Source organism: Listeria farberi (assembly GCF_014229245.1).
In the GTDB taxonomy this organism is placed as follows: Bacteria; Bacillota; Bacilli; order Lactobacillales; family Listeriaceae; genus Listeria; species Listeria farberi.
In genome coordinates this window covers 115344-224735 of the sequence record NZ_JAARZJ010000004.1, presented here as the reverse complement: position 1 = coordinate 224735, position 109392 = coordinate 115344, and the positions used below count along the sequence as shown (strand labels likewise).

Below are 109392 nucleotides of genomic sequence, written 5' to 3'. Positions count from 1 at the left end.
CTGTTTATTCTATTATAGAAGTTAATTCACAAAATAGCAAAAATTTTATAATTAAAAAGTAATGTTAAAAGTAATTTTTAAGATTTTTAACAGTAGATCCTTAAAACACTTATATTAAAAGAATTTATAAAAGTAATTATTGACATTACAAAAATGTAATGTGATAATGTAATTGTAATCAAGCGCTTACAATTACAAAAAGTGGAATTAGGAGGATTATTGATATGAAGATTAGAAAAATTGCTATTGCGGCTCTTAGTGTTGCGGTTGCTGGCTCATTACTAACTGCTTGTGGCGGTGGAGGAAACAAAAGTGGAGACGATAACGGTAAAACAAAAGTAACGTTTTGGGCAGCTCCAAATCCAACTCAAGTAAAATATTGGGATGAAATGGCAAAAGCATACGAAAAAGAAAACCCAGATGTAACAGTTGAAGTTTCCCAAATGAAAGAAAGTCCATCATCAGAAGCGACAATTCAATCAGCTATCGCCTCTAAAACGGCACCAACTATGTCTGAAAATATCAATCGTAGTTTCGCTGCACAATTAGCAGATAGTAAAGCTATTGTACCTTTGAACGATGTAAAAGGTCTTGATGATGTTGTAAAAGAAAGAAAAATGAGTGAAACAATGGATTCTTGGAAATTCTCTGATGGCAATCAATATGTGCTACCTGTCTACTCCAATCCAATCCTTTTTGCTTGGCGTTTAGATACCTTAAAAGAACTTGGCTACGATGCTCCGCCAAAAACTTATAGTGAAGCCCTTGAAGTTGGTAAAAAATTAAAAGCAAAATATCCAGATAAAGTACTTTGGGCTAAAGGTGATTTATCTGATCCAACAGCTTGGATGCGCTGGTTTGATTTCTTCCCACTGTATGATGCAGCTTCAAAAGGAAATGCATTTGTAGAAGATGGCAAATTAGTAGCAGATGATAAAGCTGGAACTGAACTATTAACCTTTATGTCCGAATTGCAAAAAAATAAATTACTTCTTGCAAGTAAAGCAACAGATCCGTTTGAAACAGGAACAAGTATCATGGCAGACAATGGCCCATGGACTTTTCCTAACTGGGACGAAAAATTTCCAGAACTTAAATATAATGAAAATTATGCAATAACTGCACCACTTGTACCAGATAACATGGCGAGCGAAAAAAATATTGCTACGTATGCTGATTCAAAAGGTGTTGTAATGTATGCTCAAGCAACAGACAAAGAAAAAGAAGCAGCAATGGATTTCTTGAAATTTGTTTATAGCGACGATAAAAATGATTTGAAATTCCTTGAAACTACTAATTTAATTCCGGCGCGTGATGATGCAACTGAAAATGAAGCTTTCACCGCATTCTTCAAAGAAAATCCAGAATTAGAAGTTTATGCAGCTAATGTACCTTATAGTATTCCGGCGATGGATGATGCGAAATACAATGATATTCAACAAGTTCTTGGAGAAGAAGCATGGAATCCGATTGTACGCGGGGAGAAAAAACCTGCTAAAGCTTGGTCTGACATGAAGAAAGCTGAGGACGGGGTGCTTCAAAAATGAAGCGGCGAAATAATAAATTGGGCTGGTCGTTTACCAGCCCGTATCTCATATTCACAGCGGTATTTTTCTTAGTCCCGCTCGTTTGGTCAATTTGGTTATCTGTAACTGATTGGAATATGATGAGTCCGGAAATCAATTTTGTTGGATTTGATAATTTTATCAAAGCTTTTACTAGTCCAGCAGTTCAGGCGGCCTTTTTTGTTACGTATAAGTTTTTAATTGTGTTTGTTCCGATGGCACTAATTATTTCGATGATTGTTGCCGTTTTAGTGAACGGGTTACCAAAGTTTAAAGGACTTTATTTGGTTGCGTTTTTTCTACCATATTTGTCTTCAGGTGTTGTAACTTCGCTAATTGTGCAAGGGTTACTTTCATACAATAGTGCACTGAATGTGTTTTTACGCGAGCATTTTGGTTGGGATATTGATTGGCTCGGAACACCAATGTCCGCGCTCGTTATTATTTCGCTAATGATTGCTTGGAAAATGTCTGGTTATTATGCGCTTATTTTAATTTCTGGACTTGCTAGTATTAACCATGAAATTTATGAAGCAGCAGCGATGGACGGCTCTGGTCGTTTTAGAACCTTTTGGAAAGTTACTGTTCCGATGTTATATCCAGCACTATTTACAGTAATTGTTTTAGCAGTGGGTGTGAGTTTTGGGATTTTTACCGAAGTTTACCAACTAACTGGTGGTGGACCGAATTTTGCAACAAATACGTGGCAAATGGAAATTTTCAACCAAGCATTTGTTAACCTGAATTCTGGTTATGCTTCAGCGATTTCTCTAATGGCTGCTACTGTCACATTTGCATCGATTGGTGTTATTAAGAAAATGCTTGAGAAATGGGGTCAAAGAAATGGTTGGACATAATAGTAAAGCGGGAAAAATTGTTCGCTATATCCTGACAACATTACTCATGTTAATTATGATTTATCCGTTTATTTATTTGGTATTAAATTCGTTTGCAGCTTGGGATCAAGTGGATAAAAAACTCATTCCGACTGAATTCACTACTCGTTCGTGGGATTGGTTGTTTGGAAATTCTGTTGTTGCGGCGCCCGCACCTTGGATTCATGCGTTTATTAATACCATCATTGTATCCACTATTGCGACAGGTTTGATGCTACTTTTTGGCCTAATGGTTGGCTATGCGCTAGCAAAAGTTGATTTTAAAGGTAAAAAAATAGTTAATAATGCGATTTTATTTCAAATGTTTTTCCCGGCGATTATTTTGCTAATTCCACAGTTTTTAATGATTACAGACTTTGGATTACTAGATACGTATGCCGGAATGATTATTCCAACAATGCTTAGTTTATGGGCGGTATTTATGTATACCAACTTTTTTAAAGCGATTCCAGATACTTTAATTGAAGCAGCAAAATTAGATGGCGCGAGCGATTTGAAAATTCTCTTTCGAGTTGTACTTCCAATGTCTAAATCAATCACAACAGTTATCTTCTTGTTCTTATTCACAGACAGATGGACGAATTTACTTTGGGATATGCTTGTAACAAAGAGTGATGGAACGGTAACACTGAATGTACTGATTTCACAAATGTTTGGCCCATATGCAACTTATCCAGGTCCCATGTATGCAGCTTCTGTACTATTGACGTTACCACTTATTATTCTGTTCTTATTCTTCTCGAAGAAATTCCAAGAAGGAATGCAATTTACTTTGAAATAAAAGGAGCGACTGAACTTGGAGTTTTGGCGAGGTAGTGTTTTTTATGAAATTTATATGAAATCATTTCAAGATAGCAATAATGATGGTTTAGGGGATTTTAAAGGGCTGACTAGTAGGTTAGACTATTTGACGGATTTAGGGATTGATGGCATTTGGCTCACTCCATTTTACCACTCACCACAAGTGGATAATGGCTATGATGTTTCGGATTACTGTGATATAAATCCAGATTATGGCAATATGGCTGATTTTCGAGAATTTATGAAAGCAGCAGATGCGCGAGGCATAAAAGTGATTATTGACTTAGTATTAAATCATTCTTCGACAGAACATGCTTGGTTTAAAGAGTCGCGGAGTAGCAAAAAAAATCCTAAACGAGATTATTATATTTGGCGTGAAAAACCAAATAATTGGGAGTCGTTTTTTGGTGGCTCAGCATGGGAGTTCGATAAACTTACGGAAGAATATTATTATCATAGCTTTGCAAAAGAACAAGCTGATCTTAACTGGGCAAATCCAGCTGTTCGTGCTGAAATCAAGCAAGTTTTAGCATTTTGGTTAAATGAAGGAGTGGCAGGATTTAGATTAGATGTCATTAATAATTTAACGCTCGTACTTGAATTTCCTGATAATCCAGTTATTGATAAGGAAATGGAGCATGTTTATGATCGAAATCAACAAGGGTTGGAAGAAGCTTTAGAAGATATAGCCGCATTTTGCCGTAAAGAGCGCGAGGTATTTTTAGTAGGTGAAATTAGCTCAGATAAATTGCCGGAAATTGCGAGATATAGTTCGAAAACGATGCTGGACGTTACTTTCAATTTTAATTTTGGAAGTGTCGATAAACTTGACGTGAAATCGGTATTTACTACTTTAAATGAGATGGAAACAGAATTAAAAGATGGGCAATGGCCAACACTTTTCTTTGGTAGCCATGATATGAGTAGGTTTACAACACGACTTTCAAACGGGAATTTATCCAAAACGAAATTATTAGCTTTTTTAATGTTAACTGCTAAAGGTGTCCCATTTATTTACTACGGAGAGGAAGTGGGAATGCCAGACTTAGCCTTTTCCTCTGTAGAAGAAATGCGTGATATTCAAGGGACTGCTGCTTATTATCAAGCCTTACAAGCAGGTTTAGATGAAAAAAATGCACTTGAAGTCGCTATAAATAAAACACGTGACAAGGCGCGCAGTCCGATGGTGTTTCCAGATGGCAAACCGTTTACTAGCGGTCAGCCATGGATTAAAATGGCTAGTTTAAAAGAAAAAGAAGCATTATCGATGTGGCATTATTACCAGACTTTACTCGCCTTTCGAAAAAATCAAAATTTTAAAGAAAAGGAATACGCCTCATTAACTTTAAAGGATGAAATACTTAGCTATCAGCGTGGGGAATTCTTATTTTTACTACACTTTGGTGAGACAGAGGTGACATATCCGCTTCAAGGGAAGTCAGAGCTTATTTTTGGAGAAGCGGAGATGTTAGAAGCTGGCATTAAGATGGGAGCGTACGCTGGAATTGCGCTCAGAGTGGAGGATTAACATGAAACCTATAGAAACATTATTGCGAGTTTATCGTGAAACGAAGACTGCTTCTCACACCCGTCTTGAGTTAACTGGTGCTTTTGACAAGGATGTATATAACATTACTGCGCCTTTTACTTGGCTCGGGAAAGAATATATTGCAGGACGTGTGGAATCGCGGGATAGTGAATTTGCGGAAATACGTTTTTTTGAGAATACGGCAAAAGATGTGTATCAATTAGTTGAAAATACGACTGTCCTAACTCTTCAAGATCCATTTGTAACCTTTGTACAAGGTGAACTTATTATTGGCGGTGTGGAAGTTTTTGCGAAAGAAACGGACCCGACTATGCTAGATTGGCGCACTAATTTATATCGTGCAACTTCCCTTACCAATTTTGAGCAAATTTTTACAGGTCCAATTGGAATGAAAGATTTACGAGTGAAAGAGCTAACGGACGGTCGAATTTTAGTGTTAACTAGACCACAAGGCGAAAAAGGCGGTCGCGGGAAAATTGGCGCAACTGTCATTAATTCACTAGTGGATTTAACAATAGAGAAAATTGAAAAAGCACCCCTGTTAAAACGAAATTTTTCAGGTGATGAATGGGGTGGTGGTAATGAAATTCATTTGCTAGAAGGTGGTCGCATTGGGATTCTTGGTCATATCGCTTGTTTTGACGAAGCAGGTGATCGTCATTATTATGCATGTTCTTTTTGCCTGAATGAAGATTTTACACAAATCGAGCAGGAAAAAATTATTGCGGAACGTGCTGATTTTGCTCCCAGTGAGCCCAAAAGACCGGATTTAGCAGACGTTGTATTTAGCGGTGGTTTAATCAGAAAAGCAGATGGTATTGCTGAACTTTATGCTGGGATTGGTGACTCTGATGCACAAAAATTAACAATCCCTGATCCATTTAAAAATAACTAATAGTAGGAGTTTTGTATAAAAATGAACATTTATCGTTATAAAGAAAACCCATTAATTACCCCATTAGACGTAAAACCAATTCATGAAGGTTTTGAAGTAATTGGCGCGTTTAACGGAGGTGTTGCCGAGTATAATGGCGAAGTACTTTTGCTTCTTCGTGTAGCGGAAAAACCAGTTAGTGAAGACCCAGAAGTAATTCTAGCTCCAGTTTATAATGCGAATAACAAAGAATTAGAATTACACTCTTTCCGTTTAGATGATGAAAATTATGATTTTGAAGATCCGCGAATGATTCGAAATAAAGCAAAACTAGAAGGATTTTCTTATTTAACTTCGCTTTCTTATATTCGAATCGCTCGTAGTAAAGATGGTCATCATTTTACTTTAGATGAAAAACCTTTTTTATACCCTTTTAATGAATATCAGACATTTGGGATTGAAGATGCTCGTGTGACACAAATCGGGGATACTTATCATGTGAATTTTAGTGCTGTATCTGAGTTTGGTGTAGCAGATGCATTAGTTACAACAAAAGACTTTGAAAATTTGGAGTATCAAGGAAATATTTTTGCTCCTGAAAATAAAGATGTACTTATTTTCCCAGAAAAAATTAATGGAAAATATTATGCACTACATCGTCCAAGTTTGAAAAGTATCGGTAACTTAGATATTTGGATTGCTTCTTCACCAGATTTACGTAGTTTTGGTGATCATCGTCATTTACTTGGTATTCGTCCTGGTGAATATGATAGTGGTCGCGTTGGTGGTGGTTGTGTCCCAATCAAAACAGAAGAGGGTTGGTTGATTTTATATCATGGTGCAACTGAAGAGAATCGTTACGTAATGGGCGCGGCATTGCTTGACTTAAATGACCCAACCATTGTGCTGAAAAGAACGAAAACTCCGATTTTAGAACCAGTGGCTGATTATGAAAAAAATGGTTTCTTTGGCGATGTTGTTTTTGCTTGTGGAGCGGTTCAAGAAGGTGACACGTTACACATGTATTACGGAGTAGCTGATACTTCTATGGCAGGTTGCGATATGAAAATCAGTGAAATTTTACATCAGTTAGAAGTGGAAGCTAAATGACTTGGCAAAACTATTTGAATGCGTGGAAAAATGCCGATTTATCTGATGAATGGCGAAATGAATTGAAACGAGTGGAACATGAACAGGAGCGCTTTGAAGGGTACTTAACATTTGGAACAGGCGGAATGCGTGGTAAAATGGGCCTGGGCTCGAATCGCATCAATCTTTTTACAATCAGGCGAATGGCAAGTGGATTAGGCGAGTATGTAGCAGCAAATGGAGGTAAAGAGAAGGGCGTCGCAATCTTTTACGATTCTAGAAATAATTCAGATGTTTTTGCGGCTGAAACGGCGAAAGTATTGTCAGCGCTGGGTATTCGAGTTTATTTATCAGATACAATTCGTCCAACGCCAGCACTTTCTTTTTGCGTTCGAGAAACAAAATCCTTTGCCGGAGTAGTGATTACTGCAAGCCATAATCCTTCTATTTATAATGGATTTAAAGTTTATGATAAGAATGGATGTCAAATCACACTAGGTGCGGCACAGGAAATTACCAGCTATTTAAATAAAATAACGGATATTTTTCGTATACCAGTACGAGAATTACCGAATTTACTCGTGACTACCATTGGAAAAGAAATGGATGATGCTTATTTACAAGCTTTAACTAAAGTGATTTCTCGTCCAGAATTGCTTGCTGATTATGGAAATGAACTAGAGATTTGCTATACACCACTTCACGGGGCTGGAAAAGAACTTGTGATGAGAGGTTTAGTAGAAAATGGCTTTTCAAATACTCTACTTGTTCAAGAACAAAGTGAGCCAGACGGAAATTTTCCAACGGTTGTTTCGCCTAATCCAGAAGAAGAAAATAGTTTTGAATTAGCCAAACTGCAAGCAAAAAAAATGCAAGCGGATATAATTTTAGCAACTGATCCGGATGCTGACAGACTCGGGGTAGCAGTTTTAACCAATCAAAATGAGTATCAAATTTTAACAGGAAACCAGCTGGGTGCTTTGCTATTAGATTATATTTTGTCTGCGAAAGAGCGTGTAACGAAAGAGGATACGATGATTAATACGATTGTCACTGGAGATTTAGGTGGCAAAATAGCAAGTCAATTTGGCATTCGTCACGTCCAAACACTGACCGGTTTCAAATTTATTGGTGAAAAAATAGCCGAAATGGAAGAGACACAAGCTAATTTTATTTTTGGCTATGAGGAGAGTTATGGTTATTTAATTGCTCCTTTTGTCCGTGATAAAGATGCAGTACAAGCAGCATTACTTACTGCAGAAATGGCCCTTTTCTGTAAAAAAGAAGGAACGACGCTTCTTGAAAAACTAAATTCTTTATATGAAAAATATGGCTATTACAAAGAATATTTGCACACTATCATACTTGAAGATAGTAATGGTAGAGCAAAAATGAACCAAATGATAAACACTTTACGAAAAGACCCCCATTTTTTACCAGAAATAGTGGCTGTAGAAGATTTTCTGACTAGCAAGCGAACAAATCTTCTCACAAAAGAAATAACAAATATCAAGTTACCCCAAGAAAATGTATTAAAATTTTATTTAAAAGACAAATCGTGGTTCGCTGTCCGACCTTCTGGAACAGAACCGAAATGTAAAATCTATTTCCAAACACTTGCTGAAACAGAAGAAAGCGCAGAAAAAACAATGAATAACTTAAAAGAACGTGTATTAGCCTTATGGAATTAATAAATAGCTGGAAATCGTTTTCGGATGATTTTCAGCTATTTTAAAATTATAAATAACTAAAAACAGCTGATAAGCGTACATTTAAAAAGAAATAACTTTTTTTATTCGATAATAGCGTGGAAAGATAAGGTTTTGACATTGAAAAGAAATAGTTAGTGTGTTATGATGTTAGATGGAAGTTTATTAGGTTTATATTTAGCCTAGTGATTAATGAGGGCTTTTTTATTTGATGCGTTAGAACTGCTATAATGGCAGAGAAATTTTCTGATGCCATGAATCATTTTGCTTGGTGCGCCCAGGCTTTTCTATTGCAGAAAAATGAAAATGAAAGATAGCAGTTTTCATAAAACAACTGCAAATGAACAGACAAACAATCGTAATAAGCGTATTGTGATGAATTATAAAAGTAGCTCTCCTACCAAACTTTAAACAGGTAAAGGAGAAATGACATTGACAAAATTTTCGGAGTTCGGACTGGACGAAAAAATTGTAAAATCAGTAAATCGGATGGGGTTTGAAGAAGCAACACCAATCCAAGAAAAGACAATTCCACTAGGACTAGCAGGTAAAGACTTAATCGGGCAAGCACAAACAGGTACTGGTAAAACAGCCGCTTTTGGTCTTCCAATGATTCACAAAATTGACCAAAAGAGTAACAACGTACAAGCTTTAATTATTGCTCCAACACGTGAACTTGCAATCCAAGTTTCTGAAGAGCTTTATAAACTTAGCTATGACAAACATGTACGTGTGCTAGCGGTTTACGGTGGTAGTGATATCAGCCGTCAAATCCGTTCACTTAAGAAAAACCCACAAATCGTAGTTGGTACGCCAGGACGTATTTTGGATCATATTAACCGTCGCACACTGAAACTAGATCACGTGGAAACACTTGTACTAGATGAAGCAGACGAAATGCTAAACATGGGCTTCATTGATGATATCGAAACTATTCTAAAAGAAGTACCAGCAGAACGTCAAACTTTACTATTTTCTGCAACAATGCCTGATCCAATTCGCCGTATCGGTGAACGTTTCATGCATAGCCCAGAACTTATTCGCATTAAAGCGAAAGAAATGACTGCACTATTAATCGAACAATTCTTTGTAAAAGTGCATGAAAAAGAAAAATTTGACGTATTATCTCGTTTATTAGACGTTCAAGCACCGGAACTAGCTATTGTTTTCGGTCGTACGAAACGTCGTGTAGACGAATTATCGCGCGCGCTTGATATGCGTGGTTACGTGGCTGAAGGTATCCACGGTGACTTAACGCAAGCAAAACGTATGAGCGTACTACGCAAATTTAAAGAAGGAAAAATTGATGTTCTAGTTGCAACAGATGTAGCAGCTCGTGGACTTGATATTTCCGGCGTAACACATGTATATAACTATGACATTCCACAAGACCCAGAAAGCTATGTTCACCGTATCGGTCGTACTGGTCGTGCTGGTAAAGAAGGTATGGCGATTACATTCGTACAACCTCGTGAAATGGGTTATCTACGTATTGTGGAAGAAACTACGAAAAAACGTATGCAACCCCTTCAAGCTCCTACATGGGACGAAGCATTTGCAGGCCAATTACGCGTAGCAACTGAAAAAATTCAAGAAGCAATCACAGAAGAAAACTTAGCTGACTACAAAACGTTTGCTAACGAACTTCTTGAAAAATACGATGCAACTGACATCGCAGCAGCAATGCTTAAAATGTTAGCGAAAGAACCAGATAAAACTCCTGTCCATATTACTGAAGAACGTCCATTACCATCCCGTGGTGGCGGTGGCTACAAAGGTAAAAATGGTAAAGGCGGCAAAGGTGGCGGCTATCGCGGCGGAAGCGGCAAAGGCGGAAGCTACCGCGATCGTAACAACAGCGGCAAAGGTCGTCGTAGCGGCGGCGGAAGCGGTTCTGGCGGTGGCAGCAATCGTGATCGTCGTGGCGGCGGAGAACAACGCAGCGGCGGCAACAAAGGCAACTACTCACAAAAATCTAAATAAGATTATTAGACAAATAGTTACTATATAGATAGACTGGAGATAAAGAAGTTTTTACCTTTATCTCCAGTCTATTTTTTTATAAATACTAATGTTAGGGATACGGGAGTGTGGCGCTCGTCATGAAGATAAACAAAATTATCGAATATATTGTAGTAGCAATCATCGTTTTAGGGTGGGCTTACTTCATTGTCATTAAGGAAATTCTCCCTAAAAATATAGGATTTATTTCATTAGTAATTTTATCGGTAGTTCTTTATTTTGTAGGTAAAAGGTTGAATGGGACACATAGCAGATAAATAACGGCTATAATCTAAGTAGCCGTTTTTTTATGTGCAATAACTCATTTACATTAACTTCCAAATATGAGAAAATAGCATGTTGGCAAAATTGCCACACGTGGTTCATTCATACCATCCCACGTAAAAAAACTAGGAGGAAAAATAATGAAAATGAAAATTTTGACGGTGAATGCAATTATTGCCGCACTGTATGTAGTGCTCGGAATGATTGTTGCACCAATTGGGTTTATGGCATTACAATTTAGAATACCAGAAATCTTTAACCACCTAATCGTCTTTAATAAAAAATACTTCTGGGGCATTATCGTAGGGGTTTTTATTACGAATTTGTTCTTTTCCGGATTAGGTTGGATTGATTTAGTTTTTGGCGTCGCACAATCAGCTATTTCTCTTTTACTAATGATTGGCATTTCTAAATACGTTAAAGGAATTATTCCACGGATGATTATTAATACGATTCTTTTCTCGCTAACGATGGCAATTATCGCTTGGGAGCTAGTGATCGTTTTTGACTTACCGTTCCTAATTACTTGGGCAACAACGGCTGCAAGTGAATTCATCGTAATGGGTGTTGGGATTCCATTAATGTATCTATTAAATAAACGGTTAAATTTTCGAAAAATGATCGATTAAAAAACAGCCATCTAAAAAGATGGCTGTTTTTCCTTAATCGCGGTTAAGAAGAACAATATCTTCATTCTTAGTAAGCAAAAGATCGACATGGTTTTCGCCCCATAAGCAAAGTTTATTCAAGATTTCCGATAAAGACTCACCGTACTCGCTTAATGAATACTCCACTTTTGGTGGGATTTGCTCGTAGACTTTACGAATAATAACTCCAGATTTTTCCAGCTCGCGCAATTGTTGTGTGAGCATTTTTTGTGTGATGTTGGGGATGAGTCGTTTTAATTTGCCAGTTCGTTTTTTGCCTTCGCGTAAATGGCAAAGGATGACTGGCTTCCACTTACCGCCTATAACTTCAAGTGTAGCTTCGACACCAATATTATATACTTTGGGCATAATTATCCTCCTATAGGCACTTTTTAGTATCTATATGACTTTTAAGTACCTTCTTGTTATTTTATACAGCATATAAGATACTGTATAACAGAACGAAACAATTTGCAATTTTTAGGGGGAAATAATGTGGATATGAAAAAAGTAAATCCTAATTTGACGCTTTTGGCGCTAGCGATTAGTGCATTTGGGATTGGTTCAACGGAATTTATTAGTGTAGGGCTTCTTCCACTGATTTCTTCTAGTATGGGTGTATCAATTAGTACAGCTGGTTTGACAGTATCGATTTATGCCCTTGGTATAATGGTTGGGGCGCCAGTTTTAACCACAATAACGGCAAAGATGAACCGAAAAAACCTACTATTAATAGTAATGTTAGTATTTCTGATTGGGAATCTTGTCTCGGCTTTTGCTGTAAGTTTTGGAATGCTCCTTACTGGTCGCGTAGTGGCGGCATTTGCACATGGGGTGTTTATGTCGATTGCTTCGGTTATCGCGGCAGATGTAGTTCATCCGAGTAAACGTGCGAGCGCGATTGCGGTAATGTTTACGGGGCTGACCGTGGCGACAGTTACTGGGGTGCCACTTGGGACGTTTATCGGACAACTATTTGGCTGGCGGATGTCGTTTCTGTTTATTGTTGCGATAGGCGTGATTGCGATTATTGCTAACTTCTTTTTAGTTCCAAAAAATTTATCTAATGCGAGTAATATTTCATTTAAATCGATTGGGCAATTATTAGTTAATAAAAAAATCGTGATGGTGTTACTCATGACGGCGTTTGGGTATGGTGGTACTTTTGTTGTTTATACGTATTTATCCCCAATGTTTAGCAATATGGGATATTCGACAAGTATGATAGTTATTTTACTGATTGTTTATGGTGTGATGGTTGCGATTGGGAATACGATTGGTGGGCATTTTGCGAATGAGCGTCCTACCAAAGCACTTTTCATTATGTTTAGCCTACAAGGTGTGACGTTGTTATTACTTCAATTCACTTCAGGAAATGCTATTTTAGGTTTAATTACTATTATGCTAATGGGATTTTTCGCGTTTATGAATGTATCTGGTTTGCAACTTTATGTGGTGCAATTAGCAGAACGGTATTTGCCAGAAACGGTGAGTATGGCTTCTGCGCTTAATATTTCTGCATTTAATATCGGAATTGCACTAGGAGCATTTATCGGTGGTTTAGTTACTGAGTATATTGGTTTAAGTTATACGCCAATTGTCGGATTTTTAATGGTTTTCATCGCAATTATTTTAACTTTTTATATGAAAAAAGATAAATAATTCAAATAATAGGCCTTTTACAGGGAATGTAGAAGGCTTTTTTGGTGCTTTCGGTAGATCTGACCTATTCCAGCGAGGTTTTTTTACAGTTATAGTAAAATGGATAGTTTTTTTGTCCTGACAGGTCTGACAAAAATAGCTATATAGCTTATTGTAAGCCCTATCATGAAAATGATAAATTGAATTTAGAAAGAGGAGTGATACCTGATGAAACTAAATCAGCAGTGTATTCAAATTTTAGATTTTCTTATGGAGCAGGAAGATTTTAAAAATATTGGTTATATTTCTAACGCGCTTGGTTGTTCGGAGCGTAGTGTTCGTTATAGTTTGGAAAAAATCGATGTTTTCCTCCATGAGCAAACGTTACCAGCTCTTATCAGACATACGAGGAAAGGGGTGCTACTTCCAGAAAAGAACATTATAAATCCAGTGGTGAGTAAGTTCAAACAACAAATCACGCCGAAAAATTATCGTTACAGCCAAGAAGAAGTACAGCAATTTTTACTTTTAAAGCTGCTATTGAGTGAAGAAGTGCTTCCGGTTACATATTTTGAAGAAGTTCTTTTTATTTCAAGATCTTCTGTGTTAAATCATCTACGCGCAATTGAAGGGGAACTTTTTTTAAATAATTTGGATTTGTCCCACCAACCGCGCCATGGCTTTCTAGTGACTGGAAATTTAATTACGAAAACGTCCCTTTTTGCTCGGAGCTTCTTGCGTTTTATTAACATCCGCGAATTTTATCAGTTTTTAGATTCGGAAAATAGCTTATCTAAAAAAGGAGAGTTATTTTTTTATAACCTTTTCGAATTGGAAATTTTGCAGGAAGTAAATCGCGAGGCGCATTCGGTTGAGGAGAATATGACTCGTGCGATGGATGAGCAACTTTATCTTACATTACTTGCTATTTTACTAAAACAACATGAAACGAAACCTGATTTCAAGTTTACAGCGGATTTTGCGGTGACAGATGAGCTAGATAAAGCGCTAGAAACGATTATTGGCTCGCTCAAGCAGTACCAATATGGGAGTGAAGATGAAGCTATTATTGAAGCTTTTGTAAGAGGCATTTGCGAAAAAATGGGTGAAATCTATCAAGTAGATTTTGTGCATGGTGATACGGATTTTTTTACGCAAATGAAGGCGCATATCAAGTTAATGATTCGGCGTGTTCGAGCTGGTGTCATTATCGAGAATCCGATTTTTAATGAATTTATGCGTGATAATCGTGAAATTTTTATGCGGGTGAAGGAGAGTTTGGAAGCATTGAAGTCGGTATTGCCAATTTCTGTCAGTTCACAAGAAATATCATTTTTAGCGATTTACTTTGCATCTGAGGTACAGAGAAATAGACAAACCATTGAAATGAAGCCAAACTTATTGATTATTTGTCCAGAAGGTGTCGCGGTGTCAAATATGATTGCGATTCAGCTAAAACGAATGTTTGAATTTGAATCGGTTCAGACAATCGGTCTTAGAAGATTTAAGCGTGATATGATGAAGGATTTTGACTTTGTGATTAGTACGGTGGATTTACCAGATATGCAAGATGCTAAAATACTCAGAATTAATAGTTACTTGCAAAAAGAAGATATGGAATTACTGCAAAAACATTTGCGTATGAAACTAGTCAAAAGTGATAAGCAAATTATTAACAAATTTAGTAAAATTTTAGCGATTATTGCTGAAAATACACAAATTAATAATTTAAGTAAATTAGAATTCGATTTATTGGAAGCGCTTATATCAGACGAGAGAGAGGCGCCAAGGAAAATTATCCCACCATTTCAATTTACAGAAGAGGCTATCATTATGGAAGAAAATTGTCCGACTTGGCGAAAAGCAATTAAACTCGGAACGAAATGTATGGAGCAACTCGGGGTAATTGAGCCTAGTTATCATGAAAAAATCATTCATAATTTAAAAGTTTATGGGCCATATATGGTAGTTGCGCCGGGTGTGGCGATTGCGCACGCAGGGGCAAGTGATGGCGTTTTGATGGACGGTATAGGGGTGACGATAATTGAGGACGGGATTATGTTTTTTGATAGATACGAAAAGCCTGTTCACGTCATATTTACACTAGCTTTAAAAACAAAAGAAGCGCACTTAATCGTGGAACAATTAATGAAGTTAGCGCTGAATGAAGAAAAAATGCAAAAAATTAAAATGGCTAGCTCAAAACGTGATATTTATCATTACGTTAAGTCAGCTATCTTTGAATGAGAGAGGGTTTCATAATGGACATAGAAAAAATATCGTTTTCATTAATATCACTAGCGGGGGATTCGTTTTCTAAATTAATTGAAGCTTTGCAGGCCGCAAAAGCATCAGATGCAGAACTAGTAGAACAACTTTTAAAAGAAGCAGATGACCTAATGATTGAAGCGCATAAAGTACAAACAGAAATGCTTATTCAAGAAACAAGAGGAGAACAAGCTAGTTTTTCCGTTTTACTCGTACATGCGCAAGATACTTTGATGAACACTATCTTAGCTTCCACTTTAATTCGTGAAATGATCGAAATGCATCAAGAAATGAAATCATTAAGAAAAGAGGAGGAAAAATAAATGGAAATGAATCAACTACATGTACTTTTAGTATGTAATCTAGGTGCATCTACCGGAGTAATGGTCACAAAAATGAAAGAAATTGCGCAAAATAGTGAAAAACTAAAGAACACAGATGTGAAAATCGAGGCACATCCAGCAGGGGAATTACGTGAACATATTGAAGATTTTGACGTTATTTTAGTCGGTCCTCAAATTAAACACCAGCTAAAACATTTAAGTGAAATTGCTGCAGAATACAATAAACCAATCCAAGTCATCGATACGAAAGATTACGGCACAGTTAACGGCGCAAACATTTTAAAAGACGCGATTATCCTTAAAATGAACAAATAAAAAAGTGGAGGGAAACAACATGTCGAGTAAAAACAAACAATCTTTTATGAATCGTTTTATTGCTTTTATGGAGAAATATTTTGAACCAGTCGCAGCTAGAATTGAAAAACAACGTCATATTTCCTCAATAAAAAATGGGATGATTGCATTGATCTCGGTTTTAATTATTGGATCATTTTCGCTGATCATCTCAGCAATCGGGAATATGTTTCCAGCGGGTTCTGTTGTAAAAGAATTTTTTGTTCAAAATGCAGCAGCGCTTAACTTACCATTTCAATTTACGTTTGGTTTATTATCGATCTATGCTGCTATAACAATTTCCTACAGCCACGCGAAACAAATGAAAGTCCCTGTGTTACATAGTGTGATGGCTGCTGTGATGGTAACACTCATCCTTAATACGAAAATGGTTGATGGGGTTCTTAATACAGAATTTCTAGATTCAAGAGGACTCTTTATTGCGATATTTGCAGCACTGATTTCTGTAGAACTTATTGGTTTATTTATTAGAAAAAATATTACGATTCGAATTAAAGGTTTACCAGCTGGGATTGCAACTACTTTTGAAGCGATTATTCCGTTAGTAGTGTTGTTGTTCAGTGCTGTTGGGCTTAGTATTTTAATGCAAAGTGTAACGAGTGGGCAAATCATTCCAGAAGCCTTCACGACGATGCTAGCTCCTGCGATTAATAGTATCGACACACCTTACGCTGTATTCCTAATTTGTTTTCTTGAAATGCTATTTTGGTTTATTGGTCTAAATGGTTATGCGATTTTGATTGGTTTTGTGCTTCCATTTATGACACAATATTTAGGAGCGAACGCTGCTGCTTATGCGGCGGGAGAACCAATTCCTCACGTATTTGCGCCAAATTTCTGGGATTATTTCATGGGATTCTCTGGTTCTGGTATTACTGGTGCATTAGTAATCCTCGCACTATTTAGTAAATCAAGAGAACTAAAAGCAGTCGGAAAAGTTTCTGTCGTTCCAGCAATTTTCACTATTTCCGAGCCAGTTGTATTTGGACTTCCAATCTGTTTTAATCCTTATTTATTTATTCCGTTCGTACTTGGAACGCCAATTTTAGCGGTAGGACAATGGTTTGTATTCCATTTCGGTTGGGTTCGTCCACCGATTGCGAATGTTGGTGGTACACCAATCCCGCTCGCACAGTATTTAGCGACAATGGACTGGCGTGCAATTATATTAATCATCTTCGTTCTCGCAGCAGCCGTTTGTATGTACTATCCATTCTTCAAGATGTATGAAAAGAGTTTGATTAAAGAAGAAACTGTCGTATCAGAACGCCAAGCTGCTCATGATGCGCTAGACTTGGATTTCTAATAAAGAAAGGTTGATTTAAAAATGAAACTACTTATTAACGAAAATGAGCAACTTGTGGCGAAAACAGTGAGCCAAAAAATCATTGAATTGGTAAAAGAAAAACCAGCCAGCTTAATTTGTATCGCTGGCGGGGATACGCCTCTATTAACCATAGAAGCACTTATTAAAGCTAATCAAGCGGACGAAGTAGATTTTAGTGAGACACAATTTGTTGGCTTGGATGAATGGGTTGGTCTTGGACGAGAAACAAAAGGTAGTTGTATCCAAACATTATATGATGCATTTTTTGACCGTCTCGAGAATGTTTCTAATGAGCAAATTTGCTTTTTTGATGGAAAAGCGACTGATTTAACAGCCGAATGTGCTCGTGTGGACCAGTTTATTGAAACGCGTGGTGGGATAGATTTTATTTTGTTAGGAATCGGTCTAAACGGACATATCGGCTTTAATGAACCATTTGTACCTGTAGATGTGAACTGCCATGTGGTAGAACTAGACGATGTAACAAAACGCGTAATGAGCAAATATTTCGATACAGCTTTGCCATTAACCCACGGGATTTCTCTTGGTATGCAACAAATCTTAGCTGCGAAAGAAATTTATTTAGTGGCAACCGGAGAGAAAAAGGTAGACATCGTGAAACAAGTAGTGGAAAAAGCCCCCACTGTAGCAATTCCGGCAACTCTAGTAAAAGAAGCAAATACCACTCTTGTAGTCGACAAAATTGCCGCAAGTGGGGTGAAATCATAATGGAAAAAATTATCGTAGAAGGCAGAAAAGATGGACGAAAAATCGAGATAGCATGCTCTAATTTAGTGATGGGGGCTGGAGACTTTTTACGTGCAGATAATATGGATTTTGCGGGTCCGGTGCTGGATCAGTATTTTGAATTGGGCGGAAATATTTTTGATACGGCGCGTCATTATCGCTATAGTGAAAAAGCGATTGGCACCTGGATGAAAGCGCGAGGAAATCGAGAGAGCATCATTATCCAAACGAAAGGCGGTCATCCAGTACGAGAAGCAAGTAAGGTACCTCGCGTTACGGCGGAAGCAATTCATGAAGACATTTCCGTTAGTTTAGATACATTACAAACTGATCATGTTGAATTATTCGCACTTCATCGTGATAATCCGGAAGTCGAAGTGGGGCCTATCATGGAAGCGATGCATCAAGAAGTGGAAGAAGGCCGGGTTTATGCCATTGGACTTTCTAACTGGGAGTTGCCGCGTATTATCGAAGCAAATGAATATATAGTCAGTCACGGCTTAACGCCACTAAGCTTTAACAGTCCTAATTTCAGCTTGGCAAAAGTGAATCGACCGCGCTGGGAAAATTGCGTTTCAGCAAATGAAGCTATGGTTCGTTGGCATGAGGAAACTGGATTGCCGCTATTTTCCTGGTCATCACAAGCTGGTGGATTTTTCTCAGGAAGATTTACGAAAGAAGACACAAGTGACACGGAAATGGTCGAAGTTTATTATAGTGAGGCGAACTGGGAAAGATACAGCCGCGCCAAACAACTAGCTAAACAAAAAGGTTGCACACCTATCCAAATTTCGCTCGCTTATGTCCTAACGCAATCATTCCCAACAGCTGCAGTCATCGGTCCAGAAAATGCCACTGAACTTCAGTCTTCTGTTTCGGCAGCGAAAATCGAGTTAACACAAGCAGAAATAGATTGGCTTGATTTAAAGGCATAAGGAAAGGCGGAGAGAAAATGGATATAAAAGAAAAAATTGCAGTCCAACTTTATTCTGTAAGAAAAGAAATGGAGCGGGACTTAGAAGGAACGCTCCGGAAAATTCGAGAAATCGGCTTTCAATATGTACAACTTGATGGTATGCGTGGCAATAAACCATCAGAGGTTTTACGATTACTTCAAAAGTATGAGCTAAAAGTAATTGGTATGCACATTAAGCACAATCGTTTTATGAATGACTTGGATGGAATTATTGAAGAAGCCTATTACTTTGGTTGTAAAACCATTTTTGATAAATATATCGAAGAAGAAGACCAAACAACTGCAGGTTACACTCGAACAAAAGAAACGCTAATTGCCACTGCGGAAAAGTTACACGCACTTGGTTTTCGCATCGGACTTCATAATCCAGAATACGATTTTAATGCATGCATCAATGGACGCAGAGTGATGGATTACATGACGGATCCAGTTAATGGTGTTTGTATCTATGCAGAACCTGATACTTATTGGATTCGCGCAGCTGGACATGAGGAAACAGAATTTATTAAACGTTATAGTGGCCGTGCGCCAATTATTCATATGAAAGATTTTGTGAGCGGTTTTGATTTAAAAGATATGGATAATAATTTAGTGGAAATAGGACAAGGTGAAGTAGATTTTCGTGCTATTATAAATTGGGGCGAAGAAAACGGAGTCGAGTACTATTGCATTGAGCAAGATAAATCCAGAAGAGACATGTTCGAAACATTAAATACAAGTTATCAGTATTTATTAGAGTTGTAAACAAAAAAACGTCAGAACTGTTCTGGCGTTTTTTTGTAGAGAAAAATCTATGTACGGTTTTTAACAAGCAAGTTGTGGGAACTAGAAAGATAGATGTTTTAAGGGGGAATGAAATAAATGAAAAGAAGATGGCTGATTTTTGCAATCATATTTTTAATTGTAAGTGGCTTTTTAAGTCCAAAAGCTGAAGCTGCAACAGATTACGGGAGCAGTTTTTTTACTAAAGTATCTTTACAAAATCAAAACGGGGAACAGACAACAAACTTTAAAGAAAACAGCAGGGTACGAGTGGGATATGATTTTGTTATTACACAACCGGTTAAAAGTGGAGAGACGATGACACTCACTATCCCTAATCAGCTGAAATTAATTAATTTTGGTGGTTTTCCGCTCATGGATACGCATGGGAACACTATTGCTAATGCAACAATTGATCCAGCAACAGGAACGATTACATTAACTTTTACTGACTATGTAAATACACATACTGATTTAAGTGGTAGCCTTTATTATAACGCAACATTTAACAGCAAAAATATACAAACGGATCAAGTAAATCCAATTTCTTTTCCTGTGAAAAATACGACCCAAACGATAAATGCTTTTATTAGCAAAGTAAATACTGGCGGTGGAACCGGTTCGCCAACTATCGTCTTTAAACAAGGAAGAATGGATAGTAAAGACACAAGTATCTTACATTGGACTGTTACTTTAAACAATTCGCTGACACCTATTGACAATGCAGTCTATACGGACACACTCGGTTCAGGGCAAAATCTGCTTGGAAGCGCAACAATCAAATACCGTGATGCGAATAAAAAAGTCATAACTACTAATATCCAACCAATCGCTCTGGATGTTGACCGCAATTTTGAATTATCTATTGGAACATTAAATAATCAATCCGTCGTCATTACTTATGATACGAAAATAACAACGAAACAAAAAAGCTATACGAATAAAGCGACACTATTTGGTGATAACCTAGACGCTGTGTCAAGAAACGCAACTGTTAATGATTACGGAAGTGGTGGACAAGGAACAGGAACGCCACCAGCGCCCCCGGTCAAAGAAGAACCACCATTTATACCAGCTGAAAAGCAGCCAATTGAAAAAACAGTCCAAACAGATTTTGGACCACTTGAAATCGTTAAAGATTCTGAACAAAATGGCAAAATCAAAGTCATTTATAAAGTGAAAGATGGCGATACGTTACCAGGAGTAGCTAATAAGTTCGATGTCACTGTAGCAGAAATTAAAGACTGGAACAACCTTACTTCTGATACGTTACAGGCTGGCCAAAAATTACAATTAACGATTGAAAAAACACTCTTATCAAAAATTACTGTTCCACCAGTGCAAAAAGTGACTAGTACAACAAGAGTCGACGGTGTCGTAAACGCAACAGGGACTTTACCTCATACTGGAGATTCGAGCCCACTTATCCCATTTGTAACAGGCTTAAGCATAATAGCGCTTGGTTTTACATTTGGGCGTAAGAATTAAAGAAAAGGAAGCACTTATTTTATTTAAAGTGCTTCCTTTTTATTATAATAAATGCCCATTTTTTCGATGCGTCACTTGTTGGTTTTTAGAATGATTATGAAACGATTTAGAATCTTTCTTTGGTTTTTCTGGAAGGTTAATCGTAATTGTTTTGCTTTCAATTGTTCCATTTGCCATAGTTGCTGTAATTGTAACTAAATTATTGCCGGGTTGTAGATTTTCTAATGTGAATTGGTGGTTTTCGGTCCTATCAGGAATATTTTGGGTTTGATTATTTGTTCTAGCAGTGATGGTTGCAGATTCCTCTGTAACAAACATTAATTCCGCACTGTTTTTTGTTGTTTCGATATAAGGATTTTGAATGGAATAAGTCAAAAACATATCCATTAATTCGCTCGTGGTTGCGGTTGTATAAGTGATGCTTGTTGCTTCTTTTTGCGCATGGGCAATTTCCGGAAGCCAGTTTAAAGTTAGCGACAAAAGCGCAATTATTAATAGAATATAACTTTTTTTCCTCATCATTCTCACCTCTTCTTTTTTCATTATAAAAAAGAAATATGAACAAATTATGAATAAAACATGATAGATTTAAAAAATCGCTACCAATTTGGATGGTTTTAACGTAAGATAAAAGAAAAAAGGAGTAGAGTAATGGAACTTGAAAATTTAGAAAAGAAATTGCCAGAGAAAATTAAAACAGTGTGGCGGCAAACAGAAGGAATTGCTATTTTTACTTTTTTCATTTGTTCAGTAACGGCAGCAATTATTTTGTATTATGCAGGAGCTTCGGTGTGGTGGAGCGCAATTGGCTTTGGTTTGACCGCTCTTTATGCGGCTTTCATTTACTTATTCATTATTCCGTTTCGTTTTGCGCGGTGGAGCTATCAAATTAAACCAGACGAAATGGAAATTCAGCATGGTATTATTTTTAGAAGTCGTGTGTTAATTCCGATGATTCGGATTCAACATGTGGAGACAGAGCAAGGTCCATTACTTAGAAGACAAAAATTGGTTTCCTTATCGATTACAACCGCTGCAAAAACACATAAGATTGAAGCGGTAAACGAGTCCGAGTCAGATGAGCTTAGACATCATATCCTTGAACTTGTGAAGGTGGCGAAAGAAGATGTTTGAAGAAAGACGCCTCCACCCAATCGCCCTAATTAAAGAAATAATCACAAATATAAGGCGAAATATTGTTCCTATCGTCGTCGGTTTGTTTTCTGTTTTTCGCGCGATTAATAGTAACGGTTATTTGCCGGAATGGGCTGTATATTTAATCATTGTCATCGTTATATTGCTCATTTTGACCCCCGCGGTTTTAAAATATTTAACATACAAATACACTCTTGAAGACCAAGGGGTTCGTATTAAATACGGTTTGATTTTCCGAAAAAATACATACATACCATATGAACGCATTCAAACCGTCCAAAAGAAACAATGGTTTTTCTTTATCCCATTTAATGTCTGCCAAATTTTAATCGAAACAGCTGGTGGTAATGGAAAAGCAGAAGCCGATTTAGTCGCCGTTCCTGTTGGTGTAGTTGACGAATTGAAAGATTTACGCGACGGGAAAAAAGCAGCCATACAAGATGAAGTGAAAGAAACGGAAGAGCCTGAGGTAGAAGTAGTTGAGACGGAAGAAGCACCAGAAAAAACGGTGATGTTACAAACGAAACAACTCATATTAATGGCCGTAACGTCAGGTGGGGTTTTCGGAACACTCCTAATCGTCCTAGCGTTCATGCAACAATTCCGCGAAGTTATTCCGACAGATTGGATGGAAGCTCAAGCAGAACAATTATGGAAAATGGGAATAATCGTACTAATTATCTTAATCGTTTTGATTCTCTTAGTATTATGGGGCATCTCGATTGTTACGACCCTTTTCAAATATTTCCAATTCAAACTAATGAAATACCCCAATTCCCTTGTCGTGGAAAAAGGCTTATTAGAGCGAAACCATACAACTATATCGCTTGCCCGGATTCAGGGAATTACCATCATCGAATCACCGCTGCGACAAATGCTCGGCTTAGTTGCGGTCAAAGTTACTACTGCTGGTAACTCAGGCGATGAAAAACTATCCGGAGACATTTTGCTTTTGCCAATCATGAAAAAAGAGTTGGCCTTAAAAACGTTAAAAGACATACTACCAGATTATTTATTTGAAATAGAAGAAATGGAACGCCCTCCAAAAGCTAGTTTGCGTAGATTTTTACAGATTTACTTAATCTGGACAATTATCCCGACTGCTGTAGCAAGTATCTTATTTTTTCCGCTCGGTTTAATTAGTATTATTTTGCCAATTTTAGCTGGGGTAAAAGCGATAGCCAGCTACCGCGCGACTGGAGTTTTCACTGATAAGCGCACACTCATTGTTCAATCGCGTCCTATTTTTTCCAAGTTAACCCATATTATCCGCAAAGAACGAATCCAAGGTTTAAGCTTGAGACAAAGCATTTGGATGGAAAAAGGTGGGTCAAGACACTTAAATGTCTGGCTGAAATCAGGCAGTACAAGTGCCGAGGCTTATGTTCGCTATATCAATCAAGATTTGGCTATTAAAGTTTATAACTGGTATAGCCCATCAAAAACATTGAATTAAAAAGAATATGCTATTTCCAAAAGCATGCTGAACAGAGCAACTGCACTTTTGGAAGTGGCTGTTCTTTTATTTTTTGTTCAATTATCCGGAAATCTGGTAAAATAGAAAGAATAAACGAATAGTAGATAGAGAGGATTGGTTAAGTAGTGAAACATATAGTCATTATCGGAGGCGGCTTATCGGGGCTTGCAGCAGCTTATGAACTACAAAAAACACATCCGAATTATACGTGGGAATTAGTTGAAAAAGACGAAAAATTTGGCGGGAAATTTGAAACGGTTAAACGAGACGGATTTATAATTGAAAAAGGTCCAGATTCCTTTTTAGCTAGAAAGCCAGCTGGAGTAGGCTTAGTGAAGGACTTAGGGCTCGAAGATAAACTAATTGCCAATGCGACAGGAAGGTCTTATATTTATCATCAAAAAGCACTTCATCCAATTCCAGAAGGTTCTGTGATGGGAATTCCAACTGATAAAGAAGCACTTCTAGCTAGCACACTTATCTCTGAAATAGGCAAAGCGCGCGCACTCCAAGAACCAACAATCGCACCAAATAATCAAGAAACAGATCAGCCACTTGGTGAATTCTTTGAAGCACGTTTCGGTAAGGAATTAGTGAAAACAATCATTGAACCTCTTTTATCAGGAATTTACGCAGGTGATATATACAAAATGAGTTTGCGCGCTACATTTCCGCAATTTGAACAAACCGTTAAAAAATATGGTAATCTGATGGATGGTTTGAAGGAGAGTGGTATGCAAACAACTGGCACAAAAGGAACAATTGGCGCCTTTCGAACGTTAGAAGGAGGCTTAGACCGTTTACCACAAGCGATTGCTGACGCTCTGCCAACTGAAAACTTGCATACAGCAAAACAAGCAACACAAATCACGAAAAAAAATACTTCTTATGAAATTTCTTTTGCTGATGGAGATAAAAAAGAAGCAGATGGTGTAATTATTGCAGCAACACATGATGCGCTGATTCATTTGTTAGCAGAAACAACCACAGCACCTTTTGCAGGACAACCACTAACGACACTCGCGACCGTTTCGTTAGCTTACGACGAAAAAGATGTACCAATTTTGCCGGATGGAACAGGTTATTTAGTTGCTCGAACCGCGCCGTATAAAACAACTGCTTGTACTTGGGTGCAAAAAAAATGGCCTCACATGGTACCAAAAGATAAAATGTTATTACGTGGCTTTGTTGGTAAAGCTGGTGAATCTTGGCTAGAGCAAGCAAGTGATGAAGCAATCGTAACTGCTGTACTAACGGACTATGCGGAAATAATGGACCTACATGCCGCACCACTTTTTTATGAAGTAAGTCGAATGAAATCAGCTATGCCGCAGTATTTAGTAGATCACCAAGACCGTCTTAAACAATTGAAAAAAAACATCCAGACAGACTATCCAGGTGTTTATTTTGCAGGTATGAGTTACGAAGGTGTGGGGATTCCTGACTGTATAGCTGGAGCACAAACTGCTGTTACTGAATTAGCAGATTTTTTAGAAGAGGTGTAACATGATAAAAGGAATTGGACTTGATATGATTGATTTAGACCGTGTAAAGCAAGCGGTCGAAAAGAACCCACGTTTTATCGAACGTATCTTAACAGAAAAAGAAGCTAAGCAATATGAAAAATACGAAGGTAGCCGTAAAATTGAGTTTTTAGCAGGACGTTTCGCAGCGAAAGAAGCTTATGCGAAAGCTAATGGAACTGGATTTGGTAAACATTTAAGTTTTACTGATGTAGAAATTTTACAAGTAGAAGATGGGCGACCTCACGTAACGATGCCAATAAAACAAGGAGAAACTGTTTTTGTGAGCATTACCCATACAGCCAGATCAGCCGCAGCTCAAGTGATAATTGAACAATAGAAAGGAAAGTGAACGATAGTGGTAACAGGCTGGCACCGTCCGACATGGATTGAAATTGACCGCGCAGCAATTCGCGAAAATATAAAAAATGAGCAAAGTAGATTACCAGATAATGTAGCACTATGGGCCGTTGTAAAAGCGAATGCTTACGGTCATGGCATTATTGAAACAGCCAATATAGCGAAAGAAGCAGGAGCAAAAGGTTTTTGTGTCGCTATTTTAGATGAAGCTCTTGCATTAAGAGAAGCTGGGTTTCGAAATGAATTTATTCTCGTCTTAGGGGCAACTAGAAAAGAAGACGCCAATCTTGCTGCTAAAAATAATATCTCGGTTACTGTTTTTAGAGAAGATTGGTTGGATGATTTAACTTTAGATGCACCACTCCGGATTCATTTAAAAGTAGATAGTGGCATGGGGCGTCTTGGTATTCGTAGTAGAGAAGAAGCACAGCGAATCGAAACAACCATAGCGTTAAATCATCAAATGATTTTTGAGGGTATTTATACGCATTTTGCGACAGCTGATCAATTAGAAACAAGTTATTTTGAACAACAGTTAGCAAAATTTCAAGCTGTTTTAAGAAGTTTAACAGCACGTCCGACATTTGTTCATACAGCAAATTCAGCAGCTTCATTGCTACAACCGCAAATTGATTTCGACGCTATTCGCTTTGGCATTTCGATGTATGGTTTAACACCTTCCACAGAAATTAAAAGTAGTTTACCCTTTGAACTTAAGCCAGCACTTGCACTTTATACGGAAATGGTTCATGTAAAAGAACTTGCACCAGGCGATAGTGTTAGCTACGGTGCAACTTATACAGCTACCGAAAAAGAATGGATCGCCACGTTACCGATTGGTTATGCAGATGGACTTATTCGCCATTACAGCGGTTTTCATGTTTTAGTAGAAGGAGAGTTGGCACCAATTATCGGAAGGATTTGTATGGATCAAACTATCATAAAACTTCCTCGTGAATTTCAAACTGGTTCAAAAGTAACGATAATTGGAACAGATAAAGGCAATAAAGTAACAGCAGATGATGCGGCAGAATATTTAGGCACAATTAATTATGAAGTTACTTGTTTATTAACTGAGCGAATACCAAGGAAATACATCAATTAGAAGGTAATATTCGTGCTTTTTTTAAGAGAAACGTTTATAATCTAACATATGAAACTTTATAGCTATATATAGGACTTAAGGGAGTTCCTTAGCTAAAACTGTAACATTCTTAACAATAAAATGCGAAATAACTCTTTTCTTCATGGCGTGATAATGGTACGATATAGTTGTTACTTACAGGTACGAGGCTTTGGGGGTGTGACACGTGTTAGAGAAAGAAAAGCGGATGATAATATCCGTAGAACTGACACAGGAAATGGTACAAGAACTCGACGTAGTTGTAGAAAAAGAAAAAATGGGGCGGAGTGAAGTTATAATGGAAGCAACGCAACAATTTTTACAGGAGAAAAGAGCTCGTGAATTAAGAGATGAGATGGAACGCGGCTATGCGGAAATGGCAACAATTAATTTCGCTATCGCGTGCGAGTGTACTCATGTCGAAGCAGAAGCAGAAGACAGGAATATTAGTATTTTAGGAGGTTAATGGCTGATGGTGAAGCGTGGTGACGTTTACTACGCGGACCTTTCCCCCGTGGTCGGAAGCGAACAAGGGGGAATAAGGCCTGTTCTCATCATTCAAAATGATATTGGTAATAGATTCAGTCCAACTGTGATTGTGGCAGCAATAACTGCAAAAATTCAAAAAGCGAAGTTGCCAACACATGTGGAAGCTACTCGTAAAGACGGCTTTGAAAGAGATTCTGTCATTCTATTAGAACAAATTAGAACGATTGATAAACAACGCCTGACAGACAAAATTACACATTTGGACGAGGAATTAATGGCCAAGGTAAATCAGGCACTTGAAGTCAGTCTAGGAGTAGTAGAATTCTAAACCATCCTAATGAAATAACATATAATGATGAATGCAGGACAAATGGTCTGACGTAAAAAAGATATTTAATACATAAGAAAATAATTAACTAATCTAGCTAAGTAGAAAGGGCATCAGAAACCTACAAACAACGCGTAATTAACCTATTCGCTAAATTTGTTTCTAATGTCTTTTTTTAAAGAATAGTTAATCAAACCGCATAATAATAGAGAAAATTTTGTTAATAATGGAGAAAGGTTGGAAAATAACTGATGTATAAAGATTTTGCAAACTTCATCCGTACAAATAAAAAAGACTTACTAAATAATTGGATGAATGAAATGGAGAACCAATCGGATCCGCTTATTAATGACATCGCTCAAGAACCGATGTACGAAGAAACAAGCAAAGAATTCGTGGATTTGATTGTATCGAATATTACTGAAAATGGTTCGAAGTTTAATGAAAAACTAGATGATTTTGCAGAAAAAGTGGTCCACTTAGGTTGGCCAATTCATTTTGTCACCACAGGCCTGCGTGTTTTCGGGCTTTTAGTATATACAGCAATGAGAGATGAAGATCTATTCTTAAAAAGAGAAGAAAAACCAGAAGATGATGCCTATTATCGCTTTGAAACATGGCTTTCCTCCATGTATAACAAAGTGGTCACTGCCTACGCGGATACGTGGGAAAAGACAGTTTCTATCCAAAAAAGTGCTTTACAGGAATTATCTGCACCACTTTTACCAATATTTGAAAAAATTTCTGTAATGCCTTTAATTGGAACGATTGACACAGAAAGAGCGAAGTTAATCATAGAAAATTTATTAATAGGTGTGGTAAAAAATCGGTCAGAAGTGGTTTTGATTGATATTACGGGAGTTCCTGTTGTTGATACAATGGTTGCGCACCATATTATTCAAGCGTCTGAGGCAGTTAGACTTGTTGGTTGTCAGGCAATGCTTGTAGGTATTAGACCAGAAATCGCGCAAACTATCGTTAACTTAGGAATTGAATTAGATCAAATTATCACGACCAACACAATGAAAAAAGGCATGGAGCGTGCGCTAGCCTTGACGAACAGAGAGATAGTAGAAAAAGAGGGGTGAATACTGTGGGGATACCAATCTTAAAGTTAGGTGAATGTTTATTAATTTCTATCCAGAGTGAATTAGATGATCATACTGCGGTAGAATTCCAAGAAGATTTACTTGCAAAAATCCATGAAACGTCGGCCAGAGGAGTAGTCATTGATATAACTTCGATCGATTTTATTGATTCTTTTATTGCAAAAATTCTTGGAGATGTAGTAAGTATGTCTAAACTGATGGGTGCAAAAGTGGTTGTAACTGGGATACAGCCAGCAGTTGCGATTACACTAATTGAACTCGGAATTACGTTTAGTGGAGTGCTTTCGGCGATGGATCTTGAAAGTGGTCTGGAAAAACTTAAACAGGAATTGGGGGAATGAACATGACATTCCAATCCTGTGTAAAGATAATTAATGAATGGGACATTGTGGCTGCACGACAACTAGGTAGAAAAATATCCAAAGAAATTGGCTTTGGAACAGTTGACCAAGCACGAATAACAACAGCCATTAGTGAACTAGCAAGAAATATTTTCCTTTATGCTGGACGAGGAGAAATCTGCATCGAAAAAGTGAGCGAATCCGGTAAACAAGGAATGATAATTGTGGCCAAAGATAAAGGTCCAGGAATTGTAGATATTAGAAAAGTAATGCAAGATGGTTATACAACATCTGGCGGTCTTGGAGCAGGTCTTCCAGGAGTCAAACGTTTAATGGACAGTTTTGATATTGAATCCAGCATTGAAGGCGACACAAGAGGAACGGTAATCACAACAACGAAATGGGTTCGGTAAGGAGCGCTAGGAAAAAATGGAAAAAGCTTTTGAAGGAAAATACCGTGATATTCTTATTCAATATTTAGAACACCAAGATGAAGAAATTCTTTATACTTGCGAAAAATTATCCAGAGAAGCTATGGAAGAGCGCGTATCACCAGAAGAAATTGTCCATTTACATCGCTCGGTTCTTGAACTTTACGGAAAAGAGTTACCAGATTTTGTACGATTATCATTTGACGTTTTACTTGAAATAATGGTGGGTTACGGCTTAGCTTATATGGAACATCTGAGTCTAAGAACAGAACAAAAAGCATTACGTAGTGAAATTGCTCAAGCCGAGGATATGCAAAAAACCTTAATGAAAACAGAAGTGCCAGAACACGATGCACTTGATTTTGGCGTGATAAGTGTCGCAGCAAGGCAAATGAGTGGTGACTACTATAGCTTTACAGAAGAAGGCGATAAACAGATAGGTATTGCACTCGCTGACGTTATTGGTAAAGGAATCCCAGCTGCATTTAGTATCTCGATGATAAAATATGCTTTAGCAGGGATGACTGGTGACGATAGAAAGCCATCCATCGTTCTAGAAACACTGAATCAAGTAGCGGAAGAAAACATTAATGATAACATGTTTATCACGATGTTTTATGGGCTTTATCATGAAGATACGCATTTGTTTGAATATGGTTCTGCTGGACATGAACTAGGTTTATATTACCAACATAAAGAAAACAGCTTTTCTGATTTATATGCCAAAGGTTTACCCCTCGGTGTAGATTCAAATGCTGTTTATCGTCAATTTGATAAGAAAATTGAAGTTGGTGATGCTATTTTTATTATGTCAGATGGTGTGACTGAAACTAGAACAGCAAATGGATTTATCGAACGAGATGAATTAACAGAAATTATAGCAGCGCATATTTCATTATCAGCTGAAAAAATGGTACACGCAATTTATGATCAATTAGTCAAAATGCAAAACTTTGAATTGCATGATGACTTTACACTTATTTGTATTAAACGAACTAAATAGGTTCAAAGTAAAGACGTACCTCATTCTTTAGAGAGCATTTACTGGTGAGTAAACGTATTTAAAGAGTGGAGCGTTTTTATTTTTGAATGTTTTAATTTTATTTGTTAGGGTAAAATCGACAGTATACTTAAATTAGATGGGGTGAAGTGATGAATATTAGTATAGAAATAAAAGAACGTGATACTGACCACATAGACATATTTGTTGCTGGGGAGATTGATGCTTATACAGCGCCAAAGGTAAAAGAAGCACTTGAAGTGTATCAAGTAAAAGAGGGTATTATACTTAGAATCGACTTAACAGAAGTTACTTATATGGATAGTACTGGCTTAGGTGTATTCGTAGGGGCTTTTAAAAGCTTACGACAACGCCAAAGTGAACTCGTCTTGTTTGGTTTAAGCGACCGACTTTTCCGATTGTTTGAAATCACAGGATTGTCAGATATCATTGAAATCAAAAATGTAGAGGGTGAAATGAATGGCAACAATGCATGACAAAATTATTTTACAACTTCCTGCCAAGCCTGAATATGTTAGTTTAGGTAGACTTTCATTATCAGGGATTGCAAGTCGCGCAGGTTTTTCTTACGAAGCAATTGAAGATTTGAAAATAGCTGTAAGTGAAGCCATCACTAATTCCGTAAAACATGCATTTAAAGGTGAAGAAGATGGTGAAATTACAGTAGAATATCATATTTATGAAGACAAATTAGAAGTTCGTGTTTCTGATAACGGAACAAGCTTCGACCTAGAAACCCGTAAACAAGAAATTGGTCCTTATGAAGTGGGGGAAGATGCGGAGATGATGCGTATCGGAGGGCTAGGTTTATTTTTAATTGAAACATTAATGGATGACGTGAAACTTTATTACGATGAAGGGGTTTCTGTCGTAATGACCAAATATATTAATGAAAAGCAGGTGGAGGAGAATGCCAAAAGTATCTCAACCTGATAAAGAAGCAAAAGAAAAAGTGTATATTTGGATTGCCGCTTATCAAGAAAACGGTGACGAAGATGCTCAGTATAATTTAGTCGTTCATTATAAAAATTTAGTAGAATCAATTGCCCGCAAATATTCCCAAGGTAAATCTTTTCACGAAGATTTAGTTCAAGTTGGAAATATCGGCTTGCTTGGTGCTATTAGACGTTATGACGCGACTTTTGGGAAAAGCTTTGAAGCATTTGCTGTGCCGACAATTGTTGGTGAAATTAAACGTTTTTTACGTGATAAAACATGGAGCGTTCATGTACCGCGTCGAATTAAAGAATTAGGTCCAAAAATTAAGAATGCTGTGGAAGAGTTAACAAGAGAACTACAAAGCTCACCGCAAATTAGCGATATTGCAGATTTTATCGGTGTCACGGAAGAAGAAGTTTTAGAAGCGATGGAAATGGGGAAAAGTTACCAAGCACTTTCTGTAGATCATTCGATTGAAGCTGATTCGGATGGAAGTACGATTACGTTACTTGATGTTGTTGGTGGTACGGATGATGGGTTTGAACGTGTAAATCAACGTATGCTTTTAGAAAAAGTTCTCCCTGTTTTGGATGAGCGAGAACAGAAGATATTGCAATATACATTCATTGAAAATCGTAGTCAAAAAGAAACCGGCGAACTACTCGATATATCACAAATGCATGTGTCTAGAATCCAACGTCAAGCTATTAAAAAACTTCGAGAGGCGTTGCAGAATGAGGAAGTGGAGTAAATGAACAAGGCGGTTGAATCAAATAATTTATTTGTATTTCAACGTTCTAAAGCATTACAACAATACTGCGGGGATGTTTATTTTACCCATGAAGACAAAAATGGTTTTTTGTATGTTCTTTCTGATGGGCTTGGAAGTGGACTGGAAGCGAATAGAGCTGCCAAAGCGACGGTTGATGCTATAAAGGAAGACATACATGCAGATATTACTGATATGCTTGAAAAAGCTAACCAGGCTGTTTCAGGACTTCGTGGTGCTGCAATAGCAATTATTAAAGGTGATTACTTAACGAAGACACTTTATTATACTGGTATGGGCAATATCCGCTTTTATATGATTGGCATAGAAGATAAGCTTATTTTTCCGCTTTCTGGCTCTGGCTTTTTATCCGGAAGAAAGCAGAAGTATCGGTTGCAATCTTATAAATACAAACCAGGCAGTAAGTTTTTGATGCATTCAGATGGGCTTGTTCTTTCTCGCGTTCGAAAAAGCCTAGAATCACCACTTTGTGTAGTGAAAATCGGGCATTTAATCGAACGAAATATATTAGACATTCCAACAGATGATGTTACTTTCATGATTGGCAAATTTCCAGAATAACAAAAGCATCTTTTAAACTAGCAATGGTTTAAAAGGTGTTTTTTCGTATTGTGTAGGAGAACTTAGTTAATTTATGGTATATTAGAGTAGAGCGCTAGTTTTTTATACTTCATCATGTGATGAAAATCACTTAGTAAGCGTGAAGCAATCTTGCTTTGCGTTTTTTCGCGCGGATTAAAATATAAGTAAGAGAGAAGGAGCAAATTGAAGAAAGTTTGGTTGAATAGTGTAAAAGGTTATACGTGGGCAAGGTTTAGGAAAGATTTGCTTGCGGGTATTATTGTGGGCATTATTGCTTTACCACTGGCGATGTCATTTGCGATTGCTTCAGGAGTAAAGCCGGAATATGGTATTTATTCAAGTTTCGTAGCCGGAATTATTGTCGCTATTTTTGGAGGATCTAGATTTCAAATAGCTGGACCGACCGGAGCATTTATCCCTGTATTACTCGGAATCGTCTTAACTTATGGTTATCAGGATTTACTTGTTGCTGGAATGATGGCTGGGGTTTTACTTTGTTTAATGGGGATTTTCAAACTAGGAACGTTAATTAAATTTATTCCGCGCCCGGTAACTATCGGTTTTACAGCAGGGATTGCTGTAACAATTTTTATGGGGCAAGTGGGGAATTTCCTTGGATTAACTGGAATGGAAAAGCATGAATCATTTATAGCAAATATGAAAGAGATCTGGCTACACTTAGATTCATGGAATTTCTATAGCGTGTTAATTTCCTGTATTTGTATGTTTGTATTATTTCTTTTTCCAAAAATTTTACCAAGGATTCCAGCGCCACTTATTGGTCTTGTAATTACGACCGGGATTGCAATGCTATTTTTCCGGGATGCGCTTCCAACAATTGGTTCGGCGTATGGAGATATTCCGAGTACTTTTCCGCCGTTTGAATTTCCTGATATGACATTTGCGAATATGAGTAAACTAATTGGACCGGCTTTTGTTATTGCAATGCTTGGCGGGATTGAATCGCTTCTTTCTGCTGTTGTTGCAGATGGAATGACGAATACAAAACATAATAGTAATCGTGAATTAATTGGGCAGGGTATCGCGAATATTGTCACACCGATGTTTGGTGGTATTCCAGCAACTGGCGCAATTGCAAGAACAGCAACTAATATTAATAATGGTGCGACAAGTCGCGTTTCTGGTGTGATTCATGGGATTTTCGTGTTACTGACTTTACTTGTACTTGCTCCAGTAGCTGTTAACATTCCTATTGCTGCAATGGCGCCAATTTTAATGTTAGTTGCCTGGAATATGAGCGAACGAAAAACTTTTCAGCATATTATTAAACTAAAATCGGGTGATACTTTAGTACTCATTATTACTTTTTTATTAACTGTTTTTGCTAGTTTAACAGTAGCTGTTGAAGTGGGATTATTGCTTGCAGTTGTTTTATTCGCTAAACAAATGGGCAGCTCGATACAAATCGAAGAAATCGAACCAGAAGGCGCCGAAATTGCTCCTCATTTACACGAAAAAATTAGTGTTTTTACGATTCGTGGGCCACTTTTCTTTGGAGCAGCGCAGATTTTTCAACAAAATATTATGAAAGCCATCCACGTTAAACCGGAATTTCTAATTTTAAGGATGGGAAAAGTGCCGATTATTGATGCGACTGCGGAAGGTTATTTCCACCAAATTGAAAAAGAATTTTCGAAGCAGGGCGGCCAAATTTTGATTGCTGGATTAACTGATAAAGCGAAAGAAAGTTTAAAAGATAGTGGACTTTACGACCGAATTGGCGAAGACCACTTCTTTTTCCATACCGAAGATGCGATCCATTATGCGGAAAATGCTTTAAATAAGCTTGACAGATAGCTTTTGTCAGTTGAAACGTAATTATGTTACACTTAATAGATAATGAAATAATTGGAGGCTATCAAGTATGGAACAAATGCAAGATAAAATAATGAAATTAGTCCAAAAATCGCTAACGTATAAACCAGCGCAAATTAATGCTGTTATCAAATTAATGGAAGAGGGTAACACGGTTCCATTCATCGCGCGTTATCGTAAAGAAATGACTGGAAGCCTAGATGAAGTTGAAATTCGTGATATTGAAGAAACTTTTGAATATGTAACAAAATTAGAAAACCGTAAAGAAGAAATTATTCGTTTAATAGATGAACAAGGAAAACTAACTGACGAACTGAAAACGGCAATTATCAAAGCGGAAAAACACCAAGCGCTCGAAGATTTATATCGTCCGTACAAACAAAAGAAACGCACGAAAGCAACGATTGCCAAAGAAAAAGGATTAGAACCACTAGCTGAGTGGCTAATGAGCTTCCCGAGTAATGCTGATCCACTAAAAGAAGCAGCAAACTATATTTCAGAAGAAAAAGAAGTAGAGTCAGCTGAAGCCGCTTTACTAGGAGCGCATGAAATTATTGCTGAACAAATTAGCGATGAACCTAGCTTCCGCGAATGGATTCGTAACTTTACTCGGAAATTCGGTATGATTGAATCCAAAGCGAAAAACGCCGAAGCAGATGAAAAAGGCGTTTACGAAATGTACTACGATTTTAATGAAATGATTGGAAAAGTAGCAAGTCATCGCATACTTGCTTTTAATCGCGGGGAAAAAGAAGATATCTTACGTGTACAAGTTCAAGTAGATACAACAAAAATCTTCCAATATCTTTTTGAAAAAGTTATTCAAAACCGCAATTCTGCCACACGACCATATATAGAAGAAGCAATTTTAGATGCCTATAAACGCTTTATTGGTCCTGCAATTGAACGTGAAATTCGCGGGGAACTAACAGACAAAGCAGAAGAACAAGCTATTCATATTTTCTCTGAGAACTTGCGCAAATTACTTTTACAACCACCATTAAAAGGCAAAATCATCCTTGGGGTCGATCCTGCTTTTAGAACAGGTTGTAAATTCTCTGTGTTAGACCAAACCGGAAAAGTACTAGAAATAGGTGTAGTTTATCCACATACAGCAAAAGCGCGTCGTCCTGAAGCAAAACAAAAAATTGCGGAAATCTTAACCACTTATCAAGTAGAGGTTATTGCAATTGGCAATGGAACAGCTTCCCGTGAAACCGAACAATTTATCGTAGAAGTTATTCGCGAATCAAACTCTAATGCTTATTATTGCATTGTTAATGAAGCTGGAGCCAGTGTGTATTCTGCGAGCGAAACTGCTCGTGAAGAGTTCCCAGATTACCAAGTAGAAGAGCGTAGCGCCGTTTCGATTGGCCGTCGTTTGCAAGATCCGCTAGCTGAACTTGTGAAAATCGATCCAAAATCTGTTGGCGTAGGACAATATCAACATGACGTAGCACAAAAACGATTAAATGAAACGCTAACTTTCGTCGTTGAAACGGCCGTCAACCAAGTAGGGGTCAATGTTAATACAGCCTCCGCTTCCCTTTTACAATATGTTGCTGGTTTAAATAAGACAGTCGCCAATAATATCCGTAAATATCGTGAAGAAAACGGTTCTTTCTCTTCCCGTAAAGAATTGAAAAAAGTGCCTCGTCTTGGGGCAAAATCATATGAACAAAGTATTGGTTTCTTACGTATTTTAGAAGGTGAAAATCCATTAGATAAAACAGCTATTCACCCAGAGAGTTATAAAGCAGCAGAACAAATTGTAAAAGCAGCTGGTTTTGGCTTAAGTGATATTGGGAGCGCGGATTTAAAAGCAGCGCTACAAGCACTTAGTATTCCAGAAGAAGCAGAAAAATTAGGAATTGGTAAAGAGACGATGCATGATATTATTGATAATTTAATTGCTCCCGGCCGCGACCTCCGTGATGAACTACCGGCTCCGCTTCTAAAACAAGATGTTATTTCGATGGAAGATTTAAAACAAGGAATGGAATTACAAGGAACTGTTCGAAATGTGGTTGACTTTGGAGCTTTTGTTGATATTGGCGTGAAACAAGATGGGCTTGTGCATATTTCAAAACTAAGCAATTCATTTATTAAAAATCCAATGGATGTCGTTTCAGTAGGGGATATTGTAACTGTCTGGGTTGATGAAGTAGATACAAAGAAAAATCGAATTGCTTTAACTATGCTTAATCCTAATGGAAGTGTTAAATAATGAATCAAGCAGAATTGCAGCGACACATGGAAGAAGTGTCGCTGCAATTTTTCCAAAAAGAATTTCGCCACCAAGCCGTGTTTAATGCGCGCTTACGAACCACTGGGGGACGTTATTTGCTCAAAAGCCATCATATCGAAATGAACCCAAAATACTTAGAAAACTTTGGCTTAGAGTATTTTATTGGTATTATGAAGCACGAATTATGTCATTATCACCTTCATTTAGAGAAAAAAGGCTACCAACATCGTGACCAAGATTTCCGTGAGTTATTAAAAAAAGTAGACGCACCGAGATTTTGTGCCGCGATTCCTCGTGAAATTACCATGCATGAATATACATGCAAAAGCTGCGGAAAGTCATTTTTAAGACAACGTAGATTCAATGTGAACCGTTATCGCTGTGGCAGTTGCGGTGGAAAACTAATCCAAACTGGCTCCAAGAAAATTTATACAGAAAACCCGTGAAAAGTCTTGCAATTTCGCCGGATTCTGCGTATACTAGTGGAAGTCAGATAATTCCACAGTAGCTCAGTTGGTAGAGCAATCGGCTGTTAACCGATCGGTCGCAGGTTCGAGTCCTGCCTGTGGAGTTTGGGGAAGTACTCAAGTGGCTGAAGAGGTGCCCCTGCTAAGGGTATAGGTCGCTCGCGCGGCGCGAGGGTTCAAATCCCTCCTTCTCCGTAATAACTTATAAAGACATTGTTTAGGAAACTAAGCAGTGTCTTTTTTTGTGGAAAAGAGCGATGGATTTGCGTCTATATATATGCTAAAGTTATTTTGAAAGATAAACTCAAGTTGCAAAAAACATAATGTAAATACTCGGAGGTGCAAAATGAAGGTTATCCATTTTTATAGTGAAAATGCGGACTATGGCTGTTTCTCTAATTTCTCTTTACATCCAATTGTCATAGACGGCGTGACTTATCCAACCACAGAACACTATTTCCAAGCGCAAAAATTTATAGATAAAAAGATTATTAAAAAAGTAATTAATACGAAAAAACCAATAGATGCAGCAAAATTGGGTAGAAATAGAGACTTCCCACTGCGAAAAGGCTGGGAAAGTATGAAAGACGAAGTGATGTTAAAAGCAATCAGAGCAAAAGTAGAGCAACATTCGGAAGTGAAAGAAATGCTTTTATCCACAGAGAATGCTATTTTAGTGGAACATACGGAAAATGATCATTATTGGGGCGATGGTGGAGATGGCTCTGGAAAGAATCGGTTAGGCAAGATTTTGATGAAAGTGAGAGAAGAATGGAACGCTAAATAGTGGGAGGTAGCTTAAATGGAACCAATAAATCATTTTTTTGAATGAGCTAAAAATAATAATTGGCAAATAGATTTGTCAGCTGTAGAGAAAAAATTTCCAGAGCAAATTTTAAAAAGATATGTAAATTTACCAGATGCATATAAGATTTTTTATGAACAACTTAACCTCTGTAGCACGCGGGGGACACTTGTTGGTTTTTGTCGGAAGAAGATTTTTTAGAGAATGAAGATGACGCCTTTTCGTGGAATTCTTTTGAACAAATGAGTTTAGAAGCAGCAGAAGGCGATAAAAATTTAGAAAATAAAGTAAAACTATTTTGGAATGCACATTTACCAATTATGATGAGTGTTGGCGGTTGTTATGAATATTATGCTATCGCTTTAAATGACGGAAGTATTGTTCATGGTTCGGAACCTGAATTTGAAGAAAGTTTGGTTATAGCAGACTCATTTGCGGATTTCTTACTGAAAATCGAAATTGGCAAAATAATATTATGATAAATAAAATTAAAAAGTTGGAGATGACAGGTATGGATTATACATTAGAAAAAATACAGCAGAAATACCAAAAAAAGCAAAAGTTAAAGTACATCTTCTTTTGGGGAAACCAATCTTCATCTGATGGAAGCATAAATAAAAGTTGTTTTAGTCAGTGGTGGAAGTGTAATTTCAAGGTTGATGGAGTGGAGTATAATTGTGCTGAGCAATTCATGATGGCTGAAAAGGCAAAACTTTTTAATGATACAGAAATGAGAGGGAAAATTTTAGCAGCGAAACATCCGAAACAAGCAAAATCTTTTGGTAGATTAATAAGTGGTTTTCAAGAAGATGTTTGGATGGAAAATCGGTTTAATATAGTTAAACGTGGTAATCTTGCAAAATTCTCTCAAAATAAAGATTTGAAAAATTTTTTGCTTCATACGAATAATCGGATTTTAGTTGAAGCAAGTCCTTTGGATAAAGTTTGGGGTATTGGCTTAGCTTCTGATGATAAGCATGCGGAAAATCCGTTACATTGGAAAGGTTTGAATCTTCTTGGTTTTGCTCTTATGGCGGTCAGAGATGAGCTTAGCGAATAATATTTATGAATACGACTATATAATGACACCAAAAATTGGTTTTTACTAAGAGAGTTGCTATAATAAATTAAAACATTTCAGAAAGGAATGGACTATGGATAATAAACTGGAATTTTCAACAATAGATGAATATATTACCCAGGCCCCGCCCGAAACAAAAGAAGTACTAGAGAAGATTAGAGAAACTATTCAATCCGCAGCGCCAGAAGCAACAGAGAAAATTAGTTATCAAATGCCAACTTTTTATTTCGAAGGTAATCTCGTGCACTTTGCGGTTGCAAAAAATCATTATGGATTTTATCCAGCACCTAGTGGTATTTCTGCATTTGAGAAGCAATTAGGAAAATACAAGTATTCAAAAGGTGCGGTTCAATTCCCAATTAACGAAGAAGTTCCTTATGATTTAATACGAGAAATGACACTATTCCGATTAGTTGAAAACAAGCAAAAAGCCGCAGAAAAGCAAGCGAAGAAAAAGGGAAAATAAGTTTGAGACTTTCATCGTTAGGATGGAAGTCTTTTTGTTCGTTCTTTTATTTTAAAAAGACTAGACATTTAAAAATAAATGAGTATAATAATAAATAGAAAACGTTTTCTTGTAGAAAAAATCCGTTTGGGGGAAGAACAGTGAATAAATTTATGGAGTTGCTTGGGGATAAATTAATGCCTCTTGCTGCAAAGCTAGGGGAGAATCGTTACTTAACGACTTTACGAGATGCTTTTATGTTGGCGTTTCCGCTGACAATGTTTGGTTCTATTGCTGTAGTTTTGATGAATCTGCCATTTTGGAGTGATGAAACGAAAGCTACTTTACAACTTTATTTAGGAAATGCTCAAAATGCGACGATGAGTATTATGACGGTTTTTGTCGTTTTTGGTATTGGTTATTCATTATCGAAGTATTATAAAGTAGAAGCTATATACGGGGGTGCTGTAGCGCTCGCTAGTTTCTTGATTTTAACGCCATTTTTCTTTAATAGTGCTAATGGGGAATTAGTTACTGGAGCACTTTCTTTAGATAGACTTGGTGCAAAGGGTATGTTTATTGGGATGATTACTGGTTTTATTGCGGGAGAATTATATCGTTTCTTCGTGCAACGCGATTGGACGATTAAAATGCCTGATGGGGTGCCGCCAGCAGTCGCTAAATCATTTGCTGCATTAATACCAGCCGTTTTGACATTAAGTATCTTTTTAGTAATTAATATTATTGTTCAATTCTTCTTCAACACCAACTTACATGATGTAGTGTACACTGTTATTCAAAAACCGCTTGTTGGTTTAGGATCAGGAATTATACCAACTCTGATTGCGCTTTTCTTTGTCCAAGTATTGTGGTTCTTCGGTTTACATGGTCAAATTATTGTAAACTCGGTAATGGACCCAATTTGGAATACGTTAATGCTTGAAAATCTGGACGCCTATAAAGCTGGATCGCCGTTACCACATATTGTTACTAAACCATTCATGGAAGTATTTACAGTTGGCATGGGTGGATCTGGGATGACACTTGCTGTAGTAATTGCGCTCGCTTTTCTAATGAAGAGCAAACAAAGTAAGGAAATTGGTCGTTTAGCGCTCGGACCTGGTATTTTTAATGTAAACGAACCGGTATTATTCGGGATGCCAATCGTGTTAAATGCGACGATTTTAATTCCATGGATACTTGCGCCATTAGTTGTTACTACACTTAATTACTTTGTGATGGCTGCTGGAATTGTACCAGCTCCAACTGGGGTATCTGTACCTTGGACAGTGCCAATTATCATCAATGGAATTTTAGCAACAAACTCATGGCTCGGCGGGGCGCTTCAAGTGGTGGATTTCTTCATCGTCTTAATCATCTGGTATCCATTCCTCAAACTTGTTGACCGTACGAATATAGCAAGAGAATCCGAAGCAGCTATCAAATAAGTTATGTTTTCCTTTTCGATATGCTATAATTTGACTAGAAATGGCTAGACATTTTTAATTCAAACGAAGGAGCGATCGACTTGGTTAAGTATGAACTGATTGCCGCAGAAATCCGTGAAAAAATAAACAACGGTACTTATCCACCAGAATCCATTCTTCCTGATCAAGTGAGCTTATCTAGAGCCTATGATTGTAGCAGAATGACAATAAAAAAAGCCTTTGATGTTTTAGCGCTTGAAGGACTTGTTTACAGACAACGCGGTGCAGGAACTTTTGTTATGAAAAATGCCTTAGCTAATAAACAAGATGCAAGTTTGCGGGATTATGATGGTTTGACAAAAATGATGGGAGACAATCGAATCTCGAGTAAAATTATTGCTTTCGATATTGCTTTCCCAGATGAAAAAACACAAGAACAACTTTTAATAAAAGCAGACCAGCCAGTGTACAAATTGATTCGGTTACGGCTCTTGGACGGCGCACCATATGTGTTAGAGCATACAACGATGCCGGCAGATTTAGTTCCTGGTTTAACGAAAGAAATTTTACATCATTCGATTTATGCGTACTTACAAGACTCACTGGGACTTGTGCTAAGTGGAGCCTTTCGGAAAATTAATGCCGATAAGCCATCTGAATATGACCAAGAATATTTAGCGTGCGGGGAACACGATCCAGTTTTAGAAGTGGAGCAAGTAGTGTATTTAAAAGACGGTAGACCAGTCGAATATTCCCGTTCAAGACATCGCTATGATACGAGAAGTTTTATTATGGTTGATCACCGAGAAAAGTAAAATAAAGTCAGCGTGCCTTTTAATAAGCATAGCTGACTTTGTTTTATACTAGCCAAAATGCATAAAAATCAAGAGATAAAAAATTTGTGAATAAAATTAGAAAAAGCCGTTGACAGTCACTGAGATTATGTTATAATAAAAAAGTTGGTGTAAGAGAAATGAATTCAATTGAATATATATTCATTTTTCGTTTTTTATCTGGCCCGTTGGTCAAGCGGTTAAGACACCGCCCTTTCACGGCGGTAACACGGGTTCGAATCCCGTACGGGTCACTTTTTTATTCATTTTCTATACATATGGTTCCGTGGTGTAGGGGTTAACATGCCTGCCTGTCACGCAGGAGATCGCGGGTTCAAATCCCGTCGGGACCGCTCAAAAAGAATCCAAGTGTAACTTGGATTCTTTTTTCGTACGGGAAATTGGACATGGCTTTTTATTTAAGCTATAATCTTATTATTCATATAAGAATTGTAAGAATTAAAATGGAGGAATTGATTATGGATTTAGTGAAAAATGGGAAAGTATTAGAACTTGTACATCCAAACGGCAACTGGACATTAATTAAAGAAGAAGGTTTTTCTCCAGTTCAAATAACAGTGGCTGCGGTTGCGGCTTGTAGCGGATATGTATATCAAACATTACTTGAGAAAAAACGAATTGAGATAAATGATTTAAGCATTCATACCGATTATGAACAAGATCAAGAAAGTGCCGTGCATGTTTTAACGAAAATTAATGTTACTTTCACGGTGGATTTAGTAGATAAAAGTAACGAAGCAAAAGCCGAAAAAGCCGTGCATTTAGTGAAAGATGCCTGCCCGGTTGCAAAAAGTTTAGATCCTTCGATTGAAATAAATGAGATTGTTGTTTTTAAATAAAATGATTCAAAGACCAAGCCACGTCGCTTGGTCTTTTTTTACGTTTAGTTTGGCTTGATTACTTGGAGAGAAGGCTATATACTGTAATCAAACTATACAAACGAGGTGCTGGATATGGAAGAAAAGACAATAGTAGAAAAATTACAACTGACTAAATATAAAAAAGCAGTCATTCTAAATAAACCAGTTGGAGCAGATTATTTTCGAAACCTAGCAAATTACGAAGAAAAACTAGCAAATAAGCAATATGACTTAATTTTCGATTTTGTTGAAACGCTAGAAGAATTAGTGTCTTTTACGAAAGAAGTTATTGCTGAAAATAAACTTGCTGCGAATGGTTATTTATTTTTTGCTTATCCAAAAAAAGGCAATAAAAAATTCGCTACATATGTACACCGCGATGAACTCATGCCAGCGCTTAAAACCGATGAGGAAGGATACGTGGATGGTAGCACCCTCAAATTCACGCGAATGGTAGCGCTTGATGAAACTTACACGGTTGTTGGTTTAAAAGAAGCAGCACAGCTAAAAGCGAAAGGCGTAAAGAAAAATAACCCTTCCGCAGATGAATATGCCGATTATGTACCACTTGTCGCAGAATTTTTAGCAGATAAAGGCGATTTACAAGCATTTTACAATAATTTAGCGACAGGATACCAGCGTGTTTGGGCGCGCTATATTTATTCTGCCAAACAACCAGCCACACAAGAAAAAAGACGCGTAGAAATGGTCGATATTTTGAGTCAAGGGTACAAAACAAAAGATCTTTACCGCCAAGGGAAAAAATAACCAAATAATTTTATTTGGTTATTTTTGTGTTTGAAACTGCTTCTTTATGTAAAAATGTCTAGGCATGATAGAATAGAGAGGGAATAAGACGAAGGAAAATCTTGTTGCACTGGAAAAGGGGACATGCAGGATGGCGAATTATATTAACAAAGAAAGGCGCCAAATTGATTTTGATCCATTTGATTTACGGATAATTGCCGTACCAGAAGTAGTAGCGGTGCAGTTTAAGCCGCGCTCAGAGCATACTTTACTTATTCGTATTGCGGATGTCGGCGCAACCTATCAGCCACTCAAACACGAATCACTTTTTGATGCTATTTTGCCCGTTCACTTTAATGATATTAACGAAGAAGATGATTACTGGGGATTAAGTGACAAAGAGCAAGCGGAAATGAAACTATTTAATGAAGTTCATCGCGATTTGATTTATGATTTTGTGGATGAACATCCGGATTTCACGCAAATCGTAGTCCATTGTCATGCTGGAGTCAGTCGAAGTAGCGCCGTTGCTATGGGTATTGCTGAACATTTAGGTGATACCGACACCTATGAAAAACTTCAAGTGATAAAACGATACTTACCAAATCCGCGGGTTCTCGCGATTATGCGGGGCGAAGCGTATTTATAAAAACGAAAACGAAGAAATGTTAGGAGAGATTTTGTATGGAGAAGCATTATGATTATATTGCGATTGGTGGCGGTAGTGGCGGGATTGCTTCTATTAACCGCGCGGCAATGCACGGGGCAAAGTGTGCACTCATTGAACCAAAATTTTTAGGTGGAACATGTGTAAATGTTGGTTGTGTTCCTAAAAAAGTTATGTGGTATGGCGCACAAATTAAAGAAGCGATGGACTTATATGCAGATGCCTATGGTTACCAAGTGGACGCAAGCTTTAACTTCCAAAAATTAGTAGAAAACCGAGAAGTTTACATTGAACGGATTCGAGGTTCGTACAAGAATGGGCTTGATAACAATAAAGTTGAGTGGATTAAAGGTTACGCGGAATTTGTCGATGAAAAAACGTTGCGAGTGAATGGTGAACTAGTGACAGCAGATCATATTTTAATTGCGACGGGCGGCGAACCAGCACTTCCTTCCATCCCTGGCGCAGAATATGGCATTACTTCAGACGGCTTTTTTGCGTTAAATGAGCTTCCTAAAAAAGTGGCGGTTGTTGGCGCGGGTTATATCGCTGTTGAATTAGCTGGCGTATTACAGCAATTTGGGTCAGATACACATCTTTTTGTGCGTAAACATGCTCCTCTTCGTAATTTTGACCCGATTTTAACAGATACATTAACCGAGCTTATCGAGCAATCTGACATGACTTTGCATAAACATGCCGTTCCTCAAAAGGTAGAAAAAAATCCAGATGGCAGTTTGACGTTGAGCTTAGAGGATGGTCGCACAGAAACCGTCGATACGCTTATTTGGGCGATCGGGCGTAAACCGGTTATCAAAGGGCTTCAAATCGAAAATGCGGGCGTAGAACTCTTAGAAAGCGGACATATCGCCGTAGATAAATTCCAAAACACCAATGTAGCGGGGATTTATGCAGTTGGCGATGTAACGGGTCATTATGAATTAACGCCAGTCGCAATTGCAGCAGGGCGCCGTTTATCAGAACGCCTTTTCAATAACAAAAAAGATGCACATTTAACCTATGAAAATATTCCAACTGTTATCTTTAGTCATCCTGCTATCGGTACAGTTGGTTTAACAGAACCAGAAGCAATCGAAAAATACGGCAAAGAAAATATTAAAGTGTACACTTCTAGCTTTACCTCAATGTATACAGCCATCACAGACCACCGCGAGCCTTGCCGGATGAAATTGATTTGTGAAGGGAAAACAGAACGCGTAATCGGTCTGCACGGTATTGGCTACGGGGTAGATGAAATGATTCAAGGATTCGCCGTTGCTATTAACATGGGAGCAACAAAAGCTGATTTTGATAATACAGTTGCTATCCACCCAACTGGATCTGAAGAATTTGTTACAATGAAATAGAAAACAACGATGGAGGAGGAAGTACGTAATGGGAAAAAAATTATCACTTTATTTTGTAAGACATGGTCAAACCTATTTAAACAAAAATTTACGTATGCAAGGCTGGGCTGATACGCCGCTCACACCAGAAGGAATTGAAGTAGTAAAAGAAAGTGGTCGTGGGCTTGCAGAAACAGAATTCGTCGCAGCTTATTCAAGTGACTTACACCGTACAATCGCAACAGCAGGACACCTACTAAAAGAAAATAAACATGCATTTGGTTTAACGCTTGAACCACTAAGTGAATTTCGGGAAACTTTCTTCGGTTCCTACGAAGGTGAAAAAGGCGATGTGGCTTGGAATGAAATTGCTCATCATATGGGTTATGCGAATCAAGAAGAGCTATTTAAAAATGCCGATGTACGCGAAACAATGAACGGCACAAAAGCAGCTGACCCAACAGGAGATGCGGAAGATTTTATGACATTTTGGACTCGGGTAGAACAAGGTTTCTTACATGTCATTAATCGGCACCGTGAAACAGGCGGGAATGTTCTTATCGTCGCTCACGGAAATACCATTCGTAACATTGTCCACGAACTGGAACCATCCATGGACGAATCAGTCATTTTAGATAATGCGAGTGTTACTGTTTTAGCTTATGAAAATGGTTTATTCAAATTAGAACGTTTAAATGATACTTCTCATTTTAAAAAAGCATAGAAAAAAACGAGCTTTAGGAACTAGTTTCCCAAAGCTCGTTTTTTTATTCTTTCGGTGTATCTGGATTAGGAAGATTATTATCAATCGCCAGCTGACCTCGCCGCAATTTAATTAAACGATTAACGTTAACGATAATTGTTTTCACTACAGCATATAGTGGAACTCCTAAAATCATTCCAAAAATTCCTGCTAAATTACCTGCAACAATCAAGATGATGATAATAGTGAGCGGGTGAATTGATAATGATTTACCCATAATATATGGAGAAAGTAAGTTAGAGTCAATTTGTTGAACGATAGTAACGACAACAATAACGAGCAGTGCCTGAACTGGAGAAGTGAATAGCGCCACGATAACCGCGGGAGCCGCTCCAAGGAATGGTCCAAGATAAGGAATAATGTTCGTTGCACCTGCTATAAATCCAAATAAAAGTGCATACGGTTGACCAATAATTAAGTAACCAATAAAAGTAAACAAACCAACAAACATACAATCAATCGCTTGGGAACTAATGTAAGTAGAAATTGTTTTGTTCATTTCTTTAATAATTTGTTTTGCTTCAGAACGAATACCTGCTGGGAAAAATTTGCCAGAAGACTCAACGAATTTATGACCATCTTTAAACATATAAAAGACTATAAATGGTACTGTTACAAGGATCATAACGAAACCAGACACAAATGAGATAATCGCTCCAAAACTAGAAGCTACTCCATCAACTACAATAGACATGATTTTCGGCAAGGAAATGTTGAGTTTTGAAAGTTCTTGTTTCATATCTATATCTTTTAAAGCAGAATTATTTGAAAGACTTTGTAGCCATTTTTCAAAATCTTGCCAGTAACCTGGTATGGCTTTTGCAAGTTCGGCTACTTGGTCAGCAAGTGTTGGACCGAGTTGCATTACAGCAAGAACAACAAGCGCGATAAACGCGATAAAAATCAAAATAACACTTAAAAGTCGTGGAACTTTTCTCTTTTCCAAAAATAAAACGAGCGGATTGAATAAATAGAATAAAAATCCTGCTACTAGAATAGGCATAAATAAAGTGGAAACGATTATGCCGATTGGTGAAAATATGTACTTCATCTGCAATAGAATGAATAAAACTGCCACAACTGCTAAAATTTCAATGGTCCAAAAAAACAATTTACTATCCCTAAAACGTGAAAATTTCAAATGATTCCCTTCTTTCCATAAACCTTATTGTTAAATTTTATAGTACCATTAACTGCTTTAAATAGCCACTGAATTAATGATGTTGACTTAAAGATATATGTGTTATACAATATATATAACAGTTAGAGAAGAGGTGTTTGTATGTTACTCGCGATTGATTTACAATCAGACGAGCCGATTTATACACAAATATGTAATCAAATTATCGAAGGCATGGCAAAACGGGAACTTTTACCGGGAGATAAACTTCCTTCTGTGAGAAGTCTTGGTGCAGATATTGGTATTAATTTTCATACCGTAAATAAAGCATACCAAATCTTAAAGCAAGAAGGATTTATTCAAATACACCGCCAAAAAGGAGTAGTTATACATCCAGATGGTGTGGCAAAAGCAGATCAATTATTTTTCACCAAACTACAAACAAAACTAAGACCTTTAATAGCTGAGTCGATTGTACGTAGTGTGAGTGAAGATGAGTGGCTAGAAATCAGTAGAGCTATTTTTGACGAAATAAAAGGGCGGAGTGTGGAGTAGTTATGGAAATCATCATTTATATTTTTGTCAGTATTGCTATTATTTCTCTACAAGCAATTACCCCATTTGTGACACGTAAATCCGAATGTTTTGGTGTAAATGTAGGGGAACGTGCTAACCGAAATGCAGAACTAACGCAATTAAAAAAACAATATGTTGGTCAAGTGATTTTATGGACGGTGTTAATTGCTATCATTGGGATTGCATTAATTCAAGGTCTTCATTGGAGTGAAAACTTCCAAGCGGGAATCTTTATCCTATCCATGTTTGGTCAATTAATTGTTTCTTTCATTATTTACTATCGTTTTCACCAAATAACATTACAATGGAAAAGAGAAAAAATCGAGTCTGGCGAAATTTCAACCAATTCTATTATCATGGTAGATACTAGTTTTCATCGTAGGAAAATGGTTATTTCGTATACTTGGTTTGTAGTGCCATTACTTATTTTTATTATCACACTTGCGATTACAGTAGTATTCTATCCAATTGCACCAGAGGCTTTCCCAGTCCATTTTGATATGAATGGGGTAGTGACTGATACCGTTCAAAAATCCGTGAGTGCAGCGTTACTTTTACCAATGCTGCAATTAGGAATGATTGCTTTATTTATATTTATTAATTTCGTTATTGCGAGAAGCAAACAAACGGTGGAAAACGAAAACCCGACAGATTCGTTAAAACGGAATATGCTGTTTAGACAAATTTCTAGTAAAGCAATGTTGATTATGTGCGTTATTCTGGTTATTGATTTTCTCGTAATGCAAGTAGTTATTTTACTTTCACTCTCACCTGAAATTATAATGATTACCATGAGTATTTCTATCATTTTAATTTTACTTGGAACAGTTCTTCTAGCCGTAAAAGTAGGACAAGGCGGAAGTAGGCTAAAATTTGCTAACGAACCAGATAATGTGAATAAACCAATTCGTGATGATGATGCGTTTTGGAAAGCTGGAGTAATTTATTTTAACAGGAATGATCCTGCTTTATTTGTTGAGAAACGTTTTGGCATTGGTTGGACTATTAACACTGCTCGTCCTGTCGCGTGGCTTACTTTTGTTTTTATTATTGTAGCGATTGTTTTCATTAGTATCTTGTTTTAAGTAATGTTTAGTAGGGTAATTACCATATGTTATGCGAATAGAAAAGTTCAAAATCATCTATGAATCTTCTGCTGTAATATTCTTTTTAAAAGGAGTGTTAATCATGGCGATTAAACTAGGACGATTAGAAGAATGGGAAGGTTTCACGGGTATTGCGCTTGTTCACGAAGGACTTAAAACAGAAGCATACCATACAAAAATTAAAAGTGCTTTTAAAGAAATGCTCGAACTTGCGCAAGAATTAGATGATTTTTCGGAAATTAAGCAATTCTATGGTATTTCTGTCCATAATATAGAAGATGGTATAACGTATTATACTGCAATACCAGTTGAGCAAAAATACGCGAACTTAAAAGACCCACTTGAATGGATTGAAGTTCCCGCTCATACTTATTTTGTGGCGGAACATATAGCTCGGACCGATATACTCGAAAGTTACGAGGAAATAGCACGGGCAATACAGGAAAAAGATTACAAACCGTATATTACTGCCAACAATCCAGTTTTTGATCCGTTACCATTTAAATTAGAAGTATATACAAAAAATGACGAAGAAAGTGCGGATATTGAAATTAGAATCCCTGTTGTAAAAGAACTCCATACGTAAAACGCGAGCTCGGACTTTTGTGCCGGGCTTTTTGATACTAGCAAGCTGTTTTTGATTATGCTATAATAAGAACGCAATTTTGTGATTATTTTAACAAGAAGGAAGGGATTCATGTGGGATATTATAGCCCGCAGGAAGTAACAGAGATTACGATTGAAAAAGGAACACAAAAAGCAAATTCGAGTACATTAACACTCGTTTTACTAGGTTTTTTAGGTGGCGCTTTTATATCTCTTGGTTACTTATTATACATACGTGCAGTGGGAACAATGCCTCACGAATGGGGCAGTTTTGCAACACTTATTGGTGCGAGTCTTTTTCCAGTTGGGCTTGTATGCATCTTACTTGGTGGAGGAGAATTAATCACTGGCAACATGATGGCGGTAGCGATTGCTTGGTATGACAAAAAGATTTCCTTCCAACAATTACTTAGAAACTGGGCGATTGTGTCCGTCATGAACTTAGTCGGCGCTTTTTTCGTCGCTTACTTCTTTGGGCATTTCGTCGGCTTAACTGAAGGAGATTTTTTACCAAAAACACTTGCAACAGCTGGAGCAAAAATTAACGATCCTTTCTGGGTTGCTTTTGTTTCAGGTATAGGGTGTAACTGGTTTGTTGGAATTGCTGTTTGGCTTTGTTACGCGGCAAAAGACTTTGCTGGGAAAATCCTCGGTATTTGGTTCCCCGTCATGGCTTTTGTAGCTATCGGATTTCAGCACGTTGTCGCCAATATGTTTATTATCCCAGCCGCAATTTTCGCTGGATACTATTCATGGGCAGATTTTATTTGGAACGTCATCCCAGTATACCTCGGAAATGTAGTCGGCGGAGCAGTTTTTGTCAGCCTTTTCTATTTCCTTGCATATAAGAAAAACGCACCGAAAAAAGTAAAAGAAGAAATACATCAACCAATTGAAGAAAGTTAATATAAAAAAACTAGTTGCGGTGATTGCAGCTAGTTTTTTTTGAAAAAATTAAAGTTTTTTTAAAAGTTGCTCGAGCCCATCATGCTGGGATGGAGCCAGTTTTCTTATAAACCATTTTCTGGGTTTAAGAGGAAAATCCTGATTAAATTTTTCGATTTGTGGAAAACACTATTATAAGCAACGATAGATTCGGACAGAAAAATTTACTAAGGAGTGGTATTTTTGAGTATTAAAGAAACAGCCTTACCAAAAGTTCAAACTAAATTATTTATTAATGGAAAATGGACAGACGGCGATAATAAAGAAACAAAAGATATTGTAAATCCAGCAAACGGTGAAGTCATCGCGAAAATTGCTCAAGCAGGACCTAACGAAACAAAAGAAGCGATTAAAGCTGCAAAACACGCTTTTCCCGATTGGGCTAAAATGGAACTAGCTGACCGCGTCAAACTCTTGCATAATATTGCTGATTTAATGGAAGAAAGAGCGGATACTTTAGCAAAAATTATGACCCTAGAACAAGGTAAACCATTAAAAGAATCAAAAGGAGAAGTTTTAACCGGTGCGGAAAATTTCCGATTCGCGGCGGAAGAAGCAAGAAGACTATACGGAGAAACAATCCCAGCTCCAAACAACCATGCGTTTATCGTAAAAAAACAACCAATTGGTGTAGTAGCAGCAATTACTCCGTGGAATTTCCCGGGTGGAATGGTGACACGAAAACTCGCACCAGCACTAGCTACAGGTAATACCATTGTTTTAAAACCATCTGGAGATACACCACTTTCGGCTTTAGCTATCTTTGAAATTTTTGAAGAAGCAGGCTTACCAAAAGGCGTTGCTAATATTGTCATGGGTAGCTCGAAAGAAATCGGTGAAACTTTAACAGATAGTGATGATGTCCGCAAATTAACGTTTACAGGCTCGACAAAAGTCGGCCAAACACTATTTAAACAATCTGCTGACACATTAAAGAAAATCTCGCTTGAACTTGGTGGACATGCACCATTTATCGTATTTGCGGATGCTAACCTTGAAGCTGCTGTAGATGATTTAATTGCAGCAAAATTCCGTAACAATGGCCAAGTATGTGTATCACCAAACCGCATTTTTGTTGCAAAAGAAATCAAAGAAAAATTCACTAAAGCATTAGTCGCTAAAGTAGAAAAACTAAAAGTCGGGAACGGTTTAGACGATGTCAATGTTGGCCCACTTATTCGCGAAGATGCCATCGACAAAATCGATAAACAACTTAAAAACGCGACGGATAAAGGCGCCAAAGTCCTAACTGGTGGCGAACGATTAACTGGCTCTGACTACAACAAAGGTAACTTCTATAAACCAACTGTTTTAGATAACGTCACTCGTGAAATGAACATCTTTTATGAAGAAACATTCGGTCCCGTAATTCCGCTCATCGTTTTTGAAACGGAAGACGAAGCAATTGAAATGGCGAATGATAGCGAATTCGGTCTCGCTTCTTATTTCTATACTAAAGATTTAGCACGCGTTGAAAAAGTTGGTGCAGCCTTAGAGTATGGTATGGTTGGTGCAAACGAAATCGCCATATCCAATCCAGAAACTCCATTTGGTGGTGTAAAACATTCAGGCTTTGGCCGTGAAAATGGTCATTACGGAATGGAAGAATACATCCAAGTGAAATTCATTAACTTAAAATATCGTGATTAAATCAAACGAGCATGGAACTCCTTCGCATCAAGCGAAGGGGTTCTTTTTTTGCGTACTTTCCTACCAGTAGGAAAAAAGTATATTTGTAAGCGGATTCAGTCATTTATATAATAAAAGTAAGTTAAGGAAAGGGAGGATACAAAATGAAAAACATTTTACTCATTTGTGGGTCAGGAGCTTCAAGTGGATTTATGGCAGCGGCGATTAGAAAAGCAGCAAAAAAACGTGGAGAACAAGTGACCGTGAAAGCAGCCAGTGAATCACAAATTGATGAAAGAATAAACGAAATCGATTATTTACTCATTGGTCCACATTTAGCCTATATGTTAGATGATTTAAAGCAAAAAGTAGCTGATAAAGATGTTTTAGTATCAGTCATTCCTCAAGCAACATATGGGACGCTTAACGGTGAAAAAGCACTTGATCTTATTTTAAATATGGAGGGATAAAAGGATGAACAACAAAGTGATGGATTTTATGACAAATAAATTTGCACCAAAAGTAAATAAAGTTGTTAAAAATCCTTGGGTATCAGCAATTCAAGATGCAATTATGTCTGCGCTTCCGCTCGTTTTTGTCGGTTCTTTAGTCACCATCGTTTCATTACTTAAAAATTTATTCCCCGGTATGCCTGATTTTTCGATGATAAGTAATTTTTCGTTTGGGATGTTTGGTTTAGTCGTAGCATTTTTAATCCCGTATTATCTAATGGAGAAAAAAGGGAATAGCAGTCAAAAATTAATTTCCGGAGCTACTGGACTTGTATTATTTTTAATGTTACTATTTCCGACTATTTCAGCAAATGGAGATGCCGTTTTTATTTTATCTAGATTTGGGGCAACTGGAATGTTCTTGTCCATTACAACAGGACTATTTGTTGGTTGTGTAATGAATTTTGCGGCGAAGCGTTCGCTGTTCAGTGAAGATACGCCAATACCTGATTTCGTTGTCGGCTGGTTTAACAGTTTACTACCAATTACTTTTATTTTAATCGTTGGTTGGTTAATTACAGTTCAATTTAATATCGATTTCTTTGAAGTTATTGTGGCTGTGTTTAGCCCACTCGCATCGATTGTACAATCTTATCCAGGTTTTGTGCTTTCAGTTTTCATTCCCGCTTTTCTTTATACATTCGGGATTTCTGGTTGGGTAATGATGCCAGCAATTTATCCAGTTTATATGGCAGGACTTGCAGAAAACTCACAAGCCGTAGCAAATGGTGCAAGTGCATCAAACATAGCAACTCAAGAAACAGTTTACGCGTTAATTTCAATCGGCGGAGTGGGAACAACATTATCGCTTTCGATTATGATGCTGATTTTAAGTAAATCTTTACAACTAAAAGCAATTGGAAAAGCAGTTATTGTTCCATCGATTTTTAACATCAACGAACCATTATTCTTCGGAGCACCAATTGCATTTAATCCATACTTAATGATACCAACATGGATTAACGCTTTCTTAGTCCCAAGTATCGCTTATTTCGTTATGTCAATGGATTTAGTAAGTATACCCGCGCAGTCGTTCTTGCTATGGTACATGCCTTACCCAGTAACATCTTATCTCGCAACACAAGATTTCCGTGCGGTTATTGTTTGTTTAGCGATTATCGTCATCACATGGCTGGTTTATCTTCCGTTCTTTAAAGCATACGATAATTCACTACTCAAACAAGAAAAATTAGACGCGATAGAAGCAGAGAAAGAAATGGTAACAAATTGATTGGAGGAACTAAAATGTCAGAGCAAGACTATGTTGAAGAAACAGATAGTTTAAATGAACTATCCATGAATATATTAATCCATGCAGGGAACGCAAGAAATGATTTAGTGAAAGGACTCAATCATTTAGAAGAACTAGAATTTAATGAAGCCGAGAAATTTATCGCCTCTGCGAAAAAAGAAATTGTCATTGCACATAGTCTGCAAACAGACACACTTCAATTAGAAGCTTCAGGTAACCAAATCCGTTATTCCACACTGTTCTGTCATGCTCAAGATACCTTAATGACAGCAAAAAGTGAAATACTAATCGGTGAGCATATGCTACGTTTATTCAAAAAAATGACCGAACTTACGAAAAAATAGGAGGTACAAGTATGTTTGAAAATTATCAGTTTCCAAAAGACTTCTTATGGGGTGGAGCTATCGCGGCCAACCAAGCAGAAGGCGCATTTAAAGTAGATGGAAAAGGAATTAGTTTGGCAGATTTGCACAAATATCATAAAGGTAAAACAAATGATGAGATTAGCGAGGAACAACATAAAGGCGTAAGTTTAGCAGATATTAAAGCAAGCATAGAAGATAAAGTAAACTATTATCCAAAACGCCATGGCATTGATTTTTATCATACGTATCCAGAGGACTTGGCTTTGCTTGCCGAAATGGGCTTTAAAACATTCCGAACTTCACTAGATTGGACACGGATTTTCCCAACTGGTGAAGAAGAGGAACCCAATGAAGCAGGACTAAAATATTATGACCAATTAATTGATAAAATTATCGAACTTGGCATGGAACCAATTATTACCATTTTGCATTATGAAACTCCAGTAGAAATTGTCTTAAACCATGGCGGATGGCATAATCGAAAAGTCATCGATTTATTTGAAAAATATGGTAAAACCGTACTTGATCGTTACAATAAAAAAGTGAAATATTGGATTGTTATTAACCAAATTAATTTAATCCAATTTGAGCCATTCAACTCAACTGCCATTCCATATGATGCTGTCGATGATTATTTATCCGCAACGTATCAAGCAGTTCATAATCAATTTGTCGCTAGTGCGAAAATTTATGAGTATGGAAAAGCGCTGAATCCTGAATTAATGATTGGTACGATGCTTGCCGATTGTACAGCTTATCCATTCTCATGCGATCCAGATGATATCGTTCTCGCAATGAAACGAAATCGCATGGAATATTTCTTCGCAGATGTGCAGTTCCAAGGCGAATACCCACAATATGCGCTTAACTACTTCGACGAAAATAACATTAATATTGAAATCACAGAAGAAGACAAAACTATTCTGCAAAAAAACACGATGGATTATCTAGCACTTTCCTATTATTATTCGCAAATGGTCGATTCTAAGAAAAATGATTTGGATCCTGCTTCGATTACCCCCAATCCACACTTAAAAGCAAATCCGTGGGGCTGGGCAGTCGATCCAAAAGGGCTATATAATGCTCTGTCACAATACTGGGATAGATACCATAAACCTATCATTATCGCCGAAAATGGCTTCGGAATGTACGACGAATTAGAACATGGCGAAATCCATGATGATTACCGCATTGATTATTTATCTGCCCATTTAAAAGAAATGAAACGCGCGATGTATGACGGGGTAGAAGTGATCGCATATTGCGCATGGGGCCCAATTGACATCGTTAGTTGTTCTTCCGCGCAAATGGAAAAAAGATACGGTTTCATTTACGTTGATTTAGATAACGAAGGAAACGGCACAGGCAAAAGAATTAAAAAAGACAGCTTTTCATGGTATAAAAAAGTAATAGAGTCTAATGGGGAAGACCTAGAAGTTTAATGTAACAGAAGCGCCAGTTGTGGTAGTTGATAGCTAAAACAACTGGCTTTCGATATATAGGGGGTAACAGGAATGGATACTCAAAAAGAAATACTAGCTTATTTGTATAAACAAGAAGACAAGTGGGTTACCTCAAATGAGTTAGCAGATTTTTGCGAGTGTACAACAAGAACCATTCGCAACAATATCTACAAGATAAATGAAGCGACGCCAAATCTAATTAATTCAACTAAGCAAGGGTATCAAATTAACTCGGCCATCCACTACGATTTTCAAGCAGGAAGTGATATAACAGAACGAAAATCAAAATTATTACTAGAATTAATTAAAAACTCTACAACAGGCGTTGATTTATTTGATCTCGCAGAAATTCTTTTTATTTCAGAGGTCACTTTAAAAAAAGATATTCAACAATTAAAAAACGAACTGAAAGAAGCAAACGTACAGATTGTCATTGATAAAAATCGAATTAAACTCGTCGGAAAAGAGCGCGCCAAAAGAAAGTATATGATTTCTTTATTATATGAAGAAGGCGGCTACCGTGAAAGCATCAAAGGGCACATCCAAGAAATGCTGGAAATAGTTTCGATTGATAAGCTTCAAAGTATTGTAAAAGAAGTTCTAGCAAAAGAAGCTATTACAACAAATCCATACTCGATGATGAATATTGTTTTACATTACGCCATCAGTATCGTTCGCATCCAACAAGGAAATACGCTCATCGAAACGCAAAAAACGCTTATTAGAAAACACTCTAAAGAATACGAAATCTCAAAAAAAATAGCCGGAATACTCTCAGAAGAATACCAAATTCATTTTTCAGAAGCAGAAACAAAGCAACTTGGCCTTCTTTATGTTGGCCTTCAAAACGAGCAGGCAGCCAATGCCAACCAAGCTGAATTAGAACAATTTGTGGATAGAAAAATCATTGAAGCACTTAAAATAGTACTCACTAACGTGGAAGAAATGTACCTCATTGATCTTCAAAACGAGCAACTTTTTATTAAACTTGCTATTCATGTACAAAGCTTATATTACCGTTCACGTTACAAAGCTTATACAAGAAATTTAAGTTTACTAGATATTAAAACCTCTTATCCTGTAACCTTTGACATCGCAGTTTACATTTCCTCTTTACTACAAGAAAAACTAGCAATTGACTTTAATGAAGACGAAATTTCCTTTATTGCACTACATATCGGTTCTTTTTTAGAGAGCGAAAACCGTGATTATATCAAACTAGAAATCGGTATTCTTGTTGATGATTACCATGATTTAAAAAATAATATGCTAAAAAAACTACGCGCCTTATTTGAAAAAGAGGCAACCATTGAAGTTATTGAAAATGAGCGATGCGATGAACATTACGATATTATTTTAACGACAAACCGGGACAGCGCTCTCGAAAAAGCTGGTTCGATTTTTATTCATCCATTACTCACTGCAAAAGATATTAAAAAAATTACGAGCAGAATCCATACAAAGAAAAAAATACTCGAAAACAATCTACTTGGACAACAAATTGACCGCTATATAGTCCCGTCACTCTATTCTAATCAAATTGATCCCTCAGAACTCACACCACAAAAAATAAGAGGACAAATGGTGTCTAAAATGGAAAAACAAGCCTTTGTGACCGCTGATTTTAAAGAAAAAGTTGAAAAAAGGGAACAAATGGCCCCAACTAGCTTTCCCTCAGGTATTGCAATACCACATTCAATTAAAAACGATGCCCTCCGTAGCGGTGTTTCGATTATGACACTTCAAGAACCAATCTATTGGAATGAGGTCAAAGTAAAATTGGTTGCTCTTGTAGCCATCAGTAAAAAAGACGCCAATGAATTTAACGAGTTCTTTGAAAAATTTGTGGAAATTGTTTCTGAACCAATCAATGCTAAACGCTTATCAATGGCAGAAAGTTTCGCAGAGTTTATCCAAAAACTAAAAATGATGGTGGAAGAAAGTGAATAATTGGTCACAAATTGAGCCGTGTATTTTGAGCTGCACGGCTTTTTTAGCTTGAAGGATTTACTAAATTGAGCTATAATGTAAACATCAAACGAAAAGGAGTGTTATCTTAAGCCAATGAAATTCTAATCCTGTATTATATGAAAAAATGAAGAAAGCTATCCATTTCTCGGGTAGAAACTATTTTTTCGGACGGGATTCGTATGTTCATTTCGCATGATAACTCTAGCTATAGCCTTTTTTGGCGTAGTTTCGCGGATTCCTCTCTGAAAATATTCAGGAGGTTATTTTTTATGTCAATAATCGAAATAAACCAATTAAAAATAGAAATAGGGGACAGAACTTTAGTAGAAATCCCGCACCTGTTAGTAGACAAGAAAGCAAGAATTGGCATCATTGGTCAAAATGGCTTAGGGAAAACAACGCTTATGGAAGTAATCGCTGGCGTTATAGAAGCCACATCAGGAAACATTACTTCATACGGAAAACTCGCTTATATCAAGCAACTTTCTACCGATAAAAGCACACAAAGTGGCGGGGAAAAAACAAGAAAAGCAATTCAACATGCCATGCGACAAAATCCAAGCATACTTTTAGCAGATGAACCAACAAGCAACTTAGATGTCGAAAGCGTTAAACATTTAGAACGGCAGTGGAACGATTTTCACGGCGCCCTAATGATAATTTCCCATGACCGCGCCTTTTTAGACGCACTATGTACAGAAATATGGGAAATTAAAAATCAAGAAATTCAAGTTTACAAAGGAAACTATCACGATTATATAGAGCAGAAAAAACAACAAGAAAACCAAGCTGAACTTGCCTACAAAGAATTTAAAAACAAAAAGAAACAACTACAAGCATCACAAAACTATCACGAAATTGAAGCAGGACGAATTGTAAAACCAGGGAAACGTCTAAATAACAAAGAAGCAAGCGCCTTTAAAGCTGGAAAAGGCACACAACAAAAGAAACAACATAGTACAATTAAAGCCTTAGAAAAACGGATTGAGCGGCTTGGAAATGTCGAGAAACCACGCACTACAAAGCCAATTAAAATCGTCACGCCCGATAACCGATTAATAAAAAAAGGTAGTACGATATTAAGCGCAAAAGAAGCAACCTTCGAAATTGCAGGAAAAACATTGTTTGAAACAAAGGCATTCTCGATTAAAGCAGGAGATAAAGTAGCGCTTATTGGTGAAAATGCGAGCGGTAAAACCACTTTTTTGAGAGAAATTATCCAAGAAAATCCAACTATTACTTGTAACAATCAAGCTAAACTCGCTTATTTTGATCAAGAACTAAAAGGGTTAGATTTAGCGAAGACGCTCATAGAAAACATCACAGATAGGAGCGTTCAAACACAGCAAGTAAACAGAGATGTGCTTGGAAGTATGCATTTTAAAGAAAGTGATTTGCAAAAAGAAGTCGGGATGCTTTCTGGTGGAGAACGAGTGAAGTTACTTCTCAGTATGCTTCTTGTCAGTGATGCGAATTTCCTGATACTTGATGAACCAACCAACTATTTAGACATCTACGCAATGGAAGCTTTGGAAATGCTCATAAAACAATTTACCGGAACAGTGTTATTTGTTTCGCATGATAGGACGTTTGTAAATCAAGTTGCAGAAGAATTACTCGTGATAGAAGACAAACAAATGACGTTCCACAGAATGACTTTCTCAGAATATGAAGAAAGTAAAGCCCCAAGTCGTGTAACAGAAGAAGATAAATTGATTTTAGAAATGCGAATGTCAGAAATTGCTGCGAAACTCATGCAACCAAATTTAAAACCAGCAGAAAAGGCAATTCTCGAACAAGATTATCAAGAAATTATTACTAAAAGACAACAATTTAGTTAGATTGTTGTCTTTTTATTCAAGCAAAATAAAAAATATAGTCATTTATCTTTTACTTGATTTCTTCAAAAGATAGGCTTAGAATCAAATAGTTATTAAAAAGAGTTAAGAAAGAAGGAATCCTATGTTTAGTCATCTGCCGGATTCATTCCTACAAATGAATACCATATTTATATCTATTTTGATAGAAGCGCTGCCGTTTGTATTAATTGGCGTATTTATTGCTGGTTTTATTCAAATGTTTATTTCTGAAAAATTTATTGCTCGCGTTATTCCAAAAAATAAATTCCTAGCAGTCATTGTTGGCTCGCTTATTGGTGTATTTTTCCCTTCCTGTGAATGCGGCATTGTGCCGATTGTTCGTAATCTACTTGCAAAAGGAGTACCGCTTCATGCTGGAATTGCCTTCATGCTCACAGCTCCAATTATTAACCCAGTAGTCTTATTTTCTACGTATGTTGCATTTGGGAGTACTTGGGAAGTTCCACTTTTACGCGTTGCTGGAAGCCTTGTAGTAGCACTCGTTGTTGGAAATATTATCGCTTATTTTTATAAAGGAACTGGTTTGAAAGAACGGTTTTTACAATATGAAGCTGCCAGTGAAAAAGTTGCTGTACCAGCTGGAAACTTAGCCCTTGCAGGAGGTCCGAGTGGGGATGTAACAACAACGAAATTTCAAGTTTTAACAACAGAAGAAGCTCAGGCTGAACCAGAGCACGACCATGCGCACCATCATCACGGTGAAGAGCATACACATGAAAAAATGTCTTTTAGCCAAAAAGTTTGGCATACCGTACAGCATGCAGTTGACGAATTCTTTTCTGTCGGCAAGTATCTAGTTTTTGGTGCCTTAATTGCTGCAGCGATGCAAACATATATTAAAACTTCGACGCTTGTATCCATTGGACATGGTCCGATTTTATCTATTTTATTAATGATGGTTCTAGCTTTTATTTTATCTTTATGTTCAGAAGCAGATGCTTTTATTGGCGCTTCCTTCCGAAGTGTATTTTCCACACAATCCATCGTTGCATTTTTAGTGTTTGGTCCAATGCTTGATATTAAAAATTTAATGATGATGCTAGGAGCTTTTAAAGCAAAATTTGTCTTATTAATTGTTACAAGTGTAACGATTGTCGTCTTTTTATACGCCTTGGTTATTTAACAGAAAGCAGGTGAATACATGTTTCGAGTTTTTATTTTATTTGGATTTGGCTTTTATTTAATGCAGCTACATATTTCTGGTGACATCAGTAAATATATTAATATGAAATACGCTTATTTATCTTTTTCAGCCATGATTGCCGCATTTTTACTTGCAATTATTCAGCTTATTATGGTTTTTCGTGATGAAGATATTGGCGCAAAGACAGAGCATATGGGGCATACTCACGATGGTGAGAATACTATTTTAAAAAAAATCATGGTGTATGGTTTACTTTCCTATGCCTTAATTGCTGGCTTTCTTTTCCCAGTTGCGACACTTGATTCAACCATTGTTTCCGCGAAAGGATTTCATTTTCCGAAAAATAATGCTGCGGGTGATGATCCTTATGCCCAAAATCAGTTTTTAAGACCTGATACAAGTGGCTATTTTGGAGAAACAGATTATGAAAAAATGATGGCGAAAGAAAAAGCCGAAATTATCGATCAAAATCCAATCAAAGTAACCGAAAGCAACTATTTAATGACAATGGAAATTCTCTATAACTATCCTGGTGAGTTTACTGGCAAAGAAATCGAATTTACCGGTTTTGTTTATAACGATGAAGTGACCAAAGATAATAATTTATTCTTATTTCGATTTGGAATTATTCATTGTGTAGCGGACTCTGGCGTATTTGGGATGCTCGTTCAAATGCCCGAAAAGACAAATTTCAAAAACGATACCTGGCTTACGGTAAAAGGAACAATCACTCAAGAGTACTATTCACCTTTTAAAATGAATATCCCGTCTGTACAAGTAGATAGCTATAAAGAAGTAGCAAAACCAAAATCAGTTTATGTCTATCGTAAATATTAAATCGCTACTTGCGGATTTATGCGGCTTGCGTTATCCTTAAATAAAGCTGTTTACGTTTTCACGAATGAACTAAAGGATGGAACATTGAATGAATGATTACAACCACTACTTTCATTTCCCACGAGAAGAATGGCGCAAGTTGGAAGTGAGTAAAGATCAAATTTTAACTGCAGAGGAACTGGAAGAAATACGTGGTTTAAATGACCGGATTTCTTTACAAGATATCTCTGAAATCTATTTACCATTAATAAAACTAATTGCGATTCAATACCATGAAGCGATTTTTATTCATGGCGAAAAAATGGAATACTTAAAGAAAAAAGAATCGCGTGCACCATTTATCATTGCTCTAGCAGGTAGTGTTGCAGTGGGTAAAAGTACAACAGCACGTGTATTTAAACTAATGCTAGATCGTTGGTTTTCAAAAACAAGGCAAGTAGAGCTTGTAACAACAGACGGTTTTCTCTACCCTAACAAGGTTTTAGAAGAACGTGGAATTATGAATAAAAAAGGATTTCCAGAAAGCTATGACCGCGAACGTTTTGCCAAGTTTCTAACCGATTTAAAAGCAAATAAAGAAGATGTTGAAGTACCACTTTATTCGCATTTTACGTACGATGTTTTAGATGAAACACGCGTAATTCATAATCCGGATATCGTTATCATTGAAGGAATCAACGTTCTTCAAGCCGATCAACATGAAAGCTTGTTTCCAAGTGATTTCTTTGATTTCTCAGTTTATATGGATGCAAGTGAAGCGGATATTAAGAAATGGTACTTAGAACGTTTCTTCATGCTTCGCGAAACAGCTTTCCAAAATGAAAGCTCTTATTTCCACCCATATACTAAAATTAGCAAACAAGAAGCAGAAACTTTTGCGCTTGGTGTTTGGGATACAATCAATGGTGTCAATTTAAAAGAAAACATTGAGAAAACAAAATATCGTGCTGATTTAGTGCTTCATAAAGGCACGGATCATCTCATTTCAGATATTTATTTACGCAAATAATCGAATGCAGAGAGAAGAAAACTTTCTCGAAGCGTTCGGTTTTTTCTTTACATTGAAGAAAATTCGAGTAAAATAGAAAGTGAGTAATCACTCATTTTAAGAAGGAGGGAATGTAATGACGGAAATCGCAATTAATGTGATGAATTTAGATGTAAAAATCGGCAAGAAACCCATCTTATCAGATATGTCTCTTGATATCGAGAAGGGCGAGATTTTTGGCTTAATCGGTCCATCTGGTGCTGGTAAAACAACTCTTGTTAAAACTATCATCGGCATGGAGAAAGCAACAAGTGGACAAACGAAAGTACTAGGAAACGTAATGCCGAATTTGCCTGTAATTAGCAAAATCGGTTATATGGCTCAGTCAGATGCACTTTATACTGATTTAACTGCTAAAGAGAACTTAGATTTTTTTGCTTCACTTTATTCTATTAAAGGTATGGCTAAAAAAGACCGAATCAACTACGCGACAAACCTAGTTAATCTACAAAACGATTTAACAAAAAAGGTGAATAATTTTTCAGGTGGAATGAAACGCAGGTTATCTCTCGCTATTTCTGTCCTTGCAGATCCTGATGTTTTAATATTAGATGAGCCAACTGTCGGAATTGATCCAGAACTAAGAAAAACTATTTGGGAAGAACTGGATGATCTCAAGGCAAGTGGCAAATGTATCCTTGTAACGACACACGTGATGGATGAAGCCGAAAAATGTGATAGGCTTGCTATGATTAGAAATGGAAAAATAATTGCCATAGGGACCCCAGAAGAGCTCTCAAGCAAAACTTCATCTGGCAAACTAGAAGATGCCTTTTTAGAGTTTGGAGGGAAGAACTAATGCGAATATTTGCGATCGTCAAACGCATCATAAACCAGTTCCGGCGAGATAAACGGACGCTTGCTTTAATGTTTCTTGCGCCACTTTTACTTATTACATTACTAACTTACTTATTTGAAGGCGATACAGTGAAGCCGGTTGTCGGAGTGAGCGGACTTTCGAGCTCTATGGTAAAAGAACTAAAAGAAAATGATTTAACAATCAAGACTTACCCAGACAACACGGACGTAACTGCGAAAATTAAAGATGCTAATCTTGACGCGTTCTTTCAACAAGATGGCGAGAAAATCAAAGTGACATACGAAAATAGTGAACCAAGCTTAAGTAAAGAAATCGGTTTAAAACTACAAAAAGCTCTGATGGCCGAGCAACAAGTTCAAGTAAAGAAACAAGCCAAAACAACAGGAGAAGCACTTGCCAAAGCTGGAATTGATCCAAACTCGCTTCCATCGCTTACAAACAGCCCTGAAAAGCTAACCATTTCAACCGATTACGTTTATGGCGACAAAGATACTAGCTTTTTCGACACAATTAGCCCGATTTTCATTGGCTTTTTCGTATTCTTCTTCGTATTTCTAATCGCTGGGATTTCCTTTTTGAGAGAACGGACAACAGGAACGCTTGAGCGACTCATGGCAACCCCTATTAAACGCATCGAACTAGAGTTAGGATATTTGATAGGCTTTGGTATTTTTGCACTACTACAGTCTATTTTAGTCGCAGTATTCTCCATTCAAGTACTTGGCATGATGCAAAATGGCTCTTTATTCTATGTGTTACTCATTACGTTAACTCTTGGAATGGTCTCCTTAGCACTAGGAATTTTACTTTCTACTTTTGCAAATAATGAATTTCAAATCGTTCAATTTATCCCTATTGTAATCGTGCCACAAGTCTTGTTTTGTGGGATTTTCCCGCTCGATGGCATGGCAGATTGGCTCGTATGGATTGCGCACATTATGCCGCTATACTACGGTGCAAATGCACTAACATCTATTATGGTGAAAGGAGAAGGATTTTCATCATTTGCAAATGATTTTTATATTTTATTAGGTTTTGTACTCGTATTTGTTATATTAAATATTTTTGCTTTGAAAAAATATCGGAAAGTTTAATTTAATGAGAAAGGAAGAAAAAAAGTGGATGCAGAAGGAGATATCTTGCGTCAAATGCTTGATTTGACAGAAAAAGAAACTAAAATGAGCGAAAAGCAGCGCCGAATTGTAGCAGCTTCTATTGAGCTTTTTGCAGAAAAAGGTTATGCAGGAACATCTACAAATGAAATAGCAAAAAAAGCGGGCGTAGCTGAAGGAACCATTTTTAGACATTATAAAACAAAGAAAGATTTACTAATGGCGATTACGATGCCGACATTGATTGGAGGGGTTATACCATTCTTGGCTCAAAGCTTTGTTAAAGAAGTTTTTGAAAGTGAGTATCCAGATTTCCAGTCGTTTATTCGCGAAATTATCGTTAACCGTTTTGAATTTGCAAAAGAGAATGGTAAAGTCATCAAAATATACTTTATGGAATTGTTTTACCATGATGAACTTAGAGCGCAGTTTTCTCAGATTTTTATGACGCATGTAAAAGGACAGTTTGACCAAATGATTGATTTTTATAAGGCACGTGGAGAGATTATTGATATGCCTAACAGTACGATTATGAGGGCACTGATTACGAATATAGTTGGTTTTATGTTAACTAGGTTTGTTGTGATGCCAGAAGCTAACTGGAACGATGCAAAAGAAATAGATGATACGGTTTCTTATATCATGAGAGGTTTAAGTAAATAAAAAGTGAGTCCAGGATTTGCTGGACTCACTTTTTTATTTAGTAGAAGAATCAGTTGATTTCTTCTTATTATAATTGTATTTACTTGGGTCTACCTTTTTGAAGCCATCAGGAGCATAGAATCTTAATAAGTCTCCTTGTAAAACAGAATCAGAAAGCTCTAATTCTTTGGATACCTTCTCTTTCGTTTCTTTCATTTCTTTTGTTTCTGTAGCAATCGGTTCCCCAGTTTGCTGATTATACATGTTACCACCAATCATTGAATAGGTAGGAGTTATATAATCACCATTTCGGAATGGAACCAGTTGTTTATGGTCTTTAGAAAGTAAATCTGTACCAAATTGCAAATACTCTTTATTATCAACACCAAGTAAGTGAAGTAATGTAGGAAGTAAGTCAACTTGACCACCGTATTGTTCTTGAACGCCACCTTGAACACCAGGAACGTGAATCATTAAAGGTACACGTTGCGCTTGAGCATTTTCGAAAGTGTTGTAATCTTTACCAAGAATTTTTGTCATTGCTTCTTCATGGTTGTCGGAAATACCATAATGGTCACCGTACATGATAATGACAGAATTATCGTAAAGACCAGATTCCTTCAAGTAATCAACAAAGCTTTTCACAGATTCGTCTAAATAACGAGCTGTTTGGAAATACGTATCTACAGATGAATCACCAGTTGTCGCTGGTGCAATCGAAGCATCTTTCTCATCAATTGGATAAGGGAAGTGATTCGTAAGCGTAATAAATTTCGTGTAAAACGGTTGTTGTAATGATGATAGGTATTCTTCAGACTCTTTAAAGAATGGTTTATCTTTTAGTCCGTAGTTAGAAACATCTGCTTCGTTCATATCATAGTAACTAGCATCAAAGAAATTATCGTAACCAAATTGTTTATAAATTTCATCACGATTCCAAAAGCTCTTATAGTTCCCGTGGAAGACAGCGCTAGTGTAGCCTTGTTGGCCTAAAATAGCAGATGCTGATTCATATGTGTTTTGACCTTTAGTAGTAAAGGCAGAACCTTGAGGCAAGCCATAAAGCGAGTTCTCAAGTAACATTTCGGAGTCAGCTGTTTTACCTTGACCTGTTTGGTGGAAGAAGTTTGTAAAGCTTAGCGTATTTTGATCTTTAAAGAAAGAGTTAATAAACGGCGTTACTTCTTCTCCATTTAATTTATAATTCACTAGGAATTGTTGGAAACTTTCTAAATGAATATAAATAACGTTTTTGCCTTTTGCTTTACCGAAATATTCCGGGTTTGGTGCGGCATACTTGGATTTAGTATAGTTTAAAACTTCTGTAACATCACTACTATCAGCAAGTGCACGCTGCGTAGATGATTCGGTGCTTTTTACTGCATCATAGATTTGATAGTTAGTCATACCAAGATATTTTACAATATAATTTCTATCAAATGTTCTTGTTAATAGTTGCGGACGATCAATTTCTGCAAGTCCCAAGTTACCAAAGAACATCGCGATACCAAGCGTTAGAACTCCAACTACTTTTCTCGCACGAATACGGGCTGTTTTGTTTGGTTTTACAAAACGGAAAGCAAGTAGTGCAATTAAAATGATAATATCCGCGAAGTAAATAATATCGTGCCAGCTGAGTAACGCTGTGATACTACTTCCCATATCACCCATGTTTTGCATTTGTTTTGCATTTAGATTCGGAAGCGTAATGAAATCACTAAAGAATCGATAATATACAATATTTGCGTAAAGAATAAAGCTCATTAAAAAGTCAATGACAATAATCCAGATAAATGAACGGCGTCCTTTAGCAAAAAGTGCGAGACCTAAGAAGAATATGGCCCCACTTAATGGATTTATGAACAGCAAGATTTGCTGCATTAGGTTCTCAATGCCGAGTTTAAATTCAAGTTGATATGCAATATACGTTTTTAGCCAATAAAGAATGACGGCTAGAACAAAAAATCCATAATTTTTGCTTAAAAACGTTTGGATTTTTATTTTCCAATCCTTCATGAAACACCTCTCCTACACACTATTTACTCATTTTAATTATTATTTTTGAAATGAAAAAAGAAGCTGTAATATGTTGAAAAAAACAATTTCACACAGCACCCACTTTAACATAATTCTAACACAAGATTAATAAAAGGCAAGTTATAACATATACATCTGAAGTATGATTTATTAACACGTAGGCTTATTTAACTAGCCAAAAAAGAACCATTTAAGATAGAATTCTGCTAGAATAAAAAGTAAATGGGAGGTATAAAATGAGTGCCAAAATCACTTCAACTTTTTTTGAAAATAAATCTACTATTGAATTAGCGAGAGATATAATAGGAATGCGCCTCGTACATGAACTGGATAATTACACGCTTTCTGGTTATATTGTTGAAACTGAAGCGTATCTCGGAAAAACAGATATGGCAGCGCATAGTTTCGGAAACCTTCGAACTAACCGTACAGAAGTTATGTTCGGCTTACCAGGAACAATTTACACTTACCAAATGCACCGGCAAGTATTACTTAACTTTATTACAATGCAAGAAGGAATTCCAGAAGCTGTGTTAATTCGGGCAATAGAGCCAACGAAACATTCCTTGAAACAAATGGAACGTAATCGTCTTGGAAAAACTGGCTTTGAATTAACAAATGGTCCTGGCAAATTAACACAAGCTTTAGGATTAAGTATGCAAGATTATGGGAAAACTCTTTTTGATAGCAATATTTGGTTAGAAAAAGCAAAAGTGCCCCATATAATAGAAGCAACTAAACGAATTGGCGTTCCAAATAAAGGTATCGCGACCCATTATCCTCTAAGGTTTACAGCTAAAGGAAGTCCTTATATTTCAGCGCAACGTAAAAACCATATTTCAGACTTTATTTGGGAGTAACTTTACAAATTTGTCACAGGTAAAAAAATACTTCAACAAGATGGCTGGCTTTCCTTTGCTTCAGCAGAGTAGCTACTATATAATGAAATAGTTACAAGGAGGAATAGTATGTTAAAGAAAACAATCGCAATAATTATTTTAATCATCGGTTTACTATTAATTTTTTCCCCATTCATTAAAAACGGTATTGTAAAATATATGAGTGGCCATGAAACAATCGAACAATACAATGCACCAGATTTAAAGAAGAATAACGAAAAAGATGCTACATTTGATTTTGAAAGTGTTCAACTTCCATCTATGACAGCTGTCATCAAAGGTGCCGCAGACTATGATAAAGATGCCGTTATTGGCTCGATAGCGATTCCTTCCGTTGACGTTAACTTACTAGTCTTTAAAGGTACTAACACTTCTAATTTGCTTGCAGGAGCAACCACTATGCGCTCTGACCAAGTAATGGGCAAAGGTAACTATCCATTAGCGGGGCACCATATGCGTGATGAATCAATGCTATTTGGTCCAGTTATGAAAGTTAAAGAAGGTGATAAGATTTATCTAACTGACCTCGTAAATTTATATGAATATACAGTTACTGAAACAAAAACAATTAATGAAACGGAAGTTAGCGTGATAGATAACACGAAAGATGCTAGAATCACATTAATCACATGTGATAAACCAACGGAAACAACAAAACGATTTGTTGCAGTTGGCGAGCTAGAAAAAACAGAAAAATTAACAAAAGAACTAGAGAATAAATATTTCCCAAGTAAATAAAAATATTTCATAAATAATTTAGTACGCTCCTAAAGTTAGCCTAAACATTCTAACTTTGGGGGCGTATTATAATTCGTTAGCTAACTAACTCTGACTAAGGAATCGTTGTGCTACAAGTACTTACCAATTAAAGCGAAATTTGGTTGTAACTCAGTTTATAGTATGATTGGATAAAAAGTATCGACCAGAGGAATCTGGTCGATACTAAGTTTAGTTTTATATCTTATATATTTTTGTAATAAGGTTTTTAATGGAAATTAATGAAAGAATTATAGTCAGTTACTAACTCATTGTAAGAATCCATTAATTTTTCTGGAGTTCCTTCAACTGTATTAATAAATGATGGGTTTTCAAGTTCAGTTTGAGAAATAGCTTCTTTCTTTTTAAGACGATTTAATAAACTGGATGCATCTGCTTTTGTTGTTTTAGCAGAATTCATTATTCCAGAAAGATCATTTTCAGTAAGTTTTTCTTTTTTAAGCTGTTTTTCATCTGTACTAGCTTTTACTAACTCATCATAGGATTTAGTGAATTGATTGTATGCTTCTTCATAAGCTGCTAGATCTGTATCAAGTACATTTGATGCATTAATACCTTTACTTTGTAGCGTTGTAATTAATTTTTCAGTTTGAGAAATGAAATTATTTACATTATAAATTGTTAACTCACCAGCATCTTTCATTTCTTTGGCTGCGGCTTGTTGTTGTTTGTCGATAATCTTGCTCATTTTTTCGTTAAAGGATTTAATATCTTTGTTGGTAGTTTCGCTAGATTTTAATAAATCATTATGCAGAGATTCTGCTTTTTTAAAATTATCATCAATATATCCTTTAGAAGTATAATAGTCGCTTAACTCAGTAAGTGTTTTTGTATCTGCTTCTAAATCTTTAACAAGTTTTTTAGCTTCTTTATCTACTGCGAACGAAGGTGATTTATCTACGAATTTATTGACAGTATCAATAGAACTTTTTGTTAAAGATACACCTCTAAGTGGTGGATAAAAATCATTACCTGGTTTTTTATATTTTCCGTTTTCATCAGAATAATCTTGGAAATATTGTGATTGAGCTTCTAAAAATTCTGAATTAACTGCATTACTAAATTCTACATAAGCATTATATTTTTCTAACTCTTTGCCACTATATACATCACTTTTTTTATCTTTTGTGGTTGCTTCTTTATCAGCAGAAGCTTTCTCTACTGAACCTTCTCCGTTACTACCACAAGCAGCTAGTAAACCAACTAGCAGGAAAGTACTCATTAAACATAAACTCCACTTTTTAAAATGTCTCAACTTTTTAACCATCCTTTTAAATAATTTTTTGTTTTGCTAGGTGTTTCGTTAAATTTGAGTGTTGTAATAGTATTTACTACTACAAACTCCTTTACTAATAAAATATACTCATCTTGCCATCCGGAAATGGAATTTATCGCGTCTATAGCTTTATTTCAAGCTTCAACAATAAAGCTATATCGTAGAAACGCCTCTTACTAAAGGCAAGTTGAATGATAACAGATATTGTATCTTTTTGGTTGCTCAACTTGTGCAAGGACAAAAACATATTGTTCAGGTTTATATACATACGCTGTTATCTATGTTTGGGTGATTTGTTAATTTACTTTTCACCAACATTTTTTTGTTTTTCCTTTGCTTGATGTAAAGTTTGTCAACTCCTTTAAGCTTTGATGTTTAAAGTGTATCATTTAATTTTAAGAAACTCTGAAAAAGGATAAATAGTTAATTTGAAACAGAAATTATATTTATTTTGTCAAATGTTTCCTTAAATAGTGTGTAGCTTTTGGATGATTTCTCCTTTTATTATAAATGTTGTATCATATATATGAGGTTTATATTGAGAAAGGAAGTGCAGTAATGAAACTAACCGTTTTTGGACATTGGGGCGGCTATCCGGTAGCGAACGAAGGAACATCGAGTTATTTGCTAGAAGAAGCTGGATTTAAGTTATTAATTGATGTGGGGGCAAGTGCCGTTTCCATCATGCAAAACTTCATTGACCCTGATGACATTGATGCCGCAATAATTTCTCATTACCATCCAGATCATGTAGCAGACGTAGGAATTTTGCAGCACATTCGTTTGTTGTCACAAAAAAAAGAAAAACCACCTGTCTTACCTATTTATGGGCACAAAGAAGATGAACGTGGCTATTCTTATTTAGAAATGGCGAATGTAACAAAAGCAGTGGAGTATAAAGCAGATGACACGCTTGAAATTGGACCGTTTAAAGTAACCTTCTTAAAAACAGTTCATCCAGTACCTTGTTACGCCATGCGAATTGAAGCAGCAGGGAAAATCTTTGTATACACCGCAGATAGCGCTTATCAAGATAGTTTTATTCCTTTTGCAGAAAACGCAGATTTACTCGTAACAGATACGAACTTTTTTCATGATTTAGCTGGTAAAACAAAAGTTCATATGGCAAGTACTGAAGTCGCAAAAATTGCTAAAGAAGCAAATGTGAAATCGTTACTCCTTAGCCATTTGCCAGAAGTTGGAGATTTAGAAGTATTGAAACAAGAAGCAGCAGCCATTTACACCGGAGAAATTGCACTCGCATCAAAAGGATTTACGAAAACATTTTAATATAGAAGAAAAGGGGTTAGGGGTATGTATTTTATAGATAATAATAATGAAAAAGATCCGCGTATTAATTTAGCAGTGGAGGAATTTATTTTAACCGAATTGAAGTTAGATGAACCTGTTCTACTTTTCTACATTAATAAGCCATCAATAATTATTGGTCGGAATCAAAATACGGTAGAAGAAATCGATACAGAATACGTCGAGAAAAATGATGTGATTGTTGTGCGTAGACTTTCAGGTGGTGGCGCTGTTTATCATGATGAGGGTAACTTGAATTTTAGTTTTATTACAGATGATGACGGCGAATCGTTCCATAATTTTGCGAAGTTTACACAACCGATTGTCGAAGCTCTTAAACGTTTAGGCGTAAATGCGGAATTAAAAGGACGTAATGATTTATTAATCGATGGTTTTAAAGTATCAGGAAATGCGCAATTTGCAACAAAAGGAAAAATGTTCTCCCATGGTACTTTAATGTATGATTTGAACTTGGATAACGTCGCTGCATCACTAAAACCACGTAAAGATAAAATTGAATCAAAAGGAATTAAGTCTGTTCGTAGTCGTGTAGCGAATATTTCTGATTTTATGGATCAAGAAATGACTACCGAAGAATTCCGTGATTTATTATTACTTTATATTTTTAATGTGGATAAAGTAGAAGATGTAAAAGAATATAAATTAACTGTTGCTGATTGGGAAAAAATCCATGAAATTTCTGCTAAACGTTATGGTAATTGGGATTGGAACTACGGTAAATCGCCAAAATTCGATTTAACACGGACAAAACGTTTTCCAGTTGGAGCAGTCGATGTCCGCTTAAACGTCCAAAAAGGAGTTATTACAGATATTAAGATTTTCGGTGACTTCTTTGGCGTAAAAAATGTGGCGGATATTGAGGAGAAATTAGTAAATACAACATATAAGCGAGAAGCATTAGCTGAGGCATTAGCTGATATAGAAGTAAAAGAATACTTTGGTAATATTACTAAAGACGAATTTTTAGATTTACTGTATTAAAAAAATGGCAAGCACATAAAACATGTGCTTGCCGTTTTTATTTAAGATTTTTTCCTGACATCCAATGTTCCAGCCGTTTCCCAACAAACCATAAAATTAAGACAGAAACTGCTAAAATAGCCAGTTTAAGCGGTTGGTGAATCAAGTCTACGAAATCATAACCAATATAGCTAATCGCAAAGACTTTTATTAATTTTCCGCCTACAAGCGCTAAGATAAATTGGTAAACTTTTATTTTAGAGAGACCTGCAACGATATTTACAGCAGAAGATGGTGTAAAAGGCATTACAAGTAAAATGAAAATCGGACTAAAACCATGTCTATCAATCCATTCCATTACTCGTTTAATTTGTTTGTGTCCAGAAATAAATCGTAAAAATCGAGTTTGTCCAAATTTTCGAGCTAACAAGAAAACACATAAACTACCTGCAATTGCAGCAGTAACGGAGATTAAAAAGCCACCAAATAGTCCATATGCATTTACGTTCACTACAACAAAAACAATAAATGGTAAAAAAGGTAAAAACGCTTCAATAAAAGGTAAGAAAAAAGCTAAAAGTGGACCTAAATTCCGATACTCACTTAGCCAGTACATTAAATTATCATAAGAAAAGAAATTCATCATATCCTGCCAAAATGTCATAAGCAAGCCTCCAGTAGTCTTTAAAAACATACTTTTATTTTCTCACATAAAAATGATAAAGCGCTAATAAAACAGCTTGAATATAGTTAAAAATCCTAGTAAATCAACCAGGATTTTAACTATCTATTATTTTTGATCAGAAAAACCATTTTCTTCTTCAACAATATAAAGCGGGCGGTCTTTTACTTCATCATAAATTCGACCAATATATTCACCAATTAAGCCGAGAATGAAGAGAATTGTTCCCCCAAAAACGAGTTGTAAAATAATAATAGAAGTCCAACCAGTTAATGTTGTATCAGTAAAGAACCTTTGGAAAAGCACAATAATTAAGTAAATAAAACCAATGAAAGCTGTTAAAACGCCAAGATAGCTTGCCAGTTTTAATGGACGATAAGAAAAGGATGTAATTCCGTCTATAGATAATTTAATCATTTTTTTGAGTGGATATTTTGTTTCTCCAGCCGCGCGTTCATCACGTTCATAATGCAGGGCTGTTTGTTTAAAACCAAGCCAACTAACTTGTCCGCGAACAAAAGGATTTTTTTCATGTAATCCAGCTAGCTCCCGACAAACTTGCGCATCCATGAGTCGGAAGTCACCAGTATCAACCGGAATATTAATATCCGTTAATTTAGTTAAAATACGGTAAAAGAGAGAAGCACTTTGTTTTTTAAAGAAAGTTTCACCTTTTCGTTTCAGACGTTGAGCGTATACAACTTGGTAGCCTTCTTTCCACTTTGCTACCATTTCAATAATTAACTCAGGGGGATCTTGTAAATCTGCGTCTATAACAATAACTGCTTTACCATGCGCATAATTGGCTCCAGCAGTAATAGCAATTTGATGCCCGAAATTCCTGGAAAAATGGATAGCTCTTACACAACTATCTTCTGCACTTAATTTTTGCAACATACTCTTCGTTAAATCTCGACTACCATCATTAACAAAAATAATTTCGTAGGGGCCGTCAAGGGTTTGCATGACTTCTGTAAGTCTCTCGTAAGTTTTTAGTAGAACTTCTTCTTCGTTAAAAACAGGGACTATACAGGAGTATTCAATATTTTTTTCCATACTTCACACATCCTTCATTAAGTTGATAAAGTGTCCCGCCACTAGTACCATTTATCCCTGTTGCTCTTACTTCTATAGTTTGTGATGCACTAGAAGTAGCATTGTCGTTCGAAAGAAGCGGAACAATACTACTTAAAGTCAACGATTTCTTTACCATTCCTTCATCCATTTTACCACATTTGGTTCAGAAGCTTTACTACTTAAGGATGAGAATCAATATTTACTGCGTAGTATATAAGTAAGTAAAAAGACTTGAAAAATCATAAATACAGTGGAATTTTATTTTTTACAAAGAAATTCCAGAAAAAGTCTTGTCAAAACTGACATAGAATGGTATTATATAAAAGTTGTTAAAACACTAAGAACTACTTACTGTGCGGGTGTAGTTTAGTGGTAAAACTACAGCCTTCCAAGCTGTTGTCGTGGGTTCGATTCCCATCACCCGCTTTATATTTTTTATAAATCCTGTTATCAACGCAGTGTTTCGACCTTTTTAAGCGAAGCATTGCGTTTATTTTATTGCCTGAAAATAAGGAAAGGGGAATGATGAAAGTGAAGCCAGAATCAAATTACGCAGCGCTAAAAGAAGAGCTAATTGCTTATGCACATGAAATTGGAATTCAAAAAATTGGTTTTACGACAGCGGACCCTTTTTTATTTTTAAAGGAACGATTACTAGAAGCTGAAGCGTTAAATCTTTTTACAGGGTTTGAGCATCCGGTTATTGATGAGCGTGTATATCCGGAGCTTATTTTCAAAGCACCTCAGTCGATTATCGCTATCGCACTTGCTTATCCATCTAAATTAACAGAAGCTCCTATCAGTAAAAAAGAAGCAAGACGCGGCGTATTTGCTAGAGCTTCGTGGGGCATCGATTATCATACTGTTTTACGAGAAAAATTAGCTTTACTGGAACACTTTTTAAGTGAACGTTTACCTAATGTACGGATGAAATCTATGGTAGATACCGGTGAATTATCCGATGTGGCTGTGGCAGAACGAGCTGGCATTGGTTGGCGCGGGAAAAACACGCTGCTTATTACGCCAGAATACGGCTCTTGGGTTTATTTAGGGGAAATGATAACCAATATTCCTTTTGAACCAGATACGCCTGCTAGCGACTTGTGTGGCAGCTGCAATCAATGTATCAAAGCTTGTCCAACAGGTTCCTTGTTAGGTGAAGGAAAAATGAATCCGAAAATTTGTTTAAGCTATCTTACCCAAACAAAGGACTTTCTAGATGAAAAATATCGCGAAGTATTGCATAATCGTTTGTATGGCTGTGATACTTGTCAGGTAGTTTGTCCATATAATCGAGGGCATGATTTTCATTTTCATGAGGAAATGGAGCCGGATCCGGAGCTTGTTCGTCCCGAGTTAAAGCCACTGCTACATATTTCAAATCGCGCTTTCAAAGAGCAGTTTGGTGATATGGCTGGTTCATGGCGTGGAAAAAAGCCAATCCAACGAAATGCGATAATTATTTTAGCTCGTTATAAAGATAAAACTGCAGTACCAGAATTAATTGATTGCTTGGAAAATGATCCGAGACCAGTCATTCGCGGAACCGCTGGATGGGCCTTACGTAAAATTGGCGGAGAACAAGCGGAAGAAGCTGTCCAAAAAGCGCTCCAAAACGAACAGGATGAACAAGTACTCCAAGAATTAACAGCAATACCAAATTAATAGAAACCAGGTGAAAAGAAATGCCAAACCATATCGTACTATATCAACCAGAAATCCCTGCAAACACAGGAAATATCTCAAGAACTTGTGCTGGAACAGACACTTATTTACATTTAATTCGTCCACTTGGTTTCTCCACAGATGATAAAATGTTAAAACGCGCCGGACTTGACTACTGGGATAATGTGAAACTTTCCTATTACGATTCTCTAGATGAGTTTTTCGAAAAAAATGCCGGTGGAGAATTCTACTATATAACTAAATTTGGGCGGCATGTTTATAGTGACGTCGATTATAGTGATTCGAATAAAAATTATTTCTTCGTTTTTGGAAAAGAAACTACTGGTTTGCCTGATGAACTTTTACAAGCAAATGAAGAAAATTGTTTACGCATTCCAATGACAGATCATATTCGTTCTTTAAATTTATCTAACACCGCAGCAGTTTTAGCATATGAAGCATTACGGCAACAGAGTTTTGGCGCGCTTTTACAAGAACCGAATTACGACCGAAAAATCTTTAAAGACTAAGGGGGAGTTAGGATGAATCAGACGATAGATGCCATATTAGGTCATTATTCAGTACGGAACTTTGAAGATAAAGCTTTAACAGAAGAAGAATTAGCTTTACTTATAAAAAGTGCGCAGGCTGCATCTACATCTAGTTTTGTTCAAGCATACTCGATAATCGGAATAACAGATAAAAAAATTCGGGAACAAATTTCTGCCATTGCGGGAAATCAACCATATACTGTACAGACAGGACAATTATTTATCTTTGTTGCTGATCTAGCGAGACACCAAGCCATCCTAGAAGAACATCAAGTAGACACAGCCGCCCTAGAAACTTCAGAAAAATGGCTTGTTTCCATCATTGATGCCGCACTTGCCGCGCAAAATATGGCTGTTGCCGCAGAATCGTTAGGATTTGGTATTTGCTTTATCGGAGGGATTCGTAACGACGTAGGGCAAATTGCCGGAATTCTTGATTTGCCACCATATACGATGCCATTATTTGGCTTAACAATAGGTCATCCGATTAAAGGCAAAGAAAAAGCCAAACCTAGATTACCACAAGACTTGGTTTATCACGAAAATGCTTATCAAAAAATGAATCCAGCAACTCTAGCAAAATACGATGAACAAATAAAAAATTACTACGATGAACGAACAGCAGGAAAACGAGTAGAGGGCTGGTCCGAGCAAATTGCACGCGGACTTGGAAGAAAAAGCCGATTAGACTTAAAAGATTTTTTACAAAAACAACATTTAAATCAAAAATAAAAAGAGTGGTTTGGCGCATTACGTTAATGCACCAAACCACTCTTTTTTCAGTTATTTACGTTTATTCCTAGCCATTTGAATTAAGTTCCAAATAACGAGTATTAACACTACTACTAGCAAGATATTAATTAATCCGCCCGCTACATGGAAAATAATCCCAAGTAACCAAACTGCTAATAAAACAACGATGATTCCCCAAATAATTCCTAACATATAAAAAAACCTCTTTCTAATCTTTTGATTGTACTCTTATATATTCCCGAGTGACAAGTCTCTAAACATGTTAGGGATAAAAAGGCTATTTTTTTGTAATAAAAGCTAAAAGAGCCTTGACTCCTTCTGTCACCATTCGCTCTGTTTCATCAAAATCACCTGTGTAATAAGGATCAGGAATTTCTTCCTCTTCCTTACCTGAAACAAAGGACATTAGTGAACGAATAGTTACGTCTTTGTTTTTATTAAGTGCATTTAAATCAGCTATATTATTTTGATCCATCCCAATAATATAATCAGCTTGTTCAAAATCGGCATCCGTTACTTTCCGAGCGCGCATTACTTCATAATTAATACCATGCTTTTTCAAAACTTCTCTTGTACCACGGTGCGGTGGCTTTCCTAAGTTCCAGGTTCCCGTTGCCGCAGAATCAATTTCTATTTCATCCGTTAACCCCGCATTAGCAACTTCTTTTCGAAAAAGTCCTTCTGCCATTGGAGAACGGCAAATATTTCCTAAACATACAAATACTACTTTTACCAATTGAATTCCTCCTTATTCCCACTCTTTATATAATTCAGTAGTAGCACTTTGATCTATTCCATCACTGTCCTTAAGCATCGCGAAAATCTTTTCCACAAGTTCAGTAACAAGTTTTCTCCGGAAATAGAGCAATTGATTTTCAAAGGATTGATAGACGACTATATTATAAGGGATTTCGTTTTTTTGAAGTAAACAAATGAGTGTTTCTAAATACCATGTTTTATCTGGATAATCCTCTAATAACTCTAGTAATTGCTTGGTTTTTTTGACATTACTTGAAGCAAGAATTTGGTCTAGTTTTTTTACTGGAAATTGTTCGGCGAAATCTACTGGAAAAGGGCTGAAATATAGCGCCTCCAAAAACTCAGCCATGTTTTCCGCAACAACTAGCGTTTGTAGCGTTTCAAAATCTACATATATAATGCTTGGCAGGGACCTATTATCTGCATAGGAAAAGCCGATATAGCGCGATTCATCTCGGTGAAAATAAACTTGCTTGCCTGCGAGGTCGACATCATTTTGTTCCGGAATGTCTGTTAATAATTCATTTAAACTAGCTAAATAATAAATTTCCGCTACATCAAGACCATAAGAAGTTGGCTCGTTCGTTGGAAAATGGTTTTTTCGAATCAAACCACCATTTTGCGTCAAAAGCAGCTCTTTATATTCAGCTGGTAAGAATAAACCTAGTTCCGTTTCTTTTGCAGAAATCTCTTGCTCAGTTGCAGCGTTATTCCCGTTTCTAACCCAAATCGTCATCATCTTCAACTCCTTCCTGTATTATCCTAAAAAATACTAAATAGCGCAAATAAAAGAACATAACTAGAAAAACTAGCTATGTTCCAAATATTATTTCAAACGATCTTGATAAAAACTATTTTCATTTCGTGCATCAAATTTTGCTGTTAAGGTTTCGGCTAATTCCACCAAGTCTGCTTCTGTTTCACGATCCAAAAGAGGATAAGCAGCTTGTAAAAATAATAATCGATCTAGTCCGCTTTCTGACTTAAGGACGATTTCTTTATTCGTATCAATGACTTCTCTAGCCTTTTCAGCTTGGTTTGTAAGCACTAAATACTTAAGCAAGTGGCTAAGCGGTGCTATTAATGAACTTGCTTTCTCCACAAGAGGGTAACCTTTATCAAAACATTCTTGCGCCATTTTTTCATCACCAAGTTCTAAATATGCTAAAGCCATACTACCGTAAGTTAAATGAGGGACCTCTGCACAGCGCTGTTTTCCTTTAATAATTGGAGTAGCAGCTTTCTTCGCTTTTTCAAAATCTTTGATAAAACAGTAATAATGAACTTTATCATTTGTTTCGCAAGCAGAACAGTCATTTAAATAATCAGCTTTGGTGTTGTTCCATTTTTCAAAGAGTTCTTTTGCTTTGTCTTTTTCGCCCATTCGAATGGCAGCAAGGGTACAAACTTTATAGTAAGGGCGCAAGGAATAATTTTGCTGTTCGAATTTTACTTTCATATCATTCAAAAGCCCATCTATTTGCGCTTTGGATACTTCATCAAAAGTAGGAACATGTTCGCTAATCCATTTATATTTCCAAAGTAGATCGTAAGCGTCAATATATGTCGCATCTTCTTCCCATTTTTTTACTAACCAACTAAAGGCTTGCAATTGTTTTTTTGGAAATCCGGCAGTTAAACAAGTATCAATCAGCAAATCACGTGCCTCAATACCATTTTCTACATCGTTATACATATCTGCACTTGCAATGGCCCGTTCAAGAATTTTCACTTTTTCAGCATTGTCGTCCATGCCCCAAGCTTCTTCAATATCATTTAAATAATCCATTTTTTCCTCCTATAGCATTTCTAAGATTCGTAACATATTTTGATTCATTAATTTCATTTCTTTACGTTTAAGTGGATAATGTCCTAACAGTAATGCTTGAATATAAAGAACATTAACAATTACCGATAACTCATTAATAGATTTACCAGATGTGAACAGTTTTTTTATAAGCTCATTATCTAAATTTAAATACAAATGGGCAAGTGGAGCAGGGGCTTGTTCTTGCTGAATACTCTCTAAAATATCACTGAAAACAGAACTCGTTTCTTCTAATGAGCGTTCCAGTTCTCTGCTTGCCTGTGTAGCGGCAGAATGAATAAAAATAATAGGGAGCGTTTTGGGCTCAAAATGCTTAATCGTTATATCGGCATCAAATTCTGCCATCATTTTATTCATTTCAGCTAAGATTGGTTGATAGGTTATTTCTTCTTCAGCAGACATCGGTAACAATTTGTTGATGATTTCTTCGGGTTGAATTAAAATAAATTCGGCTTCATCAACTAAATGATTTAGCATTGTTAAAATTGGTGTATCGTAGGAGTAACCGCCATTAATCAATGTCATACCACTAGAGCGAGCAATATCAGTTATCTGTCTAAAATCGTCCACCGAAAAAGTATAGTAGATTGTCGTCGTTTCTTTCATTATATCTGCTAATTTTTCTTCACCATTCAAAGTTTTAAACGGCAGATAAGAATAAATTAATTTTAAAAATGGGGCATCTTCACTAGCTAAAGCTTTAAAACCAAGATAATGTGTCGATAATAATTTTGTTAGCGCGCTCTCAGGTAACGTTTCAATTCCTTTTTTTAACGCCACACCTAGCTCCTCAGATACGATTTCTAGGCGCTCATTTTTATAAAAAGATTCCCGTGAAGCGACTGGCTGAAGCTCATCTGTCCAAAGTATACATTCAGCAAAAAAAGCCCATTTAGGAAGAACGTTATTCGCTTCGCTCGTCACATACATATTGTTTAAAAATACCGTTTGTTTGCGAACCGCATTCATTTGTACTGTATAAGGAATCATAAAAGCAATGCCAAAAGTACGTCCAGATTCATTTTCAATTAAGAAATAATCGTGAAATCGTGTGCCGAGTAAATGTTCCCCGTAGCGAAGAATTTGTTCTCTCGAAAGACTGAACAATATTTCTTTATTAGCAAATTGTTTGGTCCATGAGTTGATCTCTTGTTCATAACCATCTGTTTCTATTAAAATGGCGCTTTCTAAAGAAGAGCCGTATTTTTTTAATGTATTAATCAAGTATTCTGTTTCCTCGCATTCAGGGTGTTCAATCATATCAGGACGTAACCGTAAATAAACTTGAGTACCAGGTTCGCGTTTTTCGGTTGTAATCTTACGGACGGAATAAGTACCATCCGCTTTTCCATGCCATTCGGTCGTTTCTCCGTTTTTTTGTGAGGTAGAAATCATCACAATCTCATCACTAACAATAAAACAAGAAAGTAAACCAATTCCAAATCGACCAATAAAATCATTGGTATCTTGACCGTCAAAGTTTTTTTCACCTTTAGATGAATTAGCAATAGTTGCAAGGAAGGCATGGACTTCATCTTCCGTTAAACCAATTCCATTATCCTCTAAAATTAACGTTTTGTTGTTTTTTTCACCAGATAATGAAACATGGATTTTTCCATTTAAAGTAGGTTCTATTTTTTTCCTAGCTCTAATTGCATCTGTAGCGTTCTGTAATAATTCGCGAATATAAACATCTTTTTCGTCATACAGATGATTAGAGAGAATGTCAATCATACCAGCCAAGTTCACCTGAAAGCGGTGAGAATAATTTTCCATTGTCTATCCTCCTAGTTGTGTAAATCTCATTTTTATTCTATCATAAAAAAAGCGATAAATAATGAGAAAGCAGTAATAAATGTTTAAGAAATTGTGTGAGTGGTAAATACTTTGTGATGGTTTCCACACTGGACATTGGTCTAGGAATAGATTATACTTATTATTAAGTGATAATCATTATAAAATAGGAGGAAGATAATTATGAAAACAATTAACTCAGTTGACACAAAGGAATTTTTGAATCACCAAGTAGCGAATTTAAACGTATTCACAGTAAAAATTCATCAAATTCATTGGTATATGAGAGGTCACAACTTCTTCACTTTACATGAAAAGATGGATGATTTATATAGCGAATTCGGCGAACAAATGGATGAAGTAGCAGAACGTTTACTAGCAATCGGAGGAAGCCCATTCTCGACTTTAAAAGAGTTTTTAGAAAATGCAAGTGTGGAAGAAGCACCTTATACAAAACCTAAAACAATGGATCAATTGATGGAAGACTTAGTTGGGACATTAGAATTACTTAGAGACGAGTACAAACAAGGTATCGAGTTAACTGACAAAGAAGGCGATGATGTAACAAACGATATGCTCATTGCTTTTAAAGCTAGCATTGACAAACATATTTGGATGTTCAAAGCCTTCTTAGGAAAAGCTCCATTAGAATAAGATGCAATAAAAACTGTGTGGGATTTATTTCTCACACAGCTTTTTTTATTCCGAATCTGTTATAGTACAATATCCTTATTTTGTGGTTGTTTTAATACATGATGGTTTGAATTTTAGTAGAAAGAGGTATACTAATTGCATAACAAAAAGCAGAAAAAGTGAAATTCGATGTAAAATCTGCTATTCTTGAGTAATAATCAACACGTACAAAAAATGGAAACGAGGAGTGAAAAGTATGAATATCGAGGTAACGGACCAAGCAAATAAATGGTTTCATGATGAGTTTGATGTAGCTAATGGTAATGGAATCCGACTTTTTGCCAAATATGGTGGTTCTAATAGTTCCTTGCATCCTGGTTTCTCTATCGGTTTAGCTGCCGAAAAACCGCAAGAAGCAGCAGTCGCTGAGAAAAAAGAAGACTTAATTTTCTTCATTGAAGATCATGATTATTGGTATTTTAAAGACCACGACTGGAAAATTGATTATGAACCAAAAACGGAAGAAGTATCCTTTTCCTTTAAAGAAAAAGTGAAATGAATCCAAGATAAATTGCCGTATGTAAATCGATTTTGATTTCATGCGGTTTTTGTTTTAAAGACTTTACTGTTCTCTATTCCTTTGCTATTCTACTAAGAGAGCAGGAGGAGAAAGATGAGAAAGAAATTAGTAATTTGTATTAGTTTAATCGCGATATTTTTAAGTGGTTGTAGTTTTTCAGAATCATCTACTAAACCATCTAACGTCACAGAAAAAACCTTAAATGGCGCGAGCTTTACTTTTTTTGATGTTGGTCAAGGGGACAGTACACTTATTCAAGCAGAAGACGGTACGACTATTTTGATTGATACTGGCCGACAAGATGATGACCGGATTTTAACTTATTTAAAAGAGGCGAATGTAAAGAAAATAGACCTGTTATTACTAACCCACCCACACGCAGACCATATCGGTAATGCGGACAAAGTAATTGCTACATACAAGCCAAAAGAAATTTGGATGGATGGTTTAACTTTTTCTAGTAGTATTTATGAGAAAGTAATTGACGCGGCATTAGCATCAGATGCGAAATACAAAGAACCAAGACGCGGCGAAAAAGCAACTTTTGGTCCGTTCAATCTAGAAGTTTTAAGTCCTGATAAATTGGAAAACGACGCTAATAATGATTCCATTGCAGTAAAAATGACATACAAAGACATTTCCGCCATTTTTACAGGTGATGCAGAAAAAGGCCGTGAAAGAGAAATGGTAGATAGTGGCGCTAATTTAGAAGCAGATATTTTAGACTTAGGACACCACGGCTCTTCCACATCCAACCAGCCATTTTTCCTAGATAAAGTAAAACCTCAAGTGGCGGTCTACTCCGCTGAAATGGCCAACAGTTATGGACATCCACATGTAGAAGTATTGGAATGGTTAAAAGAACGAGATATTAAAACTTACGGAACAGATGTGAACGGAACAATTACAATCGAAACTGACGGTGAAAAAATTCATCTCCAAACCGAAAAAAATGGAACACCCAAGCCTGGTAGCAGCTATAACAAAGAAAATAATACACAAAAAACAGAAGATGCAACATCAGAAGAATTACCAGATAGTATTAATTTGAATACAGCAACAAGTGAAGATTTACAATTATTACCACTAATAGGACCAGCGCTTGCAGAAAAAATTATTGCCGAACGACCATATCAATCCATAGATGACTTGAAAAAAATTAACGGCATTGGTGATGGCATTGTGCGCCAAATTAAAGAACAAGGCCTTGCCGTAACAAAGTAGGTGATGAGGGTGAAAAAAGCAATTTTAGATCGGATAGAAGATGGGAAAGCAGTTTTTCTAGTAGAACCAAACCAGACAGAATGGCAATTAGATAAAGAAAAGCTTGATTCATCCATAAAAGAAGGGGATGTAGTCACTATTTCAGAAACTAATGAAATAACGAAACATCCCCAAGAAACGGAAAAAATAAAAAATAGGATTGCAGAAAAGTTAGAAAGACTAAGAGGAAAAAACTGAGAAAAACTTTTTTAAACTCTCATGAAATTATCATCTTTCTTTCAGCACATTCTTTTTTTGAAAAGTTATTATATGTATAAGCTAACAACAAGCAAAACATTTTCATTTCTTTCCCTTTTTAGAATGAAAATCCCAAACTCCCTTTTAGCTAGTGCGGTTTACTCCCTTTTTCCGCACTAGTTTTTTTATGCGCAAAATCACTTTTTCTGTGGAAAGAGAAATTTATTGCGTCCAGCATCTAGGCCGCAATATAACATAAGTAGGGTAATGCCGATTAGAACATATAATGTTGGTTGCCAACTGCCGAGAGCATCATGGAGTGTACCAAATAATATTGGACCGGAAGCAGCAAACAAATAACCTATTGATTGCGCCATTCCGGATAAATCCGCCGATTCGGTAGCGCTTGTTGTTCGCAAATTAAAGAACATCATCGAAAGACTAAATGACATCCCCGAACCAATCCCATATAAAATAATCGCAGTAGCTAAAATAAATAGATTACCAGAAGCGAACATAATCCCAAAAATCCCAATCATAAATAATAAAACAGAAATCCCAACGAGCAATTGCTGATTTTTCATCCGTCCAGCTATAATGGGAATAATAAAAGTAATTGGCATAACAGCAAATTGCATTAGTGAAAGCATAAGACCGCTGGAAGTACTTGATAAACCTTGATTTGCTAAAATATTCGGTAACCAAGCAATCGAAATATAAAAAATTGCGGACTGCGATCCCATGTACAATGAAATTTTCCAGGCAAGAGGAGACTTCCACACCGAAGTAGTAACTAAATGTGTTGCAATTTTTTCTGAGCTACGTTGATTATACTTTAACTGTGGGAGCCAAATAACTAAAGCTATAACACCTAATACTGCCCAAAAAATCATACTCCCATGCCAGCTAAATTTATTATTCATTGCTATCGGCACAGTTAAACCAGCAGCAAGCGCCGCACATAAATTCATCGAAATCGAGTAGACTCCTGTCATTAATCCTAATTTAAAAGGAAACTCTTTTTTAATCAAACTAGGTAAAATGACATTTCCAATTGCTATAGCAAGACCAATCATAAATGTTCCAGCGAATAAATAGAATTCTCCTCCAAAAGGTCGAAGTAAACTACCAATAACAAGCGTTAAAAGTGCAATAAAAATAAGTACTTCTATTCCAAATAAACGACTTAATCTCGAAACAAAAGGAGACAATCCAGCAAAAGCAAGAAGTGGTATTGTCGTTAGTAATCCTGCCATAGTATTGGTTAAATGTAAATCTGATTGAATCATTCCAAGCAAGGGACCAACTGATGTAATAGGTGTACGCAAGTTTGCTGCAATTAAAACAATACCCAAGATAAGCATTACCTTACTTGAACGAGTAAGGATTTTTTTATTTGTTAAATCGGAATTCATTTGTTATCTCCATTCTTAGCAGCAATCTGTTTGAAGAGCGTGATATACTCAGTTACTTCATGTGCTGCTCCTTCTTTATCGTGTTTTTCGATAGCTGATACAAGTGTTTCATGTCCATTATGTTTATTTACAGCAGGATTCATCTCAGTTGTACTCGTTATCGAAAACTGTATTTCCTCTAAAATATTTACATACATATCTAACAATAAATCATTATGTGCCGCCTTTACAATTGTTAGATGAAGAGCTGAGTCAGCTTTTATAAAGGCTGTTACATCATTATTCTTAGTAGCTAAATAGCAGAGTTGCTGATATTTTTTAAGCGTTTTTAAATCTTCACCTGTACGCCGTTCACAAGCTAAAATAACTGCTTCTCGGTCTAGTGCGTGCCTCATTTCTAGAATTTCTTGAACAGAGGACTCTCGCACACGTTTTTGCAAAATAGCATGAAGCTCACTATTATTACGTACAAAAGTTCCGTCTCCTTGCTTCGTTTCAAGTAAGCCAATATGAGCTAGCGCACGAATTGCTTCACGTAAAGTATTTCGACTGATGCCAAACTGAGTCATTAAATCAGCTTCTTTAGGAATGCGTTCGCCAATTTTCCAAGCACCACTAGTAATTTCAGCTTTTATCTGATCATAGACTTGTTCAGCTAAAGATTTCCGCTCGATTTTTTCTACCATAAAAAAACGCCCCTTTCTAAAGGTAGGATGATTGGTTCTATTCTACAGAAGAAAATTTTTTTTGTAAACCCTATTTTACTAATTTATGATAAAATGAAGAAAGAAAAGGGCTGGTGAGGAAATGAATTGGTTGGAGAAATTAAAAAAAAATGACACAGCAAGACGGGTGCTCGTGTTTATTCTTCTAGGCATTGTACTATATTTACTTAGGAGCATGATAGATTTAATATTATTAACATTTATCTTTGCATTTTTAGTTACGCGATTAGAAAATGTGATTTTAAAAAGAATACGAATACCACGAAAATTAATTGTTATCGTTTTATATTGTTTAGTAGCCATGTTTTTATACATAGCAATTGTACACTTCTTACCAATTTTAATTGACCAGATATCGCAACTTGTAGACTCGCTTGTAAAGATTTATAATAATCCAAGTGATAATACGATTGTGCAGTGGATTGTCGGATTTTTGAAAGAATCGAATATTCAAAAATACCTTCAGACTGGTGTTGACTTTATTATTGCTTCTCTTTCAGGAATCGGCTCGGTAGGATTATCGTTTTTCTTAGCTTTAATCCTTAGTTTATTTTTCTCTTTAGAAAAAGAACGGGTCACTTCTTTTACTGGGCAATTTTTAACAAGTAAAGTTGGCTTTATTTTTAAAGAAGCAGCATTCTTTGGGAAAAAATTCGTTGCGACCTTTGGGGTAGTACTAGAGGCTCAATTGATGATTGCACTTGTTAACACAGTTATTACTACCATAGCACTTTATTTAATGAATTTTCCTCAACTACTTAGCTTATCCATAATGGTGTTTGTATTAGGGTTAATTCCCGTTGCTGGTGTAATTATCTCGTGTGTTCCACTAGTGCTTATTGCATACTCAGTTGGTGGCTTTCAAGATGTCATTTATATCTTAATTACGGTAGTTATAGTGCATGCGATTGAAACATATATTTTAAACCCAAAACTAATGTCTTCAAAAACGAATTTACCTATATTTTACACATTTGTCATCTTAATTTTTTCAGAAACGTTTTTCGGTGTGTGGGGGTTAATAGTTGGGATTCCGGTATTTGTATTTTTACTAGATATTTTAGATGTACGGAATTCTGAAGATATTCAAAAACGAACTATATTTGGACGTAAGAAAAAAGTAGATTAAGCATTAGCTTAATCTACTTTTTCAGTTCCCCATAAATAATTAGCTACTTTAGCATCTACATCTGTATTTTCATGTAGTTTGCTATGAGCTGCATTTTTTCCTGTAAAGGTTTTTTCCTCGTAACTTTTAACTTGTCCTTCAAAAATGAATTTACCAGAGAGTGCGCTTGCGACCGATACGCTACCATCGCTTTTAGTTCCATCTAATGTATCTCCAGCAATATTCAATACTTGTAAATTAGTAGGAATGTTTGGCTTGTTTTTCATAAACTCACTATAACGCTCGGAGGTCTGTTTTGGTCCTTCATCCGTTAAATCATAGGCAGTCACACCATTATCACCAATAACTAGCCCATTAAGTGGGGCGCCAATTAAAACTAGTTTTTCAAGAACGGGGTAAGATTTATCATTACCAACTTTCCCAATATAACTCGTTAGGCTAACTCCGCCCATTGAATGCCCAATTGCATCTACTTTTTCAATATGATAATTATTTTTCAACTCTTTCATCACATTTTGTATCCACTGAGCTTGATTCACCATTGAACTTTTATTATCTTCAAAAATGACTTGGATAGTTGGATTGTGACTAAATTTATCGTAACTTCCTTTTGTGCTAACACTTCCATCAGTGGCAACAGTCATGACAAGCGACTCTGTTACAACACCATCCTCAGCAAGACGATTAATCATGCCTTTAAATGAATTAGCAGTTCCTGAATAACCATGAACAAAAAGCGTAGGTACAGCGATTTCTGAGACTGGATTATTCGTTTTTTTGGAAGATTTTTGTGCAGTAGCATTAGTAGATTCTTTAGCAGCTTTTTTAGTAGGTTCAAATTGAAGAAAAATTATCCCGAAGCCTGTAATTATAATGGCTAAGATGATAATCGTGAGTATAACTTTTTTCATTCGAAACATCCTTTATCTTTTATTTCTGTCCCCATAAAAATTGACCGACATACTTATCAACGACAGTAGATTCGTGCATGCTACTATGGGTTGCTTGAGGTCCTTTAATAACATGAGTAATGACTTTTTGATGAGCAAATAATTTTTGACCATATAAAACACTATCTAATTTGACTTCGCCGTCACTATTTGAACCGTCTTCTAAGTCGCCACCAATAATCATAATTTCTGTGTTAGCTGGTAATACTTTGGCCATTTTTTGAGCAAAATTAGCATGCACATTATTGGCATTTTTAATATCTACTTGTTGATCACCATTTACATATTCTTCTGGGTAAAATGGGACTGCTAAGAAAACAATTTTATTTACTTGTGGATAAGATTTATTTTTTTCATAAGATGCTAAATAAGCTACCCAAGCACCGCCACCCATTGAATGACCAACTGCATTAAATTCTTTAATATCATAATTTTTTTGTAAATAGGCCATTACTTTTTTTGTCCACATAGATTGCTGTGGAAGAGTTGCTCGGTTATCTTCAAAAACAATATTAATTAACGGATTTTTTTCTTTTTTACTATAAGTACCAGTAGTAGAAATGTTTCCGTCTGGACTTACATTTACTGTTAATGACTCTGTGCCCCACTTATATTTTTGGTCAAAGCGTCGTATCATTCCATGAAGTGAGCGATCAGTTCCTCGGTAACCATGTATAAATATAGTTGGAATAGCATCATTAGCTGCTTTTGGATATGTCGTGTTAATTGTAAATAAAATAAAAATTGCTCCAACTAAACACCCTAAAGGTAAGATAATGGAGAAGAACACGCGCTTTAGCATTATTTTACGCCCCTTTAAAATTCGTTATGAACAAATTATACATTTTTTTAAAGCAAAACGCACGACTAGTCTTCTTTTTCTAATATTTAAATAGTTTATTCTCACTAAAACATATAGTATACTGGAAAAATAAGCGAAGAAACGGAGGCATATTTTCATGATTAAACGAACTGGTGAGATAGTTCTCGCTATTATTGGTCTTATTCTTAGTGTACTTATGCAAGCAGCTATTGCTGTTATTGGTCTATTACTAGTAAATGGTTCAAAAGGAAAAGAAGGCTTAACGACCTATTACAATAATTACTACCAAACAGTTACTGAATGGGAAATCCCTAAAGAAGATATACCGGACCCGGACCGTATCTTTGATTTTGTACATACATTATCTTGGACGGCACTTTCTGGTGGAATAATCACCTTAATTGTTGGAGCAACAGGTATTTACTATATTATAAAAAATAAAAACCCGATACTTGCTGGATTTTTATTTCTAGCAGCCGGTATTGTGTCACTTTTATCCACTGCACTTATTGGTTTCATTCCTGCTTTACTTTTTGTTATTGCAGCCATACTATGTTTTATCCGTAAACCCAAAAGTACTTTTTCTGGATTCTAATTATTGAAACGAGTTTGCATCATGCAAACTCGTTTTTGTTTTAGCTCTCTTTTTTTAGGGAATAAAATAGTGGATTTCAAGAGGAGGTTATTAGTGTGAAAAATAAAGTAGGTATTATTGCAGGAGCCGTTGCTGGTGTAATAGCTTGTGCTGCGATTTATGTGGTAAAAAAACAACAGCCACCCACGCCTTTTGATGAAGTAAACGATATTAGAACACGCTATGCAGACAAAGAAATTTCAGAAACGGAGCTTGAGGAAAACAATATGATTTCTGAAGGCGGGGTTTCATCTCTTCAATATGAAGAAAAAATAAAATAGTCAAAAAGCAGTTTGTATCTTGTGTTACACGAGAGGCAAGCTGTTTTTTGTTCGTTAAACATCCCTTCATATGTTATCCTTTAGTTAGACAATAGGACTCAAGTTGTAGGTGAATTTCCTTCTACAGTGGGTTCTTCTACTTGATACATAGCGTTATGATAGGTACAGTAATAAAAGAAAAATATTTTAGCTACACTTTTAAATAAGGAGGTAGACATATGAGAGCAATTTTGATTGGCGTATTAATAGTTTTACTCATAGCAATGATACTTATCGTTTTATGGCCAGCGATTATGGCGACTATTGGTGCAGTGCTCGGATTTTGGTCACTTAAGAAACTACTCGAAGCAAAGTCTGTAGGTGAAAAAATCGTTTATGGTGTATTAATTGGCGTTGGTGCCTTAATCATTCTAGCTAACTTAAAAGGAATACTGGTTGTTGCAATCATTGGAGCAATCATTTACTTCCTAACTAGAAATAAAAATAAACCTAGAAAAAATGATGATGTATTTGACTACCCATACAATAAATAATTGGAGGAGAAAAAAATGGCAAACCTTTTTGAAAAAATGAAACAATGGAATAAAGAAGTTAGTGAAAAAATCGAAAAACGTGAAGAAAAACGTCGCAATTCAGTAAGTTACTATATGGATAAAACAAAACAAGAAATGAAAGATGCAGAACGTATGGTAGAAAAACAACGTGAGCTAAAATCTCTTTTCTATAAAGAATATAAAGAAATGGAAGTTTATGTTGAAAAACGTCGTCGTCAAGCTGAAATTGCAAAAGAAGCTGGTGAAACTAAGTTAGCTGAGTTTGCATTAGAAGAAGTAGCTCAATATGAAGAACAATTAAAATCAACTAAATCTCATTATGATCAAGCTTCTGAACAACTTGAAAAATTAGAACTACGCATGCACGAAATGCGTTTAAAATGGAAAAATCTTAAAACACAACATTTAGCTGAAATGGCTGAAAAAAATGCTACAGAAACTTCGGAAAAAATGGACAAAGTTATCCATGATATGAGCTGGGGTAGTGTAAACGATTATCATGAAGCTCAAAAACAACGCGATTTAGCTGAAGAAGCTGAAAAGAAAGCGGATATGAGCAAAGAACTTTCCCAATCCTTCGATGATTTAATGGATGAACTAGAAAAGAAAACAAAGAAAAGCAAAGAGATTATTAAAGATAAAGCACAAAACTTTACAACAATGGTGGATGAAATTATTGAACGAGAAAAACAAAATTTCAAGAAACCAGAAAGAGCTTCCATTGAAGATCAGCTAAATGAATTGGAAAAAGAAGCTGCTAAAGAGGAACCAAAAGAAGAAAAAGAAGTGCTTATTCCAGAATTAGAGAAAAAAGAAGAAGACAAAGACAAATAAAACAAAAAACGCAGAATCTGTATTCTGCGTTTTTTTATGCACATAGCTTTTCTGTGAGCTATGTGTTTTTTGGTTACTTTACATTTTTTCGGGTAAATAGGAAAAGATAAGTTGCATTTTAATGGATACATGCTATAATAATTGGTATAGACCGATTTAATGAGGAGGCAATACGTAATGGCTAATAAAGTAATTACTAACGCTACAATTTATACTGGTAAAGGTGTTCTAGAAAATGCTTTTGTACGATTTGATAAACAAATTTTAGAAGTTGGCTCCATGACTGATTTTCAAGCAGAAAAAGCAGAAGAAGTAATCGATGCAAAAGGACAAAAACTTGTTCCTGGTTTCATTGATGTTCATTCCCATGGTGGTTATAGTTTTGACGCAATGGATGCTGATCCAGAAGCGCTTAGAAAACAAGTGAACGGTATGCTAAATGAAGGTATCACTACTTATTTCCCAACAACGATGACGCAATCACATGAAAATATTGAAAAAGCTTTGAAAGTTATCCATGAAGTTGCTAAAACTGAACCTGTTATTGGCGGGATCCATTTGGAAGGTCCATTTGTATCTAAAGTTTTCAAAGGAGCGCAACCAGAAGAATACATTCAAGCACCTGATTTGGAGCTTTTCAAAAAGTGGTTTGATATTTCTGGTGGTTTAATTAAATTAGTAACATATGCACCAGAACACGATACTTCAGCTGATTTTGAAAATTTGTGTTTTGAACTAGGAGTTGTTCCAAGTATTGGTCACTCTAATGATGTACGCGAACACTTGAAAACAAGTAAAGCGACACATGCGACTCATTTATATAATGCATGCCACCGTATGACGCACCGTGAGCCAGGCGTTCCAGGTCATGTTTTGTTAGAACGCGGAATTAATGCAGAACTTATCGTTGATGGTATTCACGTTCATCCTGATATGGTGAAATTAGCCTATCAAATGAAAGGACCAGAACATTTATGTATCATCACTGACTCCATGCGAGCAAAAGGGATGCCAGAAGGAAAATCAGAACTTGGCGGCCAAACTGTTATCGTGAAAGACAAACAAGCTCGTTTAGAAGACGGAACGTTAGCTGGAAGTGTACTTACTTATGACGACGGTTTCCGCAATATGATTAAATTTACTGGATGCTCGGTGGAAGAGGCAGTTCTTATGTCTTCTGGAAACCAAGCACGTGAATTTAATTTAACGCAAAAAGGTGGAATCGAAGCTGGTAAGGATGCTGATTTCAACTTATTAGATGAAGATTTACACATTACAGCAACCTATTCATTCGGAAAAAAACATTCTTGAGAGGAAGATAATAAAATGCAACTTATCACAACAGAAAATAAATTAGCAGGATCCAAAAAAGCATTAGAAATCATTGAAAAAGGCATCACATCAGGTGAAGTAAACACACTTGGTCTAGCGACAGGTAGTACACCAGAAACATTATATGCCGAGCTTGTAAAAAGCGACGTTGACACAAAAAATGTAACAACAACTAACCTAGATGAATATGTAGGCCTTGCAGCAGAGGACCCAAACAGTTATCATTACTATATGAACGAATTGTTATTCTCTAAAAAAGCATTTAAAGAAAGTTTCTTACCAAACGGAGAAGCGACGGATGCAGAAGCAGAATGCGCACGTTATGAAGAAATTTTGTCTGAGCACCCAATTGATATTCAAGTGCTTGGAATTGGAACAAATGGCCACATTGGTTTTAACGAACCAGGAACTTCTTTTGATTCGTTAACACACAAAGTCGTTTTAACAGATTCTACTCGTGAAGCAAACAAACGCTTTTTCGAAAGAGAAGAAGATGTTCCAACTCATGCTTATTCTATGGGAATTAAATCAATCATGAATGCAAAGAAAATTATCCTACTTGCTTTTGGTGAAAACAAAGCACAAGCAATCAAAGAAACTATTAAAGGACCTGTAGATGTGAATTGTCCTGCTTCTGTACTTCAAAATCATCCAGACGTTACTGTGATTCTTGACAACGAGGCGGCGTCACTTCTATAAGAAGAGGGCGGGAAAATGATCGATAAACAATCAGGAATACCGATTTACATTCAGATTCAAAGTGAAATTAAAAAGAAAATGGAAGATGGCGTCTGGAAAGTAGGGACATCCATTCCAGCCGAGCGTCAACTTGCGGAAATGTTTCATGTTAGCCGAATGACTGTAAGACAAGCCATTCAAGGGCTAGTGGATGATAATATTTTGCAACGACGTGTTGGCGCAGGAACTTTTATTGCGGAAAAGAAATTAACGGAACGGCTTGAAGCGGTTACGAGTTTTACGAATTTGATGTTACAAGAGGGAAAAGTTCCTTCTACGCGAATCGTATCGTATGGCATCCGTCCGGCAAGTACGCAAGAACAAGAGGCACTGCAACTGCCTGAAAACAGCAATGTAATGAAGATTGAGCGGATTCGTTACGGTGACCGCGTACCAATTCTTTATGAAGTTGCTGCTATTCCAGAAAAAATTGCTTCACTGCTTACAAAGGAAGACATTATGGATTCCCTTTATAAAGCCATTGAATTAAAACTTGGTCAACCAATTGGAGAAGCAGAACAAATCATGGAAGCTTCTTTAGTATCAGAAAAAATTGCGCCATATCTAGATGTGAAACTCGGCTCACCGGTTATGAAACTTCGGCAGATTACAACGTTAGAAGACGGTCGACCATTTGAATTTACGCGTTCCCAGTATGTAGGTAGTAGATTTCAATTTGTAGCTAGGATTAAACAATAAAATAAAAAGCTTGAGGCGGAGTAGGTGCGCTTTAAGCTTTTTTTGCGTAATGATTTTCGTTGTCTTTTTGCAAATAAAAAAGTATAATGAGATGAGTAAAAAATTTGCGGGGAGGACTAACCATGAGCTGGATGATAATTTTTATATGTTTTGGTGCGTCCGTGTTACTTACACCGCTAATTCGAAAGATAGCACTGTATTTTGATATTACTGATAAACCCGATCAGCGACGCATTAATGTGAAGCCGATTCCTAGTTTGGGTGGCTTAGCGATTTTTATGAGTTTTGCCATTGGTTTATTTTTACTTCCAATTGAAAATGAATTCTTATGGCCTTTATTGATTGCAGCACTTGTAATGGTTATAACTGGCCTGTTAGATGATATTATGGAATTTAAGGCAAGATATAAATTAATTGGCCAAATTGTCGCTGCTTTTATTATTGTATTCTGGGGCGATATTAGTATTGATTTTATAAATCTACCCTTTGGTGGAGAAATTCATTTTGGCATTTTAAGTATTCCACTCACGATTATTTGGATTGTAGCAATTACGAATGCAATCAATCTAATTGATGGCCTTGACGGATTGGCTGCTGGTGTTTCCACTATTGCTTTACTGACAATTTTAGGAATGGCGTTTATTATGGGAGATGCACTTGTTATTATGATTGCTAGCGTTTTAATTGCTGGAACTCTTGGATTCTTACCATATAATTTCAATCCTGCTAAAATATTTATGGGAGACACAGGAGCGCTTTTCTTAGGTTTCATTATTGCGGTACTTTCTATCATGGGCTTTAAAAACGTCACTTTTATTTCTTTAATTGTACCGATTTTGATTTTAGGAGTACCAATTTCTGATACGGTTTTTGCTATTGTGCGCCGTATGGTTACAAAACAACCTATTGCTATGGCAGATAAATCTCACTTACATCATTGTTTACTCCGATTAGGTTTTACACATCGGCAAACAGTCATATTAATTTACGCGATTGCAGCACTATTTTCCTTATTTGCTTTCATTTTTACTATGTCAACGCTATGGGGCTCGATGATATTAATTGGTGTACTTTTAATTTTAATTGAGGTGCTTATCGAAACACTTGGTTTAGTAGGAAGCACTTATCGACCATTATTAAATTTATTTAAGATTACAAAAGAAGACAAAATAGATTAGAGATTAGCTGCATAGGCTAGTCTCTTTTTTTATGTCAAAATTCTTATTGAGTAACAAGTCTTCTTGTGATACATTTATCAAGTAACGTTTTTAGTAGAAAAGAGGAGAAAAACATGGAAATCATAGCGACAGCAGATTCAATTAGGCAAGCTGAACAATTGCTTCGCGCGGGGGTAGACAGATTATATATAGGTAACAGCCAATTTGGTTTAAGATTACCTCATTCCTTTTCTGTCGAAGAATTACGTGAAATAGTTCATTTAGCACATCAAGAAAAGAAAAAAGTAACCGTAGCTGTAAATTCGTTGATGCACAACGAACATATGGAAGAGCTACCAGCATTTTTAGAACAGCTTTCTGAAATGAAAGTAGATGCAATTGCATGTGGTGATCCTGGTGCGATTATGCTCCTAAGTGAAATGGCTCGACCGATACCTTTCATTTATGATGCCCAAACATTTGTTACTAGCGCAGAACAAATTTCATTTTGGGAAAAACAAGGAGCAGTTGGAGCAGTACTTGCCAGAGAATTAACAGAAGGTGAGATAAAAGCCATTGCTAAAAGTCTCCCAATTCCAGTAGAAGTTCTGGTTTACGGACCAACATGCATCCACCAATCCAAACGTAAACTTGTAACGAATTATGAGCGTATTGTCGAAAAGGAAGATGATACCTCGAAAGAACGTGGCCTTTATTTACGTGAACCTAATGATGAAACAAGTCAATTACCAATTTATGAGGATGATTCCGGAACACATATTTTTGCTTCTGAAGATGTTTCACTTGTCCCTTATTTAGCAGACTTATATGAAGCTGGGTTAAAAACTTGGAAACTAGATGGAGTTCTTGCAGAATCGGATAATTTTGTTCAAATCGCATCGCTATTAGTTGAAGCGAAAGAGGCTGTAATTCAAGGTCAATTTGTTGCGGAGTATTTTGTGAATAAATTAACGGAATTGCAGCCTAAAACTAGAAAACTAGATGCTGGATTCTATTTGAAAAATCCGGATGATGTGAAGTAGGGGGAATAGCATAATGACTAAAGTATTAAAAAAACCAGAAGTGCTAGCTCCGGCTGGTAACTTAGAAAAATTAAAAATTGCGATTCGTTACGGTGCGGACGCTGTATATATTGGTGGCCAAGCTTTTGGACTTAGGTCACGTGCAGGTAATTTTAGTTTTGAAGAAATGAAAGAAGGCATCGCTTTTGCACATGAACGAAATGCAAAAGTGTATGTTGCGGCAAATATGGTTGCACATGCTGGTGATACTGAAGGTGCGGGTGAATTTTTCCGTACACTTCGCGATATCGGTATCGATGCAGTTATTGTTTCGGACCCAGCGCTAATTAGTATTTGTTTTCAAGATGCACCGGGTCTACCAGTTCATTTATCCACACAAGCTTCGGCAACAAACTATAAAACACTAGAATTTTGGAAAAAACAAGGACTAGAGCGTGTTGTACTTGCACGAGAAGTTAGCATGCAAGAAATTCAAGAAATTGGTGAAAAAACGGATGTCGAAATGGAAGCATTTATTCATGGCGCAATGTGTATTTCTTATTCCGGGCGTTGTACCTTATCGAATCATATGGCGAACCGTGATGCGAACCGCGGAGGATGTGCCCAAAGTTGTCGCTGGAAATATGATTTATTCGAAATTGATAATGGTGTTTCGAAAAACTTAGTGGATACAGATGAAGAGCCTTTTTCAATGAGTGCTGTAGATCTATCTATGATTAAATATATTCCAGATATGGTTAATGCTGGGGTAGATAGTTTGAAAATCGAAGGCAGAATGAAATCAATTCATTATGTTTCTACCGTAGCAAGTGTTTATCGTCGTGCGGTAGACGCATATTGCGCGAACCCAGAGAATTACGTATTTGATCCTGCATGGGAAGAAGAATTATGGAAAGTTGCTCAGCGCGAATTATCTACAGGTTTTTTCTATAAAGAACCAACGGAGGACGAGCAATTATTTGGAAAAACTCGGAAAATTCCTCAATATGCCTTTGCCGCTCAAGTGCTTGAATATGATGAAGAAACGAAAATGGCTACATTGCAACAACGAAATAATTTTGGCGTTGGTGAAGAAATTGAATTTTATGGACCGGGAGATACTGGTTTTAAACAGGTTGTAAAAGCACTCTGGAATGAAAATGGAGAGGAAATTGACCGTGCTCCTAATGCGATGATGACGATAAAAATGGTAGTAGATAAGCCTGTGAAGCCGTTTTATTTTATGCGGAAGAAAAAATAGAATCTCATTCTGTAGGAGGATTGTCATGTACTCCCTAAGTAAGGTATAATAGATTTACTACATGAGAAGGAGGAGATTAATTATGATAGGATGGATTATTGCTATCGCTGTTGTGGTTATTTTAGTATTAATTTATTTTGGACTATACAACAGCCTTGTAAAATACCGTAACCGTGTTGATGAAACTTGGGCACAAATTGACGTACAACTAAAACGTAGATTTGACTTGATTCCTAACTTAGTTGAAACAGTTAAAGGGTACGCAAAACATGAAAATGAAACACTAACACAAGTAATTGAAGCTCGTAACAAAATGATGGAAGTTCCTGCTGACAATCGTCAAGGTCAAATTGAAGCAGATAATATGTTAAGTGGGGCATTAAAATCGATTTTTGCTTTAGGAGAAGCTTATCCAGATTTAAAAGCAAATACTTCTTTCATCGAATTACAACATGAATTAACTACTACGGAGAATAAAGTAGCTTATTCACGTCAGTTGTATAACACAACGGTAATGACTTACAACACCAAAGTGCAATCAGTACCAACAAATATTGTAGCTAAACTGCATAACTTTACTGAACGTGAAATGCTCTCTATTCCAGAAGTAGAACGTGTTGCACCAAAAGTAGAGTTTTAAGCCATGAAGGAGAGCGGAAATCATGCTATTTGAACAAATTGCAGCAAATAAACGAAAAACGGTTTTTATCGTGATTGGCTTTTTTATTTTCGTTCTAATGGTTGGCGCTGCTATAGGTATAATTGTTTGGAATAATTATCTGAATGGACTTATATTAGCAGCAGTGATTGGTGCATTTTATATTTTGATAATGGTTATGAGTAGTTCTTCTGTTGTAATGGCGATGAATCATGCGAAAAGAGTCACATCAAAAGAACAAGCACCAGTTTTATGGGATACAGTAGAAAGTATGGCGATGGTCGCTAATATTCCGATGCCAAAAGTATATATTATCGATGATTTAAGTATGAATGCTTTTGCGACAGGTATTACTCCCGAAAAAGGAGCAGTCGCTGTCACTAAAGGATTACTAGATAATTTAGAACGTTATGAATTAGAAGGCGTTATTGCGCATGAAGTTTCTCATATAAGAAACTATGATATCCGTTTGTCAACAATTTCTATTGCGTTAGTAGCTGTCATTGCTATTCTTAGCGATTTAGCTATGCGAATGATTTTCTGGGGAAGCTTAACTGGTGGGAGAAATAGCCGAAAAAATGATAATAATAATGGGGGCGGGGCACAGGTAATTATCTATGTTGTAGCACTTATTTTTGTTATTTTAGCTCCGATTATTGCTACAGCGATTCAGTTCGCTTTATCTAGAAATAGGGAGTACTTGGCTGATGCTAGTGCAGTTGAATTAACGCGGAACCCAGATGGTCTTATCCAAGCGTTACAAAAAATTAGCGGTGATTCGAAAAAAATGGAAGAAGTTAGCGCTTCTAGTGAGTCTATTTACTTTTCGTCACCATTGAAGTCTAAAAAAGATAAACCAGGTATTTTTGATTCTCACCCGCCGATTAGTTCGCGAATTGAGCGGTTGGAAAATATGTAATAAAAAAGTAGCAGCCTCAGTTAGGCTGCTACTTTTTTATTACATATTATCAATATATTTCCAGTGGGCCTTACCATCTGGTGTATCAATTAATTCCACTTTTTGTTGCAAGCGCCATTTTTTCATTTGGCGTTCGATTTGTTGTTCAGAAACACCATAAAAGGCAGCCATCGAAGCAGAAGAAGTAACCTTTACCTTAGCTAAGTATTCTTCCATTTGCGGGCGTTCTTCTGGTTTCGGGAAATCATTTAAAAGCTCGGATAAAACATGTACATAAACCTCATAACGATGAAGCCCACTTAGTTTTAATCCAGCATCTTCAATATTTTTATTGAAAAATACGACTGTTGGATTTTCACGTATCTCCATTTCTTGGGCTACTTTTTGGTCACCAATATAGGCGCGCTTAGCAGCAGTAGATGCTAAATCTTTTTTGAACTCAGTAAGATCTAGACCGGTAGAAATAGCAATCTCATAGAGTACTTCTTCACTAGCGATATCTTTATTTTCAAGGAAGTACGCTTCTTGAATCTTACGTAAGAATGTAATACCTTGCTTTTTACCTTGGAGTTCAGCGGCTTTGACTGCAAGACAAGAAATATAGGAAAGGTGCGCCCCTATTTGTTGTTCTTTTAAGCTTAGGTTACTATTTCCAACACGCTTTTGTTTGCATACAAATGTCTGCAAATTATTATGCAGAACATAGCGCAATTTAAAATAGTTCCCGTACTCCATTTGTAATCGGAGCATGTTTGCTTCTATATTCCAACAGTCATCACAAGCTGGATCAAAAAATAGATAAATTTCGATAGGCTTGGAATTGGCTACTGACTGATAATATAAATTTTGGTTAATCATTTGTTATCACCTGATTTTCAAATTCTAAATACCTTCAAATAGATATTCATTTTAATGTACCAGTGTGAAAAGAAATAATTCACTGCTAAGTAAAAGCTGATACAAAATTTGGTTTTGTAACTTACATATCTATTTTATCAGCGTAATGTAAATTTAACAAATAATTGTCATTGGCTTAATATATTTATTCGTTATTTTTTGAGAACTTGTGTCTTTTCACTATAAAAAAGTATGTTTTTCACTAGTTAGTCATTATTTTTATAAATATGATTATAAAAACGAGCTACTTTATTTTCTGCTGGATGATTCGTTATTTGATATTCTCTAAGTAGTTTATCAAAAATTTCTTTCCCTTTATCGTAATCAGAAACCTCATATTCTAAATCAAAATCTGAAATAGAACCATAGAAGTTTTTATCGAATACGAGTAGTCCTTTTTTATAATCTTTTTCGGCTCGAATTGTTTTGAGGGAGCCAAAGACTTGTAAATCTTCATGATTAATACCTATTTCTTTTAGTGTATCGCGAACTGGACCAACAGGGATATTCGCTCCGCTAGTAATGGCTGTTGCTTGGTCTGCTGCTAAGATTTGCGTTGTCTCCATTAAACCGCGCGATTCAGGAGTTTTTAGCGTTAATTGGTACTGTGTTTCTAACTTACGAATCCGAAGCGCAGAGTTACGTTCTTTTAAGCCGAAATCTGCCGTATCTAAATAAAAATTAGTTTGTTCAAAAAAATCATCTTCTTTCATTCGAAAATCTTCTATAAGTCTATCATATTCCTCTTTTGTCAAAAGATTGCGGAATTCTATTTCTAGTTCTTTTACCATCGAAATTCATCTCCTCTTAATGAAATAATGCATCTAAATCTTGTGCATAAAATTGAATCGCTTTTTTGTAACTTAAAATATCTTGGTCATTAGTTGTATTTGTTAGTAACAGAAGTGCTTCTTGTAAGGCTTCTTTTTCTTGACCTTGATTATACTTAGCCATGATGAAAAAAGTACGTAGGGCATTATTTTCTGGAAACTCCTCTATCGCTTTTTGGAAAAGAAGGATGGCTTTTTCGGGAGAACCTGTTATGCGGTAGGTGCTTCCAAGACCAATATAAGCGTCTTTTTTATCAGCATCAGAGAGACCAAGCCTCAGCGCTTTCTCATAAAAAGGGATAGCGGCCTCTTCTTTGCCGAGCGCATCGTGTGCCCATGCTGCAAAATAATTTAGTTCCGCATTTTCTGGGGCGTTTTTTAATTCTATGAGGGCTTTTGAGCGAGCAGTTTCGTAATCACCGTTTTGAAGTAAAGTAAGAATCATTTCCATCATCCTTTTCATTGTATCGTTAGCGCTTCAGTTTTATTTTAACATGTGATTGAAAAAAAGGTTACTTTTAGCAAGGTGGATTAATCACTTTTGTGTTAAAATATAACTGATGTTGCATAAATTTAATCATGAATATACTTGAGGTGAGCGATTTGAATCATTGGGAAGACTTTTTAGCGCCTTATAAACAGGCAGTAGAAGAACTTAAAATTAAACTTAAAGGAATGCGTTCACAATTTGAGCTTGAAAATAATCATTCGCCAATTGAATTCGTTACAGGACGAGTGAAGCCGGTTGCGAGCATATTAGACAAAGCTAATCAAAAACATATTGCGTTAGACCATTTAGTAGAAGAAATGCAAGATATTGCGGGACTGCGAATGATGTGTCAATTTGTAGATGACATTGAGGTTGTTGTTCGTCTTTTAAGGCAACGAAATGATTTTCGGATTGTGGAAGAGCGCGATTATATTACAAATAAGAAACCCAGTGGATACCGTTCATATCATGTCGTTATTGAATATCCAGTAGAAACAATCCAAGGTGAAAAGAAGATTTTAGCTGAAATCCAAATTAGGACACTAGCAATGAATTTTTGGGCAACTATTGAGCATTCAGTAAACTATAAATATCAAGGCGAATTTCCAGAAGCAATTAACAAACGATTAAAACGTGCTGCCGAGGCGGCTTTTCAATTAGATGAGGAAATGTCGCAAATTCGTGAAGAAATACAAGAAGCGCAAGTCTATTTTTCACAAAACAAAGATGTAGCAAAGGATAAAAAAGCGGTACATCAAGTAATGCCAAAGAAAAATAAGTAAGCGTAGGAATAGGGGCGAATAGAAATAATGAAATATGTGATTACTTCAAAAGGGGACGAGAAGTCAGATTTACTGCGATTAAATATGATTGCTGGTTTTGGGGAATATGACATGGAATATGATGAGATAGAACCTGAAATCGTTATTTCTATTGGCGGAGATGGAACTTTTTTGTCTGCGTTTCATCAATATGAAGAACGCTTAGATGAGATTGCTTTTATAGGAATTCATACTGGTCATCTTGGCTTTTATGCTGATTGGCGCCCAGCAGAGGCAGGTAAATTAGTTAAGCTATTAGCAAAAGGAGAATATCAAAAAGTTTCTTATCCGTTGCTTAAAACTACCGTAAAATACGGCATTGGCAAAAAAGAAGCTGAGTATTTAGCGCTAAATGAGTCAACCGTAAAAAGTTCAGGTGGACCTTTTGTTGTGGATGTAGTTATTAATGACCTCCATTTTGAACGATTCCGTGGAGATGGTTTATGTATGTCAACGCCAAGTGGAACGACAGCATATAATAAATCACTGGGAGGGGCGCTAATGCATCCGTCCATTGAAGCAATGCAATTAACCGAGATGGCATCGATTAATAATCGAGTTTACCGGACAATCGGTAGTCCACTCGTTTTTCCGAAGCATCATGTAGTTAGTTTGCAACCAGTAAATGACAAGGATTTTCAGATTTCTGTGGATCATTTAAGTATTTTGCATCGAGATGTCCAGGAAATTCGTTATGAAGTATCAGCAAAAAAAGTTCATTTTGCGAGATTCAGATCATTTCCGTTTTGGCGTAGAGTACATGATTCATTTATTGAAGATTAAGTTAGCAGGAGGAAGCATGTGTTTTTAGAATGGCAAGTAAAAAATGAAGAAGATGGGCTGTTGCTTAGAACTTTTCTGAAAAGCAAGCACATATCTAAACAATTATTAACCGCAGTAAAATTTGGTGCGGATGGTAAAATTGAAGTTAATAACCAAGAACAAAACGTTTTACACCATGTGAAGACTGGTGATAAAGTTAAACTTACATTCCCGACCGAACAACAAAATGAACGTTTGTTGGCTGAATATACAGATTTAGAAGTGGTTTTTGAAGATGAATTTTTATTGATTATTAATAAACCAGCCGGGATGGCTTCGATTCCGTCTCAATACCATCCTACTGGTTCTGTAGCCAATTTTGTAAAAGGACATTACGAAAATCAAGGGCTTACAAGTGCTATCCACATCGTAACTAGACTAGACCGAGAAACATCAGGATTAATGCTGATTGCCAAAAATAGATACGCACATGCTAGACTCAGTAGCTTTTTACAACAGGGATTACTCAAAAGACGATACCAAGCTTTTACATCAGGTAGCCTTGAAGAACAAGCGGGATCTATTGAAGCGCCAATAGGACGTAAAGATGTAAGTATAATGGAACGTTTTGTTACTCCAGAGGGAAAATATGCAAAAACTAATTACGAGGTTCTCATGCGTTATAAAGCATTTGATCATTTAGCAATCCAGCTTGAGACAGGACGAACACATCAAATTCGGGTGCACTTTTCTTACATTGGTCATCCACTTATCGGTGATGATATGTACGGTGGCGATACAACATTACTCAAAAGACAAGCACTTCATTCTTGCCATCTTCATTTACTCCACCCGGTCACAGAAGAATATATGGCATTTGATTTGTCTTTACCAGACGATATGAAGGAGATAATTCAAAAAACGAAGTAATAAGAGTTTGAAAAAGTTATTTGGTCATGTAAAATGGAAGAAGCGAACAAATCGCATCAATTTTAGGAGGAAAGAACATGAACTTATCATTAGAGGGAAAAACATATGTTGTAATGGGAGTAGCTAACAAACGCAGTATTGCTTGGGCAATTGCACGTTCATTAAATGAAGCAGGAGCAAAACTAGTATTTACATATGCAGACGATCGTGCAAAAAAAAGTATTACTGAACTAGTACCTTCATTAAATGAAATAAACCAAAATCCGCTTATTTTAGCGTGTGATGTAACAAGTGAAGATGCTATTACAGCAACGTTTGAAACAATTAAAGATAAAGTAGGTAAACTTAGTGGTTTAGCACATTGTATTGCATTTGCTAATAAAGATTACTTAACTGGTGACTATTTAGAAGTAGATCGTAAAAGTTTCTTACAAGCGCACGAAATTAGTGCTTATTCGTTTACAGCGGTAGCACGCGCGTTAAAACACTTAAATATGTTAACAGAAGATGCAAGCTTACTTACTTTAACTTATCTCGGTGGAGAGCGTGTTGTAGAAAACTATAATATTATGGGTGTTGCTAAAGCTTCTCTTGATGCGAGCGTAAGATACCTTGCAATGGACTTAGGAGCTATTGGTGTTCGAGTAAATGCTATTTCTGCTGGGCCAATTAGAACAGTCTCTGCACGTGGAGTCAGCGGCTTCTCTGACTCAATTTCACTTGTAGAAGAACGAGCACCACTAAAACGTGCAACGCAAGCAGAAGAAGTAGGAGATACAGCTTATTATTTATTTAGTAATTTATCTCGCGGTGTAACAGGTGAAGTAATTCATGTGGATAGCGGTTATCATATTATTGGATTCTGACAATGAAAAAATCCAGAAGTAGTATTTAAACTACTTCTGGATTTTTTTTGGTCCATTATCTAGGTGATTTTTAATGTAATAATCATCTGGCGTTATTTTATAGTTTGTTTCTACAGGCGAGTTTACAAAATCAGCAAGAACTTGGTCAATTTTTACCCAACCGCGCCAGCTTAAATGAATTGGATCTTCTAAAAAGAATGAATCATTTTGATATTCTTCGAGAGAGTAATACCGGAAGCCTTGACTCTCAATTTGTTGTTTGGTTTTAGCGTAGTAATCATCTAATCCTTGTTTGTTCATACCAATGTAGTCAATCCATTTGCCATTAATAGGTGGATTGATGAAAATAACATCAGCACCAGCTTTTTTGAAAGCGTCCATTAGAAGTTGCAAATCACCAAACTCTGGAGACTCATCATAACGCAAATCTTTTCGGCTGTCTTTTAACTTATCTTCAATTGGTTTGATTTTTTTCTGATAGTATTTTTCTTTCACTTGGAAAGGATTGTTACCAATACTTTTCTCGCCAGTTTCCTTTGCTAGATCATCTAGTTGTTTATAATCTAATTTTTCAGGAAGAGATTTTAGGCCTTTTTCAACACGTTCTTGTTTAGAACCAGAAATGGTTTTCGATTCTAAATCATCTTTGCGCTCTAAAATTTTCAGTTTGGCCTTACCGATAATGTTTACAATTTTTTGATCATGAGGCTTTTTAGGTCCTTTTGCGACGATGTTTTCAAGTAAATTCTTCAAAGTAGAGTCGCTTTGAACTACTTGAAACGATAATAATCTTTTAGCTGCATATCTGCGTTCAGGTGTATTTTTCGTTTCTTCTAATGCGAATTTATATGCATGAAGAGGAGAGAAGTTAGCACCAAACGATGGATCAGAAACTCCTTTAGGTTGGAACCATTGGGGAGACAAAACTACTGCTACTTTTTTGCCTCTTAAGTCATCACCCAGCGCGTTTACATCCAGAAAATGACTTAATGATTGAGTACCCGGCCGCCCTAATAGGAATGGGGTATAACCTTGATCATACTTTTTTGAGACTACACTAGGATGAAATGGGTCGACACGAGAAAGCTCCGAAGAACCATAAATTGGTAAATAATTACCTTCTTTTAAAGCTTCTTTTTGAATGTCTAAGCCTTGGATGACGTATTCGTTCATAGACGTAGCGCTTTTTTTTACAGTCTCCGAAGAAACATGAGAAAATAAGCTGCTAGGTCCAAATAGAACGAAAAGGAAAACCGCGAATGCGACCAGTAAAGGCCCAAATGTCATCCACAGCTTTTTTTTCATTATTTTAGCGCCTCAAGTTGTGTAATAATCATTTCCGGAGTAGCCCATTCGTCGCGGTCAAATTCTGAAACGGGTACAGTAATATCTAGTCTTGATTCAATTTCAATTAATAGTTGAACAGTTGCCATTGAATCTAGTAAACCTTCATCAAATAATTTGATATTTGTATTTTGGACAACTTCATCCGTTTCTGTAATTTCTTCTAAGATTTCTAATACATTTTCACGAAAAGCCATTTAAATTACCACCTTTAGTTAGTTTTAAAAATTAATTTTATCTAGAATACCTGAGAAAATCAGGAAGCCGAAACAAACAAATTGGAATGTAATAATAACACCGATAACATAAGTTATTTTGTTTTTCGGATAGAACTTATACTTTTTGTTAAAGCGTTCGATTAGGTCAAAACCAACAATTAAAGTAGCTTGGTAAAGCCCGTAAACGATGTAATACCAGTGAAGTCCGTGCCATACCCCCATAATGAAGAAGTTAACAAAATAAGCGATATAAGCGATAGTGAACTTACTTTTAAACCATTTCTTTTTTGTAAGCCAGAAGACAAAACGCATAAATACATAATCACGGAACCAGAAGGAAAGCGTCATATGCCAACGATTCCAGAATTCTTTAATGTTTCGTGCTGCAAATGGCTTATTAAAGTTCATCGGTGTTTGAACGCCAAACAGATAACTCACTCCGACAGCAAATGCACTATATCCTGCAAAGTCAAAGAATAAGTACATACTGTATGCATACATATAGCCAATCAAGCTTGTTGTTGTGTCAACATTATGGGTAATCGCGATGTCTAGTGGGACAACAAAATGTTTATTTACTAAGTATGCAATAATAAATTTATAGAGAAAACCAAGAAAGATAAGGAAAATTCCTCGATTTAGTAAAGCAACATAAGCTTCTTTACTAGGTGGATTATCTACGTCTTTTTTAAAGCGACGGAATCGGTCAATCGGTCCAGATGAAATAGTTGGGAAGAATAGTAAGAAATTGACAAAATCCCATGCATTGTATTGTTTTATTAAGTTGTCTCGTATTTCAATAATCATTTGTGTCGCTTTGAAAGTTAAGTACGAAATCCCCAGGAAACCAACCATTGTTACTTGGTCGCCTAAAATTGGAACTACTTTAGAAATTACAAGCGGGAGAATGGAAAGAATCACTGCTATGACAAAAACGCCGCCATGATTCTGTTTCTTCTCCTGCCGATAATGAAAATAAAGTCGTACAAGTGCAAGTTGCCAGAAAACAAAGAAGATAAAAGTAACTCCTTGGACTGGGTTTGCAGAAAATAAAAAGTATAAAAACACTAAAGTGACAAAAGCATTATATATCGGTAATCTTTTTCCTAACAAACCAGCTACTATGATAGGAATGAAAAATAGAAGAAGTACTCCAAAATAAAGAATTGTACCGTATGGTGTACTCACTTGTTGACCTCATTGTTAAGTGCTTTACGATCAATTTTGCCATTCATTGTTAACGGGAATTCCGTTTTATAAATCCATTTTCTTGGAATCATGTATGCTGGCATAAAGTCTTTCAATTCGTTTTTGATTGCTGCACTTAGCTGGTATTCCTTTTCAAAATCGTGGGAAGACGGGATGACCTGAGCGACCAACATATCAACCTTTTCATCTTTCATTTTAGGAATAATAGCGCAGTTTTGGATGTAACTTACTTTTTTTAGATTGTTTTCAATATCTTCAAGCTCAATTCTGTAACCATGAAGCTTAATTTGGAAGTCAAGCCGACCTTGGAAGAAGAGATAACCATCTTTTATAACACCAGAGTCACCAGTATGATAGGCTTGGTAACCTTTGTAATCAAAGAATACTTGGTCTGTTTTTTCTGGTTCATTTAAATAGCCTTTTGAGACACTAGCACCGATTAGGATGATTTCACCTTTTTCACCTTCAGGAAGTAATTCGCCAGTTTCTTGATTAACAATATGAAGTCGCATATCTGGCTTAATAACTCCAAGTGGTAGGCTTGGATAAGCATCAACCAACTCACGTGTTACTTTTACTTGTGTGACAGCAACTGTAGCCTCCGTCGGTCCATATGTGTTGTAAATGACTGCATCTGGGAAACGATCAAGTAGTTCGCTTGCTGTTTTCTTAGCAAGAACTTCACCACAGAATAGGAAACGTGTTAAATTAGGGTTATTTTCTTGGTTGAAATTATCATCAAGTAAACATAAGTCTGCAAATGACGGTGTAGAAACCCATACATCAAAATTTTGAGCAGGTATTTCGCGATATAAATCTTTCATATTAGCAGTGATTGTTTTATCTAGTGGTACAAGAGTTCCGCCTGAAAGTAAGCTTGGGTATAAGTCCATAACGGACAAGTCAAAGGAAAACGGCGCTTGGTTTAAGAAGCGTAATCCTTGTCTTAACGAGAAATCTTGTAAAATCCAATTGCTAAAACTAACTAAATTATTTTGGCTAATTTGAACGCCTTTAGGATTTCCTGTGCTTCCTGATGTATATATAATGTAGTAATTATCATCATTTTTAACACATTCATCTGGATCCGGTACTTCCCCAAAATGATTTTCCAAAGCATCAATCAATTGTTCTTGTCCTAGTATAGGGCAATCTGTAATTGTAAGATTATTTGGAAGTTCTTCTGTACAAATGAAGAGTGCAGGATTAGCTGCTTTCTTGATTTGTTCTATTCGTTCAACTGGCATAGAAACATCTACTGGAACATA

Annotated in this window: 116 protein-coding genes, 5 tRNA genes and 1 pseudogene (1 of these 122 cut by a window edge); 98 read left to right on the top strand and 24 right to left on the bottom strand. The window is 36.4% G+C overall.

Annotated elements, in window-relative coordinates; all coding sequences use genetic code 11:
* Positions 1-224 precede the first annotated feature (224 nt).
* From HCB45_RS05540 to HCB45_RS05495, 10 genes are all read left to right on the top strand, one after another.
* On the top strand, positions 225-1547 hold the full coding sequence (locus tag HCB45_RS05540) for an ABC transporter substrate-binding protein (RefSeq protein WP_185318298.1): 1323 nt from the start codon (positions 225-227) through the stop codon (positions 1545-1547).
* The gene (locus tag HCB45_RS05535) at positions 1544-2422 is read left to right on the top strand and encodes a carbohydrate ABC transporter permease (protein WP_185318299.1); all 879 of its coding nucleotides are present in this window, start codon (positions 1544-1546) and stop codon (positions 2420-2422) included. The genes HCB45_RS05540 and HCB45_RS05535 overlap by 4 nt, the downstream gene beginning before the upstream one ends.
* Positions 2409-3242 (top strand): carbohydrate ABC transporter permease, encoded by an 834-nt coding sequence (locus tag HCB45_RS05530; protein ID WP_003721426.1) that lies wholly within the window; start codon positions 2409-2411, stop codon positions 3240-3242. The genes HCB45_RS05535 and HCB45_RS05530 overlap by 14 nt, the downstream gene beginning before the upstream one ends.
* A 15-nt stretch (positions 3243-3257) precedes the next feature.
* Positions 3258-4790 (top strand): alpha-glucosidase, encoded by a 1533-nt coding sequence (locus tag HCB45_RS05525; RefSeq protein ID WP_185619155.1) that lies wholly within the window; start codon positions 3258-3260, stop codon positions 4788-4790.
* 1 nt (position 4791) lies between these two features.
* Positions 4792-5706 carry an MTP-1 family protein gene (locus HCB45_RS05520; RefSeq protein WP_185619152.1) on the top strand — a complete coding sequence of 305 codons (915 nt, stop codon included), beginning with the start codon at positions 4792-4794 and terminating at the stop codon, positions 5704-5706.
* Positions 5707-5727: 21 nt separating this feature from the next.
* Positions 5728-6795, top strand: a complete 1068-nt coding sequence (locus HCB45_RS05515; RefSeq protein ID WP_185619150.1) for a BtaManbiosPhlase — start codon at positions 5728-5730, stop codon at positions 6793-6795.
* Positions 6792-8465: a phospho-sugar mutase gene (locus HCB45_RS05510; protein ID WP_185619148.1), complete on the top strand. Its 1674-nt coding sequence runs from the start codon at positions 6792-6794 to the stop codon at positions 8463-8465. The genes HCB45_RS05515 and HCB45_RS05510 overlap by 4 nt, the downstream gene beginning before the upstream one ends.
* 450 nt (positions 8466-8915) lie before the next feature.
* Positions 8916-10466: a degradosome RNA helicase CshA gene (gene cshA, locus HCB45_RS05505; RefSeq protein ID WP_077955340.1), complete on the top strand. Its 1551-nt coding sequence runs from the start codon at positions 8916-8918 to the stop codon at positions 10464-10466.
* 119 nt (positions 10467-10585) lie between these two features.
* Complete coding sequence (locus tag HCB45_RS05500) at positions 10586-10762, top strand: hypothetical protein (protein WP_185607632.1); 177 nt, start codon at positions 10586-10588, stop codon at positions 10760-10762.
* 147 nt (positions 10763-10909) lie between these two features.
* Positions 10910-11398 carry a QueT transporter family protein gene (locus HCB45_RS05495; RefSeq protein WP_003724800.1) on the top strand — a complete coding sequence of 163 codons (489 nt, stop codon included), beginning with the start codon at positions 10910-10912 and terminating at the stop codon, positions 11396-11398.
* A gap of 33 nt (positions 11399-11431) precedes the next feature.
* Here the strand turns inward: HCB45_RS05495 and HCB45_RS05490 are convergent, their stop codons facing one another.
* Positions 11432-11785 (bottom strand): winged helix-turn-helix transcriptional regulator, encoded by a 354-nt coding sequence (locus HCB45_RS05490; RefSeq protein WP_185619146.1) that lies wholly within the window; start codon positions 11783-11785, stop codon positions 11432-11434.
* A gap of 126 nt (positions 11786-11911) precedes the next feature.
* On the opposite strand from HCB45_RS05490, the gene HCB45_RS05485 reads away from it, so the two are divergent.
* The 9 genes from HCB45_RS05485 (at position 11912) to HCB45_RS05445 (ending at position 21323) form a co-directional block, all read left to right on the top strand.
* Positions 11912-13078 (top strand): MFS transporter, encoded by a 1167-nt coding sequence (locus HCB45_RS05485; protein ID WP_185619144.1) that lies wholly within the window; start codon positions 11912-11914, stop codon positions 13076-13078.
* Between the two features lie 207 nt (positions 13079-13285).
* Complete coding sequence (locus tag HCB45_RS05480) at positions 13286-15304, top strand: BglG family transcription antiterminator (protein ID WP_185619142.1); 2019 nt, start codon at positions 13286-13288, stop codon at positions 15302-15304.
* Positions 15305-15318: 14 nt separating this feature from the next.
* Positions 15319-15648 (top strand): PTS lactose/cellobiose transporter subunit IIA, encoded by a 330-nt coding sequence (locus HCB45_RS05475; RefSeq protein ID WP_185318309.1) that lies wholly within the window; start codon positions 15319-15321, stop codon positions 15646-15648.
* Positions 15649-15984 carry a PTS sugar transporter subunit IIB gene (locus HCB45_RS05470; protein ID WP_185318310.1) on the top strand — a complete coding sequence of 112 codons (336 nt, stop codon included), beginning with the start codon at positions 15649-15651 and terminating at the stop codon, positions 15982-15984.
* A 19-nt stretch (positions 15985-16003) separates the two neighbouring features.
* Entirely contained in the window at positions 16004-17329 is a 1326-nt protein-coding gene (locus HCB45_RS05465; RefSeq protein ID WP_003766107.1) for a PTS sugar transporter subunit IIC, read from the top strand.
* Between the two features lie 21 nt (positions 17330-17350).
* Entirely contained in the window at positions 17351-18079 is a 729-nt protein-coding gene (locus HCB45_RS05460) for a glucosamine-6-phosphate deaminase (RefSeq protein WP_185318311.1), read from the top strand.
* A complete protein-coding gene (locus HCB45_RS05455) occupies positions 18079-19032 on the top strand; it encodes an aldo/keto reductase (RefSeq protein WP_185607633.1) in 954 nt (317 codons plus the stop codon). The genes HCB45_RS05460 and HCB45_RS05455 overlap by 1 nt, the downstream gene beginning before the upstream one ends.
* A 17-nt stretch (positions 19033-19049) precedes the next feature.
* On the top strand, positions 19050-19817 hold the full coding sequence (locus tag HCB45_RS05450) for a sugar phosphate isomerase/epimerase family protein (RefSeq protein WP_185318313.1): 768 nt from the start codon (positions 19050-19052) through the stop codon (positions 19815-19817).
* Between the two features lie 117 nt (positions 19818-19934).
* Positions 19935-21323, top strand: a complete 1389-nt coding sequence (locus HCB45_RS05445; RefSeq protein ID WP_185318314.1) for a collagen binding domain-containing protein — start codon at positions 19935-19937, stop codon at positions 21321-21323.
* A gap of 42 nt (positions 21324-21365) precedes the next feature.
* Here the strand turns inward: HCB45_RS05445 and HCB45_RS05440 are convergent, their stop codons facing one another.
* On the bottom strand, positions 21366-21842 hold the full coding sequence (locus HCB45_RS05440) for a hypothetical protein (protein ID WP_185319001.1): 477 nt from the start codon (positions 21840-21842) through the stop codon (positions 21366-21368).
* 132 nt (positions 21843-21974) lie between these two features.
* Here HCB45_RS05440 and HCB45_RS05435 point away from each other — a divergent pair, with 132 nt between their 5' ends.
* The 33 genes and pseudogenes from HCB45_RS05435 (at position 21975) to HCB45_RS05275 (ending at position 46498) form a co-directional block, all read left to right on the top strand.
* Entirely contained in the window at positions 21975-22457 is a 483-nt protein-coding gene (locus tag HCB45_RS05435; RefSeq protein ID WP_185318315.1) for a PH domain-containing protein, read from the top strand.
* Positions 22450-23934: a PH domain-containing protein gene (locus tag HCB45_RS05430; RefSeq protein ID WP_185619140.1), complete on the top strand. Its 1485-nt coding sequence runs from the start codon at positions 22450-22452 to the stop codon at positions 23932-23934. Before HCB45_RS05435 ends, HCB45_RS05430 begins: the two co-directional genes overlap by 8 nt.
* Before the next feature lie 146 nt (positions 23935-24080).
* Positions 24081-25460: a protoporphyrinogen oxidase gene (hemG, locus tag HCB45_RS05425; RefSeq protein ID WP_185619138.1), complete on the top strand. Its 1380-nt coding sequence runs from the start codon at positions 24081-24083 to the stop codon at positions 25458-25460.
* A 1-nt stretch (position 25461) separates the two neighbouring features.
* Entirely contained in the window at positions 25462-25818 is a 357-nt protein-coding gene (gene acpS, locus HCB45_RS05420) for a holo-ACP synthase (RefSeq protein WP_185318318.1), read from the top strand.
* A gap of 18 nt (positions 25819-25836) precedes the next feature.
* Positions 25837-26943 (top strand): alanine racemase, encoded by a 1107-nt coding sequence (gene alr / locus HCB45_RS05415; RefSeq protein WP_185619136.1) that lies wholly within the window; start codon positions 25837-25839, stop codon positions 26941-26943.
* Positions 26944-27148: 205 nt separating this feature from the next.
* Positions 27149-27427 carry a CopG family ribbon-helix-helix protein gene (locus HCB45_RS05410; protein ID WP_003761302.1) on the top strand — a complete coding sequence of 93 codons (279 nt, stop codon included), beginning with the start codon at positions 27149-27151 and terminating at the stop codon, positions 27425-27427.
* 3 nt (positions 27428-27430) lie between these two features.
* Positions 27431-27778, top strand: coding sequence for a type II toxin-antitoxin system PemK/MazF family toxin (locus tag HCB45_RS05405; RefSeq protein ID WP_010990666.1), 348 nt, complete (start codon positions 27431-27433; stop codon positions 27776-27778).
* Positions 27779-28029: 251 nt separating this feature from the next.
* Positions 28030-28866 (top strand): RsbT co-antagonist protein RsbRA, encoded by an 837-nt coding sequence (gene rsbRA, locus HCB45_RS05400; RefSeq protein WP_185318320.1) that lies wholly within the window; start codon positions 28030-28032, stop codon positions 28864-28866.
* Positions 28867-28871: 5 nt separating this feature from the next.
* Positions 28872-29228, top strand: coding sequence for an RsbT antagonist protein RsbS (gene rsbS / locus HCB45_RS05395; RefSeq protein ID WP_003721457.1), 357 nt, complete (start codon positions 28872-28874; stop codon positions 29226-29228).
* 2 nt (positions 29229-29230) lie between these two features.
* Positions 29231-29641, top strand: coding sequence for an anti-sigma regulatory factor (locus HCB45_RS05390; protein WP_010990667.1), 411 nt, complete (start codon positions 29231-29233; stop codon positions 29639-29641).
* Between the two features lie 16 nt (positions 29642-29657).
* Positions 29658-30662, top strand: a complete 1005-nt coding sequence (locus HCB45_RS05385) for a PP2C family protein-serine/threonine phosphatase (RefSeq protein WP_185318321.1) — start codon at positions 29658-29660, stop codon at positions 30660-30662.
* 149 nt (positions 30663-30811) lie between these two features.
* Positions 30812-31156, top strand: coding sequence for an anti sigma b factor antagonist RsbV (rsbV, locus tag HCB45_RS05380; protein ID WP_185318322.1), 345 nt, complete (start codon positions 30812-30814; stop codon positions 31154-31156).
* Positions 31140-31613 (top strand): anti-sigma B factor RsbW, encoded by a 474-nt coding sequence (gene rsbW / locus HCB45_RS05375; protein WP_185318323.1) that lies wholly within the window; start codon positions 31140-31142, stop codon positions 31611-31613. The genes rsbV and rsbW overlap by 17 nt, the downstream gene beginning before the upstream one ends.
* Positions 31591-32370, top strand: coding sequence for an RNA polymerase sigma factor SigB (gene sigB / locus HCB45_RS05370; protein WP_003761316.1), 780 nt, complete (start codon positions 31591-31593; stop codon positions 32368-32370). The genes rsbW and sigB overlap by 23 nt, the downstream gene beginning before the upstream one ends.
* A complete protein-coding gene (locus HCB45_RS05365) occupies positions 32371-32970 on the top strand; it encodes a PP2C family serine/threonine-protein phosphatase (protein ID WP_185318324.1) in 600 nt (199 codons plus the stop codon). It abuts the gene before it with no gap.
* Positions 32971-33174: 204 nt separating this feature from the next.
* Positions 33175-34809, top strand: coding sequence for a SulP family inorganic anion transporter (locus HCB45_RS05360; RefSeq protein WP_185619134.1), 1635 nt, complete (start codon positions 33175-33177; stop codon positions 34807-34809).
* 67 nt (positions 34810-34876) lie between these two features.
* Complete coding sequence (locus HCB45_RS05355) at positions 34877-37054, top strand: Tex family protein (RefSeq protein ID WP_185619132.1); 2178 nt, start codon at positions 34877-34879, stop codon at positions 37052-37054.
* Complete coding sequence (locus HCB45_RS05350; protein ID WP_185619130.1) at positions 37054-37521, top strand: SprT family protein; 468 nt, start codon at positions 37054-37056, stop codon at positions 37519-37521. Before HCB45_RS05355 ends, HCB45_RS05350 begins: the two co-directional genes overlap by 1 nt.
* Before the next feature lie 52 nt (positions 37522-37573).
* Positions 37574-37646, top strand: a tRNA-Asn gene (locus tag HCB45_RS05345).
* 3 nt (positions 37647-37649) lie between these two features.
* Positions 37650-37737, top strand: a tRNA-Ser gene (locus HCB45_RS05340).
* 151 nt (positions 37738-37888) lie between these two features.
* The gene (gene ybiA / locus HCB45_RS05335) at positions 37889-38329 is read left to right on the top strand and encodes a riboflavin biosynthesis intermediates N-glycosidase (protein ID WP_185318328.1); all 441 of its coding nucleotides are present in this window, start codon (positions 37889-37891) and stop codon (positions 38327-38329) included.
* 66 nt (positions 38330-38395) lie between these two features.
* A pseudogene (locus HCB45_RS05330) lies at positions 38396-38826 on the top strand (SMI1/KNR4 family protein).
* A gap of 32 nt (positions 38827-38858) precedes the next feature.
* Positions 38859-39407 (top strand): riboflavin biosynthesis intermediates N-glycosidase, encoded by a 549-nt coding sequence (ybiA, locus tag HCB45_RS05325; protein ID WP_185318329.1) that lies wholly within the window; start codon positions 38859-38861, stop codon positions 39405-39407.
* Positions 39408-39501: 94 nt separating this feature from the next.
* Positions 39502-39894 carry an iron chaperone gene (locus HCB45_RS05320; RefSeq protein WP_185619128.1) on the top strand — a complete coding sequence of 131 codons (393 nt, stop codon included), beginning with the start codon at positions 39502-39504 and terminating at the stop codon, positions 39892-39894.
* A 140-nt stretch (positions 39895-40034) separates the two neighbouring features.
* Positions 40035-41321 carry a PTS cellobiose transporter subunit IIC gene (gene celB / locus HCB45_RS05315; RefSeq protein WP_185318331.1) on the top strand — a complete coding sequence of 429 codons (1287 nt, stop codon included), beginning with the start codon at positions 40035-40037 and terminating at the stop codon, positions 41319-41321.
* Between the two features lie 80 nt (positions 41322-41401).
* The gene (locus HCB45_RS05310; RefSeq protein ID WP_185318332.1) at positions 41402-42115 is read left to right on the top strand and encodes a GntR family transcriptional regulator; all 714 of its coding nucleotides are present in this window, start codon (positions 41402-41404) and stop codon (positions 42113-42115) included.
* A 200-nt stretch (positions 42116-42315) separates the two neighbouring features.
* Positions 42316-42387: transfer RNA gene (locus HCB45_RS05305), tRNA-Glu, on the top strand.
* Between the two features lie 26 nt (positions 42388-42413).
* A tRNA-Asp gene (locus HCB45_RS05300) sits at positions 42414-42486 on the top strand.
* 126 nt (positions 42487-42612) lie between these two features.
* Positions 42613-42993, top strand: a complete 381-nt coding sequence (locus HCB45_RS05295) for an OsmC family protein (protein ID WP_033533221.1) — start codon at positions 42613-42615, stop codon at positions 42991-42993.
* A 114-nt stretch (positions 42994-43107) separates the two neighbouring features.
* A complete protein-coding gene (locus HCB45_RS05290; RefSeq protein WP_185619126.1) occupies positions 43108-43782 on the top strand; it encodes a YdeI/OmpD-associated family protein in 675 nt (224 codons plus the stop codon).
* 130 nt (positions 43783-43912) lie between these two features.
* On the top strand, positions 43913-44410 hold the full coding sequence (locus HCB45_RS05285; RefSeq protein WP_185318335.1) for a tyrosine phosphatase family protein: 498 nt from the start codon (positions 43913-43915) through the stop codon (positions 44408-44410).
* 35 nt (positions 44411-44445) lie between these two features.
* The gene (gene gorA, locus HCB45_RS05280) at positions 44446-45795 is read left to right on the top strand and encodes a glutathione-disulfide reductase (RefSeq protein WP_185619124.1); all 1350 of its coding nucleotides are present in this window, start codon (positions 44446-44448) and stop codon (positions 45793-45795) included.
* A 28-nt stretch (positions 45796-45823) separates the two neighbouring features.
* Positions 45824-46498, top strand: coding sequence for a histidine phosphatase family protein (locus HCB45_RS05275; RefSeq protein ID WP_033533219.1), 675 nt, complete (start codon positions 45824-45826; stop codon positions 46496-46498).
* A 43-nt stretch (positions 46499-46541) separates the two neighbouring features.
* Here HCB45_RS05275 and HCB45_RS05270 read toward each other — a convergent pair whose 3' ends face one another.
* A complete protein-coding gene (locus tag HCB45_RS05270; protein WP_185318338.1) occupies positions 46542-47678 on the bottom strand; it encodes an AI-2E family transporter in 1137 nt (378 codons plus the stop codon).
* Positions 47679-47819: 141 nt separating this feature from the next.
* On the opposite strand from HCB45_RS05270, the gene HCB45_RS05265 reads away from it, so the two are divergent.
* From HCB45_RS05265 to HCB45_RS05185, 17 genes are all read left to right on the top strand, one after another.
* Positions 47820-48212, top strand: coding sequence for a GntR family transcriptional regulator (locus HCB45_RS05265; protein WP_185318339.1), 393 nt, complete (start codon positions 47820-47822; stop codon positions 48210-48212).
* A 2-nt stretch (positions 48213-48214) separates the two neighbouring features.
* Positions 48215-49318: a DUF1648 domain-containing protein gene (locus tag HCB45_RS05260; RefSeq protein ID WP_185619122.1), complete on the top strand. Its 1104-nt coding sequence runs from the start codon at positions 48215-48217 to the stop codon at positions 49316-49318.
* Between the two features lie 103 nt (positions 49319-49421).
* Positions 49422-49925 carry an effector binding domain-containing protein gene (locus HCB45_RS05255; protein WP_185619120.1) on the top strand — a complete coding sequence of 168 codons (504 nt, stop codon included), beginning with the start codon at positions 49422-49424 and terminating at the stop codon, positions 49923-49925.
* Between the two features lie 113 nt (positions 49926-50038).
* Positions 50039-50851: a formate/nitrite transporter family protein gene (locus HCB45_RS05250; RefSeq protein WP_012581651.1), complete on the top strand. Its 813-nt coding sequence runs from the start codon at positions 50039-50041 to the stop codon at positions 50849-50851.
* Positions 50852-51073: 222 nt separating this feature from the next.
* On the top strand, positions 51074-52540 hold the full coding sequence (locus HCB45_RS05245) for an NAD-dependent succinate-semialdehyde dehydrogenase (RefSeq protein ID WP_185619118.1): 1467 nt from the start codon (positions 51074-51076) through the stop codon (positions 52538-52540).
* 143 nt (positions 52541-52683) lie between these two features.
* Complete coding sequence (locus tag HCB45_RS05240; RefSeq protein ID WP_185318343.1) at positions 52684-52989, top strand: PTS sugar transporter subunit IIB; 306 nt, start codon at positions 52684-52686, stop codon at positions 52987-52989.
* A gap of 4 nt (positions 52990-52993) precedes the next feature.
* On the top strand, positions 52994-54262 hold the full coding sequence (locus HCB45_RS05235; protein ID WP_185619116.1) for a PTS sugar transporter subunit IIC: 1269 nt from the start codon (positions 52994-52996) through the stop codon (positions 54260-54262).
* A gap of 14 nt (positions 54263-54276) precedes the next feature.
* Positions 54277-54627, top strand: coding sequence for a PTS sugar transporter subunit IIA (locus HCB45_RS05230; protein WP_185619114.1), 351 nt, complete (start codon positions 54277-54279; stop codon positions 54625-54627).
* An 11-nt stretch (positions 54628-54638) separates the two neighbouring features.
* A complete protein-coding gene (locus tag HCB45_RS05225) occupies positions 54639-56090 on the top strand; it encodes a glycoside hydrolase family 1 protein (RefSeq protein ID WP_185619112.1) in 1452 nt (483 codons plus the stop codon).
* 72 nt (positions 56091-56162) lie between these two features.
* Positions 56163-58061 carry a BglG family transcription antiterminator gene (locus HCB45_RS05220; protein ID WP_185607640.1) on the top strand — a complete coding sequence of 633 codons (1899 nt, stop codon included), beginning with the start codon at positions 56163-56165 and terminating at the stop codon, positions 58059-58061.
* A 290-nt stretch (positions 58062-58351) separates the two neighbouring features.
* Positions 58352-59923 carry a Vga family ABC-F type ribosomal protection protein gene (locus HCB45_RS05215; RefSeq protein ID WP_185619110.1) on the top strand — a complete coding sequence of 524 codons (1572 nt, stop codon included), beginning with the start codon at positions 58352-58354 and terminating at the stop codon, positions 59921-59923.
* Positions 59924-60044: 121 nt separating this feature from the next.
* A complete protein-coding gene (locus HCB45_RS05210) occupies positions 60045-61085 on the top strand; it encodes a permease (RefSeq protein ID WP_185607642.1) in 1041 nt (346 codons plus the stop codon).
* 18 nt (positions 61086-61103) lie between these two features.
* Positions 61104-61943 (top strand): TIGR03943 family putative permease subunit, encoded by an 840-nt coding sequence (locus HCB45_RS05205; protein ID WP_185619108.1) that lies wholly within the window; start codon positions 61104-61106, stop codon positions 61941-61943.
* Positions 61944-62031: 88 nt separating this feature from the next.
* Entirely contained in the window at positions 62032-62952 is a 921-nt protein-coding gene (gene coaA / locus HCB45_RS05200; RefSeq protein WP_185619106.1) for a type I pantothenate kinase, read from the top strand.
* A 115-nt stretch (positions 62953-63067) separates the two neighbouring features.
* Positions 63068-63790, top strand: coding sequence for an ABC transporter ATP-binding protein (locus HCB45_RS05195; protein ID WP_185619104.1), 723 nt, complete (start codon positions 63068-63070; stop codon positions 63788-63790).
* Positions 63790-64905, top strand: coding sequence for an ABC transporter permease (locus HCB45_RS05190; protein WP_185619102.1), 1116 nt, complete (start codon positions 63790-63792; stop codon positions 64903-64905). Before HCB45_RS05195 ends, HCB45_RS05190 begins: the two co-directional genes overlap by 1 nt.
* Before the next feature lie 24 nt (positions 64906-64929).
* Positions 64930-65586: a TetR/AcrR family transcriptional regulator gene (locus tag HCB45_RS05185; RefSeq protein ID WP_185318353.1), complete on the top strand. Its 657-nt coding sequence runs from the start codon at positions 64930-64932 to the stop codon at positions 65584-65586.
* A gap of 33 nt (positions 65587-65619) precedes the next feature.
* Here the strand turns inward: HCB45_RS05185 and ltaS are convergent, their stop codons facing one another.
* Positions 65620-67581 (bottom strand): lipoteichoic acid synthase LtaS, encoded by a 1962-nt coding sequence (ltaS, locus tag HCB45_RS05180; protein WP_185318354.1) that lies wholly within the window; start codon positions 67579-67581, stop codon positions 65620-65622.
* Between the two features lie 257 nt (positions 67582-67838).
* Here ltaS and HCB45_RS05175 point away from each other — a divergent pair, with 257 nt between their 5' ends.
* Both HCB45_RS05175 and HCB45_RS05170 read left to right on the top strand, forming a co-directional pair.
* Entirely contained in the window at positions 67839-68462 is a 624-nt protein-coding gene (locus tag HCB45_RS05175; protein ID WP_185619100.1) for a DNA-3-methyladenine glycosylase, read from the top strand.
* Positions 68463-68570: 108 nt separating this feature from the next.
* Positions 68571-69239 carry a class A sortase gene (locus HCB45_RS05170; RefSeq protein ID WP_185318356.1) on the top strand — a complete coding sequence of 223 codons (669 nt, stop codon included), beginning with the start codon at positions 68571-68573 and terminating at the stop codon, positions 69237-69239.
* A 247-nt stretch (positions 69240-69486) separates the two neighbouring features.
* On the opposite strand, the gene HCB45_RS05165 is transcribed toward HCB45_RS05170, so the two are convergent.
* Positions 69487-70500 carry a DUF3829 domain-containing protein gene (locus HCB45_RS05165; RefSeq protein ID WP_185318357.1) on the bottom strand — a complete coding sequence of 338 codons (1014 nt, stop codon included), beginning with the start codon at positions 70498-70500 and terminating at the stop codon, positions 69487-69489.
* Positions 70501-71112: 612 nt separating this feature from the next.
* Here HCB45_RS05165 and HCB45_RS05160 point away from each other — a divergent pair.
* Together HCB45_RS05160 and lplA1 are read left to right on the top strand one after the other, a co-directional pair.
* On the top strand, positions 71113-71844 hold the full coding sequence (locus HCB45_RS05160) for an MBL fold metallo-hydrolase (RefSeq protein WP_003761386.1): 732 nt from the start codon (positions 71113-71115) through the stop codon (positions 71842-71844).
* 24 nt (positions 71845-71868) lie between these two features.
* Positions 71869-72864: a lipoate protein ligase LplA1 gene (lplA1, locus tag HCB45_RS05155; protein ID WP_185619098.1), complete on the top strand. Its 996-nt coding sequence runs from the start codon at positions 71869-71871 to the stop codon at positions 72862-72864.
* 37 nt (positions 72865-72901) lie between these two features.
* Here the strand turns inward: lplA1 and HCB45_RS05150 are convergent, their stop codons facing one another.
* From HCB45_RS05150 to HCB45_RS05140, 3 genes are all read right to left on the bottom strand, one after another.
* Positions 72902-73507: a TVP38/TMEM64 family protein gene (locus tag HCB45_RS05150; protein ID WP_185318359.1), complete on the bottom strand. Its 606-nt coding sequence runs from the start codon at positions 73505-73507 to the stop codon at positions 72902-72904.
* 126 nt (positions 73508-73633) lie between these two features.
* Complete coding sequence (gltA, locus tag HCB45_RS05145; protein WP_185619096.1) at positions 73634-74581, bottom strand: glycosyltransferase GltA; 948 nt, start codon at positions 74579-74581, stop codon at positions 73634-73636.
* The gene (locus tag HCB45_RS05140; RefSeq protein WP_246414921.1) at positions 74565-74738 is read right to left on the bottom strand and encodes a hypothetical protein; all 174 of its coding nucleotides are present in this window, start codon (positions 74736-74738) and stop codon (positions 74565-74567) included. The genes gltA and HCB45_RS05140 overlap by 17 nt, the downstream gene beginning before the upstream one ends.
* A 219-nt stretch (positions 74739-74957) precedes the next feature.
* On the opposite strand from HCB45_RS05140, the gene HCB45_RS05135 reads away from it, so the two are divergent.
* From HCB45_RS05135 to nfsA, 4 genes are all read left to right on the top strand, one after another.
* Positions 74958-75028 (top strand) — tRNA-Gly (locus HCB45_RS05135).
* Between the two features lie 99 nt (positions 75029-75127).
* Positions 75128-76267, top strand: a complete 1140-nt coding sequence (queG, locus tag HCB45_RS05130) for a tRNA epoxyqueuosine(34) reductase QueG (RefSeq protein ID WP_185619161.1) — start codon at positions 75128-75130, stop codon at positions 76265-76267.
* Between the two features lie 20 nt (positions 76268-76287).
* Complete coding sequence (gene trmL, locus HCB45_RS05125; RefSeq protein ID WP_185318362.1) at positions 76288-76797, top strand: tRNA (uridine(34)/cytosine(34)/5-carboxymethylaminomethyluridine(34)-2'-O)-methyltransferase TrmL; 510 nt, start codon at positions 76288-76290, stop codon at positions 76795-76797.
* 12 nt (positions 76798-76809) lie between these two features.
* Complete coding sequence (nfsA, locus tag HCB45_RS05120) at positions 76810-77550, top strand: oxygen-insensitive NADPH nitroreductase (RefSeq protein WP_185619095.1); 741 nt, start codon at positions 76810-76812, stop codon at positions 77548-77550.
* Between the two features lie 51 nt (positions 77551-77601).
* Here nfsA and HCB45_RS05115 read toward each other — a convergent pair whose 3' ends face one another.
* From HCB45_RS05115 to HCB45_RS05095, 5 genes are all read right to left on the bottom strand, one after another.
* Positions 77602-77763 (bottom strand): lmo0937 family membrane protein, encoded by a 162-nt coding sequence (locus HCB45_RS05115; protein WP_003761398.1) that lies wholly within the window; start codon positions 77761-77763, stop codon positions 77602-77604.
* Positions 77764-77848: 85 nt separating this feature from the next.
* Complete coding sequence (locus tag HCB45_RS05110; protein WP_185619093.1) at positions 77849-78307, bottom strand: low molecular weight protein-tyrosine-phosphatase; 459 nt, start codon at positions 78305-78307, stop codon at positions 77849-77851.
* Positions 78308-78319: 12 nt separating this feature from the next.
* Positions 78320-79066: an SMI1/KNR4 family protein gene (locus HCB45_RS05105; RefSeq protein ID WP_185619091.1), complete on the bottom strand. Its 747-nt coding sequence runs from the start codon at positions 79064-79066 to the stop codon at positions 78320-78322.
* Between the two features lie 90 nt (positions 79067-79156).
* Positions 79157-80119, bottom strand: a complete 963-nt coding sequence (locus HCB45_RS05100) for a hypothetical protein (protein ID WP_185619089.1) — start codon at positions 80117-80119, stop codon at positions 79157-79159.
* 9 nt (positions 80120-80128) lie between these two features.
* Positions 80129-81934, bottom strand: a complete 1806-nt coding sequence (locus HCB45_RS05095; RefSeq protein WP_185619087.1) for an HSP90 family protein — start codon at positions 81932-81934, stop codon at positions 80129-80131.
* Between the two features lie 201 nt (positions 81935-82135).
* Between HCB45_RS05095 and fri the strand changes: the two genes are divergently transcribed.
* The 4 genes from fri (at position 82136) to HCB45_RS05075 (ending at position 84626) form a co-directional block, all read left to right on the top strand.
* A complete protein-coding gene (gene fri / locus HCB45_RS05090) occupies positions 82136-82606 on the top strand; it encodes a non-heme iron-binding ferritin Fri (protein WP_003761404.1) in 471 nt (156 codons plus the stop codon).
* A gap of 235 nt (positions 82607-82841) precedes the next feature.
* Entirely contained in the window at positions 82842-83144 is a 303-nt protein-coding gene (locus HCB45_RS05085) for a HesB/YadR/YfhF family protein (protein WP_185318367.1), read from the top strand.
* A 114-nt stretch (positions 83145-83258) separates the two neighbouring features.
* A complete protein-coding gene (locus HCB45_RS05080) occupies positions 83259-84389 on the top strand; it encodes an MBL fold metallo-hydrolase (protein WP_185619085.1) in 1131 nt (376 codons plus the stop codon).
* A 9-nt stretch (positions 84390-84398) separates the two neighbouring features.
* A complete protein-coding gene (locus HCB45_RS05075; protein WP_185318369.1) occupies positions 84399-84626 on the top strand; it encodes a DUF3006 domain-containing protein in 228 nt (75 codons plus the stop codon).
* A 197-nt stretch (positions 84627-84823) separates the two neighbouring features.
* Here the strand turns inward: HCB45_RS05075 and HCB45_RS05070 are convergent, their stop codons facing one another.
* The gene (locus HCB45_RS05070; RefSeq protein WP_185619083.1) at positions 84824-86041 is read right to left on the bottom strand and encodes a CynX/NimT family MFS transporter; all 1218 of its coding nucleotides are present in this window, start codon (positions 86039-86041) and stop codon (positions 84824-84826) included.
* Positions 86038-86727: a FadR/GntR family transcriptional regulator gene (locus HCB45_RS05065; RefSeq protein WP_185619081.1), complete on the bottom strand. Its 690-nt coding sequence runs from the start codon at positions 86725-86727 to the stop codon at positions 86038-86040. The genes HCB45_RS05070 and HCB45_RS05065 overlap by 4 nt, the downstream gene beginning before the upstream one ends.
* Positions 86728-86848: 121 nt before the next feature.
* Between HCB45_RS05065 and HCB45_RS05060 the strand changes: the two genes are divergently transcribed.
* Complete coding sequence (locus HCB45_RS05060) at positions 86849-87895, top strand: AI-2E family transporter (protein ID WP_185318372.1); 1047 nt, start codon at positions 86849-86851, stop codon at positions 87893-87895.
* 8 nt (positions 87896-87903) lie between these two features.
* Here HCB45_RS05060 and HCB45_RS05055 read toward each other — a convergent pair whose 3' ends face one another.
* Positions 87904-88806 (bottom strand): alpha/beta hydrolase, encoded by a 903-nt coding sequence (locus tag HCB45_RS05055; RefSeq protein ID WP_185318373.1) that lies wholly within the window; start codon positions 88804-88806, stop codon positions 87904-87906.
* A 19-nt stretch (positions 88807-88825) separates the two neighbouring features.
* Positions 88826-89647 carry an alpha/beta hydrolase gene (locus tag HCB45_RS05050; protein WP_185619079.1) on the bottom strand — a complete coding sequence of 274 codons (822 nt, stop codon included), beginning with the start codon at positions 89645-89647 and terminating at the stop codon, positions 88826-88828.
* Between the two features lie 157 nt (positions 89648-89804).
* Here HCB45_RS05050 and HCB45_RS05045 point away from each other — a divergent pair, with 157 nt between their 5' ends.
* The 12 genes from HCB45_RS05045 to htpX all read left to right on the top strand — a co-directional run bounded on the left by HCB45_RS05045 (position 89805) and on the right by htpX (position 99757).
* Positions 89805-90263: a DUF4064 domain-containing protein gene (locus HCB45_RS05045; protein ID WP_185318375.1), complete on the top strand. Its 459-nt coding sequence runs from the start codon at positions 89805-89807 to the stop codon at positions 90261-90263.
* 95 nt (positions 90264-90358) lie between these two features.
* Positions 90359-90583 carry a hypothetical protein gene (locus HCB45_RS05040; RefSeq protein WP_185318376.1) on the top strand — a complete coding sequence of 75 codons (225 nt, stop codon included), beginning with the start codon at positions 90359-90361 and terminating at the stop codon, positions 90581-90583.
* A gap of 218 nt (positions 90584-90801) precedes the next feature.
* Positions 90802-91116 carry a lmo0954 family membrane protein gene (locus tag HCB45_RS05035; protein WP_185318377.1) on the top strand — a complete coding sequence of 105 codons (315 nt, stop codon included), beginning with the start codon at positions 90802-90804 and terminating at the stop codon, positions 91114-91116.
* A 15-nt stretch (positions 91117-91131) separates the two neighbouring features.
* Positions 91132-91971 (top strand): PspA/IM30 family protein, encoded by an 840-nt coding sequence (locus HCB45_RS05030; RefSeq protein WP_185318378.1) that lies wholly within the window; start codon positions 91132-91134, stop codon positions 91969-91971.
* 177 nt (positions 91972-92148) lie between these two features.
* Positions 92149-93282 (top strand): N-acetylglucosamine-6-phosphate deacetylase, encoded by a 1134-nt coding sequence (gene nagA, locus HCB45_RS05025; RefSeq protein ID WP_185318379.1) that lies wholly within the window; start codon positions 92149-92151, stop codon positions 93280-93282.
* 15 nt (positions 93283-93297) lie between these two features.
* Positions 93298-94002: a glucosamine-6-phosphate deaminase gene (gene nagB / locus HCB45_RS05020; RefSeq protein WP_185318380.1), complete on the top strand. Its 705-nt coding sequence runs from the start codon at positions 93298-93300 to the stop codon at positions 94000-94002.
* 15 nt (positions 94003-94017) lie between these two features.
* Positions 94018-94740: a GntR family transcriptional regulator gene (locus tag HCB45_RS05015; RefSeq protein ID WP_003722779.1), complete on the top strand. Its 723-nt coding sequence runs from the start codon at positions 94018-94020 to the stop codon at positions 94738-94740.
* Positions 94741-94862: 122 nt separating this feature from the next.
* The gene (locus HCB45_RS05010) at positions 94863-95918 is read left to right on the top strand and encodes a glycosyltransferase family 4 protein (RefSeq protein WP_185318381.1); all 1056 of its coding nucleotides are present in this window, start codon (positions 94863-94865) and stop codon (positions 95916-95918) included.
* A gap of 113 nt (positions 95919-96031) precedes the next feature.
* Complete coding sequence (locus HCB45_RS05005) at positions 96032-96940, top strand: peptidase U32 family protein (protein ID WP_185619077.1); 909 nt, start codon at positions 96032-96034, stop codon at positions 96938-96940.
* A 13-nt stretch (positions 96941-96953) separates the two neighbouring features.
* A complete protein-coding gene (locus HCB45_RS05000) occupies positions 96954-98180 on the top strand; it encodes a peptidase U32 family protein (protein WP_185619075.1) in 1227 nt (408 codons plus the stop codon).
* 82 nt (positions 98181-98262) lie between these two features.
* On the top strand, positions 98263-98820 hold the full coding sequence (locus tag HCB45_RS04995; protein WP_011701773.1) for a LemA family protein: 558 nt from the start codon (positions 98263-98265) through the stop codon (positions 98818-98820).
* 22 nt (positions 98821-98842) lie between these two features.
* Entirely contained in the window at positions 98843-99757 is a 915-nt protein-coding gene (gene htpX, locus HCB45_RS04990; RefSeq protein WP_185318384.1) for a zinc metalloprotease HtpX, read from the top strand.
* A gap of 39 nt (positions 99758-99796) precedes the next feature.
* Here the strand turns inward: htpX and yjbH are convergent, their stop codons facing one another.
* The 3 genes from yjbH to HCB45_RS04975 form a co-directional block, all read right to left on the bottom strand.
* Positions 99797-100615 carry a protease adaptor protein YjbH gene (gene yjbH / locus HCB45_RS04985; RefSeq protein WP_185619073.1) on the bottom strand — a complete coding sequence of 273 codons (819 nt, stop codon included), beginning with the start codon at positions 100613-100615 and terminating at the stop codon, positions 99797-99799.
* Positions 100616-100860: 245 nt separating this feature from the next.
* On the bottom strand, positions 100861-101445 hold the full coding sequence (locus HCB45_RS04980; RefSeq protein WP_185318386.1) for a CYTH domain-containing protein: 585 nt from the start codon (positions 101443-101445) through the stop codon (positions 100861-100863).
* Between the two features lie 16 nt (positions 101446-101461).
* Entirely contained in the window at positions 101462-101929 is a 468-nt protein-coding gene (locus HCB45_RS04975) for a tetratricopeptide repeat protein (RefSeq protein WP_185607806.1), read from the bottom strand.
* Between the two features lie 158 nt (positions 101930-102087).
* Here HCB45_RS04975 and yjbM point away from each other — a divergent pair, with 158 nt between their 5' ends.
* The 4 genes from yjbM to fabI all read left to right on the top strand — a co-directional run bounded on the left by yjbM (position 102088) and on the right by fabI (position 105353).
* Complete coding sequence (gene yjbM / locus HCB45_RS04970; RefSeq protein ID WP_185322051.1) at positions 102088-102756, top strand: GTP diphosphokinase; 669 nt, start codon at positions 102088-102090, stop codon at positions 102754-102756.
* Positions 102757-102783: 27 nt separating this feature from the next.
* Complete coding sequence (locus tag HCB45_RS04965; protein WP_185318388.1) at positions 102784-103578, top strand: NAD kinase; 795 nt, start codon at positions 102784-102786, stop codon at positions 103576-103578.
* Positions 103579-103596: 18 nt separating this feature from the next.
* A complete protein-coding gene (locus HCB45_RS04960) occupies positions 103597-104487 on the top strand; it encodes an RluA family pseudouridine synthase (RefSeq protein ID WP_185619071.1) in 891 nt (296 codons plus the stop codon).
* Positions 104488-104564: 77 nt separating this feature from the next.
* On the top strand, positions 104565-105353 hold the full coding sequence (gene fabI / locus HCB45_RS04955; RefSeq protein WP_185318390.1) for an enoyl-ACP reductase FabI: 789 nt from the start codon (positions 104565-104567) through the stop codon (positions 105351-105353).
* 30 nt (positions 105354-105383) lie between these two features.
* Here the strand turns inward: fabI and dltD are convergent, their stop codons facing one another.
* The 4 genes in view from dltD to dltA are tightly spaced (at most 24 nt apart) and all read right to left on the bottom strand, a layout consistent with a single transcriptional unit that may run on beyond the window.
* Entirely contained in the window at positions 105384-106658 is a 1275-nt protein-coding gene (dltD, locus tag HCB45_RS04950) for a D-alanyl-lipoteichoic acid biosynthesis protein DltD (protein WP_185318391.1), read from the bottom strand.
* Positions 106658-106894 carry a D-alanine--poly(phosphoribitol) ligase subunit DltC gene (gene dltC / locus HCB45_RS04945; RefSeq protein ID WP_003761466.1) on the bottom strand — a complete coding sequence of 79 codons (237 nt, stop codon included), beginning with the start codon at positions 106892-106894 and terminating at the stop codon, positions 106658-106660. The genes dltD and dltC overlap by 1 nt, the downstream gene beginning before the upstream one ends.
* Before the next feature lie 24 nt (positions 106895-106918).
* Positions 106919-108103: a D-alanyl-lipoteichoic acid biosynthesis protein DltB gene (dltB, locus tag HCB45_RS04940; RefSeq protein ID WP_185318392.1), complete on the bottom strand. Its 1185-nt coding sequence runs from the start codon at positions 108101-108103 to the stop codon at positions 106919-106921.
* Positions 108100-109392: the 3' portion of a D-alanine--poly(phosphoribitol) ligase subunit DltA gene (gene dltA / locus HCB45_RS04935; RefSeq protein ID WP_185619159.1), read on the bottom strand. It continues 240 nt past the right edge of the window; only the last 1293 of its 1533 coding nucleotides appear in the window; its start codon lies off the right edge, out of view; its stop codon occupies positions 108100-108102. Before dltA ends, dltB begins: the two co-directional genes overlap by 4 nt.

Bases quoted from the DNA above. Each gene is read 5' to 3' on its own strand.
- HCB45_RS05540 (WP_185318298.1), top strand. From the start codon at position 225: ATGAAGATTAGAAAAATTGCTATTGCGGCTCTTAGTGTTGCGGTTGCT.
- HCB45_RS05535 (WP_185318299.1), top strand. From the start codon at position 1,544: ATGAAGCGGCGAAATAATAAATTGGGCTGGTCGTTTACCAGCCCGTAT.
- HCB45_RS05530 (WP_003721426.1), top strand. From the start codon at position 2,409: ATGGTTGGACATAATAGTAAAGCGGGAAAAATTGTTCGCTATATCCTG.
- HCB45_RS05520 (WP_185619152.1), top strand. From the start codon at position 4,792: ATGAAACCTATAGAAACATTATTGCGAGTTTATCGTGAAACGAAGACT.
- HCB45_RS05515 (WP_185619150.1), top strand. From the start codon at position 5,728: ATGAACATTTATCGTTATAAAGAAAACCCATTAATTACCCCATTAGAC.
- HCB45_RS05510 (WP_185619148.1), top strand. From the start codon at position 6,792: ATGACTTGGCAAAACTATTTGAATGCGTGGAAAAATGCCGATTTATCT.
- HCB45_RS05500 (WP_185607632.1), top strand. From the start codon at position 10,586: ATGAAGATAAACAAAATTATCGAATATATTGTAGTAGCAATCATCGTT.
- HCB45_RS05495 (WP_003724800.1), top strand. From the start codon at position 10,910: ATGAAAATGAAAATTTTGACGGTGAATGCAATTATTGCCGCACTGTAT.
- HCB45_RS05490 (WP_185619146.1), bottom strand. From the start codon at position 11,785: ATGCCCAAAGTATATAATATTGGTGTCGAAGCTACACTTGAAGTTATA.
- HCB45_RS05480 (WP_185619142.1), top strand. From the start codon at position 13,286: ATGAAACTAAATCAGCAGTGTATTCAAATTTTAGATTTTCTTATGGAG.
- HCB45_RS05475 (WP_185318309.1), top strand. From the start codon at position 15,319: ATGGACATAGAAAAAATATCGTTTTCATTAATATCACTAGCGGGGGAT.
- HCB45_RS05470 (WP_185318310.1), top strand. From the start codon at position 15,649: ATGGAAATGAATCAACTACATGTACTTTTAGTATGTAATCTAGGTGCA.
- HCB45_RS05465 (WP_003766107.1), top strand. From the start codon at position 16,004: ATGTCGAGTAAAAACAAACAATCTTTTATGAATCGTTTTATTGCTTTT.
- HCB45_RS05460 (WP_185318311.1), top strand. From the start codon at position 17,351: ATGAAACTACTTATTAACGAAAATGAGCAACTTGTGGCGAAAACAGTG.
- HCB45_RS05455 (WP_185607633.1), top strand. From the start codon at position 18,079: ATGGAAAAAATTATCGTAGAAGGCAGAAAAGATGGACGAAAAATCGAG.
- HCB45_RS05450 (WP_185318313.1), top strand. From the start codon at position 19,050: ATGGATATAAAAGAAAAAATTGCAGTCCAACTTTATTCTGTAAGAAAA.
- HCB45_RS05445 (WP_185318314.1), top strand. From the start codon at position 19,935: ATGAAAAGAAGATGGCTGATTTTTGCAATCATATTTTTAATTGTAAGT.
- HCB45_RS05440 (WP_185319001.1), bottom strand. From the start codon at position 21,842: ATGAGGAAAAAAAGTTATATTCTATTAATAATTGCGCTTTTGTCGCTA.
- HCB45_RS05435 (WP_185318315.1), top strand. From the start codon at position 21,975: ATGGAACTTGAAAATTTAGAAAAGAAATTGCCAGAGAAAATTAAAACA.
- HCB45_RS05430 (WP_185619140.1), top strand. From the start codon at position 22,450: ATGTTTGAAGAAAGACGCCTCCACCCAATCGCCCTAATTAAAGAAATA.
- acpS (WP_185318318.1), top strand. From the start codon at position 25,462: ATGATAAAAGGAATTGGACTTGATATGATTGATTTAGACCGTGTAAAG.
- rsbRA (WP_185318320.1), top strand. From the start codon at position 28,030: ATGTATAAAGATTTTGCAAACTTCATCCGTACAAATAAAAAAGACTTA.
- HCB45_RS05390 (WP_010990667.1), top strand. From the start codon at position 29,231: ATGACATTCCAATCCTGTGTAAAGATAATTAATGAATGGGACATTGTG.
- HCB45_RS05385 (WP_185318321.1), top strand. From the start codon at position 29,658: ATGGAAAAAGCTTTTGAAGGAAAATACCGTGATATTCTTATTCAATAT.
- rsbV (WP_185318322.1), top strand. From the start codon at position 30,812: ATGAATATTAGTATAGAAATAAAAGAACGTGATACTGACCACATAGAC.
- rsbW (WP_185318323.1), top strand. From the start codon at position 31,140: ATGGCAACAATGCATGACAAAATTATTTTACAACTTCCTGCCAAGCCT.
- sigB (WP_003761316.1), top strand. From the start codon at position 31,591: ATGCCAAAAGTATCTCAACCTGATAAAGAAGCAAAAGAAAAAGTGTAT.
- HCB45_RS05365 (WP_185318324.1), top strand. From the start codon at position 32,371: ATGAACAAGGCGGTTGAATCAAATAATTTATTTGTATTTCAACGTTCT.
- HCB45_RS05355 (WP_185619132.1), top strand. From the start codon at position 34,877: ATGGAACAAATGCAAGATAAAATAATGAAATTAGTCCAAAAATCGCTA.
- HCB45_RS05350 (WP_185619130.1), top strand. From the start codon at position 37,054: ATGAATCAAGCAGAATTGCAGCGACACATGGAAGAAGTGTCGCTGCAA.
- ybiA (WP_185318328.1), top strand. From the start codon at position 37,889: ATGAAGGTTATCCATTTTTATAGTGAAAATGCGGACTATGGCTGTTTC.
- ybiA (WP_185318329.1), top strand. From the start codon at position 38,859: ATGGATTATACATTAGAAAAAATACAGCAGAAATACCAAAAAAAGCAA.
- HCB45_RS05320 (WP_185619128.1), top strand. From the start codon at position 39,502: ATGGATAATAAACTGGAATTTTCAACAATAGATGAATATATTACCCAG.
- HCB45_RS05295 (WP_033533221.1), top strand. From the start codon at position 42,613: ATGGATTTAGTGAAAAATGGGAAAGTATTAGAACTTGTACATCCAAAC.
- HCB45_RS05290 (WP_185619126.1), top strand. From the start codon at position 43,108: ATGGAAGAAAAGACAATAGTAGAAAAATTACAACTGACTAAATATAAA.
- HCB45_RS05285 (WP_185318335.1), top strand. From the start codon at position 43,913: ATGGCGAATTATATTAACAAAGAAAGGCGCCAAATTGATTTTGATCCA.
- gorA (WP_185619124.1), top strand. From the start codon at position 44,446: ATGGAGAAGCATTATGATTATATTGCGATTGGTGGCGGTAGTGGCGGG.
- HCB45_RS05275 (WP_033533219.1), top strand. From the start codon at position 45,824: ATGGGAAAAAAATTATCACTTTATTTTGTAAGACATGGTCAAACCTAT.
- HCB45_RS05265 (WP_185318339.1), top strand. From the start codon at position 47,820: ATGTTACTCGCGATTGATTTACAATCAGACGAGCCGATTTATACACAA.
- HCB45_RS05260 (WP_185619122.1), top strand. From the start codon at position 48,215: ATGGAAATCATCATTTATATTTTTGTCAGTATTGCTATTATTTCTCTA.
- HCB45_RS05255 (WP_185619120.1), top strand. From the start codon at position 49,422: ATGGCGATTAAACTAGGACGATTAGAAGAATGGGAAGGTTTCACGGGT.
- HCB45_RS05240 (WP_185318343.1), top strand. From the start codon at position 52,684: ATGAAAAACATTTTACTCATTTGTGGGTCAGGAGCTTCAAGTGGATTT.
- HCB45_RS05235 (WP_185619116.1), top strand. From the start codon at position 52,994: ATGAACAACAAAGTGATGGATTTTATGACAAATAAATTTGCACCAAAA.
- HCB45_RS05230 (WP_185619114.1), top strand. From the start codon at position 54,277: ATGTCAGAGCAAGACTATGTTGAAGAAACAGATAGTTTAAATGAACTA.
- HCB45_RS05225 (WP_185619112.1), top strand. From the start codon at position 54,639: ATGTTTGAAAATTATCAGTTTCCAAAAGACTTCTTATGGGGTGGAGCT.
- HCB45_RS05220 (WP_185607640.1), top strand. From the start codon at position 56,163: ATGGATACTCAAAAAGAAATACTAGCTTATTTGTATAAACAAGAAGAC.
- HCB45_RS05215 (WP_185619110.1), top strand. From the start codon at position 58,352: ATGTCAATAATCGAAATAAACCAATTAAAAATAGAAATAGGGGACAGA.
- HCB45_RS05210 (WP_185607642.1), top strand. From the start codon at position 60,045: ATGTTTAGTCATCTGCCGGATTCATTCCTACAAATGAATACCATATTT.
- HCB45_RS05205 (WP_185619108.1), top strand. From the start codon at position 61,104: ATGTTTCGAGTTTTTATTTTATTTGGATTTGGCTTTTATTTAATGCAG.
- coaA (WP_185619106.1), top strand. From the start codon at position 62,032: ATGAATGATTACAACCACTACTTTCATTTCCCACGAGAAGAATGGCGC.
- HCB45_RS05195 (WP_185619104.1), top strand. From the start codon at position 63,068: ATGACGGAAATCGCAATTAATGTGATGAATTTAGATGTAAAAATCGGC.
- HCB45_RS05190 (WP_185619102.1), top strand. From the start codon at position 63,790: ATGCGAATATTTGCGATCGTCAAACGCATCATAAACCAGTTCCGGCGA.
- ltaS (WP_185318354.1), bottom strand. From the start codon at position 67,581: ATGAAGGATTGGAAAATAAAAATCCAAACGTTTTTAAGCAAAAATTAT.
- HCB45_RS05175 (WP_185619100.1), top strand. From the start codon at position 67,839: ATGAGTGCCAAAATCACTTCAACTTTTTTTGAAAATAAATCTACTATT.
- HCB45_RS05170 (WP_185318356.1), top strand. From the start codon at position 68,571: ATGTTAAAGAAAACAATCGCAATAATTATTTTAATCATCGGTTTACTA.
- HCB45_RS05165 (WP_185318357.1), bottom strand. From the start codon at position 70,500: ATGAGTACTTTCCTGCTAGTTGGTTTACTAGCTGCTTGTGGTAGTAAC.
- HCB45_RS05160 (WP_003761386.1), top strand. From the start codon at position 71,113: ATGAAACTAACCGTTTTTGGACATTGGGGCGGCTATCCGGTAGCGAAC.
- lplA1 (WP_185619098.1), top strand. From the start codon at position 71,869: ATGTATTTTATAGATAATAATAATGAAAAAGATCCGCGTATTAATTTA.
- HCB45_RS05150 (WP_185318359.1), bottom strand. From the start codon at position 73,507: ATGACATTTTGGCAGGATATGATGAATTTCTTTTCTTATGATAATTTA.
- gltA (WP_185619096.1), bottom strand. From the start codon at position 74,581: ATGGAAAAAAATATTGAATACTCCTGTATAGTCCCTGTTTTTAACGAA.
- HCB45_RS05140 (WP_246414921.1), bottom strand. From the start codon at position 74,738: ATGGTAAAGAAATCGTTGACTTTAAGTAGTATTGTTCCGCTTCTTTCG.
- queG (WP_185619161.1), top strand. From the start codon at position 75,128: ATGAAAGTGAAGCCAGAATCAAATTACGCAGCGCTAAAAGAAGAGCTA.
- trmL (WP_185318362.1), top strand. From the start codon at position 76,288: ATGCCAAACCATATCGTACTATATCAACCAGAAATCCCTGCAAACACA.
- nfsA (WP_185619095.1), top strand. From the start codon at position 76,810: ATGAATCAGACGATAGATGCCATATTAGGTCATTATTCAGTACGGAAC.
- HCB45_RS05115 (WP_003761398.1), bottom strand. From the start codon at position 77,763: ATGTTAGGAATTATTTGGGGAATCATCGTTGTTTTATTAGCAGTTTGG.
- HCB45_RS05105 (WP_185619091.1), bottom strand. From the start codon at position 79,066: ATGACGATTTGGGTTAGAAACGGGAATAACGCTGCAACTGAGCAAGAG.
- HCB45_RS05100 (WP_185619089.1), bottom strand. From the start codon at position 80,119: ATGGATTATTTAAATGATATTGAAGAAGCTTGGGGCATGGACGACAAT.
- HCB45_RS05095 (WP_185619087.1), bottom strand. From the start codon at position 81,934: ATGGAAAATTATTCTCACCGCTTTCAGGTGAACTTGGCTGGTATGATT.
- fri (WP_003761404.1), top strand. From the start codon at position 82,136: ATGAAAACAATTAACTCAGTTGACACAAAGGAATTTTTGAATCACCAA.
- HCB45_RS05085 (WP_185318367.1), top strand. From the start codon at position 82,842: ATGAATATCGAGGTAACGGACCAAGCAAATAAATGGTTTCATGATGAG.
- HCB45_RS05080 (WP_185619085.1), top strand. From the start codon at position 83,259: ATGAGAAAGAAATTAGTAATTTGTATTAGTTTAATCGCGATATTTTTA.
- HCB45_RS05070 (WP_185619083.1), bottom strand. From the start codon at position 86,041: ATGAATTCCGATTTAACAAATAAAAAAATCCTTACTCGTTCAAGTAAG.
- HCB45_RS05065 (WP_185619081.1), bottom strand. From the start codon at position 86,727: ATGGTAGAAAAAATCGAGCGGAAATCTTTAGCTGAACAAGTCTATGAT.
- HCB45_RS05060 (WP_185318372.1), top strand. From the start codon at position 86,849: ATGAATTGGTTGGAGAAATTAAAAAAAAATGACACAGCAAGACGGGTG.
- HCB45_RS05055 (WP_185318373.1), bottom strand. From the start codon at position 88,806: ATGAAAAAAGTTATACTCACGATTATCATCTTAGCCATTATAATTACA.
- HCB45_RS05050 (WP_185619079.1), bottom strand. From the start codon at position 89,647: ATGCTAAAGCGCGTGTTCTTCTCCATTATCTTACCTTTAGGGTGTTTA.
- HCB45_RS05045 (WP_185318375.1), top strand. From the start codon at position 89,805: ATGATTAAACGAACTGGTGAGATAGTTCTCGCTATTATTGGTCTTATT.
- HCB45_RS05035 (WP_185318377.1), top strand. From the start codon at position 90,802: ATGAGAGCAATTTTGATTGGCGTATTAATAGTTTTACTCATAGCAATG.
- HCB45_RS05030 (WP_185318378.1), top strand. From the start codon at position 91,132: ATGGCAAACCTTTTTGAAAAAATGAAACAATGGAATAAAGAAGTTAGT.
- nagA (WP_185318379.1), top strand. From the start codon at position 92,149: ATGGCTAATAAAGTAATTACTAACGCTACAATTTATACTGGTAAAGGT.
- nagB (WP_185318380.1), top strand. From the start codon at position 93,298: ATGCAACTTATCACAACAGAAAATAAATTAGCAGGATCCAAAAAAGCA.
- HCB45_RS05015 (WP_003722779.1), top strand. From the start codon at position 94,018: ATGATCGATAAACAATCAGGAATACCGATTTACATTCAGATTCAAAGT.
- HCB45_RS05010 (WP_185318381.1), top strand. From the start codon at position 94,863: ATGAGCTGGATGATAATTTTTATATGTTTTGGTGCGTCCGTGTTACTT.
- HCB45_RS05005 (WP_185619077.1), top strand. From the start codon at position 96,032: ATGGAAATCATAGCGACAGCAGATTCAATTAGGCAAGCTGAACAATTG.
- HCB45_RS05000 (WP_185619075.1), top strand. From the start codon at position 96,954: ATGACTAAAGTATTAAAAAAACCAGAAGTGCTAGCTCCGGCTGGTAAC.
- HCB45_RS04995 (WP_011701773.1), top strand. From the start codon at position 98,263: ATGATAGGATGGATTATTGCTATCGCTGTTGTGGTTATTTTAGTATTA.
- htpX (WP_185318384.1), top strand. From the start codon at position 98,843: ATGCTATTTGAACAAATTGCAGCAAATAAACGAAAAACGGTTTTTATC.
- yjbH (WP_185619073.1), bottom strand. From the start codon at position 100,615: ATGATTAACCAAAATTTATATTATCAGTCAGTAGCCAATTCCAAGCCT.
- HCB45_RS04980 (WP_185318386.1), bottom strand. From the start codon at position 101,445: ATGGTAAAAGAACTAGAAATAGAATTCCGCAATCTTTTGACAAAAGAG.
- HCB45_RS04975 (WP_185607806.1), bottom strand. From the start codon at position 101,929: ATGATTCTTACTTTACTTCAAAACGGTGATTACGAAACTGCTCGCTCA.
- HCB45_RS04965 (WP_185318388.1), top strand. From the start codon at position 102,784: ATGAAATATGTGATTACTTCAAAAGGGGACGAGAAGTCAGATTTACTG.
- fabI (WP_185318390.1), top strand. From the start codon at position 104,565: ATGAACTTATCATTAGAGGGAAAAACATATGTTGTAATGGGAGTAGCT.
- dltD (WP_185318391.1), bottom strand. From the start codon at position 106,658: ATGAAAAAAAAGCTGTGGATGACATTTGGGCCTTTACTGGTCGCATTC.
- dltC (WP_003761466.1), bottom strand. From the start codon at position 106,894: ATGGCTTTTCGTGAAAATGTATTAGAAATCTTAGAAGAAATTACAGAA.